At 32.8% G+C, this 115,343-nt stretch carries 96 protein-coding genes and 1 riboswitch (2 of these 97 cut by a window edge); of the genes, 55 read left to right on the top strand and 41 right to left on the bottom strand.

The genetic code is table 11. From position 1 onward, the window contains the following. Positions 1–72 carry the 3' end of a hypothetical protein gene (locus DK508_RS02025; protein WP_109299072.1) on the top strand. 573 nt of this gene lie to the left of the window's left edge, so only the last 72 of its 645 coding nucleotides appear in the window; the start codon falls outside the window, past its left edge; its stop codon occupies positions 70–72. A gap of 53 nt (positions 73–125) precedes the next feature. Here DK508_RS02025 and DK508_RS02020 read toward each other — a convergent pair whose 3' ends face one another. Next, positions 126–2,201, bottom strand: coding sequence for a M13 family metallopeptidase (locus tag DK508_RS02020; protein ID WP_109299071.1), 2,076 nt, complete (start codon positions 2,199–2,201; stop codon positions 126–128). 529 nt (positions 2,202–2,730) lie between these two features. Here DK508_RS02020 and DK508_RS02015 point away from each other — a divergent pair. The 4 genes from DK508_RS02015 (at position 2,731) to DK508_RS02000 (ending at position 7,970) form a co-directional block, all read left to right on the top strand. Further along, positions 2,731–3,264, top strand: coding sequence for a hypothetical protein (locus tag DK508_RS02015; RefSeq protein WP_109299070.1), 534 nt, complete (start codon positions 2,731–2,733; stop codon positions 3,262–3,264). A 209-nt stretch (positions 3,265–3,473) separates the two neighbouring features. Beyond that, entirely contained in the window at positions 3,474–4,874 is a 1,401-nt protein-coding gene (locus DK508_RS02010; protein WP_109299069.1) for an ATP-binding protein, read from the top strand. A 137-nt stretch (positions 4,875–5,011) separates the two neighbouring features. Continuing rightward, on the top strand, positions 5,012–6,319 hold the full coding sequence (locus DK508_RS02005; RefSeq protein WP_109299068.1) for a carboxypeptidase-like regulatory domain-containing protein: 1,308 nt from the start codon (positions 5,012–5,014) through the stop codon (positions 6,317–6,319). A 193-nt stretch (positions 6,320–6,512) separates the two neighbouring features. Next, entirely contained in the window at positions 6,513–7,970 is a 1,458-nt protein-coding gene (locus DK508_RS02000) for a S41 family peptidase (protein WP_109299067.1), read from the top strand. 21 nt (positions 7,971–7,991) lie between these two features. Here the strand turns inward: DK508_RS02000 and DK508_RS01995 are convergent, their stop codons facing one another. After that, complete coding sequence (locus DK508_RS01995; RefSeq protein WP_109299066.1) at positions 7,992–8,180, bottom strand: hypothetical protein; 189 nt, start codon at positions 8,178–8,180, stop codon at positions 7,992–7,994. Between the two features lie 155 nt (positions 8,181–8,335). Here DK508_RS01995 and DK508_RS01990 point away from each other — a divergent pair, with 155 nt between their 5' ends. Next, positions 8,336–8,854: a lipocalin family protein gene (locus DK508_RS01990; RefSeq protein ID WP_109299065.1), complete on the top strand. Its 519-nt coding sequence runs from the start codon at positions 8,336–8,338 to the stop codon at positions 8,852–8,854. 119 nt (positions 8,855–8,973) lie between these two features. Here DK508_RS01990 and DK508_RS01985 read toward each other — a convergent pair whose 3' ends face one another. The 5 genes from DK508_RS01985 to DK508_RS01965 all read right to left on the bottom strand — a co-directional run bounded on the left by DK508_RS01985 (position 8,974) and on the right by DK508_RS01965 (position 16,950). Then, positions 8,974–9,303, bottom strand: a complete 330-nt coding sequence (locus tag DK508_RS01985) for a hypothetical protein (protein WP_109299064.1) — start codon at positions 9,301–9,303, stop codon at positions 8,974–8,976. 86 nt (positions 9,304–9,389) lie between these two features. Beyond that, entirely contained in the window at positions 9,390–10,832 is a 1,443-nt protein-coding gene (locus DK508_RS01980) for a rubredoxin (protein ID WP_109299245.1), read from the bottom strand. A gap of 2 nt (positions 10,833–10,834) precedes the next feature. Further along, complete coding sequence (locus DK508_RS01975; protein WP_109299063.1) at positions 10,835–14,356, bottom strand: nitrate reductase; 3,522 nt, start codon at positions 14,354–14,356, stop codon at positions 10,835–10,837. Positions 14,357–14,619: 263 nt separating this feature from the next. Next, the gene (locus DK508_RS01970; RefSeq protein WP_109299244.1) at positions 14,620–16,020 is read right to left on the bottom strand and encodes an MFS transporter; all 1,401 of its coding nucleotides are present in this window, start codon (positions 16,018–16,020) and stop codon (positions 14,620–14,622) included. A 234-nt stretch (positions 16,021–16,254) separates the two neighbouring features. Then, the gene (locus DK508_RS01965; protein WP_109299062.1) at positions 16,255–16,950 is read right to left on the bottom strand and encodes a response regulator transcription factor; all 696 of its coding nucleotides are present in this window, start codon (positions 16,948–16,950) and stop codon (positions 16,255–16,257) included. A gap of 244 nt (positions 16,951–17,194) precedes the next feature. Here DK508_RS01965 and DK508_RS01960 point away from each other — a divergent pair, with 244 nt between their 5' ends. From DK508_RS01960 to DK508_RS01940, 5 genes are all read left to right on the top strand, one after another. Further along, positions 17,195–18,502: an alginate export family protein gene (locus DK508_RS01960; RefSeq protein ID WP_109299061.1), complete on the top strand. Its 1,308-nt coding sequence runs from the start codon at positions 17,195–17,197 to the stop codon at positions 18,500–18,502. A 175-nt stretch (positions 18,503–18,677) separates the two neighbouring features. Next, complete coding sequence (gene nirB, locus DK508_RS01955; RefSeq protein WP_109299060.1) at positions 18,678–21,194, top strand: nitrite reductase large subunit NirB; 2,517 nt, start codon at positions 18,678–18,680, stop codon at positions 21,192–21,194. Positions 21,195–21,265: 71 nt separating this feature from the next. Further along, entirely contained in the window at positions 21,266–21,643 is a 378-nt protein-coding gene (gene nirD, locus DK508_RS01950; protein ID WP_109299059.1) for a nitrite reductase small subunit NirD, read from the top strand. Between the two features lie 65 nt (positions 21,644–21,708). Then, positions 21,709–22,299 carry a DUF4202 domain-containing protein gene (locus DK508_RS01945; protein ID WP_109299058.1) on the top strand — a complete coding sequence of 197 codons (591 nt, stop codon included), beginning with the start codon at positions 21,709–21,711 and terminating at the stop codon, positions 22,297–22,299. Between the two features lie 225 nt (positions 22,300–22,524). Then, a complete protein-coding gene (locus DK508_RS01940) occupies positions 22,525–23,658 on the top strand; it encodes a sensor histidine kinase (protein WP_160114523.1) in 1,134 nt (377 codons plus the stop codon). Here the strand turns inward: DK508_RS01940 and DK508_RS01935 are convergent. The 9 genes from DK508_RS01935 to DK508_RS01895 all read right to left on the bottom strand — a co-directional run bounded on the left by DK508_RS01935 (position 23,655) and on the right by DK508_RS01895 (position 35,847). Further along, the gene (locus DK508_RS01935; RefSeq protein WP_109299056.1) at positions 23,655–24,527 is read right to left on the bottom strand and encodes a BadF/BadG/BcrA/BcrD ATPase family protein; all 873 of its coding nucleotides are present in this window, start codon (positions 24,525–24,527) and stop codon (positions 23,655–23,657) included. The two genes, DK508_RS01940 and DK508_RS01935, sit on opposite strands and share 4 nt — an antisense overlap. A gap of 132 nt (positions 24,528–24,659) precedes the next feature. Continuing rightward, on the bottom strand, positions 24,660–25,679 hold the full coding sequence (gap, locus tag DK508_RS01930; RefSeq protein ID WP_109299055.1) for a type I glyceraldehyde-3-phosphate dehydrogenase: 1,020 nt from the start codon (positions 25,677–25,679) through the stop codon (positions 24,660–24,662). A gap of 45 nt (positions 25,680–25,724) precedes the next feature. Continuing rightward, a complete protein-coding gene (gene pfkA / locus DK508_RS01925) occupies positions 25,725–26,711 on the bottom strand; it encodes a 6-phosphofructokinase (protein WP_109299054.1) in 987 nt (328 codons plus the stop codon). Between the two features lie 247 nt (positions 26,712–26,958). Then, entirely contained in the window at positions 26,959–28,347 is a 1,389-nt protein-coding gene (locus DK508_RS01920) for an alpha-amylase family glycosyl hydrolase (RefSeq protein WP_109299053.1), read from the bottom strand. Positions 28,348–28,375: 28 nt separating this feature from the next. After that, on the bottom strand, positions 28,376–30,232 hold the full coding sequence (locus tag DK508_RS01915; protein ID WP_109299052.1) for a glycoside hydrolase family 13 protein: 1,857 nt from the start codon (positions 30,230–30,232) through the stop codon (positions 28,376–28,378). Between the two features lie 94 nt (positions 30,233–30,326). After that, a complete protein-coding gene (locus tag DK508_RS01910; protein ID WP_109299051.1) occupies positions 30,327–32,633 on the bottom strand; it encodes a glycoside hydrolase family 65 protein in 2,307 nt (768 codons plus the stop codon). Between the two features lie 16 nt (positions 32,634–32,649). Continuing rightward, complete coding sequence (gene pgmB / locus DK508_RS01905) at positions 32,650–33,312, bottom strand: beta-phosphoglucomutase (protein WP_109299050.1); 663 nt, start codon at positions 33,310–33,312, stop codon at positions 32,650–32,652. Between the two features lie 11 nt (positions 33,313–33,323). After that, positions 33,324–34,694, bottom strand: coding sequence for an MFS transporter (locus DK508_RS01900; RefSeq protein ID WP_109299049.1), 1,371 nt, complete (start codon positions 34,692–34,694; stop codon positions 33,324–33,326). A 121-nt stretch (positions 34,695–34,815) separates the two neighbouring features. Further along, on the bottom strand, positions 34,816–35,847 hold the full coding sequence (locus DK508_RS01895) for a LacI family DNA-binding transcriptional regulator (protein WP_109299048.1): 1,032 nt from the start codon (positions 35,845–35,847) through the stop codon (positions 34,816–34,818). A 329-nt stretch (positions 35,848–36,176) separates the two neighbouring features. On the opposite strand from DK508_RS01895, the gene DK508_RS01890 reads away from it, so the two are divergent. The 6 genes from DK508_RS01890 (at position 36,177) to DK508_RS01860 (ending at position 47,111) form a co-directional block, all read left to right on the top strand. After that, a complete protein-coding gene (locus DK508_RS01890; RefSeq protein ID WP_109299047.1) occupies positions 36,177–39,104 on the top strand; it encodes a SusC/RagA family TonB-linked outer membrane protein in 2,928 nt (975 codons plus the stop codon). 11 nt (positions 39,105–39,115) lie between these two features. Then, complete coding sequence (locus DK508_RS01885; protein WP_109299046.1) at positions 39,116–40,780, top strand: RagB/SusD family nutrient uptake outer membrane protein; 1,665 nt, start codon at positions 39,116–39,118, stop codon at positions 40,778–40,780. 32 nt (positions 40,781–40,812) lie between these two features. Continuing rightward, positions 40,813–41,934 (top strand): SusE domain-containing protein, encoded by a 1,122-nt coding sequence (locus tag DK508_RS01880; protein WP_160114522.1) that lies wholly within the window; start codon positions 40,813–40,815, stop codon positions 41,932–41,934. 25 nt (positions 41,935–41,959) lie between these two features. Then, on the top strand, positions 41,960–43,408 hold the full coding sequence (locus tag DK508_RS01875) for an alpha-amylase (protein WP_109299044.1): 1,449 nt from the start codon (positions 41,960–41,962) through the stop codon (positions 43,406–43,408). A 204-nt stretch (positions 43,409–43,612) separates the two neighbouring features. After that, positions 43,613–45,817 carry a peptidase domain-containing ABC transporter gene (locus tag DK508_RS01865; protein WP_109299042.1) on the top strand — a complete coding sequence of 735 codons (2,205 nt, stop codon included), beginning with the start codon at positions 43,613–43,615 and terminating at the stop codon, positions 45,815–45,817. A gap of 1 nt (position 45,818) precedes the next feature. Further along, positions 45,819–47,111 (top strand): HlyD family secretion protein, encoded by a 1,293-nt coding sequence (locus tag DK508_RS01860; protein WP_109299041.1) that lies wholly within the window; start codon positions 45,819–45,821, stop codon positions 47,109–47,111. Positions 47,112–47,148: 37 nt separating this feature from the next. On the opposite strand, the gene DK508_RS01855 is transcribed toward DK508_RS01860, so the two are convergent. The 7 genes from DK508_RS01855 to tilS form a co-directional block, all read right to left on the bottom strand. Then, positions 47,149–49,125: an ATP-binding protein gene (locus DK508_RS01855; RefSeq protein WP_160114521.1), complete on the bottom strand. Its 1,977-nt coding sequence runs from the start codon at positions 49,123–49,125 to the stop codon at positions 47,149–47,151. Between the two features lie 193 nt (positions 49,126–49,318). Then, positions 49,319–51,190 carry a DUF885 family protein gene (locus DK508_RS01850; RefSeq protein ID WP_109299039.1) on the bottom strand — a complete coding sequence of 624 codons (1,872 nt, stop codon included), beginning with the start codon at positions 51,188–51,190 and terminating at the stop codon, positions 49,319–49,321. A gap of 23 nt (positions 51,191–51,213) precedes the next feature. Continuing rightward, on the bottom strand, positions 51,214–53,064 hold the full coding sequence (locus DK508_RS01845) for a CocE/NonD family hydrolase (RefSeq protein WP_109299038.1): 1,851 nt from the start codon (positions 53,062–53,064) through the stop codon (positions 51,214–51,216). A 264-nt stretch (positions 53,065–53,328) separates the two neighbouring features. After that, positions 53,329–55,695: a spondin domain-containing protein gene (locus DK508_RS01840; RefSeq protein ID WP_109299037.1), complete on the bottom strand. Its 2,367-nt coding sequence runs from the start codon at positions 55,693–55,695 to the stop codon at positions 53,329–53,331. A gap of 209 nt (positions 55,696–55,904) precedes the next feature. Continuing rightward, complete coding sequence (locus DK508_RS01835) at positions 55,905–56,543, bottom strand: Crp/Fnr family transcriptional regulator (protein WP_109299036.1); 639 nt, start codon at positions 56,541–56,543, stop codon at positions 55,905–55,907. Between the two features lie 101 nt (positions 56,544–56,644). Next, positions 56,645–58,630, bottom strand: a complete 1,986-nt coding sequence (locus DK508_RS01830; protein WP_109299035.1) for a cytochrome c biogenesis protein CcdA — start codon at positions 58,628–58,630, stop codon at positions 56,645–56,647. Further along, positions 58,630–59,943 carry a tRNA lysidine(34) synthetase TilS gene (gene tilS / locus DK508_RS01825; protein WP_109299034.1) on the bottom strand — a complete coding sequence of 438 codons (1,314 nt, stop codon included), beginning with the start codon at positions 59,941–59,943 and terminating at the stop codon, positions 58,630–58,632. Before tilS ends, DK508_RS01830 begins: the two co-directional genes overlap by 1 nt. Positions 59,944–60,100: 157 nt before the next feature. Between tilS and DK508_RS01820 the strand changes: the two genes are divergently transcribed. Then, entirely contained in the window at positions 60,101–60,802 is a 702-nt protein-coding gene (locus DK508_RS01820; protein ID WP_109299033.1) for a hypothetical protein, read from the top strand. A 61-nt stretch (positions 60,803–60,863) separates the two neighbouring features. Here the strand turns inward: DK508_RS01820 and DK508_RS01815 are convergent, their stop codons facing one another. The 3 genes from DK508_RS01815 to DK508_RS01805 form a co-directional block, all read right to left on the bottom strand. Further along, entirely contained in the window at positions 60,864–61,109 is a 246-nt protein-coding gene (locus tag DK508_RS01815) for a LytTR family DNA-binding domain-containing protein (protein WP_255411285.1), read from the bottom strand. A 77-nt stretch (positions 61,110–61,186) separates the two neighbouring features. Continuing rightward, the gene (gene pabB, locus DK508_RS01810; protein WP_109299031.1) at positions 61,187–62,497 is read right to left on the bottom strand and encodes an aminodeoxychorismate synthase component I; all 1,311 of its coding nucleotides are present in this window, start codon (positions 62,495–62,497) and stop codon (positions 61,187–61,189) included. A 4-nt stretch (positions 62,498–62,501) separates the two neighbouring features. Next, positions 62,502–63,041 (bottom strand): NADPH-dependent FMN reductase, encoded by a 540-nt coding sequence (locus DK508_RS01805; RefSeq protein ID WP_109299030.1) that lies wholly within the window; start codon positions 63,039–63,041, stop codon positions 62,502–62,504. 86 nt (positions 63,042–63,127) lie between these two features. On the opposite strand from DK508_RS01805, the gene DK508_RS01800 reads away from it, so the two are divergent. The 7 genes from DK508_RS01800 (at position 63,128) to DK508_RS01770 (ending at position 70,867) form a co-directional block, all read left to right on the top strand. Beyond that, positions 63,128–64,486 (top strand): DEAD/DEAH box helicase, encoded by a 1,359-nt coding sequence (locus DK508_RS01800; protein WP_109299243.1) that lies wholly within the window; start codon positions 63,128–63,130, stop codon positions 64,484–64,486. Between the two features lie 58 nt (positions 64,487–64,544). Beyond that, positions 64,545–65,300: an NYN domain-containing protein gene (locus tag DK508_RS01795; protein WP_109299029.1), complete on the top strand. Its 756-nt coding sequence runs from the start codon at positions 64,545–64,547 to the stop codon at positions 65,298–65,300. Positions 65,301–65,343: 43 nt separating this feature from the next. Further along, the gene (locus DK508_RS01790) at positions 65,344–66,336 is read left to right on the top strand and encodes a DUF1028 domain-containing protein (RefSeq protein WP_109299028.1); all 993 of its coding nucleotides are present in this window, start codon (positions 65,344–65,346) and stop codon (positions 66,334–66,336) included. A 24-nt stretch (positions 66,337–66,360) separates the two neighbouring features. After that, complete coding sequence (locus tag DK508_RS01785) at positions 66,361–66,927, top strand: metal-dependent hydrolase (RefSeq protein ID WP_109299027.1); 567 nt, start codon at positions 66,361–66,363, stop codon at positions 66,925–66,927. Beyond that, on the top strand, positions 66,908–67,666 hold the full coding sequence (bla, locus tag DK508_RS01780; RefSeq protein WP_109299026.1) for a subclass B1 metallo-beta-lactamase: 759 nt from the start codon (positions 66,908–66,910) through the stop codon (positions 67,664–67,666). The genes DK508_RS01785 and bla overlap by 20 nt, the downstream gene beginning before the upstream one ends. Beyond that, positions 67,663–69,429: an ABC transporter ATP-binding protein gene (locus tag DK508_RS01775; RefSeq protein WP_109299025.1), complete on the top strand. Its 1,767-nt coding sequence runs from the start codon at positions 67,663–67,665 to the stop codon at positions 69,427–69,429. The genes bla and DK508_RS01775 overlap by 4 nt, the downstream gene beginning before the upstream one ends. A 70-nt stretch (positions 69,430–69,499) precedes the next feature. Beyond that, on the top strand, positions 69,500–70,867 hold the full coding sequence (locus tag DK508_RS01770; protein ID WP_109299024.1) for a DUF3179 domain-containing protein: 1,368 nt from the start codon (positions 69,500–69,502) through the stop codon (positions 70,865–70,867). 65 nt (positions 70,868–70,932) lie between these two features. Here the strand turns inward: DK508_RS01770 and metE are convergent, their stop codons facing one another. Beyond that, positions 70,933–73,251, bottom strand: coding sequence for a 5-methyltetrahydropteroyltriglutamate--homocysteine S-methyltransferase (metE, locus tag DK508_RS01765; RefSeq protein ID WP_109299023.1), 2,319 nt, complete (start codon positions 73,249–73,251; stop codon positions 70,933–70,935). Between the two features lie 166 nt (positions 73,252–73,417). Continuing rightward, positions 73,418–73,605: riboswitch (cobalamin riboswitch) on the bottom strand. 154 nt (positions 73,606–73,759) lie between these two features. Between metE and DK508_RS01760 the strand changes: the two genes are divergently transcribed. After that, entirely contained in the window at positions 73,760–73,999 is a 240-nt protein-coding gene (locus tag DK508_RS01760) for a CDGSH iron-sulfur domain-containing protein (RefSeq protein ID WP_109299022.1), read from the top strand. Positions 74,000–74,061: 62 nt separating this feature from the next. Here the strand turns inward: DK508_RS01760 and DK508_RS01755 are convergent, their stop codons facing one another. Next, a complete protein-coding gene (locus tag DK508_RS01755) occupies positions 74,062–74,484 on the bottom strand; it encodes a MotA/TolQ/ExbB proton channel family protein (protein ID WP_160114519.1) in 423 nt (140 codons plus the stop codon). 51 nt (positions 74,485–74,535) lie between these two features. After that, positions 74,536–75,993 (bottom strand): alpha/beta fold hydrolase, encoded by a 1,458-nt coding sequence (locus tag DK508_RS01750; RefSeq protein WP_109299020.1) that lies wholly within the window; start codon positions 75,991–75,993, stop codon positions 74,536–74,538. 519 nt (positions 75,994–76,512) lie between these two features. Between DK508_RS01750 and DK508_RS01745 the strand changes: the two genes are divergently transcribed. The 3 genes from DK508_RS01745 to DK508_RS01735 all read left to right on the top strand — a co-directional run bounded on the left by DK508_RS01745 (position 76,513) and on the right by DK508_RS01735 (position 78,583). Then, entirely contained in the window at positions 76,513–77,274 is a 762-nt protein-coding gene (locus DK508_RS01745) for a sensor histidine kinase (protein ID WP_235016244.1), read from the top strand. Further along, on the top strand, positions 77,264–77,974 hold the full coding sequence (locus DK508_RS01740; protein WP_109299018.1) for a LytTR family DNA-binding domain-containing protein: 711 nt from the start codon (positions 77,264–77,266) through the stop codon (positions 77,972–77,974). Before DK508_RS01745 ends, DK508_RS01740 begins: the two co-directional genes overlap by 11 nt. A gap of 144 nt (positions 77,975–78,118) precedes the next feature. Further along, positions 78,119–78,583, top strand: a complete 465-nt coding sequence (locus DK508_RS01735) for a hypothetical protein (RefSeq protein WP_109299017.1) — start codon at positions 78,119–78,121, stop codon at positions 78,581–78,583. Positions 78,584–78,647: 64 nt separating this feature from the next. Here DK508_RS01735 and lpdA read toward each other — a convergent pair whose 3' ends face one another. Continuing rightward, positions 78,648–80,054 (bottom strand): dihydrolipoyl dehydrogenase, encoded by a 1,407-nt coding sequence (gene lpdA, locus DK508_RS01730; protein WP_109299016.1) that lies wholly within the window; start codon positions 80,052–80,054, stop codon positions 78,648–78,650. A gap of 213 nt (positions 80,055–80,267) precedes the next feature. On the opposite strand from lpdA, the gene DK508_RS01725 reads away from it, so the two are divergent. Further along, positions 80,268–81,824, top strand: a complete 1,557-nt coding sequence (locus DK508_RS01725) for a hypothetical protein (RefSeq protein WP_109299242.1) — start codon at positions 80,268–80,270, stop codon at positions 81,822–81,824. Between the two features lie 125 nt (positions 81,825–81,949). Here the strand turns inward: DK508_RS01725 and DK508_RS01720 are convergent, their stop codons facing one another. Continuing rightward, on the bottom strand, positions 81,950–82,534 hold the full coding sequence (locus DK508_RS01720; RefSeq protein WP_370443810.1) for a Crp/Fnr family transcriptional regulator: 585 nt from the start codon (positions 82,532–82,534) through the stop codon (positions 81,950–81,952). A 48-nt stretch (positions 82,535–82,582) separates the two neighbouring features. On the opposite strand from DK508_RS01720, the gene DK508_RS01715 reads away from it, so the two are divergent. From DK508_RS01715 to DK508_RS01700, 4 genes are read left to right on the top strand one after another with little or no spacing between them, the layout of a single operon-like run. Beyond that, entirely contained in the window at positions 82,583–83,143 is a 561-nt protein-coding gene (locus DK508_RS01715) for a GNAT family N-acetyltransferase (RefSeq protein WP_235016243.1), read from the top strand. A gap of 29 nt (positions 83,144–83,172) precedes the next feature. After that, the gene (locus DK508_RS01710) at positions 83,173–83,703 is read left to right on the top strand and encodes a DUF4440 domain-containing protein (protein WP_109299015.1); all 531 of its coding nucleotides are present in this window, start codon (positions 83,173–83,175) and stop codon (positions 83,701–83,703) included. A gap of 53 nt (positions 83,704–83,756) precedes the next feature. After that, positions 83,757–84,281: a signal peptidase II gene (gene lspA / locus DK508_RS01705; protein ID WP_109299014.1), complete on the top strand. Its 525-nt coding sequence runs from the start codon at positions 83,757–83,759 to the stop codon at positions 84,279–84,281. Beyond that, positions 84,268–84,873 carry a carboxymuconolactone decarboxylase family protein gene (locus DK508_RS01700; RefSeq protein ID WP_109299013.1) on the top strand — a complete coding sequence of 202 codons (606 nt, stop codon included), beginning with the start codon at positions 84,268–84,270 and terminating at the stop codon, positions 84,871–84,873. Before lspA ends, DK508_RS01700 begins: the two co-directional genes overlap by 14 nt. Positions 84,874–84,946: 73 nt before the next feature. Here DK508_RS01700 and glyA read toward each other — a convergent pair whose 3' ends face one another. Continuing rightward, a complete protein-coding gene (glyA, locus tag DK508_RS01695; RefSeq protein ID WP_109299012.1) occupies positions 84,947–86,218 on the bottom strand; it encodes a serine hydroxymethyltransferase in 1,272 nt (423 codons plus the stop codon). 297 nt (positions 86,219–86,515) lie between these two features. Here glyA and fahA point away from each other — a divergent pair, with 297 nt between their 5' ends. Together fahA and DK508_RS01685 are read left to right on the top strand one after the other, a co-directional pair. After that, on the top strand, positions 86,516–87,796 hold the full coding sequence (fahA, locus tag DK508_RS01690) for a fumarylacetoacetase (protein ID WP_109299011.1): 1,281 nt from the start codon (positions 86,516–86,518) through the stop codon (positions 87,794–87,796). A gap of 106 nt (positions 87,797–87,902) precedes the next feature. Continuing rightward, the gene (locus DK508_RS01685) at positions 87,903–89,090 is read left to right on the top strand and encodes a hypothetical protein (RefSeq protein WP_109299010.1); all 1,188 of its coding nucleotides are present in this window, start codon (positions 87,903–87,905) and stop codon (positions 89,088–89,090) included. Positions 89,091–89,171: 81 nt separating this feature from the next. Here DK508_RS01685 and ytxJ read toward each other — a convergent pair whose 3' ends face one another. After that, entirely contained in the window at positions 89,172–89,567 is a 396-nt protein-coding gene (gene ytxJ / locus DK508_RS01680; protein ID WP_109299009.1) for a bacillithiol system redox-active protein YtxJ, read from the bottom strand. A gap of 200 nt (positions 89,568–89,767) precedes the next feature. On the opposite strand from ytxJ, the gene clpB reads away from it, so the two are divergent. From clpB to DK508_RS01655, 6 genes are all read left to right on the top strand, one after another. Beyond that, a complete protein-coding gene (clpB, locus tag DK508_RS01675; protein WP_109299008.1) occupies positions 89,768–92,368 on the top strand; it encodes an ATP-dependent chaperone ClpB in 2,601 nt (866 codons plus the stop codon). 213 nt (positions 92,369–92,581) lie between these two features. Next, complete coding sequence (locus tag DK508_RS01670) at positions 92,582–93,226, top strand: hypothetical protein (RefSeq protein ID WP_109299007.1); 645 nt, start codon at positions 92,582–92,584, stop codon at positions 93,224–93,226. Positions 93,227–93,328: 102 nt separating this feature from the next. Next, the gene (locus tag DK508_RS01665) at positions 93,329–93,925 is read left to right on the top strand and encodes a TetR/AcrR family transcriptional regulator (protein WP_109299006.1); all 597 of its coding nucleotides are present in this window, start codon (positions 93,329–93,331) and stop codon (positions 93,923–93,925) included. 46 nt (positions 93,926–93,971) lie between these two features. Beyond that, entirely contained in the window at positions 93,972–94,457 is a 486-nt protein-coding gene (locus DK508_RS01660; protein WP_109299005.1) for an acyl-CoA thioesterase, read from the top strand. A 55-nt stretch (positions 94,458–94,512) separates the two neighbouring features. Next, the gene (locus DK508_RS21505) at positions 94,513–94,638 is read left to right on the top strand and encodes a hypothetical protein (protein WP_255411281.1); all 126 of its coding nucleotides are present in this window, start codon (positions 94,513–94,515) and stop codon (positions 94,636–94,638) included. Between the two features lie 11 nt (positions 94,639–94,649). Continuing rightward, on the top strand, positions 94,650–95,159 hold the full coding sequence (locus DK508_RS01655) for a histidine phosphatase family protein (RefSeq protein WP_160114518.1): 510 nt from the start codon (positions 94,650–94,652) through the stop codon (positions 95,157–95,159). Here DK508_RS01655 and DK508_RS01650 read toward each other — a convergent pair. Further along, positions 95,156–95,908 (bottom strand): DUF6503 family protein, encoded by a 753-nt coding sequence (locus tag DK508_RS01650; RefSeq protein ID WP_235016242.1) that lies wholly within the window; start codon positions 95,906–95,908, stop codon positions 95,156–95,158. The two genes, DK508_RS01655 and DK508_RS01650, sit on opposite strands and share 4 nt — an antisense overlap. A gap of 198 nt (positions 95,909–96,106) precedes the next feature. Here DK508_RS01650 and DK508_RS01645 point away from each other — a divergent pair, with 198 nt between their 5' ends. Together DK508_RS01645 and smpB are read left to right on the top strand one after the other, a co-directional pair. Continuing rightward, positions 96,107–96,463: a DUF3887 domain-containing protein gene (locus DK508_RS01645; RefSeq protein ID WP_109299003.1), complete on the top strand. Its 357-nt coding sequence runs from the start codon at positions 96,107–96,109 to the stop codon at positions 96,461–96,463. Between the two features lie 79 nt (positions 96,464–96,542). After that, on the top strand, positions 96,543–97,001 hold the full coding sequence (smpB, locus tag DK508_RS01640) for an SsrA-binding protein SmpB (RefSeq protein ID WP_109299002.1): 459 nt from the start codon (positions 96,543–96,545) through the stop codon (positions 96,999–97,001). Between the two features lie 6 nt (positions 97,002–97,007). On the opposite strand, the gene DK508_RS01635 is transcribed toward smpB, so the two are convergent. Next, positions 97,008–97,649 (bottom strand): protein-L-isoaspartate(D-aspartate) O-methyltransferase, encoded by a 642-nt coding sequence (locus DK508_RS01635; RefSeq protein ID WP_109299001.1) that lies wholly within the window; start codon positions 97,647–97,649, stop codon positions 97,008–97,010. Positions 97,650–97,878: 229 nt separating this feature from the next. Between DK508_RS01635 and DK508_RS01630 the strand changes: the two genes are divergently transcribed. From DK508_RS01630 to miaA, 7 genes are all read left to right on the top strand, one after another. After that, complete coding sequence (locus DK508_RS01630; protein ID WP_109299000.1) at positions 97,879–98,844, top strand: Gfo/Idh/MocA family protein; 966 nt, start codon at positions 97,879–97,881, stop codon at positions 98,842–98,844. A 37-nt stretch (positions 98,845–98,881) separates the two neighbouring features. Next, on the top strand, positions 98,882–99,769 hold the full coding sequence (locus DK508_RS01625) for a 3-hydroxybutyryl-CoA dehydrogenase (RefSeq protein WP_109298999.1): 888 nt from the start codon (positions 98,882–98,884) through the stop codon (positions 99,767–99,769). A gap of 48 nt (positions 99,770–99,817) precedes the next feature. Then, the gene (locus DK508_RS01620; protein ID WP_109298998.1) at positions 99,818–101,056 is read left to right on the top strand and encodes a DUF1015 domain-containing protein; all 1,239 of its coding nucleotides are present in this window, start codon (positions 99,818–99,820) and stop codon (positions 101,054–101,056) included. Between the two features lie 100 nt (positions 101,057–101,156). Beyond that, positions 101,157–101,819, top strand: a complete 663-nt coding sequence (locus tag DK508_RS01615; protein ID WP_109298997.1) for a YggS family pyridoxal phosphate-dependent enzyme — start codon at positions 101,157–101,159, stop codon at positions 101,817–101,819. Positions 101,820–101,974: 155 nt separating this feature from the next. After that, positions 101,975–103,345 (top strand): exonuclease domain-containing protein, encoded by a 1,371-nt coding sequence (locus DK508_RS01610; protein ID WP_109298996.1) that lies wholly within the window; start codon positions 101,975–101,977, stop codon positions 103,343–103,345. 39 nt (positions 103,346–103,384) lie between these two features. Then, positions 103,385–104,215: an ion transporter gene (locus tag DK508_RS01605; RefSeq protein WP_109298995.1), complete on the top strand. Its 831-nt coding sequence runs from the start codon at positions 103,385–103,387 to the stop codon at positions 104,213–104,215. Continuing rightward, positions 104,208–105,113, top strand: coding sequence for a tRNA (adenosine(37)-N6)-dimethylallyltransferase MiaA (gene miaA / locus DK508_RS01600; protein WP_109298994.1), 906 nt, complete (start codon positions 104,208–104,210; stop codon positions 105,111–105,113). Before DK508_RS01605 ends, miaA begins: the two co-directional genes overlap by 8 nt. Before the next feature lie 46 nt (positions 105,114–105,159). Here miaA and DK508_RS01595 read toward each other — a convergent pair whose 3' ends face one another. From DK508_RS01595 to DK508_RS01575, 5 genes are all read right to left on the bottom strand, one after another. Next, on the bottom strand, positions 105,160–105,873 hold the full coding sequence (locus DK508_RS01595; RefSeq protein WP_109298993.1) for a response regulator transcription factor: 714 nt from the start codon (positions 105,871–105,873) through the stop codon (positions 105,160–105,162). A 3-nt stretch (positions 105,874–105,876) separates the two neighbouring features. Continuing rightward, positions 105,877–107,442, bottom strand: coding sequence for a sensor histidine kinase KdpD (locus DK508_RS01590; RefSeq protein WP_109298992.1), 1,566 nt, complete (start codon positions 107,440–107,442; stop codon positions 105,877–105,879). A gap of 84 nt (positions 107,443–107,526) precedes the next feature. After that, positions 107,527–108,105: a dephospho-CoA kinase gene (gene coaE / locus DK508_RS01585; protein ID WP_109298991.1), complete on the bottom strand. Its 579-nt coding sequence runs from the start codon at positions 108,103–108,105 to the stop codon at positions 107,527–107,529. 12 nt (positions 108,106–108,117) lie between these two features. Continuing rightward, complete coding sequence (locus tag DK508_RS01580; protein ID WP_109298990.1) at positions 108,118–109,077, bottom strand: CdaR family protein; 960 nt, start codon at positions 109,075–109,077, stop codon at positions 108,118–108,120. A gap of 5 nt (positions 109,078–109,082) precedes the next feature. Further along, positions 109,083–110,087 carry a glycosyltransferase family 2 protein gene (locus DK508_RS01575; RefSeq protein WP_109298989.1) on the bottom strand — a complete coding sequence of 335 codons (1,005 nt, stop codon included), beginning with the start codon at positions 110,085–110,087 and terminating at the stop codon, positions 109,083–109,085. 265 nt (positions 110,088–110,352) lie between these two features. Between DK508_RS01575 and DK508_RS01570 the strand changes: the two genes are divergently transcribed. The 4 genes from DK508_RS01570 to DK508_RS01555 are packed head-to-tail and all read left to right on the top strand — an operon-like array spanning position 110,353 to position 115,100. Further along, positions 110,353–112,674 carry a TonB-dependent receptor domain-containing protein gene (locus DK508_RS01570; protein WP_109298988.1) on the top strand — a complete coding sequence of 774 codons (2,322 nt, stop codon included), beginning with the start codon at positions 110,353–110,355 and terminating at the stop codon, positions 112,672–112,674. A 19-nt stretch (positions 112,675–112,693) separates the two neighbouring features. Next, the gene (locus DK508_RS01565; RefSeq protein WP_109298987.1) at positions 112,694–113,386 is read left to right on the top strand and encodes a family 16 glycoside hydrolase; all 693 of its coding nucleotides are present in this window, start codon (positions 112,694–112,696) and stop codon (positions 113,384–113,386) included. A gap of 20 nt (positions 113,387–113,406) precedes the next feature. Continuing rightward, the gene (locus DK508_RS01560; protein WP_109298986.1) at positions 113,407–114,426 is read left to right on the top strand and encodes a sensor histidine kinase; all 1,020 of its coding nucleotides are present in this window, start codon (positions 113,407–113,409) and stop codon (positions 114,424–114,426) included. After that, on the top strand, positions 114,423–115,100 hold the full coding sequence (locus DK508_RS01555; protein WP_109298985.1) for a LytTR family DNA-binding domain-containing protein: 678 nt from the start codon (positions 114,423–114,425) through the stop codon (positions 115,098–115,100). Before DK508_RS01560 ends, DK508_RS01555 begins: the two co-directional genes overlap by 4 nt. 116 nt (positions 115,101–115,216) lie before the next feature. Here DK508_RS01555 and DK508_RS01550 read toward each other — a convergent pair whose 3' ends face one another. After that, positions 115,217–115,343, bottom strand: the end of a protein-coding gene (locus DK508_RS01550) for an enoyl-ACP reductase (protein WP_109298984.1). 692 nt of this gene lie beyond the right edge of the window; 127 of the gene's 819 nt are visible here — the last part of the coding sequence; the start codon falls outside the window, past its right edge — the gene reads right to left on this strand; its stop codon occupies positions 115,217–115,219.

Here is a 115,343-nt window from a genome sequence, read left to right as displayed (position 1 = left end):
TTTACTTTATTTTTAGAAAAGGATTATGTGAACCAAGCCTTCTTACTCATGAATGAAATTAAAGAGAATTAAATAAAAAACCCTGCCAAATAGCAGGGTTTTAATTTATTTTATCTCATATATTTTTACCAGATATGTACTCTTTTTTCTGGTGCCAAATACATTTTATCTCCTTCTTTTATATCAAAAGCTTTATAAAACTCCTCAACATTCAATAAAGGTTGAATTGCTCTTGTATCTCCAGGAGAATGTGGATCTGTTTTGATTTGAGTTCTCAAAGCATCTTCACGTATTTTTGTTCTCCAAACGGTTGCCCAAGACATGAAAAAACGTTGCTCTGCAGTAAACCCATCAATATCTTCAGGTCTACCATTCTCTGCAAAATGCCTCTGTAAGCCATCATATGCACCTAATACTCCTCCTAAATCTCCTATATTTTCTCCTAATGTAAATTTACCATTGATAAATACACTATCTAGAACTTCTATAGCATCATATTGTTCTGCCAATGCATTTCCTCTTTCTGTGAAAGCTGCAAGATCTTCATCTGTCCACCAATTCTTCAGATTTCCATCACTATCAAAACGAGCTCCAGAATCATCAAATGCATGAGAAATTTCATGTCCAATTACGGCACCTATTCCTCCATAATTTACAGCCTCATCAGCCGTGTAGTTGTAAAATGGCGGTTGTAAAATTGCTGCCGGAAAAACAATCTCATTATTAAGCGGATTAAAATATGCATTTACTGTTTGTGGAGACATTCCCCATTCGGTCTTGTCTACAGGCTCTCCTATTTCTGCAAAATTCTTATCTCTTGCCCATTTACCAACAGCAGCCATATTTTCGAAATACGTTTTATCTGCAGCTACTTCCATTTTTGAATAATCTTCCCAAGAATCCGGGTATCCAATTTTAACGGTAAACTTGTTTAATTTTTCTATTGCTTTTGTTTTTGTAGTATCACTCATCCAATCTAACTTCTGGATACGTGCTTTATATGCTTCAATTACATTGGCAATCATTTTTTCAGCTTTAGCTTTAGCCTCTGGCGGAAATTTTTCATCCACATATAATTTACCTAAAGCTTCACCTACAGTACCATTCACTGTAGCAAGCGCTCTCTCATCTGCAGGACGTTGTTCCTTTTGTCCTCTAAGGTATTTACTATAAAATTCCCAATTTGCATCTTCTACTTCAGTACTTAATCTACCTGTAGCACTATTAAAAGTATCCCATCTTACTAAAGTTTTTAAATCTTCAATAGGAGTATTTTTTAAGAACCCATCTAAAGATTTTGCAAAACGTAACTGGGCAACAATAATAGTATCAAATTTTTTCGTAATTCCAAGATCAGTTATTAATTTATTAAAATCAATAGAAGAAAGCATTGCATCTGCTTCTGCAATTGTTCTAGGGTTATTGTAATTACGAGCATCTCTTCTTTCAACTTTATCTAATCTAGGCTCTGCCAATGCAGTTTCTAACTCAAGTATTTTATTAGAAGCAGCGATAGCATCAGATTCTGAATCACCCAACATTTGCAACATTCTTACAATATGCTTTTTATATTCTTCACGAATCTCTTTTGATTTTTCGTCTTGATCCAGATAATAATCACGATCAGGTAACCCTAATCCATTAGCTCCTAAGTATACAGCATTCATTTCGCTATTACTTAGATCAGCTTGCACACCAATATTAATAAAAGGTGTAGAAACTGATGGGTTTTTTGCTATTACTGTTTGAAGATCATTTAAATTTTTAACCGATGCGATATCATCCAAAGCCGGTTGTAGAGGAGTTAATCCTGCTTTATTTCTGGCTACAGTATCTAATTTAGTGTCAAAAATAGCAAGTGCCTTGGCTTGATCCGAGTCAGCAGCATATTTTCCGCTTGCCTTAGCTTCTTCTAAAATTTTTAAAACATCATCATCAGTTTTCTTTCTCAAAACTCCGAAACCACCCCAACGGGTTCTATCTTCAGGAATTTCTGTAGTTTTCATCCAATTACCATTAACGTAATTGTAAAAATCTTCTTTTGGACTGATTGAAGTATCCATGTTCTCAAGAACTATTCCTGGAACTTTTTCAACTTCTGCAACTTCTTCACTCTGTTCTTTTTTTGTTTCGTTTTTACAACTTACAAATGCAACAGCGAATACAGCCAAAAAATACACATTTTTCATTTTTAAACTCATTCTATTAATAAATTAAGATTAGTTATCCGTAATATGACGTAAGAAATGAGGATTCGTTACGCATAATCAGCGCGTAATTTATATAAAATGGAACATCCTACGGAGTAAAAAACATAGTTTTAACTAAAATATAAGATTTTGGCAATATTAAAACCTTAATTATAAATGAATTAACTGTAGCCTAAAAACTAAATATATACTTAAACTTTAAATTACTACGAAATAGGCTTTCGAATAAGCGTTTTTTGTTATTTACCTAAAAATCAGTAAAATATTCTCTAAAAAGTTAAATTTTGTTAAAAAAAACAAAAAATTAACATATGTCGAACATGCAGTAAATACAGGGGGTACGTAGAATTTCTTAATAATATCTGCAGCTTATTATCGGCAATAAGCATAATCAAAGTATGTTTTTAACATAATTTATTGTATATTGTCGTTGATTTTGTGTTTTACAACGATAAAAAATCATCATAAGTAAGTATTTACTTACAAATTAAATTAAGGTTTAACCCTAAAACCAAACTTTATGAAAACACTACTACCCATTTTTGCCTTGCTTGTAACAAGCATTGTATTTGCGAATACAAAAATTGATATTTCCTATAAGCTAATATCAGTGACAGAGAACACCGTGATTAATGGTCTGGATGAGAATACAGAAGAAGGTGTTATTTTTATTACCGAGAGTCTGCATATTGAAGATGGAGCACGGATTAAAATAAGAAATGCATGTTTAATAATCCTTGGAGATCTTACCGGAAATGGAATTATTGATATAGATAGCACTGCTACTGTAACTCTTGAAGGTGAAGAACAAGGAAGAGTAACATTTATTAATAGATTTTTGGCAGACGATGCTTGTCAACAAACTATAGCTCAAAAAACTTTCAGACATATCATCGAAGTACCACAAGGACTAGATTATAGTTTATATACTTTGGATGGTAGATTATTGGATAAAGGAAAAGTTGATGATTATATTCATTACTTAGTAGATCCAAAAACATATTTAATCAAAATAGAAGGATACAAATTAAGAAAAATAGTGTTTAAAGGATAACACACTCATTAAAAGTAAGGTTTAAATCCATAGTAGTCCTACTATGGATTTTTTTCTTTTATCGTTACCAAAACGTATACTAATAAAAGAGATATCTAGTCTTATATTTCAAAAAAACTTATATTTAACAAAAGAAGATCAAATCGATCTCCCCACATACCCCTGTATTTTTAATCACATTCGTTTAAAGCATTAAACCAAATTGTAGTATGCGAACATCTTGGCTCAAAACTGAAGCTGCTAAATACTTATTCTACGGAATCTTATTTGGGTTTGTATTTCCGGTTTTGGCAACAAATATTGATATTGCCAAATTAGATCTTGAGTATTCATGGCAATCTGTCATTTTCGTTCAAAAAAATTATCCCATACATTATATTATAGATACGGCACCTCTTTTCTTGGGTCTCTTTGCAATGTACGGTGGTCGAAATTTGGATAAGCTTAAAAACAAGAACAAACAAATACTTAAAGCTTCAAAATTTAAACAAGATTTTCTGGCCAATATGAGTCATGAAATTAGGACTCCTATGGTTGGAGTTATCGGTATGATTGATTTACTATTCAAAAATACCGAACTCAATGATCTTCAAAAAGAATATGTCACAATAATCCAGCAATCATCTCATAATCTATTAGAAATTCTAAATCAGGTTTTGGATTTATCCAAAATCGAAGCAGGGAAATTTAAATTAATCTCAAAAAGCTTTAATTTAAGAGAAGCTATAGAACAAAATGTAAACCTCTTTCTTGCTATTTCTAAAGCCAAAGGGATAGAAATTATTAGCGAATATCATGAAGAATTGCCAGAATACATTATAGGGGATAGTCATAGGTTAACGCAAATAATCTCTAACCTTATCGGAAACGCAATTAAGTTTACCGAAGAAGGGAATATTAAAGTTAAAGTCTCTAAACAATCTCAAAAAAACACAGAATTAACTTTAAAAATCGAAATAATCGATTCTGGTATTGGTATAAGTAAAAAAGATCAAGAAGATTTATTTAGCCGATTTAGTCAATTTCATGACGAAACTATATTAATAGGAGAGGGAACCGGTTTAGGACTTACCATAAGTAAGAAATTAGTACATCTTATGAATGGTAAACTAGGCGTAAAAAGTGAATTAGGGCAAGGCAGTAATTTCTGGTTTACCTTTACATGTGGTATTTCGGATATCGTTCCTTCAAAACCAAACAAAATATCAAATGATCCTAGCGACCAAAAGTACAATCTTCATGTACTATTAGTCGAAGATTCTGACACCAACATCCTTGTGTCTAAGCAAATTCTTAAATATTTAGGGTGCACTGCGGATGTAGCAAAAACAGGTAAACAAGCCTTAGAATTATTTGAGGAGAATCTCTACGACGTGATTTTAATGGATATCAATTTACCAGATATTGATGGAGTACAAACTTGTCTCGAAATTCGAAAGAATTATAAAAATGTGCCACCTATAATTGCACTTACCTCTAATGCGCTTCCAGGAGATGCGGAACGCTTTATCGCAAAAGGCTTAGATGATTATATTATGAAGCCTTTTACTACCGAAATTCTAAACATCAAGCTTAAAAACTGGTTTGGAGATCACTTTGATTACCATTAACGCTATTTAACCTATGTAATTGTTACGTAAACCACGGGTTTTAACTATTTTATAGTCATTTGACTCATTAAAATTTATTATATTGTAAGGTAAGATTAAACTTTACAACAAAGAAGTTAAACCTAAAAACTCGAGCTATGAACAAAAAAAGTATACTATCGTTCAAAAAGCATTTCATCTTTTATTGGTTTATTTTTTTTATAACCGGATACACTACTCATTTACAAGCTTCTGCCTATCTTCAAGATAATACTCAAACCGATGCAATAAATCATAATGAGTATAAAGGATTAGTAGTAGACAGTCAAAATGATAAACCACTTATATCTGCGACAATTTCTCTAAATGGAACTAATATTTCTACAGTAACCAATGATGAAGGTAAATTTTTACTAAAAGTGCCTAAAGATAAAAGCAATGGAGAAATCACGATATCCCATTTAGGATACAATGATGAAACCATATCACTCTCACGACTTAACGGAGAATTCACCAGAATAGGTCTCAATCTCTCCATTACAGAGCTCTCTGAGGTGAATATTGATCCAAGAGATCCTGAAGCTTTGATTCGTGCAGTAATGAAGAAAAAAGGCGACAACTACCTAAGTGACAACACCATTATGACTGCTTTTTATAGAGAAACTATTAAAAAACGTAGAAGTTATGTTTCTCTTTCAGAAGCTGTAGTTGATGTATATAAAAACCCATACAAATCTCCAAAAACTGATGCTATAAAATTATATAAAGCCAGAAAAAGTGCGGATTATAAAAAACTAGATACGTTAACAGTAAAACTCCAAGGTGGACCAACCAGTACGTTATATATTGATGTAATGAAAAATCCTGAGATTCTCTTTACAGAAAATATGTTAGAAACATATGAATTTAGTTTCGGTAAAACTACCAAAATTAATGACAAATATATTTATGTATTGAAATTTAAACAACGTCCTTTTATTATTGAACCTTTGTATTTTGGTAAACTATATATCGATGCAGAAACTCTGGCAATGAAAAAAGCTGTTTTTAGTTTAAACATGGACAACAAGGAAGAAGTAAGTAGAATGTTTGTCAGAAAAAAACCACGAAATGCGAAAGTTATGCCAACTCAAGCAAGTTATAATATAGATTACAGACAGAAGGATGGCAAGTGGTATTATGGATATGGAAGAATAGATTTGGCCATCAAAATAAACTGGAAGAAAAAACTATTTAACTCTGTATATAAGTTAAATGTTGAAATGGCTGTTACTGATTGGAAAAAAAATCTAGAAAAAGCGACATTAAAAGCTAAAGATCGATTAAAATCATCAGTTGTAATTAATGATGAAGCATCAGGTTTTTCTGACCCAAGATTCTGGGGAGAGTATAATGTGATAGAACCTGAAAAATCTATAGAATCTGCCATCAAAAAAATACAGAAACAACTTAGAAAATTAAATTAAAAAAAAAAAATATTTGCTTTTAACTAAGAATGCACGTTTGTGCATTCTTTTTTTTGATTATCAAATAATCGCCTTCAGCACATATTCGCAACACAATTTTACTACTTTTACCACAGGGAAAATTATACTATTGCAACATCAATCTCTAAAATTGAGTTATTAATACAGAAATTTTATATTTCAAAATTTTATAATGCAAAAAACGTTATTCATTGTATTTTGTTGGGCTATTATCCAATCGATATCTGGTCAAAAAAAAATCGACTCTACTGCTATAAGAGCCGATATTGATATTTTGGAAAAAATCATCAAAAAGGGGCACCCAAGTTTGTATGAATATATCTCACAAGATTCTTTAGACTACCTCATAGAAACGGTTAAGGAATCGATAAATAATGATTTTACAGATATTACTCTGTATAAAGACATACTCACTATCACAAATCAAATAAGGGATGGTCATTTAGTTTTTGCTGCACCCAGTACCATAAAGACGGATCAATATTACTTCCCATTAATCTTAAAAATAATTAATACCGAATTTTATACAGACACAAATGATTTTGACATCCCTATAGGGTCACAAATTAAAAAAATCAACACGGTAGATGTGAGTAATATTCTTGAGCGTTTTAAAAAATATGCTCCAACAGATGGTTATAACCTTACGAAAAAGTATAGAGATATCGAATTAAAATTCGGGCAGTTTTATACCTATGAGTTTGGCATTACAAAAAAGTTTGAGGTTGAATATATCCAACCTGATGGTATTGAAAAAATCATAATTTTAGATGCAGAACCTTTTGTAAAAGTCAAACTTAGAAACACAAAGCGAAATTCATATTTTGCCAAATATCACAATCAAGAAAACGGTTTTGATTTTTTTGATAAGTTTATTGGAAACAAAACTCCATTCGTTTATTATAAGGAATATTTAGGAACAGCCATATTGACTGTAAATAGTTTTGGAGGAGATATTAGAATATTTCAATCTCATCTTACTAAAATATTTAAAGAAATAAATAAGAGAAAAATTCGTCACCTTATTGTAGATATAAGACAAAATGATGGAGGTTTTAGAGCAAATGCTGTTCATTTATTCTCATTCCTTACTCAAAAAAATTTCAAACAAACAACAAGTTCGTATGTAACTGCTCTTTCTATTCCTGAAAAAAAACATTTGAGTAGGTCATTCCTGAATGAGAAGGAGTTTTTAAATGATAAATTTAAAAATCACCCTGTATACGATGGTTGGAAACTTCCTTTTGATGATATGGAGACTATTATGGTCCCCGATGAGAATCGATTTAATGGAAAAGTATATGTTCTAACCGGAGGGACCTCTTTTTCTGCAGCAGCGACTTTTGCTTTAAATGTCAAAAATGATCCTGATATGATTTTAATTGGAGAAGAAACCGGTGGCGGATATTATTTCCATAATGGTGAATTCCCTGTATATTATGAACTACCTAACTCCAAAATAAAGTTTGCAATGTTTATGGAAAAGGTAAATCACTATACAAAAAACAAGAATGTACCCAAGGGATCTGGAGTACCACCTGATAAATATATCACTATATCACGCGAGGATTTGATTTCAGGAAAAGATGTATTACTGGATTACGTATATAAGTTAATTAAAGGTAGGTAAGCCAAATTATTTATAGAAAACTTAATCAATATATGTATTCACACTGGTCACAAGCTCACAAGAGTTATGTAACATATGTTTAAATCTAAGCGCTATATTTTCATCATTAAATTTCATAGCTTCACTAATACTATTAGATAATACTAGTTCTCCAATAAGGTATTCTACAAAATAATCTTGATTTTCTGTCAAAAGCACGTATTCCGTCATACTATATAATAATTAAAAGGACTAAAATAGAATTTTAAGAAACGTAGTTGAAAAATTTAAATAATACTTTTACACAGAAGTATTAACAATTGTTATGTTTAGCTATGTATACGAGGTATGATTTTTGAGAACACAAAACAAACTGCTTAACCATCATGAAACATCATATTCTATACTCACTTTGTATAATCACCAGTATTACCATTATTTCTTGTTCAAAATCCCAGAAAGAACCTTATAGGTTACCAAAAAAATCTGTAGAGTTAATCTCTGGAACTAACGACAAAGGAAAAACATGGAAATTGGCACGACGATATAACAATGGAACACGTATGAATATGGCTGGTTGTTTTCTTTCATATAGAATCACTTACCAATCGAACATGACACTAAAAGACAATAATGGAGAACAAGATAATTGTGGTCCCTCGCTACTTGCAAATTGGGAAATAACTAAAGATAAAAAAGGTAATTCTTATCTTAAATACAGTAGTGATCAGCTTCCAGAGCTAATGAACATGAAAAAAAACTATAAGTATTTTAAAATACTTCAATTATCTCAAGATACTTTAAAAATTCAATTTAGACATAAACAATTTTCTTCCAAGAGTACTTTTATCGATATTTTTGTGACTGAAAATACAAAAGTAAAGGATAGAGATTTTCATTGGTAAATTAATATCTGCTAATACAAAGCAACATTAGTATGATTTAAAAATACCTAAATCCAATCTCTACATAGAAAACTAAAAAGAAAAGCAAGGAATACTTTTTTAAGAAAAACTAATGTTTGTTAGCTATAAACAACTTCTTTTTTTCTTAAAAGCCCAATTTCAATATATTCTGAAATTTTATCCACTTTTTCTATTTTATTTGTTTCAATAGGTATCCAACCATCTATTTTAATCATATCATTAGGATTACTACTAAAAAACATTTCATATTCATAGTTCATTGATTCATTATTGTTAACTGCAGGGTTAACTTTATTCTTTATTTTATCTGCTATTCTTTTTTGAACAATCTCAATTTTGGAAGATAAACCTAAGGATTCTGTATCCTTATGTACTTCTACATCCAAAAACTCTGCTATTGATGCCATAATTAATTCTTCTAAATTCATAGGTATAACATTTGGTTAATATCGGTCATAGGTATAATTTGTTATTATGGTATACACCATCTCTTATTCATGTTTTATTTCAATAATTACACAATTTCTAAAACTATTTTTTCAAAATTATCTATAGATGCTTCGCATAAGGAACAATTGTAATCAACAGGTAAATCCATAAATTCTGTACCTATTGAGATTCCCCTCAACACATCACCAACAGAAGGATCATAAACCGTTTGACAGTCATTACATTGGTACACCTCTATCTCAAGAACTTCCTTTTTTGCAATGACTCCAACATTATGACTATCATTTTTGGTCCCTAAGTTTTGAAAATACGTTTTTGTCAACTCCAGAAGCAATCCCGGTAAATCCATTTGATCTATATCTTGAGCATAAACAATATAATTACGAGTATTAGGATCAAAATTTTTGGCATACAATACATTATAAGTTGATCTTATTACAAAATCTTTAATACGTTCTGGAGTTTTGTTTTCTTCGATTACTATCGAAGTGAAATAACGATTTTGATTTTGATTAGCAACAATACTAAACGTTAATCCGTAAGTACTAATATCATTTTGATCAAAGTTCATTACCAAGAACTTTTTGAGTTCTAATGCTTTTTTATTGCTTACTGGCAAATGCCAATTTAACTCTAAAGCCGAATGGCGAACATTTATACCAGACTGTCCTAGTAACTTTTCTAAAGCTAATTTACTTTCTCTTGGTATACCTTTGATAACAAATGATTTCCATGATGTTAGGCATATTTTACCTATTCTATGCTCTACACAAAATTCACAAAGCATTTTTAAAAATTTCAAATCATATTTATTGTTTCTCCAATATAGTCCTAACCAATATTGATTAATTCCCATTTTATTCATTCCTTCATAATATGGAAAAGGATTAAATGTAACTTGTAATGGGTTTTCTATTACTTTATTATTAGAATCTACCTTTTGATTGAGTAACTTAAAAAGCTCATCAATACCGGTAACGTCTTTATATTCTTTCTCGATAGCTTCTGCTATTTTTGCAATATCCCAAGTATAAATAAGTGCAGGGTAATACATCTCACTCCAATCTGGTAATTTTAAAAATAAGTACCAATAATCTTCATTGGGCGAAGCAATAAAATTTAAATCCCCAGAAAACAAAGGAACCATTTGTTGTTTAGGATCTGTGATATTTATTTTTAGTGTAGGCTTATATCTAAATTCTTCTAAAATATATAAATATGTAGTTCCTCTTAACCAAACAGTCGCATCAAAAATATCAATAGATACATATGAACAACTTATATTTTGTTGAGATTGAGAAGAAAAAAAAGAAGGATCGAATAAATCATGTTCTTCCACTATGTTTTCATTTCTATCCTTTAAAGGAAAAATAATATCTTGCCTTGATCCAAAATGAAAAGTATCTAATTCCAATTTTTGAGCATATTCTATAATTTGCTGCAATTCGACAGGAGATAAAATCCCTCCTTTGATATATGTTCGATATTGTACTACTTCATTATTCATAATCATGCCAATTGCATCATATTAGTTAACACCTCTTTTACTTCAGGTTTGCAGCTACCGCAACCTAATCCAGCACCAGTTTTAATACAAAGTTCAGAAAAGTCTTCGCAACCGGCTTCAATAATTTTTTCAAGGTTTCCTTCTCCAACCTGACTGCAGGAACAGATAAGTTTTCCTAGTACTGGTTCATCAAGTTTTGAAGATCGCAACAATTCATCTCTTTTCTCAGACAACTCTATCTTATTCTCTATCAGGCTTTTGAAATCTGCAAATTCACTCTTATCCCCCATTAATATGGCCCCAACCAACCTATCTCCTTTTACAATACATTTTTTATAAAATCGTTTTCGAACATCCATAAATATGACCTCTTCGAACATCGGATCATTTTTAGGGACATCAATATTTCCAATACTGCAAAGATCTAGGTCTTCAAATTTTAGAATATTCATAAACACAGAACCTTTATAGATAGCGCTATAATCTCCTAACAAATATTTTGCTACTATATCCGCTTGTTGTTCTGCAGCTGCTGTTATACCATATAAATTTCCCTCAAATTCTGCTATTTCGCCAATGGCAAAAATATTTGGATCGACAGACTGCAAATATTGATTTACCAAAATCCCTCGACGACAATTTATTCCTATTTTTTTTGCTAAATCAATATTTGGAATTGTACCTATAGAATACACAACAGCATTGCAAGTAAATGATTTACCAGATTTCAAATTCACCAAAAGACTACCTCGCTCTCGATTAAATACCGTATCCACCTCATTATCGAAGTGAATTTGAATTCCTTTTTCTCTTACATCTTCTGCCAATAGACGGCTTGCTACAATATCTAATTGACGTTCCATCAACCGATTCCCTCTTTGCACAATAGTGATGTTAACTTTCTTCCTTCTTAATGCAGCAGCTAATTCTAATCCCAACAAACCACCACCAACTATAGTCACGTGTTGTTCATTATCGGGTAATCCCGTTTGATCAAGATATGTTTTTAATTTATCCGCATCTCCACGATCTCTCATCGTAAACCTTCCAGGAAGATGTACTGGTACTTCTTTTGGCACAAAAGCTCTGCTACCTGTTGCCATAAGAATTAAATCATAATTATGTTGTTCTCCTTTACTATCAACGATATATTGCTCTTCTCTATTAATTTCTTCGACTGGATTACTAGTAAGTAAAGTTACATTTAAGGATTCTACACTCCCTTCTCTCATCTTTTGAAGTTGCTCCCATGTAAGCTCTTCACTAACATACTCTGGCAATAACACTCTGTTATAAAATGGATAAGGTTCTTTTGAGAATACGATAATTTCATCAGTAATATTATGTTCTCTATAGGTTTGAATAAATCGGTAAGCCGCTGTTCCTGCTCCTATTATACATATTTTTTGTTTTGACTTAACAAACTTGTTAATTTTTACCGCAGAGAATTTAAAATCAGGCTCTTTGGATATGGGATCTATAATATTAGTAGTCAAATTATTGGCCCTACCAAAATCATTTCCTAGTACTTTTCCCCAATGCATGGGTAAAAAGACGACCCCTTTGTTAATTGTATCACTGATTTTAACTTTTACCTGTACTTTGCCTCGTTTACTTTCTACTACTGCAATATCTCCATCTTTTAGTTTTTGTAAAAAAGCATCCACATGATTCATTTCTAAAAAGGGATAAGGAATATGTGATAATAACCTATTTACCTTACCTGTTTTGGTTCTGGTATGCCATTGGTCACGTACTCTACCAGTAGTTAGAATTAAAGGGTATTCGTTTGTGATTAACTCAGATGTAGGTTTAGTAAATCTAGGAACTATAAATTTTGCATTTCCGGTATTGGTATAGAACTTTTTATCTTCGAATAAACGAAGGGTTCCTGGATGATTGCTCTCGGGAACAGGCCACTGAAAACTCCCTTCCTTTTTGAGACGATTATAATCTAATCCTGAAATATCAATATTAGTCCCTTTTGTCAACATACAATGTTCTCTGTACACTTCTTCTACCGAATTGTAATCAAATCCTTTATATCCCATTTTTCTGGCAAAATTCCATATTATCTCTGCATCTGGCATAGATTCTCCAGGTGGTTCAATTGCAGCATTGAGATATGTAATTCGTCTTTCACTATTGGTCATTGTACCTTCTTTTTCTGCCCATCCAGCAGCAGGAAACACCAAATCCGCATAATCCAAAGTTTCTGAACGGTGAGAAATATCCTGTACAATTACAAACTTTGCTTTTTTCAGCGCTTTTTCTACCTTATTAGCATTTGGTAAACTTACTAATGGATTAGTACAGATAATCCAAATTACCTTTAGTTTTCCACTTTCTAAAGCATCAAACATTTCGGTGGCAGTTAATCCAGGCTTAGCCGCTATCTCTTTACCTCTCCAAAAATTCGCCACCTCTCTTCTATGTTCATCATTAGATAACTCGCGATGAGCAGCCAAAAGGTTTGCCATTCCACCAACTTCTCTTCCTCCCATAGCATTTGGTTGACCTGTTAATGAAAAAGGACCTGAACCTGGTTTACCGATATGACCGGTGAGCAACGATAGATTTAATAGGGCATTATTCTTATACACCCCTATTGAGCTTTGATTTAATCCCATAGCCCAAAGGGTAATAAAACCTTTGGCATCTGCTATAAAAGAAGCAGCTTTCTTAATATCCCTAATAGTAATTCCGCAAATTTTAGACGCTTCGTTTAGAGATATAGATTCTAAGGATTTTTTAAGAGATTCGTAATTATCGGTATGATTTGCTATAAAGTTTTTATCAATTTTTTTTCGATCAATTAATCGCTTAGCAATCGCATTGTATAACACTACATCTGTTCCAGGTAGAATTTGTAAATGCAAATCTGCAATATCACATGACTGCGTTTTTCTAGGATCTACAACAATGATTTTGGTATTGGGGTTTTTCTCTTTATGTGCTTCTATTCTTCTATACAAAATAGGGTGACACCATGCAGGGTTAGCCCCAGCAATCATAAAACAATCCGCCAATTCTATGTCATCGTATGATATAGGAACGCTATCCTCACCAAGCGCTTGTTTATACCCTACAACGGCAGAGCTCATACATAGTCGAGAATTGGTATCCACATTATTTGTTCCAATAAAACCTTTTGCCAGTTTGTTTATTAAGTAATATTCTTCAGTTAGACATTGCCCTGAAACATAAAAACCTACACTATTCGATCCATATTTTTTTATGATAGTATTAAAAACTGAAGTAGCTCTATCCATCGCTTGATCCCAAGATACCTTTTGACGTTCATGCCCTTTGCTCCATCTCATTTCGGGATATAGAATACGATCACTTGTGTCATTAACAACATGATGCAAGTTCATTCCTTTTGAACACAGCATACCTTTATTAACAGGATGATCCTTGTCTCCTTCTACTTTAATCGTTCCTTGAAGGTCCTTTTTCACAACAATACCGCAGCCAACACCACAATATGAACACGTTGTTTTATATGATTTTAATGTCGTCATACTATCCTGAAATACTCGTTTCTTTCTTTCAAAACTAAGTATTAATACGTATTAATCATAAACTGAAAACTGTTTTCTCTAGCAAACTGAAAAGAATTATGGATTCGATAAAATCCGGTTATATAAAAAATGATTTTCAAATTATGCGGTATATACTTTTATCAAATTCTAAGCACAAAAAAGCCGGTTACAACTTAGTTGTAACCGGCAACACAAGAAACACTTAAAGCAACTTTTGTTCTTTAAGGTTTCAACACTAAATTTTAGTTATACGCTAATACGTTTTTCATTTCCTTTTCGACTGCCTTCTCGTCTTCGGTAGAAAACTTAATTGCCAAAGATACAATTGCTGTGAAAACAACAAAAACTCCAATAATAAAATAACCACTTGCAACGGCTTCTGAAGAAGCTAATGCCTGTGCAGTTTCTACCGCTTCCTGACCTAAATTTTGATTCTCTAGAATTGCGGTCTTCTCAGCCACGGCTGATTTTGATTTTAAAACCAAAGCCGCTAAAAAAGCTCCAACATTTCCTCCGGCACCAACAATACCCGAAATAGATCCAATAGCTTTTTTATTTATAAAAGGTACAACAGAAAAAGTTGCTCCTTCTGCCATTTGCACGGTAAGGCTAAAACCAACTAAGAATATTACTCCAAAAGTTAACCCCGTCATACCCGAAAACAAAGATAACATAAGTCCTTCAATTCCTAAAATAATTGCTAAGAATAAAACACGTCCCCTTAACCCTTTTAACCTTCCAAATCTATCTCCAAAAAAACCGCCTAATGTTCTTGCAAAAATATTCATCAATGCAAATGACAATACCAGATTACCAGCAGTTGCACGTTCTAATTGAAATGTATTTTGTAGATAATCGTCCATTGTACCATATACGGTAAGCTCCATTCCAAAACAAGCAGCATAAACAACAAAAAGAATCCAAACTCTATAATCCTTTATTGCATTTAAAAAACTTACTTCATCCTTTTTGGATTGTATCAATTCTCCTTTTGCTTTTAATTCTGAATAATTACCATTTGGTGTATCCTTGGTAAAAAAGTAATATACTATCCCCATTAAAAAGCAAACTACTCCCGCTATAACCATACTATATCGCCATGCATCGGTATCTGCTATTCCAAAACTAACCACTACAGCGGCAATCAAAGGCATACCCAAACGATTAGCTCCCCCTCCAAGATTTCCCCATCCCGCAGATGTTGCATTAGCAGTACCCACAATATTAGGAGCAAACATAATAGAAGTATGAAATTGAGTAATTACAAATGAAGCTCCTATAAAACCAATAAATAATCTACAAACAATAAATTGTAAAGGTGTTTGTACAAAACCTAATAAAATAACAGGAATTGCTCCTAAAATTAACAACCAAGTATAGCAAATACGCGGACCATATTTATCACATAATTTACCGATTACCAATCGCGCAAATACAGTTCCAGAAACTGCCACTATTATAGAATTCCACTTTTGATCTGGTGTTAAGCCCAAATCTTTAACAACATCTGGCATAAATGGCACGATACCAAACCATGCAAAAAAGCATAAGAAAAAGGCGACAGAAGTAATCCAAAAAGTTCGAATTGGTAAACTTTTAAAATTTAAGAGTTTTAAACTTGTTGATTTTCCATTAGTATTCATAATTCTTAGTTTTAAATTCATTTAATCGTTTCGGTATTCAGCGTGTGAATACTTAAATTATTAAATCAAAACTAAGTATTTATACTTATTTTTATAAATAATCCATATTAAAAATACGTAACATTAGTAAGAATTACGTATTAAAAAAAAACCAGTTCAAAAAATTACATTTTTATCAAAAAAATCAAAGTGTAATTATAAATCTTACAACCACAAAAATGGTATTCATATACTTTAATCTATCATTCCGTATTCTCTTGCTTTGTTACTTAATTCTAAAGCATTTTTAACTCCCATTTTTTTCATCAGATTAAATCTGTGCACCTCTGTAGTTCTTTTACTAATTTCTAGTTCTAAGGAAATGTCTTTATTGGTTTTTCCAGAAATGGTTAAATGTAGAACTTGGTATTCTCTTTTGGTAAGATCAAAAGGATTAGGCTTTGTATTACGGCCTTTAAGCGTAGAAATTGTATCATTACTAACTTTCTCAACAGTGACATCTTTGTTTTTTTCGTTTCGTATTTTTTTTATCAAAATAGAAGAAACATCGCCACTAAAATACTTCTCTCCTTTCCCAACAGCAGCTAGCGCTTTTAAGAATTCTTCTTTTCCCGCACCTTTGAGCAAATATCCATCTGAACCTGCGTTAATAGATTGCAATATATACTCATCAGAATCATGCATCGATAACATAATTGTTCGAGTAGAAACATCTTGTAATGTCAACTTTTTAACCATTTCTATACCAGACATTTCTGGCATTCTAATATCGCAAATAGCGATATCAGGATTTAAAGATTTTATCAATTTGATCCCATCAATACCATCGGATGCCTCACCAATCACTTCATATTGTTCTTCATCTTCTAAAAGCGATCGAATACCATCTCTAACCAGAAAATGATCATCAACTAACACTATTTTAATCATTACAAAATGTTATAACATTCAAAACTACATATACATATGCTAAAATATAGGAATATATCAAAAACCTCTATATAAATTTTAAAAATCTAAAATTATTATTACGTATTTTTATGTAAAAAACATATCAAAATTAAGTATTAATACTTAATTTTGATATTTAATATACGTATAGCTTTATTATTTGAAAATTTAAAAAAGATAGCAACATGTACAAAACCACTTGTACTTAAACAAAATTATATCTATGAAAAATAAACTATTTTTTATACTATTAATATTGATGTTTGCATTTAATGGAAAAGCCCAGGAATTAAGCATCGATGCAGATATTAGACCTAGGCTAGAATATTCTAACGGTTTCGGAAACCTAATTCCTGATGGTTTAGATGCCGGGGTATTTGTGCAACAACGGTCTAGAATAAAATTTGGATACAAACAAGAGAAATTCTCTACGTATTTAAGCGTTCAAGATGTAAGCGTTTGGGGAGACACCCCTCAGATTTCACCCAGCGATGATAACAACAGTATTTCTTTGGCTCAGGCCTGGATCAATTTCAAATTTGGAAATGGTTGGTCTACTAAATTAGGACGACAGGCCCTCTCTTATGATGATCAGCGAATTTTTGGAGGCCTAGACTGGGCAATGCAAGGTAGATTTCATGATGCCGCATTATTAAAATATACCAAAGAAGGATTTAAATTGGATATTGGTATCGCTTTTAACCAAAATGGTCCAAGTAGACAGACTACATTATTTGATCCTAACAATACTGGTAATGCCCGAGCAGTTTTTGACTATAAAGGAATGATATATGTGTGGTTGCATAAAGACTGGGAGAAATTTTCGGGAAGTATTCTTTTAGCTAATAATTCTTATCAGAATCTTGACCCAACGGATAACCAAACTCCTATTGATGGTACAGTAAACAGACAAACTTTTGGAACGCATTTAGTTGTAAAACCCTCAAAAGGACTTTCTATTATGACTAATATATATGGGCAAACTGGAGAATTTACTGAAGAGATTGACTTATCTGCATACAATGCATTGCTAGAAGTTAATTATAAACCAGGAAAAACATTATTTGGGCTCGGTTTCGAAACACTAAGTGGTGATGACAATGGAGGTGCCGATGGCGAAATTAAATCGTTTTTCCCAATTTTTGGAACTAATCATAAATTTAATGGATACATGGATTATTTCTATGTAGGAAACCATGCCAACAACATTGGGCTAAATGATATCTATGCCAAAACTGTTATTAAGATAGGAGAAAAATCGAGTTTACTTATAAAAGCCCATTATTTTGCCGGAGCCAAAAGTCTAGGAGATAATATAGATGATTACCTGGGCACAGAGGTTGATCTAGTGTTCACTCAAAAAGTACTCTCATTCGCAACTTTAAAAATCGGGTATTCACATATGTTCGCATCAGATTCTATGGAAATCTTAAAAGGAATAACAAACCCTGCAGATACTCAAAATTGGGGGTGGGCAATGCTGGTTGTAAAACCAAATTTTCTGAAATGGAGTCCAAAACCAGCACAATAAGAATAATTCTTTTAAAATTTAATCAGTAATCAATCCCCATCCTTGCAAAAATGAATTTTACAAGGATGGGGGTAGTTTTTTTATAAATCCTCAAATTACAACTTGCATAATTACGTAATTCTTATCTCATTTATAAGTATTAATACTTAATTTTGAATTTCAAAATACGTAATTCATGAAGAAGGTAGTAGTAATAGGTAATGGCATGGTGGGATACAAATTTTGCGAAAAATTTGTTAGTTCACCCAAGTTTAAGGATTATAAACTTATTGTTTTTGGAGAGGAACCAAGAAGAGCTTATGATCGTGTTCATTTAAGTGAATATTATTCAGGAAAAACTGCCGAGGAACTAAGTATGTGTTCTATCAATTGGTATGATGAAAACAATATTGACCTCCATACTTCAGAGATGATTACAGAAATCAATAGAGAAGAAAAAACTGTAGCAAATCACAGAGGTATTACATACGCTTATGATCATCTCGTATTAGCCACTGGATCATCTGCCTTCGTACCTCCTATTCCTGGAGTTGAAAAAGACGGTGTATTTGTTTACAGAACTATTGAAGATCTTGAAGCAATAGAAGCATATGCGAAAAAACTAAAATCCGAAGGAAATATTCAGGCTGCTGTTTTAGGAGGGGGGTTATTGGGACTTGAGGCAGCTAATGCCGTTAAAGAATTAGGGCTTCAAACTCATATAGTAGAATTTGCACCACGGTTAATGCCAAGACAACTTGATCAGGGAGGTAGTAATATACTACAAACAAAAATTGAGAAACTAGGCTTATCTGTTCATTTAAATAAACAAACTGAATGTATTCAAGGAGATAAATCAATTGAAGGTTTACAATATATCGACGGCACAGAGCTTAAAATTAATATGTTAGTCATTTCTGCTGGTATACGTCCTAGAGATGAAATTGCAAAAGAATGTGGACTTAAAACAGGAATACGTGGAGGTGTGATAGTTGATAATATGATGAAAACTTCTGATGATTCTATTTTTGCTATTGGAGAAGTAGCTTTATATAACAATATGATTTATGGACTTGTTGCCCCAGGGTATGACATGGCCCAGGTGGCTGTATCACAAATTACAGGTGATCGAATTCAAACTATGGATGAAGATATTGATATGTCTACTCAATTAAAACTTATTGGCACCGAAGTAGCAAGTTTTGGAGAAGCTTTAAAAGATAGTGGTGCTATAGATTCTATAATCTATGAAAATAAAAGAAAAGGCATCTATAAACGTATAAATGTATCCAAAGAAGACACAAAATTACTAGGTGGAATTCTTGTAGGAGATTCATCAGATTATAATGCGCTATTCCAAATGTATCAGACCGGAATGCAGCTACCAGAAAACCCTGAAGATTTGATTTTAGGCAGTCGTGGAGGTGATAACAACTCATTATTAGGAAATATTATGGATCTCCCAGACAATGCCCAAATATGCTCGTGCGAAAGTGTGAGCAAAGGAGCTATTTGCAATGCTATTAAAGATGGAACTTGTGATAACCTCGCAGATATCGTATCCAATACCAAGGCAGGAACTGGTTGTGGTGGTTGTAAACCAATGGTAAAAGATCTGGTTGATGCCACTTTAAAATCTCAAGGTAAAGAAGTAAAAGATACTATTTGCGAACATTTGGAATATAATAGACAAGAACTTTTTGATATTATTAAACTAAAAGGCTACCGAAAATACGATGAAGTATTAGATAATCATGGAACCGGAGATGGATGCGAAATCTGCAAACCTTTAGTTGCATCGATTTTAGCTAGTATTTATGCAGATACTGCAAACGAAGAAGCAACTATTCAAGACTCTAACGATCAATTCTTAGCTAATATTCAACGTAATGGCACCTACTCCGTTGTACCCAGAATACCTGGAGGAGAAATTACTCCCGGCAAATTGATTGTCCTTGGTCAGGTAGGTAAAAAATATGATCTATACACCAAAATTACAGGTGGACAACGTGTAGATTTCTTTGGTGCCCGATTAGATCAATTACCTAAAATATGGAAAGATTTAATCGATCATGGTTTTGAAAGTGGTCACGCTTACGGAAAATCATTAAGAACAGTAAAAAGTTGCGTAGGATCTACCTGGTGCCGCTACGGAATGGATGAAAGTGTAAGCTTTGCTATTGAATTAGAAGAACGATACAAAGGTCTTAGGTCACCGCATAAATTAAAAGGTGGTGTATCAGGATGTATACGAGAATGCGCTGAAGCACGATGTAAAGATTTTGGAGTAATTGCTGTTGAAGGTGGGTGGAATCTTTATGTCTGTGGTAACGGGGGTGCCAACCCAAAACATGCCGAATTACTAGCTGAACAAATCGATAACGAAACCGTAATCAAATATTTAGATCGATTTTTAATGTTCTATATAAGAACTGCAGCGCCATTAGAACGAACCGCCAAATGGTTAGATAAACTAGAAGGAGGTATTGATTATTTAAAAAGTGTTGTAATTGATAATAAATTAGGATTGGTGAAAGAATTAGAGAATGAAATGGCAACACTAGTGAATACTTTTCAATGTGAATGGACACAAGCAATACAAAATGAAGAAATCATGAAAAGGTTTAATCATTTCGTGAATAGTGAAGAAACAGATGACAACCTAGTTTTCGTGCCATTGAGAGATCAAAAAATGCCAGAACACTGGAAATAGTATTCCTAGACTTATTAGTTTAAATAATTAACATTCTTACATCAACACTAGAAACCCAAAACTTTAAAATCATGGAAGAACTTTTAGATATTTATAAAACCATTTCGAAAAAAGAAGTGACTATCTGGTTTGAAGCCGCCAAAGTGAGTGATTTCCCAAAAAATGGAGGTGCTTGTATAAAATATAAAGATAAACAAATCGCCGTTTTTAACTTTGAACGAAAAAATACCTGGTACGCTTGTCAAAATGTATGTCCTCATAAAATGGAAATGGTATTAAGTCGGGGGATGATTGGGGATCAAAACGGAATTCCAAAAGTAGCTTGCCCAATGCATAAAAAAACATTCTCACTAGACAATGGTAAAAACCTCGATGGTGATCTCTCTCCTATTGCTACGTATCCAGTAAAAATAGAAAACAGCATAGTCTATATTGGTTTCGCAGAATAACTATTATTAATAGATTCTAGGTCAAAAAAGACTTAACTTTGTAGGTATATCATACTAAAACTTTTATGCCAATCACCAACACGCTAAAAAAAGCATATGCTTTATTTGATGAAGCAAATGCCAAAGACCCTAATACTGAAAAAATTAAAGGAGACCTTGTGCCTAAAGAACTAATTTACGGGCAACGGATGACTCAAACTTTAGAAAAATATGAACCTAAAGCTTCTGAAGCGTTAAAGCTCGCTGCAAGAGCTCAACACATATGTAGATGGGAAATCCCAAGAAATAGTTATCCAATGGATCGAGTAGGATATCTAAAATGGCGAGAGGAATTAAAAAAATTTCATGCACAAAAAGCGTCACAAATTCTTCAGGGTATTCATTATGATTCTGAGGTTATAGATAGGGTTACCTTTTTACTTCAAAAAAAGAAATTAAAAAAAGACGAAGAGACTCAGGTTTTAGAAGACGTAATATGTCTTGTATTTCTAGATTTTTATTACGAGTCGTTTTTAGAAAAACATACTGAAGAAAAAGTAGTAGACATCTTGCAAAAAACCTGGCGAAAAATGTCTGAGAATGGCCATCAAGCTGCATTAAAGTTATCATTTTCAGAAAAAGCTTTAGCTTTGATTCAAAGCGCACTAAATGGATAAGTCTTAATGAACATTTCTGATCGCATTAAAAAAATAAAATTATTCCTTTTAATAGGTTTGGTATTATGTTTTATTGTGATATTCTTAGGGTATTCTTCTGTAATGCCATTAACGTACTTTCTTACGCTATTAGCAATTTTGTTTATTGCCTTTTCAATCTCCATAGGCATAATATTTACTCAATTTAATTCTTATATAATACGATTAGAAAAAAAAGAACAACAAATGTTAGTCGATATAGATCGACTAACAGAAAATCAAATATCTAAAGATCAAAGTATTCAGGAATTATCTGCATTAAATCATGCAATGGACCAAACTGTTCTATACGCAAGGACAACTAGTGACGGTCTTATCATTAACCTTGGAGAACGTTTTGCCAAATTACTGAGCATAGAACAAAATTACAGCAAAAAAAATCTTGTTGATCTCATGTACCTAAGTGAGGTACAGAGGAATAAATTGTTGCAATTAATATTACAAAATAAGGGTGGGGTATTTAATGAAGAGTTTGAGTTTGTTACTGCCGTAAATCAGAAAATATGGTTAGATATTTCTATACTAACTATATTTAAAACCTCAGGAGATTCTGAACGTCTTGTTTTATGCTCTGATATCTCAAAAAGGAAGGAAGCCCAAATTGAAATAGAACGATTAAACGCCGCCCAATATAAAGAAAAAGAAGAAACACAAAAGTCAAATGCAAGTCAAATCGTTGAAGCACAAGAAGAAGAAAGAAAAAGAATTGCAAAAGAAATCCATGACAGTATTGGTCAAATGCTCACAGCACTAAAGCTTAATATTGAATCTATAAGCTTTAAAAATTTAGAAAAAGCTCAACAAAAAATTGAAGGGTTAAAACAATTATCCAATGACCTTATTCAAGGAATACGAATTGCTACTTTTAACCTTACTCCTCCTGAGCTTCAGGATTATGGTATTTCTATAGCTCTTCAAAAAATGGTAAAGGAACTTTCAAAACTTACTGGCAAGCAAATTCTATTTGAAAATACGTCTAATTTTGATCAAAGATTTGATACACTTGTAGAAACCAATTTATACAGAGTTACTCAAGAGGCCGTTAATAACGCTGTTAAATATGCCAATTCTGAATATATTATTATTACCATAAATCATTCCGAAACATTACTAAGCATTACAATTAATGATAATGGTAAAGGGTATGATATCTCCAAAATCCCATCCAAACCTAATAACAATGCAGAAGGCGGTATGGGGTTATTCTTCATGAAAGAACGTATGCAGTACATAGACGGGAGGTTATTTTTAAACTCTATTCCCGGAGAAGGAACTCGAGTTACGCTAAACTACAACCTTCAAAAAATCAAACCGTCTTAAACCTTATTTGGTTTCTTTTTGATGATTTCGTTGCGATAGTAATCTATAATACCATCTATAGGTCGTCTAACAATATTTCCTACTGTAAGATTATAAGGCCATACTGCTGCTCTAATAATATCTTCACTAAAATGTGCAATTGAACCAATAAAATGAATGGGAACATTTTGGGCTTCAGGAAAACACAGTACTCTATTTTCAACAAATTCCTGTATTCCTTCGGTTACTATTTTATAAAAATAACCGTTTCTTTCGCTTGTAAAAATAAACTCTGCAAAAGAAGCCAAATACGTATTTGGATTCTCTTTCTTATATAAATTTTCTTTTATAGAATCTGAAGATAGGTCGAATCGTTTTTCGAACTCTGATGCTACCTCGGGTGGCATTCGTTTATAATAATAATCTTTTATCAAACGTTTACCAAAGTGGTTACCACTAGCTTCATCCATTAGAATATAACCTAAAGAATCTACTACCATATGTATATCATCTCCATCATAATAACAGCTATTGGATCCTGTACCTAAAATACAGATAATCCCTGGCTCTGTTGTAGCTGCATACACAGCGGCTACCATATCCTCTTTTACAACTACTTCTGTTGCATTTATAAAAAAATCTTCAAATACTTTTGCCAACATCGCTGCAGGTTTTTTAGTCCCGCATCCCGCACCATAAAAGTGAATTACATCAATTTTATCTAGGTTCGAAGAAAGCTCTTCATTATCTCTAATTCTTTTTTCGAGTAGAGATTTTTCGAATACCGCAGGATTTAAACCTTGTGTTCGGGTTTTAAATACGATTTCTCCAGATTCATCTAGAAGAATCCAATCGCATTTAGTAGAACCACCATCAGCTAATAAAATCATTTGAAAATTTGTTTGTTGTTAGCAAAAGAGAACAAAAATTTTTATATACAATCCAATTGAGCGTAGTCAACAGCTATTAAATAACTACTACTTACATTTTCGACTTCGCTCAATTGATTGTTACCTATATATTTAAACCGCGTAAGCAGCTTTTAAGCTTCCTACATGAGTAGATAAATCAACTAATTTTGTAGAATATCCATACTCATTGTCATACCAAGAAACTAATTTGAAGAAATTATCGTTAAGTGCAATTCCTGCATTAGCATCAAAAACTGAAGTTTGAGTTTCTCCTACAAAATCTTGAGAAACTACATCTTCTTCTGTATATCCCAAAATTCCGTTTAATTCATTTTCAGAAGCTTTCTTCACAACAGCTTTAAGCTCATCATAAGATACTGATTTTTTGGTTTTTACCGTTAAATCAACCACAGAAACATCTGCTGTAGGTATTCTAAATGCCATACCTGTTAATTTACCCTGTAATGATGGAATTACTTTAGTTACCGCTACTGCAGCTCCTGTTGTAGATGGTATAATGTTGTTTAATGCACTACGCCCTAATCTATAGTTTTTTCTTGATGGTGTATCTACAGTAGACTGTGTTGCTGTAGAGGCATGTACTGTAGTCATTAAACCTTCTTCGATACCAAAGTTATCATCAATTACCTTAGCCAGTGGTGCCAAACAATTTGTAGTACAAGAAGCATTAGATACAATGGTATCTGATTCTTTTACGTCATTATGGTTAACTCCCATAACAAACATCGGTGCATCCTTTGATGGTGCAGAGATTACAACTTTTTTCGCGCCTGCTTTTAAATGTGCATCTGCAGTTCCTAAAGTTGTAAATATACCTGTACAATCCATAACTACCTCTACTCCTACAGCATCCCACTTAAGGTCTTCTGGGTTACGCTCAGCAGTTACACGTATTTCTTTTCCGTTTACTACTAAATTTCCATTTTCTACTTTAACGGTACCGTCAAATCTTCCATGAACAGAATCATACTCTAATAAATAAGCTAAATGATCTACATCTAATAAATCATTAATCGCTACAATCTCAACATTATCACGTTTAGAAGCTATTCTAAAGGCAATCCTTCCAATTCTTCCGAAACCGTTAATTCCAATTTTTAACGTACTCATATCTAAAATTTTAGTTGTTTTTAATTTAAAATGTGGTTATTATTTTTACACCGAAGTGATATCTGCAACTTTTATAAGACCATCATGACTATGTGATCTCTTATCTAATGCTTTTTTAAGAGGTACAATAGTCACTGTTTTATGCACTATCCCAATCATAACATCACGTCTACCTTCCATCAAAGACTCTACCGCTCCTACTCCTAATTTACTCGCCAATACTCTATCGTAACAGCTTGGCGCTCCTCCTCTTTGAATATGCCCTAGAACAGATACTCTCACCTCGTAATCATCTAGGTTTTCTTCTACATATTCTCCTAGTTCGAAAATATTCTTCCCGGATTTATCTCCTTCTGCAACGACTATAATACTAGAAGTTTTACCTGTTTTTTTACTTTTTCTAAGAGAGTCTATTAATCTATCTACTCCCATATCTTCTTCTGGAATAAGTATTTCTTCGGCACCGGCTCCAATTCCAGCATTTAAGGCAATATCGCCAGCATCACGCCCCATAACTTCTATCAAAAACAAGCGATTATGAGAACTAGCGGTATCTCGTATTTTATCAATAGCTTCTACAACAGTATTAAGTGCAGTATCATACCCTATAGTATAGTCTGTACCATTAATATCATTATCAATAGTACCAGGAATACCCACTACGGGAAAATTAAATTCTTCCGATAATTTTAAAGCTCCAGTAAAACTACCATCACCACCTATTACCACTAGAGCATCAATATCATTTTTAATTAAATTATTATATGCTTTTTGTCTTCCTTCTATAGTTCTAAATTCTTTAGAACGAGCCGATTTAAGAAAAGTCCCTCCTTTATTAATAATATTACGAACCGAACGAGCATTTAAACTTTCGATTTCATTATTAATTAAACCTTCGTATCCTTTGTATATACCAAAACAATTAACCTTATAAAAACTACATGCTCGAACTACTGCTCTAATGGCAGCATTCATTCCAGGAGCATCTCCTCCTGAGGTCAATACGGCTATATTTTTAACTTCTTTTGTCATTGAAGCCAAATCTATCGTTAATGACCATAATAACCTAATTTGCAAAAAAACTAAAACGTTTTCGGTTAATAAATTCAGTGTTTAATCATGTAAAAAGCATTATTTTAACACATTTTCTAGAATTATATTAAGAATATCTAGATATATTAAGACTATGATGTCATCTCTTATATGTCATACATATCTACAAATAAAAAAACGACTTGCCCAAAGCAAGTCGTTTTTTACATTAACACTTTTAATCTAATTATTCTTGAATAAGAATGCGGTATTTCCAGCCTTCTAAGCTATGAGTATCTTCTGGTTTTGATGCATATGTTTCTCCTGAAAGGTAATCTATCCATTTTCCTTGATACTCGAATGAGAATTTGGCAGGATTACTGGTCATATTTGCGATAAAAACAACCTTACTCCCTTCTTTTTCTCTTTTAAATGCTAAAACTTTATCATCTATACTAGTCTTTAATCGAGTATAAGAAGCTGCTTCTTTACCACCATGCAATGCTGGATTATTATTCTTTAATTGTCCCAGTTTTTCATATAGAGGAAAGAAAGTTCCTTTTTTCTTAATTATAGTATCTTTTTCAAAAAACAATAATCGTTTATCCATATCATATTCTTGACCCGAATAAATCAAAGGCATTCCTGGTGCTACATAAGATAAGGCGGCAAATAATTCTTTAGCATCTCCCATTCGCTCGGTTACGGTTCCATTCCAAGAGTTTTCATCGTGATTAGAAGTGAAATTCATTAAAATATCGTCTTTGGCATACATTGTATCAATTTGACTCATCCTCTTATCCCATTCATTTACCTTTGCTTTTCCTTGAGCAATATCATTCATTTTATGATGTGTATCCCAAGCATACCCCATATCAAACGCATCTTCTAGCAGCTCCGGTTTCCAACCTTCGGCTAACATAAATAGCGGTTTTATTTTTTTTAGCTCTGCAACGGTAGTGTTCCAAAAATCTGTAGGCACCATTCCTGCAACGTCGCAGCGAAACCCATCTACTCCTTCTTCTTTAACCCAATATGTCATATCTTTTAACATCTGCGCACGCATTTCTTGATTGTCGTAATTAAGATCTGCTACGTCGGTCCAATCTGTCCCTACAGTATGAGTAATATTACCCTCTTTGTCCTTTGTATAATATTCTGGATGTTCCTTTAACCAAACATGGTCCCATCCGGTATGGTTAGCTACCCAATCAAGAATTACATAAATACCATTATCATGTGCCGTTTTTACAAGATCTCTAAAATCTTCAATGGTACCAAACTCGGGGTTAACCCTAGTATAATCCGAAATTGCATAATAACTACCTAGTGATCCTTTACTCTTTGTAGTAGATATAGGGTAAATTGGCATTACCCAAAGAATTTTCACTCCCAATTGTTTCAATACCGGAATATCTTTGGTAAATGCCTTAAAAGAACCTTCTTCAGAATATTGACGAATGTTTGCTTCATAAATAACAGCATTTTCCATCATTGCATCATCTATTGGCGCAAGAGTTTCTACTACTACTTCTTGAGTTTCTACTTTGGTTTCGGCTAGTGTTTCTTCTTTCTTTGTCTTCCCACAGGAAAATAAAGTTCCCAAAACTAAAAAGCTTAAAATTATCTTTTTCATGGTAATAAAAATATTTTGTATTTGAATGTTATTTTAATTCTAGGATCATAGACCCTTTAGATTTTATGATAAAATTTTCAGAAATATCAATGTTAGAATCGCTAATAATATCTGTTCCTCTTTTGAAGTTTTGAATTCCTTCTGTAAAACGAGCCACCTCTATTTCTTGATCTGTTGTACTATTATTGATTACGACCATTACGGTTTTTTCCTGGGTATATCTGAAATAGACATATACATTATTGAAGGGAATAAACTGTAATAATTTCCCATTATGAATTACTGGTGTGTTCTTTCTCCAATTCAACACTTTTTGAGTAAAAGAATAGAAAGCCTCCTGATCATCAGTTCTTCCTTTATTCACTCCGGCTGCCAAGAAGGCATTTTGTTCATCACCTTGCCAACCGCCAGGAAAATCTCTTCGGATATCACCATCTCCTTTTTTATCGCGATTACCTAGCATCCCAATTTCATCTCCATAATATAATTGCGGAATACCTCGAGTAGTGCATAATAACGTAATTGCCATCTTATATTTATCTATATCTCCTTGATATATCTCATTAATCCTATTAGTGTCGTGATTACCTGCAAATACTAGAATGTTATTTATATCTGGATATAGAAAATCATTAGTGAAATTATCATAAGCCTTTATCATTCCTTTATCCCATGCCCCTTCGTCTTCATTAAAAATTACCATAAGTGCATCGTGCAATGTAAAATCCATAACTGAAGGAAGGTGAGAGTTAAAATCATCAATAGCACCTATTTTACTCTCCTTTTGCCAATAGGCCATTTGAGCTTGATCATGCATCCATACTTCGCCGACTATATTAAAATTCGGATACTCATCCATAATTGCCTTTGTCCATTTGGCGATACCTTCTTTATCATTATAAGAATAGGTATCTACTCTAAAACCATCTAAGTTGGCATATTCTATCCACCATATCGCATTTTGAGTAATATAATTAAGAAGTAAAGGATTACTTTGATTCATATCCGGCATGGTTGTATCGAACCATCCATCCATACACCCCTTGGCATCAACTTTTGATGCATTAACATCAAACTGCGTAGTCATACGATAATTACTCCGTCTAAAGCCTTCGGGCCATTGATGAATCCAGTTTTTGGTAGGTAAATTCTTAATCATCCAGTGTTTGGATCCCCAATGATTCGTTACATAATCCATAATTAGTTTCATATCTAACTTATGCATCTCTGTAGATAAACGCTTATAGTCCTCATTAGTCCCATATCTTGGATCTATTTTATATAAATCACTTTGAGCATAGGTATGATACGAATATACAGGTTCATTATCCTCCAACAATGGTGTACTCCATAATGCCGTTACACCTAGTTCTTTAAGATAAGCCAAATGGTCTATTATCCCTTGAATATCACCACCATGGCGCCCTCCTGGATTAGATCGATCAGCTTTCTCAACAGTATCAGGATGTGAATCATTTTTCGAATCTCCATTTGCAAAACGATCTGGCATAATAAGGTACATTACATCACTACTATCGAAACCTTTACGTTTTGCAGAGTGATCTCTTCTAGCTTTAAATTGATACGGTTGAGAAAATATAACCTTATCACTTTCTTTAAAATTTATAGAGATTGTTTCTTCCTTGATCCCTTCTGTATCTATAGTGATGAATACATAATTAGGGTTTTCAGTTTTTGTAACATCACTTATGGTTACATTTTCAATCTGTACATCATATTTGGAAATATTTTTTCCATAGCACATTAATTGCAGATCTTTTTGATGCATCCCACTCCACCAAAACGGAGGCTCTATTTTTTCTACTTGTCCATGAATGAATGAAAAAAGGAAGCATGAAAATAATAGTATTAACTTATTTTTCATTTTATATATTTTAATAATTACGTAATATATTATAGAATCAAACACCCCAAAGACTTTCGTTTTTGGGGTGTTTATTTTAGTTAGCACATTTTAATTAAACCGTAATTAAACTATCAGGAGAAATGGTAAATTCCTTACCATCAACACATATAGTTAATTCTTTATCCCCTTCAAGTGTAAAAGAAGTTCCTTCTTGAGAAACACGTACTTTAATAATTTGATTTCTAAAGTTTACATTAAATGTATATCCTTTCCATTCTTTGGGTATTCTAGGTGTAAACGATAGTTTATCATCTTTAATTCTAAGTCCGCCAAACCCTTCAACAATACTCATCCATGTACCCGCCATACTAGTGATATGAAGTCCTTCTTCTACTTCTTTATTATAGTCATCTAGGTCTAATCTGGACGTTCTTAAATAAAACGTATACGCCTGATCCATTCGATCCAAAACTGCAGCTTGAATACTATGTACACAAGGTGACAAAGAAGATTCATGTACTGTAAATGGTTCATAAAAATCAAAATGACGAGCCAATTCTTCTTTTGTAAATTGATCTTCAAACATATAAAATCCTTGCAGTGTATCCGCTTGTTTAATATACGGCGATCTCAAAATACGATCCCAACTCCACTTTTGATTAATCGGTCGTTGAGATTGATCAAGGTCTGATACGGCAATCAATTCTTTATCCAAAAAGCCATCTTGCTGTAAGTATACTTGGTGCTTCTCAGAATACGGAAAATACATCTTTTCGGCTACTTCAAGCATTGCATTTATCTCTTCTTGATCTATGTTAGTTTTACTAATAATTCTATCATAATCATTCTTATATTCAGCTTTTACTTTATCAATGTTTTCAACACAATATTCGATACACCATTTTGCCAAATAATTAGTATACCAGTTATTATTGATATTATTTTCATACTCATTTGGTCCAGTAACCCCTAGGATTACGTACTTATTTCTATTGGTAGAAAAAGTAGCTCTTTGATGCCAGAAACGAGCTATAGCAATCATCACTTCTAATCCCTTTTCTGGGACATAACTATAATCTCCTGTGTATCGAACATAATTATAGATTGCAAAAGTCATGGCGCCATTTCGATGAATTTCTTCAAAAGTAATCTCCCATTCATTATGACACTCTTCACCATTCATGGTAACCATTGGATATAAAGCAGCACCATTTGTAAACCCAAGAGTTTGTGCATTTTCAATTGCTTTTTCAAGATGATGATAACGATACGTTAACAAATTACGCGCTACCAATTGATCCTTAGTAGCCATATAAAATGGAATACAATAAGCTTCTGTATCCCAATAGGTACTTCCGCCATATTTTTCTCCCGTAAATCCTTTAGGTCCAATATTTAATCTTGCATCTTTTCCTAAGTATGTTTGATTAAGTTGAAAAATATTAAATCGTATTCCCTGCTGTGCTTTTACATCACCCTCGATAGTTATATCCGCCATCTCCCATATCTTAGACCATGCTTTTTTCTGTAAATCCAGTAGCGCATCAAATCCTGATTCTGAAGCTTGTTTAAGTATGGTAGTACTTGCCGAAATTAGATCATCATTTTTATGATTAAGAGAAACGGCATACCCTCCAAATTTAGCAACACTTGCCGTTTTTCCTTTAGCAACATCGACTTGGTAACTTAATCCTATATATGTACCATTAGTTTCTACCTTTGGATATATATTCTTTAATTCATTATCAATAAATAATTGATTAGACATCCCAGTACAAACATGAAATTCGGTTTTCATGGTTTTGGATAAAATATATGCCGAGTTTCCGTTATGAGATAGATCGTATGTATCCCAAAATTTATCATCCCAATTTGTATCTTCATTGGTAATACCTGAGTCGAGATATGGTGTGAAAATTATAGTAGCATCTTGATTTACTGGAGTAACTTCATATTTAATAGCTCCTATTTCATCTAAGTCCAGGCTAAGGAAACGTGTAGATTTCACAGAAATCTCAATACCATTTAATAAAATTGCATTAAAAGAACGTTGATACCAACCTTCTTTCATGTTTAATTCTCTTCTAAATTTGGTTATCGAATTGCATCTGTTTAAATCGAGTTTTTCTTCATTAACCATTACATTTATTCCTATCCAATTTGGAGCATTCAGTACTTTGGCAAAATATTCTGGATATCCATTCTTCCACCAACCTACTCGTGTCTTATCTGGATAATATACTCCTGCTATATAACTTCCTTGAAAAGTAGGACCTGAATATGTTTCTTCAAAATTTGCTCTTTGCCCCATTGCTCCATTCCCAATACTGAAAAGGCTTTCTGAGGATTTAACTCGTTCTACATCAAATCCTTCTTCAATAATTGACCAATTATCTGGTTTTATATAATCCTGATTCATCTTCTTTCTATAATTGTTAAACTTTTTGAGTTGTAACTAGTGTATTTATAAACTCTTCTTTTATTTCTGTAAAATCATTAAAAATGTAATCTGCTTCATGCAGTACTGAAGCATCACCAATACCAATACTGATCATATTTGCAATGTTTGCAGCTTGGATTCCGGCTACCGAATCTTCAAAAACAATACAATCCTCTGGGGCTATTCCCAACTCTTTTGCTCCGATAAGAAATACTTCTGGATCTGGTTTTGCTTTAGATACATTTGTGCCATCAACAATGGCTTGAAATTTATTTTTGAGCGCTACTTTATCCAAGATGATTCGTGCATTTTTACTTGCCGACCCTAGAGCTACTGCTTGATTTTTGGAAATCAAGTAATCTAAAACTCGTGGTACATCGGGTAAAATTTCTGTGACGTCCATCTTTGAGATATACGCTAGGTATTCTTCATTCTTATCTGTCATTAATTTGGTAAATTCTTCTTCTGAGATCGTCTTATTACCCCATTCCAAAATTTTCTCTAAGGAACGTACTCTGCTAACTCCTTTAAGTTGTTCGTTTTGTTCTTCGGAAAAAGAAATTCCTAAACTTTGGGCTAGGTTTTGCCATGCTAAAAAATGATATTTTGCAGTATCGACAATCACACCATCCAAATCGAATATAAATGCTTTCTTCATTAGTCAATTGCTTATTTTGGGTTATACGTTATAGCTTCCCTATTGGTTATTAGTAAATTACAAACTCCGGCGATGATCAAACTAATCCCTGCAACTATCATCGCATTAATTGTTTGATCTCCAATAAGTTTATATGCAAAATTAACTCCTCCAACAGCGGCTATGATTTGCGGAATGACAATAAACATGTTAAATATCCCCATGATGACTCCCATTTTCTTTGGGTCAACCGAACTAGATAACATTGCATAGGGCATGGATAATATACTCCCCCAGGCAAATCCAATCAAAGTAAAAGATAGAATCAACCATTCTGGTGAAGGGACAAAATACATGGATATAAAACCAATTCCCCCTAGAATCAAAGATGCTAGGTGAACCATTTTCCTGTTAATTCTTTTTCGGGATGTGTAAAATGTTAGTACTAAAGCAAACGCCATAGATGATAAACCATATACTCCCATATATCTTCCCACATCATTTGATGCCTTTTGAAAGGCCGTGTTTGCCTCTTCAAAAGCTTTAGCTGATGCTGGAATTTCCATATTAAATGAAGCTTCAATAGGTGCTGGAGTTTTGAATACATGTTCGGTTAAAGCAGGATTTGCTAGACTCCACATAGTAAAAAAAGCAAACCAGCTAAAAAATTGGATTAACCCCAATTTTTTCATCGTAAGAGGCATACTACCTATATTATTAAGGATATCAGGGATAAACTGGTTCTTTTTCTTTTTCTCCCTTTCAAATTCTTCCATATCTTCTGGTGGGTATTCAGAAGTAGTGAAAACAGTGTACAGAATACTTACGAGAAATATAAAAGCTCCTATTGCAAATGCTACCTTAACTGACATAGGAATTACTCCCGTTGGTGCAGCATCGCTTACTCCCATTTGAGATACCATCCAAGGTAAATTACTTGCAACCCAAGTACCTATTCCAATAATTAATGTTTGAGTAACAAAACCATATGAACGTTGAGATTCTGGCAACTTATCAGCCACCAATGCTCTAAAGGGTTCCATAGAAATATTTATAGAAGCATCTAAAATCCACAAAAATCCAGCAGCTATCCACAAGGCAGGAGAATGAGGTACTAAAAACAAAGCTATAGAACTTAAAATAGCTCCAATTAAAAAATAAGGTCTACGACGACCCCATCTAGGACTCCAAGTGCGATCACTTAAATATCCTATTATAGGTTGCACCAATAACCCTGTTAAAGGAGCTGCAATCCATAATAAAGGTATTGCATCCTTTTCTGCACCTAAGGTTTGGAAAATTCTAGACATAAATCCGCCTTGCAACGCAAAGCCGAATTGAATTCCTAGAAAACCGAAACTCATGTTCCAAATTTCCCAGAAACTTAACTTACGCTTGTTCATCAAGTAATATTTTGATTATTAACTTGATAAGCGAAATTGCTTATCAAAACTTATTCAGTAGAAAGTGAAAATATAAGTTTTGATAGATGCCAAAGATATTATAATTTTTGAATTAAAAGGATCACTCCTTATTTTTTTTTGTAGATTGTCTATGAATCAAATTAGTATCAATTATTACCGTACGATACTCTTCTGTTACCGCTTCGTCCCCTTCTAATTTATCTATAAGGAGCTTTGCAGCTCTAATTCCCATGTCTTCTCCATGTTGACTTATAGTGGTCAAACTTGGTATAAAATGTTTTGAAAGAATACCATCAGTAAAACCAATAATCGCAACATCATCAGGGACTTTTTTCCCATGTTCGTCAAGAACTTTGGCAGCAGTTACAGCAAATAACTCATTTACTGCAAAGATTGCATCTATATCTTTGTCTTTCAAAAATTCTTTTATTTCCGATTCGCAATTATCTATATCTTCAATTTTTAAAATATACTCCTCTTTTTCAGGTATATCATATGCTCTTAACGCTCTCAAATAACCATTAGTACGCAATTTACCTACACTAATATAATCTACTGTAGTAAGTATAGCGATCTTTTTGCAACCTATAGACAATAGGTGATTTGTTGCAGTTTGAGCTCCCTTTGCATCATCGATAATTACTTTATCACAAACTATTTCGTCTATAATCCTATCAAAAAGCACTACAGGCATTCCTTGACTCATAGTTTCTTCAATATGATGATAATCTTTTTTAAGCTGAGTTTCTTTTGCTACAGATAAAATAAATCCATCCGCACTTCCGCTCGCCAACATTTCCATATTAATAACTTCTTTATCAAAAGAGTTATTAGATGAACAAATAATTACATTATACCCTTTTTCATTAGCTACTTTTTCTACTCCTCCTATTACAGTAGTGAAAAAATGATGTACAATTTCTGGAATAATGACTCCAATAGTCTTCGTTTTCCTATTTTTAAGACTTAAAGCAATATTATTTGGCTTATAATTATACAACTTAGCAAAAGCTTTTACCTTCTGACGAGTATCTAGACTTATTTCTACACTGTCTTTCAAAGCTTTTGAAACTGTTGAAATAGAAACGTCCAACTCTTTTGCAATCTGTTTTAACGTAACTTTTTGCTTCATCTATTTTCCTTGTTAATATTTAATTTTTTGATCTCTATTAATTTACAATTTTTTCATTGCAATAGTTTCAAAATAGTATCCATGGATTTTACATTATATACTTCAACCATATTCTTATTACAGCAATTCCTCAAATTTTATCACGAAAATATGCCATATGGCCAGAATAAGACTTAAAATTTTAACAAACTTTTAAAAGTTTTCCACACGCAAACGTTTGCGTAAGGTTCCTACTACACCTTGATGAAAAATTAACACAAAATTTACATACTTTGGATGCAGAAAGTGAAAATATAAGACTTAAAACAATCAAAAACTAATTTAATTTTATGAAAACATTTACCAAAAGCGCATTGTTTTTATTGTGGTTGATACCAATGAGCTTTTTTGCCCAGTCAACCGTTACTGGAACGGTAACTGACGCTGGAAGTGGTCAACCCATTCCGGGTGTAAATATCATTGTAAAAGAATCCACCAACGGAACTTCTTCCGATTTTGATGGTCTCTATTCTTTAAGCAGTGTTAGCAACGGGGATATTATTGTATTCTCATATGTTGGTTTTGTACCTCAGGAAGTGACATATTCTGGTCAGGCAATAATAGATATGGCATTAGAAGAAGATGCTGCAGAACTTGAACAGGTTGTATTGATCGGTTATGGTGCTGCCAGAAAGAAAGATTTAACGGGATCAGTTGCTCTGGTAACATCAGAGAATTTTAATACTGGTAATAACGTAACAGCAGAGAACTTATTTAATGGTAGGGTTGCCGGTGTTAATATAAACACTAATGGTGGTCCTGCAGGAAATTCGGAAATTAGAATTAGAGGTGGTGCCTCATTAAATGCATCAAACGATCCTCTTATTGTAGTAGACGGTTTACCTTTAAATGACCCCAGGGATACCGATAATGGATCTAGGTCTGTCTTATCTGCTATTAATCCAAACGACATCGAATCGTTTTCTATTCTTAAAGATGCTTCGGCTGCTGCCATTTATGGTAACCGTGGTGCGAATGGTGTAATTATTATTACAACAAAAAAGGGAAAGAAAAATTTACAAATAAATTTAGATTCGAAAACTAGTGTAACTACTGCAAATAATGTGGTTGATGTATTTTCTGCAAATGAATACAGAACATTTATAGCAGAAAATTTTCCAGATCGTTTGGCTGATCTAGGTACTGCTAATACGGATTGGCAAGATGAAATTTACAGAGATGCCTTTTCATCGGACCATAACTTATCTGTTAGTGGTTCTATATTAGAGGTATTACCTACAAGAGTTACGATTGCGAGATCAGATCAAGAAGGTCTTAGAAGAACTTCGAAGTTTGAAAGAACAACAACATCTCTTTCTTTAAACCCAAGACTTTTTAATAATCATTTAAAAATTGATGTTAATGCAAACCTAAACTTTGAGAAAAATAGATTTGCTCCAGGTGTTGAAGGTGCTGCAATTACTTTTGATCCTACTCAACCTGTTTTTGATGCTGGATCTCAGTATGGAGGATTTTTTGAGTACATAGATTCGGGTTCTGGGTTTGCAAGAGCTAACGTGCAAAGAAACCCTGTAGCACAATTATTACAAACTCGTGATATCGCAAATACTAGAAGATATTATGGTAATGCAAAATTTGATTATCAATTACACTTCTTCCCTGACCTAAGAGCAGTATTAAATCTTGGATTAGATACTAGTGAGACTAAGAGGTTTGAAGAACGTTCTACAGAAAGTGCAAATACCTTTAACGCTGCTCAAGGAGAGTTTAATGGTTTTAAATCTGATATCGATTTCTTGGCAGAGAACAAATTGTTGGATGCATATTTGGTATATAACAAAAAAATCGGTGCTTTAGACATTGAAGCTACAGGTGGATATTCTTATCAAAAATTTGAAGTAGAAAAAACGACAACTGGTGATCAACGTGATCCAAATATTCAACCAGAAGAAACCATTAGTCCTGATGTAGTATTACTTGCTTATTTCTTAAGAACAAATATTAAATTAAGTGATAAATACTTTTTAACAGGATCAATACGTAGAGATGGAACTTCTAGATTTAGTGAAGATAATAGATTCGGTTATTTCCCATCTGCTTCTTTTGGATGGCAAATTAGCGAAGAGAATTTTCTTAAAAACTCTTCTACTTTAAGTAATTTAAGATTACGTTTAGGATATGGTATTACAGGACAGCAAGATATTTCACAAGCATATGCATATTTAGAACGATATAGAGGAAGTGGCCCTAACACTCAATATATCCTTAATGGAGAAGTAGTAAACATCGTCCAACCTCAATTCAGAAATGAAGATATTGAGTGGGAAAAAATAACAGAATATAACATTGGATTAGATTATGGTTTTTTTAATGATAGAATTAGCGGATCTATAGATGTTTTTAGAAAAGAGTCTGATGACTTACTTTCTCAAGCTCCTGTACCGGATGCGGCTAACTTCTCTAACCAAGGTTTCCAAAACATTGGAAAATTTATTACCGAAGGTGTTGAATTTTCTATAAGTGCAGATATCATTAGAAATTCTAACCTAAACTGGAATCTAAGTTATAATGCAACTTACATCGATAGAGAAATCGAAGAATTAGCGTTTGGTCAAGATATCTTAACTACTGGTATCGGTGGAGGAACAGGTAACACTATCCAAATACAAAGACAAGGAGAAGCTCCTTTCTCGTTCTTTACGTTTGCACAAGTATATGATGATAACGGAAATCCAATTGAAGGTGCTTACGCTGATTTAAATGGCGATGGTATTATCAATAATAATGACCGTTATGTTTCTGGTAATGGTGTAGCCGATATTACTATGGGACTTCAATCAAGTCTAAATTACAAGAACTTTGATTTTAGTTTTAGCATGAGAGCTAGTTTTGGAAATGAAATATACAATAACGTAGCATCTTCAAACGCTCAGTTAGGTAATGTATTTAGAAATGTATTTAATAATACACCGGTGAGCGTATTAGAAACCAATTTTCAAAATACTTCAGATGTAATCCTTTCCGATTTTTATGTAGAAGATGCATCTTTCTTAAGAATGGACAATATCACATTAGGATATACACTTAGAGATGTTATGAAAGGGGTATCGAGCCTTCGTCTTTGGGCAGGTGTACAGAATGCTTTTGTTATCACAGATTATTCTGGTCTAGATCCCGAAATCCAAAATAATGGTGTTGATAATACGATCTTCCCTAGAGGACGTACGTACTTGTTAGGAATAAACTATAATTACTAAAAAATTAGGAAATGAAACTATATAAGATATTTTTATACGCATTTCTTTTCATCGGTATATTCTCATCTTGCGAGGATGATTTAAATATCGACTTAGAGGATGATGATGATTTATTAGCAGAGGATGTATTTAGTACTCCTGATGCTTATGATCGCGCTATTGGAGGAGTTTATGCTAACCTTTCGGTAGTTGGATTAGATGGACCAGGAAACTCTAACATTGCAGGTATTGATGCTGGTACCGGTCAATATGTAAGAGGATTATTTAACTTACAGAACTTATCTACCGACGAAACAATTTGGACATTCGAAAATGATCCAGGTATTCGCCAGATTCAAAGAAACTCTTGGGATGCTAATAATGTTGTAGTACTTGGTTTTTGGGCTAGAGCTACATTTCAAATCTCTTTAGTAAATGAATTTTTACGTCAAACTACTGATGAGAAATTAGATGATCGTGGTGTTTCAGGAGATTTACGAAGTACAATTAGAGCGTACCGAGCTGAAGCTAGAGTACTTAGAGCACTTGCCAATTATCACTTATTAGATCTTTTTAGAAGAGCTCCTTTTGCAACAGAAAATGATCCTGTTGGATTTACAAGAGTTCCAGAAATTGCAGGACAAGAACTGTTTAATTACATAGAACAAGAATTACTTGCTGTTGATGCTGATTTATTAGATGTTGCTCCTGGTAATACCGCTAATTATGGAAGAGCAAATAAAGGCGTTGCAAAAATGATACTTGCCAAATTATACCTGAATGCAGGTGTATATTTAGGTGCAGAAAACCAACGCTATGCTGATTGCTTGACTACTTGTCAAGAAATTATTGGCAGTGGTTATTCTTTAACTCCTGATTATCTAAATAACTTTAATGCTGATAATGATACCAATGGTGCTCAAAATGAGATTATCTTTCCGGTAATCGCAGACGGAACTTCGGTAAGAAATTTTGGTGGTGCAGGGATTATTATTCAAGGACAACAAAATGCAAGATCAGGATTTCAACCTACTCCACAATCTTTGGGTGTAGGAGGATTTGGTAACCTATATCGAATAAGAAGACAATTTGGAGAATTATTTGTTACTGATGTTCTTTTTCAAAATGACACTAGAAATACAGTAGTTACTCAAGACATCGAATTAGACGATATGGGTGGTATAGTTACACAAGAGGATCGCCCAATAGAAATTAACGATATCAGTGATACTTCAGGAGGATACTTATTAGCCAAGTATTCTAACATTACCTCTACAGGTGAGCCAGGAAAAGATGCAACATTTGTAGATACAGATTTTCCATTATTCAGGCTTGCAGATGTTTACCTAATGTATGCAGAAGCTCAACTAAGAGGTGGTGGCGGAGATCGTACTACAGCTCTAGGGTTTGTAAACGCACTTAGAGAAAGAGCATTTGGTAATGCCCTAGCTAATATTAGTGATGCAAATCTTACTCTTGATTTTATTCTAGACGAACGTGCGAGAGAATTACATTGGGAATGTCATAGAAGACAAGATCTAATCAGATTTGGTAATTATACTGGTAGTACGTATAACTGGACGTATAAAGGTGGGCCGCAAAACGGATCTGCTATTTCAGAAAACTTTGCATTATTTCCTGTTCCAGAATCCAGCAGGTCTGCAAATCCGAATTTAGGACAAAACCCAGGATTTTAAAATAAACTATGAAAAATTTAATTTATACAGTCATGAAAAAGATATCAATTTTAATGTTTGCATTTATAGCATTGTTATGCTTTAATGCATGTGTAGAAGACGAAGAACCTACATTTGTAATTCAACAAGAACAAACTGAAGGCCCCTTAATAGTAACTGCAAATTCAACTCTTGCACTTAGCAAAGAAAATGCTGATTTACCAGGTTTCACTTTGGTGTGGGAAGATGCAGGTTATAATGTAAATACGCCTATTAGTTATGCTATCCAAGCTGCTGTAGCTGGTACAGACTTTGCAACACCTCTTGAGGTTGCAACAACAACAGACCGTTTTTACAGCTGGACAATTGGAGAACTAAATGGTTTAGCTCTATTATTAGAACTAAATCCTGATGCAGAAGCTTCTTTTGAACTTAGAGTAGTTTCTTCTCTAGGAACTAATGGTGGTTCATCTATTAATTCTAATGTAATTTCTTTAACGGTTACTCCTTATTCTACTGTTATCGTTAGAAAAAACCTTTTCCTGGTAGGTAGTGCAACTGCTCCAGGATGGAATAATGGTAGTGAGCCTGGTCAACACCCAAACACAGCCTTGGTAAGAGATCCAAATAATGACAATCTATTCAAATTTACTGGATGGTTTTTAGGTGGAGGCGATAATGCGTTTAAATTATTAGAAACTCCTGGTTTTTGGCAACCACAATGGGGAGATGATAGTGGAGCAATCGCAAGTAGTGAAGTATTAGGTGGTGATCCAGGTGTTTTATCTGTAGCTGCAGATGGATACTATGAAATTACTGTTGATATTGAAAACTTAACTTATGAAACCGCTGCTTTTGATGCAACCGGTGCCGCCTCTTATGCGACTATAGGGATTATTGGAGATTCAACTCCTGATGGATGGGATTCTGATACAGATATGATCCAATCTCCTTTTAACGAGCATTTATGGTACATATTAGATGTTGGTCTAGTAGATGGAGAAATGAAATTTAGACACAGTAATGACTGGCCAGGTAACTGGGGTGCAGATACGGCAGTAAGTGGTCAAGCTACTACAGATGGAAACCCTCCTAACATTCCTGTTACAGCAGGTACTTATGATATCTGGTTTAGTGATCTTGATGGAAGATATATTTTTATTCCAAAAGGATAACCCTTACTAATCTTAAAAAGTTGAAATGAAAAAAATTAAATATATATCAACCAAAACCATCCTCCTTCTAGGAGGTATGGTTCTTGGATTGGCCGGGTGTTCAGAAGATGATGATGCTGCCGATAATGGAGAAGTAATTATAACTAGCCAATCCTTAAAAATGGATCTTACTCAATTTGAAAGAGAAGATGCTGGTGTGTTTATGCAAGCTTTTTATTGGGATGTAGAGCCAATAGGAGATTGGTATAATATAATCTCTGACAAAGTTGAAGACTATAAAGCTTCGGGGATAAATAGAATCTGGCTCCCCGCTCCTGGAAAAGGTGCTTCGGGTGGTTTTTCGATGGGCTATGATCCTTCAGACTACTTTGATGTTGGTGAATTTGAACAGCATGGTACTGTAGAAACTCGTTTCGGTTCTAGACAAGAATTAGAAGATTTAATACAAAAAGCTCATGCCAATGACCTAGAAGTAATTGCCGATATCGTTATGGGTCATAATTCTGGAGGAGGATTACAAGCAAATCCTTTTCGAGGTGGTGACGAAGTTTTCTCATTATTTAATGAAGAAAATGGTAATGCCTCTGGTAAATTTAATCGTACTAATGAGCATTTTCACCCAAATGATATTCATAATAATGATGAGCAAGACTTATTCTTTGCAGAGACTGATCTTTGTCATGATCAGCAATACGTTCAAGATTGGTTATGGGGTAGAGATGACTCTGTTGCTGCATTCTACAAAAACACATTAGGTTTTGATGGATGGCGTTTTGATTATGTAAAAAGTTTCGCTCCAAAATGGGTAAAAGCTTGGAATGATAAAATTGGTGGATTCTCGGTAGGTGAAAACTTTGATGGTAATCAACAAGTTCTTAAAGACTGGGTTGATGCATCTGGATCTCCTGCTTTTGACTTTGCTTGCTTTTACAGACTCGATGAGACTTTGGATAGAGCACATGATTTAACTGCCTTAGGTGAAGCTGGTAATATGTTAAGAAAATTAGATGCTAGTAAAGCAGTTACTTTCGTAGCCAATCATGATACTGAAAAAGACGAAAATCCTGACAATAGAATAAGTTATGCGAATAAATTATTGGCATATTCTTATATCCTAACTCATGATGGATATCCAACTATTTTTTATCTAGACTATGAAGCTTTTAAAGGCCAACTAAAAACTCTAATTCAAATATATAACACATTAGCTGTTGGTGATGTTGAAATCATTGAAGCTAATGAAGACGAATATATCATGAAAAGAAGTGGTAGTGGTAACAACCCTGGATTGATTCTTTATATGAATATTAGTAGACAAACAAAACAACGTGTTGTAAAGACCAATTGGGCAAATAAAAAATTGGTTGATTATACAGATAACTCAAGAGCTACTCCAACCGCTGATGGAGAGGGTAACGCCACTCTTAGCGCTCCCGCTGGTAGTTATGCTATTTGGTCAATCACCAAAGAATAGAGATTCATTTGCGTTACTTGAATTAGCAAAAATGATTAAAAGAGTGCTCAAAAGGCACTCTTTTTTTGTTTTTACTTCAGTCAAATAGATCATAAAATATTTACGTATTTCAGCTATTATCATTTGTATAGCATAATAAAAAAGAATTACTTTACTTTGTAAAGATATAATTACACACAAAATCAATTTAATTTAAAACGCTTAATGCCAAAATTTCCCTTTTACAAACAAGCTGAATCTAAAGATTGCGGACCTACTTGTATTAAGATAATTGCCAAACATTACGGAAAAATTCTTAACACTCAAAAACTTAGAACATTAAGTGAAACCACCAGAGAAGGGAGTTCATTATTAGGATTAAGTGATGCTGTAGAAACTATAGGATTTAGATCACTTGGAGTAAAACTTTCGTTAACTAAATTAGATGAAGTTCCTCTACCTTGTATCGTTCATTGGAATAAAGTGCATTACGTAGTCGTGTATAAAATAAAAACCAAACGTAACGGTGATGCGACTATCTACGTTTCTGATCCAGCTCATGGCCTAATTACCTATAATAAAGAAGAATTTATAAAAGCTTGGATAGGAAACAATGCAGATGAAAATACAGAAGAAGGTGTAGCATTACTTATAGAACCAACTCCAAAATTTTATAACGATAACCTGGATGAGGAGGATGAGAAATTTGGTTTTAAATTTATTTCAAAATACGTTTTTAAATACAAGAAATTTCTTTTTCAACTCGCTCTAGGTCTTGGAGCAGGGAGTGTACTACAACTTATCACTCCTTTTTTAACACAGAGTATTGTAGATGTAGGTATTAAGAATCAAGATATAAATTTTATCTACCTCGTGCTTATCGCCATGTTGTCCTTATTTTTAGGAAGAACATTAATTGAAGTACTCAGAAGTTGGATTTTACTTCATTTAAGTACTCGTATCAATATCTCTTTGATATCCGACTTTTTTATTAAATTAATGAATTTGCCGATATCTTATTTTGATGTAAAGATGACTGGGGATCTTTTACAGAGAATAAATGATCATAAACGTATTGAACAAATATTGACTATGTCGTCATTAAATGTTCTATTCTCGATGGTTAATCTAATCATCTTTAGTATTGTTTTGATATACTACAGTATTCCTATTTTTGGGATTTTTGCCGTAGGAAGTACTATTTATTTTGCTTGGATACTCATCTTCTTTAAAAAGCGTAAAAAACTGGATTATAAGCGTTTTTCTCAAATTAGTGAAGAACAAAGTAAGGTAATCGAACTTGTAAATGGCATGCAAGAAATAAAGCTGCATAATGCCGAAAAAAGAAAACGATGGAACTGGGAATTTGTACAGGCCAAATTATTTAAAATCTCAATCGAAAATTTAGCTCTAGAACAATATCAAAGTGTAGGGTCTTCTTTTATTAACGAGCTCAAGAATATTTTGATCACCGTTTTATCTGCAAAACTGGTTATTGATGGAGATATCACACTGGGTATGATGTTGGCTATTACCGCTATTGTAGGTCAGTTAAATGCTCCCATTGCACAATTAATTAACTTTTTAAGAGAGTTACAAGATGCGCAAATATCTCTAGAACGTTTAGGTGAAATTCACAATAAAGATGATGAAGAGAAAGCTGGAGATGAAAAAATCAAAGATATTCCGGAAAACTCAGGGTTCGAAGTTAAAGATCTTAACTTTAGATATGTTGGAGCGGATAAACCTGTACTCGAAAACCTCAATCTATCTATTCCTGCTAATAAAATCACTGCAGTTGTTGGTGTGAGTGGAAGTGGAAAGACAACATTAATGAAATTATTACTTAAGTTTTATGAACCAGATAGTGGACAAATTTTTATTGGTTCGCATGATTTAAAACAGGTTTCCCAAAAATCCTGGAGAGATCATTTTGGAGTGGTAATGCAAGAAGGATATATATTTAATGATACTATTGCCAATAATATAGCTGTTGGGGAAGACTATGTGGATAAGAAAAAGCTTGCACATGCCGTTGATGTGGCTAATATCAAAGAGTTTATAGAAACCCTACCTCTCTCCTACAATACCAAAATAGGAATGGAGGGTGTAGGTCTAAGTACAGGGCAAAAACAACGTTTATTTATTGCACGATCTGTATATAAAAATCCGAAATTCTTGTTTTTTGATGAAGCAACTTCGGCTTTGGATGCCAATAATGAAAAAGTAATCATGGAAAAACTAGATACTTTTTTCAAAGATAAAACGGTGATGGTTATAGCGCATCGTCTTAGTACCGTAAAAAACGCACATCAAATTGTAGTTCTCGATAAAGGTGAGATTGTAGAAGTAGGAAATCATGAAGAATTGATAAAAAACAAAGGGAATTATTTCAATTTAGTAAAAAATCAACTTGAATTAGGAAAGTAAAATGCCAGACACATTAGACGACATACAGATAAGAAGTGAAGAGGTACAAGAGATTCTTACTAGGGTTCCACATTGGATGATTAGATGGGGAAATCTTCTTATTTTGGCCTTGGTTATATTATTATTATTTCTTTCTTGGCTCATTAAATATCCAGATGTAATCCCGGCCGAAGCCATTGTTACCACACAGATACCGCCACAAAAAGAATATGCAAAGACAAACGGAAAAATTCAATCTATCCTTGTCGAAGACAATCAAATTGTGCCCAAAAATACTCCCCTAGCAATTATAGAAAATACCGCTAATTTTAAAGATGTATTTCGCTTAAAATCGATTGTAGACACCATAAAATTAAGAACAGATTCTTTTTCTTTTCCTATTGATGAATTACAAAATTTATTTTTAGGGGATATTGAAACCAATTTTGCCTTGTTTGAAACTAGTTATTCTGAATATCTTTTGAATAAAGAATTACAACCATTTTCTAATGAAGCGATTGCTAATGAAGCCTCTTTATCTGAACTATACAGAAGACTCAAAAGTTTAAACGCTCAAAAAAGATTAGGTTTGGCTGAGTTAAATATCAAACGAAAAGAATTACAGCGCCAGAAAGAATTATTTGATAAAAAAGTAATTTCTGAGCAGACTTATGAAAAAAAAGAACTTGAATTTACACAGGCAAAAAGTAATTACGAAAGTAATATTTTACAAATATCGCAGATTAATGAAAATATAAGCAATGCGGCCAAAACTTCAAAAGGGACAGAAATAAACAAAAAGAAAGAAGAATCAAGTTTGTTTAAAACGGTGTTACAATCTTTTACTCAATTGAAGAAAGGTATTAGGGATTGGGAGTTACAGTATGTTTTAAAATCAAATATTGAAGGTAGAATTTCATTTCTCAATTACAGAAATATAAATCAAAATGTATCTGCTGGTGATTTGGTATTCATTGTTATTCCGATAGAAGAATCTTCATATATAGCACGTATTAAAGCTCCTTCACAAAATTCTGGGAAAATCAAGATTGGACAGGTAGCTAATATTAAACTTGAAAATTTTCCTGATAACGAATTTGGTACTTTGAAAGGAATCGTAAAACATATTTCTCTTTTTCCTGATAAAGATGGATTGTATTTTATTGATGTTGCTCTTCAGGATAAGTTGATTACTACCTATAATAAAGAAATCCCTTTCAAGCAAGAAATGAGAGGTATTGCAGAAATAATAACGGAGGACCTTAGACTTATCGAGCGTTTTTTCTATCAGTTTAGAACATTAATGGATAAATAAAAAACTGTTTTAGCCTTCTTATTTGATCCTTACATAATTAAGCCGCTTTGGGTAATGAAATATAGAATATACTTCCTTCTCCAGGTTTACTTTCTACCTTGATGTTTCCTTGATTAAGCTCTATAAGTTCTTTACAAATTCGTAAACCTAATCCCGTACCCGTTTCATTTTGGGTACCTTCTGTTGTAAAAGTATCTTCTGCAAATAATTTATGTATATGTGATGGATCAATACCAATACCTGTATCCATAAAAGATATTTCATAACGATCTTCTTTTTCTTCAGACAGTAATGCTATAGAATCTCCTGGGTTACAAAATTTAATAGCATTAGCGATTAAGTTTTGAGCTACTATGGCAAACATATCTCTATCTGCGAATATTACTGTTGGATTTAGTTTATTAACTAGTTTAATTCCTTTTTGCTCCGCCTTAGACTTAAAAAAAGTGAATTTATTACAAATTACTTCTGCTATATCAAACTCTACCGGTTTAGGGTTAAGTTCTTTCATTTGCGATTTTGACCAGTTTAATAAGTTGTTAAGTAAGATTGAAGTCTGATGGGTTCTGTTGGCTAGTAGAGGAACTATTTCTTTAAATTCTTCGATAGAAATAGTATCATCTTTCAGTAAATTTAAACTGCCTTCAAGGCCATGTATTTCATTTTTAAGATCATGAGAAATAATTGAGAATAATTTATTCTTTACGTCATTTGATTCATTAAGTTCCTTTATATATCTCTTTCTATCTTTTCTGGTCTTAATAATTAAGATCATAAACACTAATATAATAGCAAGCACTGCCATTGTTACGTAGGCAAACAAGCGATAAGTAAACAATTGTTGTTTAGTTTTTTGCTCTCTTTTTTCTTGTTCATCAATCAGTTTTAACTGCTTTAGTTCTGCTTCATATCTCGATGTAGCCTTTTCTACTTTCTTAGTGGCTATATCATTCATTTTTTGATCAGACAGTTCTTGGTACTTCTTTTGCCAGTTTAACGCACCTAAAAGATTGCCTCTCGTAGAATCTAATTTAAAAGAATATTTATAGTTCTTTAATATCAATGATGTAACATTTGCTTTTATAAAACTTTCTCTGGCTATTTTTAAAAAGTTTTCAGATTTATTATACTGTCCTTCTTCTAGCGCAATAATTCCAAGTTGTTGTTTTGCATTTATTACAATGAGTTTAAAGTTAGCTTGAGTACCTACACATAAAGTGGTGTCGTAATATTTTTTTGCTGCCTTATATTCCTTATTATACATAGCAGCTTTAGCCATTATACTATAAGATTGAGCAGTATGCCTTAAATCATTTTCTGCTTTGTTAATTTTTAAAGCTTTTGGTAAAATTTTCTTTGCCTCATTTAGATTACCGTTTTCTGTATACAACAATGCCAAATTATTCATGACTAATCCCACTCCACTAATTCCTAAATGTTTTCTTAAGGCTATAGATTTCAGGTAATATTTTTTAGAATTTGAAACATCATCGAGTTCTTTATAGATAATTGCCAAATTATTGTACACCCCAGATAATCCTATACTATCATTTAACTGCTCTCTAAATAGTTTGGTTTCCATGAGGTAATCTGCAGCTTTTTCTAGATTTCCTTTATTTTGTTCTATAATAAACCGATCATTACCAACCATTGCCAAGCCAGTAAGATCATTAATATTTTTAAAATAATTTGTCGCTTTATTAAAATTTTTGTCAGACTCCAAACCTCTTTGTTGCTCATTACTCATCACGCCTTTTAGCCTGTAGGTTAAGCCCAGTCCCTTAATATATGTCGTTTCTTCACCTATCTTAATAAGTTGATCAGCCAAAGATTTTGCTCGATCAAACTGGTCTTCGTTTACAAACCATTGCAAATCGCTCACTGCATTATTAAATAAAGTAGAATCATTTAATGTTTTTATTTTAGAAAGATCAACTCCTGATAATCGATTTTGTGAAAAAATTGAGAAGCTCATCAGAAATAGAATCAAAAATGTAAAGGCCGTTTTATTCATAGTGTTTATTTTGGGGTTAAACATGATAAAAAGCTTATTTAATCTGCAAAATACACAAATTTAATCATTTTACATTATATTGTAATCATATTCCTACATATATTTTATGGTTTTACCGTAAATAACTATTAAAAAAGAATAAGCCTTTCAATACATGAAAGGCTTATCTCTTCTTAAATTGATATGTATAATTTTAAGAATCTTTTTGTTCTTCAGAATTATCGTTTTTGGAAGTAACCCAATCTCCTACTAATTTTTCTAGAATATTTAATGGTACTGCTCCGTTAGTTAATACAACGTCATGGAACTCTTTAATATCAAATTTATCTCCAAGTTTTTTTCGTGCATCTTCACGTAATTCTAAAATTTTATTCATCCCAATTTTGTACGCGGTAGCTTGACTTGGCATTACTATATGCCTTTCGACCATTTTTATAGCATCACTTTCAGCATTTGGTGTATTATCTGTATAATACTTAATCCCTTCTTCTCTTGTCCACTTTTTGGCATGAATCCCTGTATCTACTACCAAACGACATGCTCTCCATAGTTCCATAGCTAATCTACCAAAATCAGAATACGGATCATTATATAGTCCTATTTCTTTTGGTAAATACTCATTATATAATCCCCAACCCTCAACATAAGCCGTATATCCTCCAAATTTTCTGAATTTCGGAATATCTTCTAATTCTTGAGCAATTGAAATTTGCATATGATGTCCTGGTATACCCTCATGATATGCTAATGCTTCCATCTGATAAATAGGCATAGCTTCCATATCATAAAGGTTAGCATAGTATGTTCCTGGTCTTGATCCATCGGGAGTACCTCTTTGATAAAATGCTTTTCCTGCACTTTTTTCTCTAAAAGGTTCTACAGCTTTTACAATAATATCTGCCTTTGGTTTTGTAATAAACAACTCATCTAATCTAGATTTTAAGTTATCAATTAATCCCACAGCTCGTTTTAAATATGCCGCTTTACCCTCTTCATTATTTTCATAATAGAATTTTTTGTCTTCTTTCATATATTTAAAGAAGTCTTGTAAAGTACCTTCATACTTAACTTGCTTCATAATATCGCGCATCTCGCTATGAATACGAGCTACTTCACTTAATCCCAACTCATGAATCTGATCAGCTGTCATATCCGTAGTGGTAGTACGCTGCAATGCCATATTATAAAATTTATCTCCTTTCGGAAATTTCCAGGCTCCATCTTCAGTCGTTGCTCGCTGCTGCTGCTGTTCTAATAAACCAATCAGGTTTTCAAAAGCGGGCTTCACTCCTTCTAGCAAAGCTTTTTCAGCACTTGCAATTAACTCCTTGTTATCCTCATCAGAAAGTTCTAACGACGAGATTTTACCTTTAAAATCTGCAAATAAAGTACTTTCCTGATTTGATTTATCAAAAGGTTGTCCGGTAATAATATTTCTACTATCATCCAAAACTTTAGCAAATACAAACTTAGGAGGAAGAATACTATTCTTTTCTCTTATTTTCATATTCTCTATTAGTTGCGCAAACAATTCATCAACACCATCTAATCTTGCAATATAAGCTTGTGCATCCTTTTTGTCTGCGATTCTATGCATATTGATCAAAAAAGCAGGAATTTCTGCTTGCATACCATGCATTTGATTAACAGGATAGTCATAGAATCTATATTCAAAATCATCAATTTCATTTTCAAGATCTTGTTTCATCAAAGTATAACTAAGCTTTGTTGCCTTATTTAATTTTGAAGTATCAACAGAATCTTTTAAATAAGCCAAACGTTCTTTTGCTCGTTCTAGATCTTTTGCTTCTTGCTTAGATGAAATATCATCCCATTTTCCGTAATCCTGAGTTTTAATTCCCAAATAAGTTTGCGTCATCGGTGATTTTGCAACTTCTTCCTGAAACTGTTTTTCGAACCATTTATTCAAGTTTTCAGAGTGCTCTTCAATTTCCTGAGCACTTGAGACGGTATCACCTTTAGCTTCTTTAGCCTCCTGTTTACAACTTGTGATTGTAAAAAATGCCACTCCTAGTAGAGCACCAATTTTAATTATTTTTTTCATGTATATTAGAGTTAGTTAAGTAGTTATTTTAAAATTGAAACTTCTATGGCAGAATCGTGATAGATTTTATGTGTTTGTTTCTTAAAATCAGATTCTTTTGCCTTAAAAATATTAGGAACAAATGTTTGAGGGTTCAAATCGATTAAAGGAAACCAAGTACTTTGTACTTGAATCTGAATTTTATGCCCTTTCTTAAACGTATGATGTACATCTTGTAGCTTAATATTAACATCAGTTTTTTGATTAGGTATAAACGCTTCAGGTTTACTAAAATCATTTCTAAATCGACCTCTCATAACCTCACTACGCACCATCATATGATAATTTGCCATTTTAAGATATTTCTGCGTCTCTTGAGTGTCTTCTGCATCATTAGGAAAAACATCTATCAATTTCACCACCCAATCAGCATCTGTTCCCGTAGTTGCCACTTTTAATTTTGCCAATACTTCACCAGATAATGTCATATCCTCGGTAAGAATAGGCGTCTCAAAAACTAATACATCTGGCCTACGTGCCGCAAATCTTTGATCATCTGTCATATATTTTCTAGGAGTAAATACCATTTTTACGTCTTCAGAGTATGGTACTGGTTTTTTTGGGTCACTAATAAACTCAGAAAAATTGGCATCTCCATTATCAGATAATTTATCTTCTGCTGCTAAATAAAATGTTTTCTTTTCAATATTTTTTGGAGGCCAACTTTCATAAGAATTCCATTCTTTTTTACCTGTATCAAAAATCTGAATCTCTGGTAAATCCGTTTTACCGTCACCTTCACCTTTCAGAAAATGGTTAAAGAACTTTGATTCTATATTCTTCTGGTAATTTTCAGAAATACGATCTCCAAAATACACATTACCTATAGCTTGGCGTTCCTTACCACGAGCCCAATCACCATGACTCCATGGCCCGAAAACCATAATGTTGTAATTTTTGCTTCGATTTTCGATATTTTCATAGGTCTCAAAAGGGCCATATAAATCTTCTGCATCGAATAACCCACCTACAACCATTACTGCAGGTTTTATATCTTCTAGATGTTGTATAATTCCTCTTTTTTGCCAAAACTCATCATAATTTGGATGTTCCTTTAATTGAGTCCAAAAAACATTATCTTCTTTATAATATTCATCTAAGTTACTTAACGGTCCTGCATCCAAAAAGAATTGATACTGATCTTTACTAGGCAAATCTGTAAACTTATACCAAGGTTTTGATACGGGTTTTGTTTTTTCATGACCGAATAGCGCTGTTACTCTCCAATAACTAAGTAAATAGGCTCCATTATGGTGAAAATCATCAAAAAAGAAATCTCCAATACACGCCTGCGGAGATACTGCTTTTAAGGCTGGATGCGCATCTAATAACGAATATGTAGCATAAAAACCAGGGTAAGAAATTCCCCATATGCCTACTTTGCCATTCGTATTTTCTACATTTTTTACCAACCAATCTATAGAATCATAAGTATCACTTGCTTCATCAAATTGTTTTCCTTTTTTATTAGGAATATAAGCACGCATATTATCATATACCCCTTCACTCATCCAACGACCACGAACATCCTGGTAAACTATTATATTCCCCTCTTCCATCATAAACTTGTTAGGTCCTATTCGTGACCTAAACTGATCTTCTCCATAGGGCCTAGAACTATATGGAGTTCTTTGCATAAGGATTGGGTACTTTTTGGAAGTATCCTTAGGTGAATAAATTGTGGTATGCAGCTTAGTACCATCACGCATTGTGATATCTACTTCTTGTTTTGTATAATGCTCTTTTACATCATATGAGTCGGTGTTTTGAGAAAACCCAGAAATAACATAAAAGAAGAACAAAAGTCTTAAAAAATTGATTTTAACGAATTGCATTGAAGTTAATTTAGTTTAGCGCTGAAGATAAAAAATTGGAATTGCGAGGATAACATCTTTAAGGAGATTTTAACAAAGAGGTCCCTCATTAAAAAATGCTAAAGTGTTTTTTGCATCTCGAAGTGGATATAGCATGTTAACATTACTTATTTATAGGATACAAAAAAACCTTTGACAATATGAGTGCCAAAGGTTTATATCCCAGCTGGTATTACATCTACCTATATCCCCTAATATAGATAATTCAGCTTCTGGGGTATTTTGTTATTGAGGTTGAATGTTTACATCAATTAGATTATAACCTCCTCTTGGATCACCTGACCAGGTTACTCCAGGAGCACTATTGATAGCACCTTTACCGAATTGTACATCATCCAGAGATGATACTCTTCTGATAGTAGTATTGGCATCTGCTGGTCCTGTATTAATCCCTGATTGATTCATTACTTGGTTACTTCCAAATCCTACTGGTTGATCTTCTTCTGTACCTGCATCGTATAAGTATGTGTTAGAACTTACGTCATTACCTGCGAAAGGGCTTCCATCTGCATTGAATAATGTTAAACCAACATTATTAGTACTTATAAACCAGTCATTAGATTTTACAAACATGGTACCAAATCCCAATTTATAATTTTGTCCTTGAGGAACTTCTATAGTAAAAGTGAATGATCCTCCTGGCATTATAGGTCCTGCTTCTGCAGGTAATGCAACAGGAATACCAAAATCTTTAAGGTAATTATAAGCTACCATTCTATTTCCGTCTTCGGCTATTTCTTCTAAACCACTAGATGCTTTAGCTTCTTCTCCCTGGGTAAACCAAGGATCGCTGTTGGTATTAAAAGCATATATAAAGGCTGGTGAAAAAGGTGTAAGTGATGATGATAATCTTAATGGTGTTCCTTGAGATCCAGTTTCTGTAAACCAGTCAAACAAAGCTCCAGGCATCCCATCTTCTGCAATTCCTTCGAGACCTACTCCTCTATCTTCTTCTCCAAGAGTAAATAATGGTTCAGTTTGTGCATGTAAAACTACAATTCCCGGTGTAATTACAAATCCGTTATTCTGACTTGCTGGCATTGAAGCATCAGGAGTATTAATTGCCGTAATTGTTAATGTAAACGTTCCTGCAGAGCTTCCATCTCCTGCTGCATAATCCAAAACAGCTGTCATATAGATCTCACCTGTATCTCTTCCTGGAACCAAACGAACAGATGTATTTGCATCTGCAGGGCCAACATTAGCTCCTGCTGGTGGAAAAGTACTTGGATCTCCATCGGCTTCTGTTCCTAAATCGTACAAAGAAAGTTGATCTGCTATATCTACACCATTAAGTGCTTGGCCATTAGGGAATAAATCGATTCCATCTAGATCTGTTGGTGCTAAAAACCAATCATTACTATTTCCCATCATAGTAACGGGAGTAAATTTTGCTCCAGCGACTGCTTTAAAAGATACTTGATACTGAGCACCATTAGTAGTCAACGGTCCTGGACTTGCGGCTCCTACAGGGGTTGTAAACGTATGTACATTCAAATAATTTACTGTGTTTTTAATGGTGATATTAAACGTCGTTGTTGCACCTTGAGTATCATTTGGTAATCCTAATGATGGATTAACCTCTTCACTCCAATCTGCTGCCGCATCTCCTTCTCCATCATATTCTATACTAAAACTATCTAATCCAACAGTTGGAACAAATTCTCCTACTGTCCAAATCCCTGCAGCTACTGCAACATCTTCTCTTGCACTACCACCAGAACCCCATTGTACAAAATCTACAATAGCATCAGGATTAGCAAATTGATTCATAGAATATAATCCTAGACCACCTTCAACATCCGGCATATCATATGGTAATACCAAGAACTCACCAGATTCTAATTGAATATTTCCACTCTCTGGAGTAACATTTCCTATTTGTACATATGTTCCAGGTCCTAGACATAACCAATACGTACTCAAATCTACTGTAACATCACCATTATTATAAAGTTCTACAAGGTTTCTATTACCATATTGTACTTCATTAAGTACAACAGAACGTAATTGCACAGGCACTGTTAACATATTTTCTGCACCAAAAGTAACTGTAGTAGTTTCGGCCCAATCGGCTGCGGCATTTCCTTCTCCATCAAAAACAATACTGTTATCTGCACTAGTTACTGTTGGCACAAATTCGCCCGCAGTCCAAATTCCTGCTGCTACAGCAACGTCTTCTCTAGCACTTCCTCCAGAACCATACTGCACGAAATCTACAATAGCATCAGAATTTGCAAATTCATTAGTAGAATATAACCCTAAACCACCATCGGTATCAGGCAAATTATAAGATAATACTAAGTACCCTCCTGCCGGAATTACAACATTTCCGCTTTCTGGAGTAAGGTCCCCTATTCTTTGATATGTTCCTGGTCCTAAGCATAACCAATAATCATTAAGATCAGCTTCTTGATCTCCTTGATTAAAAATTTCAACAAGATCGGTATCTTGATATCTTACCTCATTTAAAACCACATTGTTTTCGACTGGATCCGGGCCATTATCCGGAGGAGTGATTACGTCATCATCTTCGCTACACGAAGCAAAGGTCAATAGACCAATTAATACATAAAGGTTAAACTTTTTCATAATACATACTTTTTTATTTGTTCATTTTATTTGTAACAAATGTAGTAGGTATACTTAGCTAATAACGGTGACAAAAGTCACCGTCTAGTGTTAAAGAAATGTTATTTAAATAACTGATAAACAGTGTGTTATAAAAACAAAACACACCAAAGCAGAATGCTTCTTGAACATTCGGAATTGGTGTAAAAAATCGTATTATTTCTACTTGGCTAATTCAAACTTTTAAGTTCGATATGTCTTTTATGTTGTACTAATAAATTAGTCGATTGTAATTTTTTTGTCAATCTCGAAACTACTTCGCGAGATGTTCCCAAATCTGATGCAATTTCTTTGTGTGACATTTGGATCATGTTACAGTTTTGAAGCTTTGCTTTTTCGGTTAAATAATTCACCAATCTGTCTTCAATCTTATAACACACTACCTGTTTCGTAGTATTTAATAAATCTTCATAATTTCTTTGAAAATCTTTTAAAATGATCTGAGTAAATGATGGATATTTTACAAACCACTCTTTTACTTTTTGCATGGGTAAACACAATACTTTAGTTTCTTTCTCTGTTACCGCCGAAAAACGAACGGCCTCAGGGCTAAATAAATGATTAAAACTAAGAATACAGCACTGACCTGGATGTATGTAGTATAAAAGAAATTCTACCTCTTCCTCTTCGGCATACATTTTAATTAAACCATCTAGAATGATCGGTAAAAAATTAAGATAACTTCCCTGTTTTACCACGTATTTACCTTCGGGTATATTTTTAAGTTCTCCAAAAGAGAGCAACTCATCCTTTAGGTCTTTTTCGATAAATGGAAAACATTGGGAAAGTTCAATTTTTTCACTTAACATCCGTCTAGTTATTTTTAGTTAGCACTACACGTTAGGTCGAAAAAATCATTCCACACTTACATTTCAACTATAATAAAAATCTATTAGACTATTTTGAGAAATTATTTTGCTTTATGGTTCACTAAACCAGTTTGTAACCATTTTAGGTATTCACTAACATCTGGAGTATACGCCGTTGTACGATTTAGTAAATTCATATCTGTATCTAATAAAACGTAATACGGTTGTGAATTGTTCTGAAAATTAAGCGTTTGAAAGGTTGCCCACTTATCACCTATAGTTTTGATGTTTTTGACCCTACCATCTGATTTAAGAAACTTAAATTGATCATTTTCAGACAAGTCTTCGCGATCATCTACATATAGTGAGATCAAGACATATTTATTTTTTAGAATTTCAATTATTTCTGGATTACTCCATACCTGTTCTTCCATCTTACGGCAATTCACACAAGCCCAACCCGTAAAATCAATCATTATAGGCTTGTTTTGAAGTTTGGCTGCCTTTACCCCTTCTTCAAAATCAGTATATGCATTTAATCCCAAAGGCCCGTGAGCTTCTTTTTTATAAATACTATAAAATAAAGGTGGCGGAAAACCACTTAATAATTTAAGATTTGCATAAGCCGTATTAGTTAATCCAGGCAACAAGTAAATCACAAAAGCTAAGGTTAGTACGCCTAAGGTTTTTCTTGCCTTACTAAGTTTTTGTAATGCGCTATCATGAGGAAAACGTATTATTCCGAATAAGTACAGGACCATTCCTATACCGATAATAATCCAGATACCTATAAATATTTCGCGTTTAAGGATCCCCCAATGCTCAACAAGATCTGCATTTGATAAAAATTTAAATGCCAATGCTAATTCTATAAAACCAAGAACTACTTTAACTGTGTTTAACCAACCACCACTCTTTGGTAAAGAATTTAACCAGTTCGGGAATAATGCAAATAATGCAAATGGTAATGCTAGAGCTAATCCAAATCCTCCCATTCCGAAACTAAGTTGCATTGCTCCGCCATCGCTACTTAGAGAACCTCCTAATAGAGACCCTAAAATAGGACCAGTACATGAAAATGATACTAAAGCAAGCGTTAGAGCCATGAAAAAGACTCCTAATACACCTCCTACACTTGTAGCTTTACTATCCATCTTATTACTCCATGAGGCTGGTAACGTAATCTCAAAATACCCGAAAAACGATATTGCGAAAACAATAAAGATGATAAAGAAAACTATGTTTAAAGTTACATTAGTTGAGATGTTATTTAATATCTCGGGATCTACCGAATCTAACAAATGAAAAGGTAGGCTTAAAAGCACATAAATAGCAAAAATGAATAATCCATAAAGGACAGCATTAAAAAGTCCTTTTTTCTTGTCTTTTGCACTTTTTGTGAAAAAAGAAACTGTAAGCGGAATCATAGGAAATACACAAGGAGTTAATAATGCAATTAATCCTCCTAAAAACCCTAAAACAAAAATATTGAGATAACTTTTCTTTTCGACTTGTTCTGATGGGTAAACTTCTTTTCCTTTTACATCAATAAACAATGCTTCAGATTTATTTCTATCCTCTTCAGTGATAGAAGCAAGATCTCCTTTATTTTCTATTGCCGTACCCGTAAGACTAATATCAAATTCTATTGCTTGCGGAGCCAAACATCGTTCGTCATCACATACCGAAAAGAAAACTTCGGCCTTAACTGTATCTAAATTTTTATCAATACGTTTTATCCTTTGAGTAAAAGTGACTTTTTCCTCGAAGTATTTCACTTCCATCTCAAAGATATTATCGTATTTTTCTATCCCTTTTGGCTCTATAGTTTCACCTAAAAGCACATAGGTTTCGGGAGTATTATTATAAGAGAACTCTGTTGGCGTGGGTGCTATTTCATCGCTTTCTGCTTCATTTTGAGAATATAGATGCCATCCTTTATCGAGCTTAGCTTTAAATGTAAGTATGAATACATCTTCGGTTTCTTTTTCTATACTTGCTTTCCATTTAATTGGATCCAAGGTTTGAGAAAAAAGAGATGATGTAAATAATAGTAATGTTAATAATGATAGTAGGTAGTATCTCATTAGGTTATGGTTATTTTTAATATTTCTTCAGTTTGGGACGTAATTTTAAATCTATTATCGGCTCTATAATTTATGATCCAAATGATTTCGTTTTCAGAACATAAAAGCCACACCCTTTCTTTGGCAAGTAAAGATAACTTTTCATCCTTAAAATATTTACTTAGCTTTTTTTTACCTTCCATTCCCAGGGGATAAAAATAGTCGCCTTCTTTCCATTTTCTTACAAATAAAGGGTACTTTAACTTTTTCTTATCAACGAAAATAGTTTTAAGATCAGGAGTATACATCTCTTCTACCTCTTTAAACTTAAGGGTTCCTGATGAAAACATGAACATACTTTCTTCTTCCGGAATAGTATAAACAATGTCTGGAGTTTTTTCGACAATAGGGGATAATAATAAGTAATCTCTATCCTTTACTAATCGATGTGAAGTTGAAAATATTTGTTTCCCAGATTGCGAAGTCATTATTTGTTCAATATCATCCCAGGCTTTAAAACCATATTCTTTTAGTAAAAAAAACAGGCTAGTTCTCGGGTTCCCGTATTCATGCAATTTATTAATCGAAATGCGAATACTTCCATCTTCCGAAGGTAAAAACAATTCTTTTTTAATTTTAAATAGCTGTACCTTAATAAAATCACTACCTGCTTTTAAATTAGATAATGTTGTTCCAAAACGCTCTAAAAAACCAGGCGATACTGATTTTAATTCTGGAATTACATCATGCCTGAGTTTATTTCTTACATATTTTTTGCTTTGGTTACTACTATCTTCTCTCCATTCGATTTCATGCTTTTTGGCATATTCTAGCATTTGATCCCTCGAAAACGGCAATAAAGGCCTTATATATTTATTGTTGATTTCTGGGATACCCGTTAATCCATCAATTCCGGTTCCTCTAGAAAGATTTATTAAAAAGGTTTCCAGGTTATCATCAGCATGATGCGCCGTTAAAATATAGTCCCATTGATACTCGATTGCTATTTCATCAAACCATCTATACCTTAGGTCTCTAGCTGCCATTTGAATCGATAAGACCTCCTCCCCCGCATAACGTTCGGTCTCAAAACTAGTGCAGAAAAATGGAGCATTTATTTTGTGTGCTAATGTTTTCACAAATTTTTCATCAGTATCGCTTTCAATATCCCTTAACTTAAAGTTGCAATGTGCAATTCCAAATTCGAAGGATAGTCTATTACATAAATGTGTTAGAACAACACTATCCAAGCCTCCACTACACGCTATTAATAACCTTCCTTTTAATAAAAAGGGAAGGTGATTTGAAATATGATCTTTAAATTCTTGTAACAAATGCGAGTATATTTTATATGATTTTTCAAATATACAATTTTGATTGGCGATCTCAACCTGCGTTAAAAATAGATTTATACACTGATTTTCAATATTTTAACATCTAAATTGGTTTGTTTTCGTTATTTTTAAAGGAGAACTCTTAAATCACTCACCGATGAATAAGATACATGAACAGCAGAAATTTTATAGAGATGATGATAAAAGGGAATTTAGTAAAAAATTACTATCCATAGTTCCGCACTTACATCCATACGTAAAACACCGATTATACATTGCCGAAAGTATAGGTATCCTACCTCAAAATATGTATTGCTCTAATGGTATTATTGATGATGCTATATTAAAGTTGTATTATGATGGTTTCAATGTCGAAATAGACACATTATCTCTTGAACTTAAGCTTTTTAAGATTGCAGATGATTTAATCGATGAGCTCTACATAAAAGAAGGGTGGCATCAAAGGAGCATCAGTACAAATCACTTTTTAAAAATAGAACTTGAAAAGTTAGAAGAAAACTATACTACAGAAGGGGATAATGAACTTGTAATGAAAGAAGATTTGGATGATATTTGTTATCATCAACATGAAGAAAATAAACAAAGTTTTATCTATGCCGATCGGGATTCTGACATGCTCAAAATAATAGAAACAGAACCTTCTACTGATTTTAGAAAACAAAAATTATTAGGCAAGTTTTATAGCTGGTTGCCTCTAGAAACATCAAAAATAATTGACTTATTCGTGTTCGGGAAGCTAAATTTTGAAGAAATAGCGACTATTAAAGAGATAACCGCTCAAGAAGTAAAAGAGACAATTATTAGTATTAGAAAAAGTTTTAGGCGAAATCTGATATAATTTCAGAATTAATCTATAATGCTAGAGCAAATTATTATTGACTACTAACCAATGTTATTTTTCAGCTTTTAGAGTCATTTCTCCAGAGTTTACCTTGTACCACTTTTTCCTTTACCTCTTTACTGTAATTTCGACTAATGGGGATTTTATTAGATCCAATACCTAGTACATGACTCTCAAGAGTATCTATTTTAGAAATAGATACGATATATGATTTATGAGTTCTTGTAAAGTTTTTACACTTCAATTTTTCTTCAACACTTTTTAAAGACAACAAGAGCATATATTTTTTCTCATGAGAATGTATCGTTACGCAGTTTTATAAAGCCTGAACAAAAAGAACATCAAAATTGACAACAATCTTTCGTATTAGTAGTACAAAACCTATACCCCTTCTAATACTTCTCTCATTGCTTTTGCTTTAAGTAAGCATTCTTCATATTCTTTGTCTGGATCTGATTTTGCAGTAATTGCTCCACCAACGGTATAAGAGATGTACTTTTCTTGGGCATTGTATAGTATACTCCTGATTACCACATTAAAATCAAAATCACCATTGGGAGAAAAATATCCTACAGCGCCACTATATAAACCCCGTTTTGTAGTCTCAAGGTCTTCAATAATCTGCATGGCAGAAATCTTTGGCGCACCCGTCATACTGCCCATCGGAAAAGTAGTTCGTATAATATCTATAGGTGAAATGGTTTCTTCTACTTTAGAAACAATGGTAGATATCATTTGGTGAACCTGTTTAAAGCTATAAACTTTGCATAGTTCTTCGACCTTAACTGAACCTTTAACCGCTGTTTTTGACAAATCATTTCTTACCAAATCTACGATCATTATGTTCTCTGATCTTTCTTTAGAATCATTCATTAAGTCCTTTACCAATTTAAGATCAGTTTTATTATCTACAGCTCTTTTGGCTGTTCCCTTAATAGGTTGAGAAATAATTTTTGTCTCCTCTTTTCTTATATACCGTTCTGGTGAGGCAGACAACAAATATGAATCATCAAAACGTAAAAAAGTAGCAAAAGGTGGTTTAGAAATTGCGTTAAGGTGATAATACGTTTGTAACGGGTCAATACAACTATCTTTGGCAAAAAATTCTTGACAAAAATTAGCTTCATAAATATCTCCGCGATGTATATGTGCTAACATTTGATTGATCTTTTCTTTATATACATCTTTGGTTAACCTAAGACTTATCTTTACCTTACCACAAGGAGAATCTTCATTAGGCTGCGCATCCAAATTACGCGGAAATGTATGAATCAAATTTAAATCTTCTTCAATTTCATCATCCACCATCCTCAAATAATGCACTTCTAATCGGTTTCCTTTAATAAAGAATAATTTTTTAGGTTGAAAGAAATACAAATCTGGAAAGTGTAACTCATCATGATTGTTAGATACCAAATCCTCGGTATCATTTTTTAAATCATAAGAAAGGTACCCAAAAATCCAATCCGCTGTTTGTTCTTGATACTCTTTTAATTTATCAAAACCATTATAATAATCAGTTTTTATAGAGGTAAAAGCATCTACCCCAAGAACAGCGTCATAGCTAGAATATGTTTGATTGTATTCATTCGAATCTAACCAAATTATATCATCAAATTGTTGCCCCCATTGCAACAATTTAAATTTAAAATCTTGTGGGTTTTCTAAGGTATATTTTTGAACAATTCGCACTGACTCATTTGATTTGCTGTGCAAAAGTACTGAGAACTTCGTTTAATCCCAATAAAATAGTCTCATCTGTTACGGTATTGGATGTTGCAGAAAAGTTATCATAAAAAGAAGGGAAACTGAAGCTCTCTACGATCTCAGCTCCAAACCTAGGCAACAGACTTTTGGCATATTCTAATGAGCCCACTCCTCCTCTTTTTCCTGGAGAAGTACTCATTAATAGAATTTTCTTTCCTTCTAGAAAATTTCTATCTAAACGAGACAACCAATCCATAATATTTTTAAAAAATGCACTCCAACTACCATTATGCTCACTTACCGAAATGATTAGAGCATCTACTTCAGAAATTTCTTTTTTAAGTCCCATTGCCATTCCTGGAAAACCATTATTTTTCTCTTCATCTTCGCTATACATAATCATAGAAAAATGTTGAAGATTAATGACTTTCACATCATGTTCTTTTATTTCGGTAGCAACAAATTCTACTAATTTTTGATTAATCGAAGTACTACTATTAGAGCCAGCAAAAGCAAGAATTTTTTTCATTTTTTGATAATTACATATCAAAAGTAACCAAAAAGTAAACAGTCGCAAAATAAGGCTACCTTTGTATCACCAAAAAGATGAATCAATTGACATTTCAAGATTTAAATTTAAGCACTCCTCTTCTTAACGCCCTTGATGATTTAGGGTTTACTACCCCAACACCCATTCAGGAAAAATCATTTTCTGTAGTTATGTCTGGTAAGGATGTAGTAGGTATTGCACAAACGGGTACAGGAAAAACTTATGCGTATATGTTACCTATATTAAGAATGCTAAAATACTCGGTACAGCAAAACCCAAGGGTGCTAGTTTTAGTGCCTACTCGAGAATTAGTTGTACAAGTAGTAGATGAAATACAAAAACTATCTTCATATATCAATTTACGTATTACTGGGGTGTATGGAGGAACTAATATCAACACGCAAAAACAAGTCGTTTCTCAAGGACTTGATGTTATTGTGGCCACTCCTGGTCGGTTATACGACTTAGCAGTAAGCAGAACACTACAATTAAAATCTATTCAGAAATTAGTTATTGACGAAGTAGATGTCATGTTAGATCTTGGGTTTAGGCATCAATTAATGAACATTTTTGATATCCTTCCTAGACAAAGGCAAAATATTATGTTTTCTGCAACTATGACAGAGGAGGTGGATCAAATGATTTCAGAGACATTTATAAAGCCTCATAAAGTTTCGGTCGCGAAAAGTGGAACACCACTGGATAATATTAAACAATATGGATATAAGGTTCCTAACTTCTATACAAAAGTAAACCTATTAGAACATTTACTTACCGACAAAGAGACTTATCATAAAACATTAATTTTTGTTGGGTATAAAAAAATTGCCGATCGGTTATTTGAACAATTAGAACAGAAATATGCAGATGAGATTTGTATTATACATTCTAATAAAACCCAGAATTATAGGTTACGAAGTATCGAACAATTTAGAAAAGGTGAAAATAGAATACTTATTGCCACCGATGTAATGGCCAGAGGACTCGATATAGAAAATGTAAGCCAGGTAATCAATCTTGATACGCCTGAATATCCCGAAAACTATATGCACAGAATAGGAAGAACGGGTCGAGCAGAAAAAGAAGGTGTTTCTTTTGTACTTACTACCGAAAAAGAACAGGAATATCTAGAAGGTATAGAGAGTTTAATGGAGATGACAATCGAGCAAATCCCTTTACCTGCAGAAGTTGAAATATCTAAACAACTTACTCCTGAAGAACAACCTAAAATCAAAGAGATCAATAATCCTCATAAACGTCCTAATGATGAAGAGGTTGGAGCCGCTTTTCATGAAAAAAAGGAGAAAAACAGAAAGGTAAATCTAGGAGGGTCGTATCAAAGAGAAATTAAAAAGAAATACAAAAAACCTAAAACCAAAGGAGACAAAACTTATAATTTAAAGAATAAAAGAAAGAAGCGATAAGTCCTGAAAAAGCTTAAAGAATGAGCACTGATACTTATAGCACAAGAAACTAATTTTTATGGATTTAAACCTTGCAGTACTCATTGATGGTGATAATATCCCATCTAGTTATATCAAAGAAATGATGGAAGAAATTGCCAAATATGGCAATCCCACTATCAAAAGAATATACGGAGACTGGACCAAACCAGATCTTTCTAAATGGAAAAAAATTCTTCTAGAGAATGCTATAACGCCTATACAACAATATGGATATACCAGAGGCAAAAATGCTACTGACTCTGCTATGATTATCGATGCCATGGATATTTTATATTCTGGAAAAGTTAACGGATTTTGTTTAGTCTCAAGCGATAGTGATTTTACACGTTTGGCGACAAGACTTCGAGAAGCAGGGATGAAAGTTTTTGGTATTGGAGAAAAGAAAACACCAAACCCCTTTATTGTTGCATGCGATAAGTTTATATACCTCGAAATACTAAAATATAAAACCGAAGACGATGAAGATGAATCAGAGTCTACTGATAAGAAACCAGAGGTAAAAAATAATATCGATAAAATTACCCAAAAAGAAATAAAATTGATCTCGGCTACGATTTCTGATATAACCGACGAAGATGGGTGGGCTTTTTTGGGAGATGTAGGTAGTCTTATTCAAAAAAAACAACCCAATTTTGATTCGAGAAACTATGGTTTTCAAAAATTAACACCTTTGATTAAATCTATCAAAAGTTTTGAAATAGAGCAACGAGAGGCGGCAAAAGGAAAATCTAAGTTAATTTATGTCAGAAATAAAAAACAAAGAAAGAGATAATCATACGTTTCTTTAAAAATTCATTACTATTAAATACAGAGATATGAAATCACAAGTTTTAAAAATTTTATGCTTGCTTACTTTTCTGATATCTTATCAAATCGAAGCTCAACAGGTCTATAAAGAAAAGTTCGCTCATACTTTTTCTATAGTCGCAAAAGATCCTACTACGGGAGAGATGGCGGTGGGAGTACAAAGTCATTGGTTTTCTGTAGGTTCAATTGTTTCTTGGGGACAATCGGGAGTAGGTGTCGTTGCAACACAGTCTTTTGTTAATCCAGCTTACGGCCCGGATGGCCTAAAACTTATGGGCGAGGGTAAAACTGCCAAAGAAGCTCTTGAGATATTGGTATCAAAAGATGAAGGAAAAGATTTTAGACAAGTTGCCTTTTTGGATATTAATGGTAACACCTCTGCATTTACGGGTAAAAAATGTATTGTCTCTGCGCATCATATCACAGGAGATAACTTCTCTGTACAAGCCAACATGATGCTCAATGACAAAGTAGTTCCTGCAATGGCAAAAGCTTTTGAAACACATAAAAACCTACCTCTAGCCGATCGAGTTGTCAAAGTACTTATTGCTGCTCAAAAAGCAGGAGGCGATATTAGAGGTAAACAATCTGCTGCTTTATTAGTGGTACATGCAAAACCTGCTAAAAACTCATGGGAGGATAAAAAAATAAATCTAAGAGTGGATGATCATAACGAGCCCCTAAAGGAGTTGCAGCGTTTGCTAGAAGTACATAAAGCGTACGAACATATGAACAAAGGTGACCTAGCCGTAGAAGTTGGAGATATGACGAATGCCTTGAAAGAATACGGTGCTGCTGAAAAATTATTTCCCGAAAATTTAGAAATGAAATATTGGAAAGCTATAGCTCTAGCAAATAATAAAAGACTCGAAGAAGCCTTACCCATATTTACATATATTTTTGAAAAGGATAATAATTGGAGAGAGTTAACTAAGAGATTACCAAAGTCTGGATTACTTACTATCCCAAAAAAACAATTTGAACAAGTAATTAACTTATAATAACAACCAAAATCACATTTTTAATTGGCTTCTATATTCGCACATGCTTTTACCGCCTATGCTCTAAGTAAAGGTTTCTCTGAAGAAATTAAAACTCGTAAATTTTGGCTCTTAGGAATTCTCTGTGCCATCTTACCAGATGCCGACGTAGTAGGGTTTAAATTTGGTATCGCTTATGAAGATTTTTGGGGACATAGAGGATTCTCACACTCTTTAGTTTTTGCTTTACTACTGGGCGTACTTATTGCGCTCATTTTTTATACCAACAAAATAGCTAGCAAAACAGGAATAATCCTGATTTGTTATTTTTCAATATGTACTGCATCACATGGTGTTTTGGATGCTATGACTACTGGTGGTCTCGGAATTGCATTTTTCTCTCCCTTTGATAACGCTAGGTATTTTTTTCCTTGGCGCCCTATTCAAGTTTCACCTATCGGAGCTAGTAAGTTTTTTAGCATCTGGGGCATTAAAGTATTGTTAAGTGAACTGATCTGGATCGGAATTCCAACGGGGATTTATATCTTAGTGATGCATTACCGCAACAAGAAAACAACTTTTAACAAACCAAATGACCAAAACACTAAGTAAATTACTCACCCTTGTATCTTTTTCTTTACTATTATATTCATGTAACACTAATAAAGAAGTAGAAACAATTGAGATTTCAGAAGATTTACAACTTATCAAAATTAATGACCATAGTTATATCCATATTTCTGAAATATATCTAGAAAGTGGAAATAAATTTCCAAGCAATGGATTTGTGTACATTAACAATTCTGAAGCTTATGTTTTCGATACTCCCGCCAATGACAAAGCAACAATAGCATTGATAAACTGGTTGCAAAATACTCAAAAAGTTACTATAAAAGGGGTAATATTTAATCACTTTCATCGAGATTGTATAGAGGGGATGGATATTTTTAAAAGTCATGACATCCCTTGTATTGCTTCTGGCAAAACACTTTTCCTTATGAACGAGGCTAAATCTGATACTCCGGATCGTGTATTTGAAAATCGTTCAAAATTAAAATTGGGAAATAAAACCATTATAAATACTTTCTTTGGTGAAGCACATACCAGTGATAATATCATCTCTTATTTTCCAGAAGAAGAGATTATTTTTGGAGGATGTATGATCAAAAGTCTTGATGCTAAAAAAGGAAATCTAGCAGATGCCAACATATCCCAATGGTCTGAAACCGTTTCTAAAATCAAAAAGGAACATCCCAATGTAAAGGTAGTAATACCAGGGCATGGAAAACATGGAGGGCAAGATCTTTTAGATTATACGATTGCCTTATTTAATACTCAATCCAATAAATGAAAACAATAGAGAATAAAAACACTAAAAAAAAATCAAAAATAAGTATCGTTAAAGCCTTTAAAACAATTATCTGGCCCAAACGAAATCTTGTTTTTATTGGTTTAATACTTATCATTTTTAATAGAGTTGCTGGACTTATACTACCATGGAAAAGTAAAACGCTTTTGGATGATGTTGTACCAAGTAGAGATATGAGTCAGCTATACGAATTATTGATCATTGTAGGAACAGCAATACTTGTGCAAGCTACGAGTTCGTTTTTGTTAACCCGGATTTTAAGTGTTCAGGCTCAATTTCTTATTTCTGAATTAAGAGCTAAAGTGCAGAAAAAAGTATTATCTCTTCCCATTAGTTTTTTTGACAACACCAAATCAGGGTCTTTAGTCTCTAGGATTATGAGTGATGTAGAAGGGGTTCGAAATCTAATTGGGACCGGATTAGTACAATTGGTCGGTGGTATTTTTACTGCTATTGTCTCTGTAGGGTTACTTATAAACATCAACCCTTGGATGACACTATTTGTATTAGTCCCGGTAACTCTATTTGGGATTGTTGCTTTAAAAGCTTTCAAATATATTCGACCAATTTTTAGGATTCGAGGAGAAATCAATGCCGAAGTAAAAGGTAGATTAACCGAAACTTTGGCAGGTGTTAGGGTGATTAAGGGTTTTAATGCCGAAGAACAAGAAAATAAGATTTTTGAAAAAGGAGTAGATAAATTATTTCAAAACGTAAAAAAGAGTTTAACCGCCACAGCTTTAATGACTAGTTCTTCTACTTTTTTATTAGCAGGAATGGCCTCTACCGGTATTATGGGCATTGGGGGGTATTATATGATGGAAGGAACCATGACTCCTGGAGACTTTTTATCTTTTACAATGTATTTGGCCTTTATGATTGCCCCTATTGTACAGATGAGTAATATAGGCAGCCAATTAACTGAAGCATTAGCAGGACTAGATAGAACAGAAGAATTAATGAATATGACTCCTGAAGAGGAGATGCAAGATAGAACTATTGAGCTTGGTAATATCAAAGGAGATATCGCTTTTGATAATGTTTCTTTTGCGTATGAAGAAGGTAAAGAGGTCTTGCATAATATTAGTTTCAAAGCCTCTTCAGGATCGGTCACTGCGCTAGTAGGTAGTTCTGGTTCGGGTAAATCCACTATTGCCGGGTTAGCTGCTACTTTTCTCAATCCAAAATCAGGTTTAATCACCATTGATAATGATGATATTTCTAAGGTTAAACTAAGAAGTTATCGCAAAAACCTTGGGGTTGTGTTACAAGATGAATTTTTGTTTGAAGGTACCATTAGAGAAAATATTCTTTTTCCTCGACCTAATGCAACCGAAGAACAACTTCAAAAAGCTGTGATAGCAGCCTATGTTAACGAATTTACAGATAGGTTTGATGAAGGACTAAATACACTAATTGGTGAACGTGGAGTAAAATTATCAGGAGGACAACGACAACGCATTGCAATCGCTAGAGCAATACTTGCAGACCCCAAGATTATTATTCTAGACGAGGCAACATCCAATTTGGATACTGAAAGTGAAGCTTTGATACAAAAAAGTTTAGCCGAATTAATGAAAGGTAGAACTACTTTTGTTATTGCTCATAGATTAAGTACCATCAAAAAAGCTAATCAAATTCTTGTAATCGAAGCTGGTAATATTGCAGAGCGAGGTACTCATGACGAATTAATAGCTTCGAAAGGAAGGTATTTTGACTTATATACCTATCAGGCAAGAATATAATTCACTAAAATTTCCTTAAAACCTGTTGATATTCAACATCTGAAACGACTTACTTGTTAAAGTAGGTCAGATGAATAGGTTTTTGATAGGTATAATTTTCGTTTTGAATGTAAGTTTTATTAGTGGGCAAAATTCAATACAAAACGAAAAAGAAGATTATGAGTATTTTTTAGATTTTTTCACCTCAGGAAATACTCAAGTTCATAAAAACGCATTGCGGTATATAGAAAATAATTGGTCGAAACACTTTGAAATATTGGCTATTGAATCTTTATATTTTCTTAAAAGCCCCTCTACCTCTGTCAAACTGCAAAATATTCTTCAAAAGAAAACAAAAAAATACTATTCGTACGATTTTAATAAGTGGTACGAATTCCTATGGAATAAAGAAGCTTCTTATCAACCGTCGTACTATACTTTTAAAGCCACATTACACAAAGTTATTGATAGTCGTTTTGGAAATTATTTTCTGGATCGAGAACACCAATCTACAATTAGATTAGATGAAGTGAGATGGGGAGGAGTCATTCAAGACGGTATTCCGCCTTTACGCAATCCCAAAATGATTGCTGCAGAAGCAGCATCTTATCTCAATGATAAAGATATTATTTTTGGTATTTCGGTTAATGGGGATACCCGGGCATATCCTAAACGTATCCTTGCTTGGCATGAGATGTTTACTGATCAGGTAGGTAACATACCCGTAGCAGGTGTATATTGCACTCTTTGTGGAACAGTAATTCTTTATAAAACCGAAAAAGATGGGATCAAATATCAACTAGGAACAAGTGGTTTTTTATATCGATCCAATAAATTAATGTACGATCAAAAAACACAATCTCTATGGAACACTCTTTGGGGGAAACCCGTGATTGGCCCTTTGGTTGGTAAAAGAATAGAACTAGAATACCTTAGTGTTGTTACGACTACTTGGGGTGAGTGGAAAAAACTGCATCCCGAAACTACAGTATTATCTAAAAAAACGGGACATCGTAGAGATTATGGCGAAGGTATAGCTTACAAAGATTATTTCTCTACAGATGAACTTATGTTTTCTGTACCCAAAAGAGATAATAGATTGCTCAACAAGCAAGAAATTTTAGCCATTCGATTGCCCCAAGAAACAGATGAAAACCTTGCTATTTCTTCGAAATTTTTGAAAAAAAATGAACTTTATCAAAGTGCCATTAACTCAAAAAACTTTACCGTTTTTACAGATTCTAGTGGTGCACATAGAGTATATTTCACAGAAAATGTTCAATTTATCTCATACGACAAAGGGTCAAAAGCTATAGATGCAAATGGAAATACTTGGGATCTACTTGAAAACGAATTACGAAATATAACAACCAATACGGTCCTAAATCGTTTACCAACTCACAATGCCTTTTGGTTTGGTTATAAAGCTGCATTTCCAGAAGTAAAATTGATAAAGTAGCATCAAAAAAAAGACCTCTCCGAATCATGGATTGGGAGAAGTCATTTAAATAGAATAAATTAAAATCAAACCATTTGAGTCATTTCTACTCGCAATTGTTTTGCAGCTTCTACCATTGCTTTTAATGATTCCTCTGTTTCTTTCCATCCCCTGGTTTTCAAACCACAATCAGGGTTAACCCACAACTGTCTAATTGGGATGTATTGTTGTGCTTTATGCATTAAATCTACAATTTCAGAAGTATTCGGAATTCTTGGAGCATGAATATCATATACTCCAGGGCCAATATCATTAGGGTATTCAAAATCTTTAAAGGCGTCTAATAATTCCATTTGAGATCTTGAGCACTCTATCGTAATGACATCAGCATCCATTCTTGCTATATCATCAATGATATCGTTAAACTCTGAATAGCACATATGCGTATGTATCTGCGTTTCATTTTTAACTACTGTTGCTGTTATTTTAAATGCTTCGATAGCCCATTTCAAATAAGCTTTCCAGTCTTTGCTTCGTAAAGGCAATCCCTCTCTTAAAGCGGGTTCATCAATCTGAATAATCTTGATTCCGTTTTCTTCTAATTCTTTTACCTCATCTCTAATCGCAAGTGCAATCTCTTTACAAGTTAAGGATCTTGGCTGATCGTTTCGAACAAAAGACCATTGTAAAATGGTTATCGGCCCAGTGAGCATTCCTTTTACCAATTTTGACGTTAAGGATTGTGCAAAAACTGTCCAATCAACAGTCATTGCTTTAAGTCTATCTACACTACCATAAATAATCGGTGGCTTTACACATCTAGACCCATAACTTTGTACCCATCCAAATTTTGTAAAAGCAAAACCCTCTAACTGTTCGCCAAAATATTCTACCATATCGTTGCGCTCAAACTCCCCATGTACTAAAACATCAAGATCTATTTTTTCTTGCCAATCAATAGCATTTCTTATTTCGTCTTTAATATGATCATTATATTCTTCTAAAGAAAGTTCTCCTTTTTTATATTTATATCTCCAATTCCTAACCGCTTTTGTTTGAGGAAAAGAACCAATAGTAGTCGTTGGAAAAAATGGTAACCTCAACTCTTTTTCTTGTAATTCTTTCCTGATTTTAAACGAATTATCTCTATGGGTTTCTTTATGCGAAATAGAACTCACTCTATCTTTCACTTTTAGGTTTTGGATATATTTGGAATTTCTTCTGTTGGTATGAGATTGTATGTTATTTTCTAATTTAATCAAGAATTCATCCTGCTCTTTACTCAATGCAAGTTGTTTTAATACAACCACTTCATTTAGTTTCTGCTTTGCAAAAGCCATCCAATCCTTTATATCAGATAAAACTATATTTTCTCCTTTTTCCAAATCTAGGTCACAAGGAGAATGTAATAAAGAACAAGAAGGTGCAATTAAAATAGTATCCTTATCTCTAGATTTTATAGTGTTAAAAATAAGCTGTAATGATTCTTGATATTCGTTTTTCCAAATATTTCGACCATCTACCACTCCTAAAGAAAGTTGAATTCGATCGGGTAACTTATTTAAAACAGGACCTAACTGCTCTGGATTCCGAACCAAATCTATATGTAATGCATTAATTAGCAAATCATCGGCAATCAAAGAAAGATTATCCGTTACGCCTTCAAAATAAGTTGCTATCATTATTTTGATTTTAGGAAAAGTACTTTTCAAAATAAGATACACTTCTTTATAAGCATTCTTCTCTTTATCAGAAAGATCAAGTCCTAAAAAAGGTTCATCAAATTGAATCCACTCCACTCCTAAAGCTTCCAATTTTTCAATAATCTCAATATAAACAGGAATTAATTTTTTCAACAATTCAGTTTTATCAAAATTCCCTTCTTTTTCTTTTCCTAACAAAATGTAGGAAACTGGGCCAATTAATACGGGCTTAGTAAGAATCCCTAATTCCTTAGCTTCATAAAATTCGTCAATCACTTTGGTAGAGAATAATTGAAACTCTTGATCTTCATAAAATTCAGGAACAATATAATGGTAATTAGTATCGAACCATTTTGTCATTTCCATGGCTTTTATATCATGATCATCTTTTTGATAACCTCTAGCCATTGCGTAGTACACATCTAAGTAACTAAATTTTTCTGATAATAAGGTTTCAAATCTTTTTGGTATAGCACCTACCATCAAGGACATATCTAATACTTGATCATAAAGAGAAAAATCATTTGATGGTATCAAATCTATTCCTATATCCTTTTGCAATAGCCAATTTTGGCTTCTAATATTTTTTGCTACTTGGATTAGGTTTTTACTAGTAGTCTTTCCTGACCAATACTCCTCTGAAACTTTTTTTAGCTCCCTCTTACTACCAATACGCGGGTAGCCTAAATTGTGTGTAAGCATAATTTAAATTTTAAAAAATTAATAGAAATCTCTATAATTCTTTAGATAAATTCGAAATGTTTAAGGGTAAAAAATATGAAGTTATATAAATCAAAAATGCGCCAATAAAAATATTTTTTTAATTGGTGTAACATCGATTATAACATAAACTTTAAACCGCGAAAGCATAGTCAATTCGATGATAGGCAGGTCTCCTGACTTGTAACATTTTTATCTTCCTTCCCATCACAAATATGACAGTGGATATAATCGATAAAAACTATATAGTTACTTACAGTTGCGCGACAGTTCATGATTTTCACATGATTCCCTATTAATTCACAATTAAGCAAAACCTATATCGGATGATGAATAGTATATGTAAAGAACTTTTATTGATTATAAAGGTACGTCAAATAATCTTTGTTCATGCCAAAACCCATATAAAAGCAAGATTATTGAAGATTCCCTATTTAAAATCAATCTTAACTCCAGATTCAATAATTTTAAAGAACGTTAAATTAAGTCTATGGAAAATAATATACGGGGTGGTAACGCTCCAATACCTTGTCAATTAGAAGCAGATAAGAACTATGCTTGGTGTACCTGCGGGCATAGCGCTGATCAACCTTTTTGTAATGGTAGTCATAAAAAAGAAGAAGCTACAAATCCTTTAATTTTTAGTGTGGATACTGCCAAAGAAGCTTATTTATGTACCTGTAAAGAAACTAAAAACCCTCCTTATTGCGATGGGTCTCATAAAAACTAGAATAATGTTCAATTCCTGATTCATCTTCATGAATCAGGAATTATTAGTGTTGAAAAAAGGTATTATTGATTCGATTCTTCTTTTTGCATCCAAGTAAATATGATGCTGGAAACTCTAGAAACAACGAATACAAAAAATCCAAATATAGTAGACAATGCAGATATCTTTAATCCTCCGGCCAACAAAGGAGTAGAAATTTCTCCTAGCAACTCGATCTTATCAAATGCTTCTACCAAACCTACTAATTGTCCTAATACCCCCCAAACTAGAGTTAATAAACCTATCGAGTTTATAAGCTTTATATATTTTGCAGAAGGAAATCCTTGCTGTCTTATTACCAAGAAGTTTTTCAGCGTCAAAAAAAGTACTAAAAGAAGCATTAGTAGTATAGGAAACATAAAAAACATTCCTCCATCTTGTAACAAACCAAATGGACCAAAAAAAAGTGACCTACTCTGTAGTAATAGAAAAGAAAATAATATCATGATTTTTAAAATTAAGTTAAACATATTGTAAATACTAGAGAAGTTTATAAATTATTTCTCATTCTTCTTTTTTAGCGATATTACAACTTCAGGATATTCGCTAGCAGAAAAGTTTTTTAGTAGATTCGTATCATTATTTCTAACATATTTATCAAAAAAACTTAGTATCAATTTATTTGTAACATGTGTCATTCGTATTGGATTAATGTTTCCTGTATCTGTAAGTGAATGCAATTTTGTCCAATAGGACATATCACCAAAATTTGCGTGTCCTGTGCCTTTAATAATTATTTCATAGAAATCATCTTTTACTACCTTATCATATACATAAAAATTAGGTGTAAAAAATGATTGATAATCTCTATCCGCTAATAAGGTCATTAAAGGAACCTCTAGTTTCTGATCGATTAACCTCCCCCATTGCGCACCGTCCATATTAATTACGGCCTTAACCTTATTATTAACAGCTGCATTTTGAGTCACAGCGGCACCACCCCATGAATGCCCTAGTAAACCAACACTATCCATATCTAATTTTTGATATAAGAAATGGTTTGTATTTACATTGAAGTTTTCTAACTGATTTATTACAAATGAAATATCGTTTGACCATCTATCTAAACTCTCAAAATACGGAAGTGAGTGTATAGCCTTCCTCATAAAATCATGTTTTTTGATCGTATCTTTTTCTAGAGTGAATAGTTTTTCGTATTCTTTGTATTGCTTAAAATCTAAATTGGTATTCATCTTGTGTATATTTTCTCTACTCCATGAGATTCGCTTACCTTTATACTCTGTAAGAAAGGTTTCGTATGTATGATCAATACCTATAACAATATACCCCTTGCTTACGATTTCTTCGATGATAGTAGTATACATTTCACTATTCCACAGTAGCCCATGCGATAATATAATTATGGGCAATTTATTAGTGTTTGTTATGGATAGTTCTCGTTCTATATGCATCTTGGTCAAATCAAAATGTCCGGCAATAAACGATGGCATATTTTTACTCCTTATAAACACTTCTGCATACCCTTGATCCATATAGTTTTCGGGCTTAGCAATTTTTTGATGAGATGGGTACCAAATATGTACCGATAACTTTCTATAATCTGTATCATCTTTGGTGAGTAACTCTTTACGCGATTTATCTTCAAGATACAACGATTGCACACCTATTGAAAAAGAACCCGACGGTTCTGGAAATTTCATTACAGGCATTAATATTCCTAAAGCAAAGCTTACTCCACAGTTAAGCATGGCAAAACTTACAACAATAACCTTCGCCCACTTTTTTATATTTGGGAAATAATACAGTATTGGTATTAGAGCACATAAGCCATATACAGGATATAATTGCCATCGATTTCCTTCTATCAACAAATGAATCATTAAAAATAAAATACTAGAATAGAGTGTCCATTTTTTGATTGCGTCAAATTTCAAAAAGAAGCTAATTAAAAAACCAAAAATTGATAGTATTAAAAAGAGTTCAAATATTTTCATTGTATTTTATATTTGAATCAAAACTAAATACAAATGTTTTTCTATGGTTGCATTTGCGATAGATCGCAGGATTCACTCAGGTTATAACAAGGTTACTTTATTAATAACATCCTACCTGTTTAAAACTATGCTAATATGGTCATCTGTCTCATAAATGGTGTGTTTTTCAAAAATTATACAGATATTATCATCCTTTATCATAGCATGCTTTCTAAACAGTTTATACTAAGAAAAATAACTAAATTACTACTGCACACTATCTTTTGGGTCGTGATTTTATTCTGTTACACCTATTTTTTTGGTTATAACAGTGAAAACATCAATTACACTTTTTCTTTTTCTCTTTTTCTAATGCCAGTAACCATAGGAACGACATACACGGTTATTGATCTTTTAATCCCAAAATACTTAATACAAGAAAAATACCTTCAGTTTTGCGTTTATTGTATTTACACTATAATCATTTCGGCGCTGTTTATTGTAATCTCTTTTTTTTATGGTTTGATATATCTTTCTTTAATGCAAATAGATAACATGGCTCCTATGACTCGTAGTCCATTATTTCTATTTATTGCAGTATATTTTGTAGTATTTATTGCTAGTGCATTAAGTTTGGTGCAGCATAATTTTAAATCTACCTCGATAAATCAAGAGCTTAAAAATCGGATTCTTGAAACTCAATTAAAGTTTAAAGAACAAGAATTGAATTATCTAAAAATGCAAATTCATCCACATTTTCTTTTTAATACACTAAATACATTATATGGTTTTGCTTTAAAGAAATCAGAAGATACTCCCGAAATGATTTTAAAACTTTCTAATCTACTTGACTATCTTTTATACCAATCAGATAAACCATTGGTTCCTTTACAAGAGGAAATAAATCATATTAATGATTACATAGCCTTAGAAAAAATGCGTTTTAGCGATGTTTTGGATATAACTTTGAACCTTGAAAAAATTAAGGAAACCATTCAAGTAGCACCTATGTTATTAATTCCTTTTGTTGAAAACAGCTTTAAACACGGGCAAATTATTGATCAAAAACTATCCATATACATACATCTTAAGTGTATTAATGATGAAATTCATTTTATGATTAAAAACTCTATCCACCCTTTTGAAAAAGAGGACAAAAAAGGAATTGGATTAACTAATATCAAAAAAAGATTATCATTAGCATATGGGGATAATCATGAACTTAAAATTTCAAAAAACAACAAGTACCATACTGTGGAATTAACATTAAAAAACCTAAAAACATCTACAAATGAGTTCTAAAATATCATGTATCATAGTAGATGATGAACCTACTGCGAGAGAAATTATCGCAGATCATTTAGCAAAGATTGATCGCATCGAAGTTGTTGGCGAATGCGGTAATGCGTTAGAAGCTTTTAACTGTATCAATTCGCAAAAAGTAAATCTTATCTTTTTAGACATTAATATGCCCGAAATCTCGGGTATTTCGTTTGCTAAATCTATCAATAAAGATATTAAAATCATTTTCACCACTGCTTATAGAGAATATGCTATTGATGGTTTTGATCTGCACGCCGTAGATTATTTATTAAAACCTGTTTCGTTTGAAAGACTTCTTAAAGCGATTAATAATTATTTCGAAACGCATCATAAAACTTCGACGGTAAAAACTGAAAAAACAGAGCCTAGCGATTTTATTTTTGTACGCTCTGATAGAAGAATGAAAAAAATAGATTTCTCTGAAATTGTATATATCGAAAGTCATAGTGATTATATAAAAATCTATTGTATTAATGAGACTATTATAACCAGAGAAACTATAAGTAATATTGAAGCTAAGTTACCTATTCAAAAATTTATGCGAACCCACCGTTCATTCATTATTGCGATACAGAAAATAGATTCTTTTTCGAATGAAGAATTGATACTTAATAATAAATCTATACCTATTAGCAGGAATTATAAAACTGAAGTTTTAGCTAGATTAGAAAATATATAATTCTTAAACATTTATTTTTTTCAACATCTTCATTTATTTTATCCTAATTAAATAGAAAATAATAGATTTAGAAAAACCAGTTGTTTTTTATGTAACATACCATGGTGACCAGAGTCCTTAGGAAAATCTTAAAAACCTATTTACATGAAAAATTTAATTTTACTTTTACTTACTACTTCTTTCTTTTGTTCATCTTGTAATAATGATGATGACAATGATGAACTTGTAACGTCTCAAGAATTTATTATAAAAGAGTTAAACAATTCAGGGATTAATGGCACAGCAACATTTGAAAAATTCAGTAGCGGGCAAATTATTGTTTCTCTAACACTTAGTGGTACTGAATCTGAAAAATCTTACACCGCTAATATTTATAATAATTCAATCACAGAAGATGGCGACATCGCTATTTCAGTTGGTGCAATAAATGGAGAGTTTGGTACGGGAGCACATATTATTTCTAATCTAGACTATCAAGACCCTAACACTCCTGCAACACCGATTACTTATGAAGAGTTAATTCAGTTTGACGGTCATATCAAAATTCTCAATAATGATAATGAATCTATTATCATAGCGGCGGGTAATATAGGGAGCAATGCCAAATAAAATATTAGATATAAAAAATGCGAGTATATAACTCGCATTTTTTATATCTAATATTTATCTAATCTTATACGTGTAAAGGTCTATTATCTGTTGCTGCCAATGCAGCCTCCTTTATGGCTTCAGTAAAAGTTGGATGCGCATGTGACATACGTGAAATATCCTCGGCAGAAGCTCTAAACTCCATAGCTGTTACTGCTTCGGCAATTAAATCTGCACAACGTGCCCCTACCATATGAACACCTAATACCTCATCCGTACTTTCATCGGCCAGAATTTTCACAAAACCATCTAAATCCGCACTTGCTCTGGCTCTACCCAAAGCTCTAAACGGAAATTGTCCTGATTTATACTTAACTCCTGCTTCTTTTAATTCTTCTTCGGTCTTACCAACAGCGGCAACCTCTGGCCACGTGTACACTACTCCAGGAATCAAATTATAATCAATATGCGGCTTTTGTCCAGCTAATGTTTCTGCAACAAAAACACCTTCTTCTTCGGCTTTATGCGCCAACATTGCCCCTTTTATTACATCTCCAATAGCATATATATTTGCCACATTAGTCTGTAAATGATCATTTACTTCAACCTGAGCTCTATCATTAATTTTTACTCCAGCAGCTTCAGCATTTAATCCATCAGTATATGGTCTACGGCCTACAGATACTAAGCAATAATCTCCTTTAAACTCAACTGGATTTCCCTTTTTATCATCCGCCGTAATTGTCACCTGTTTTGTGGTAGTTTTTACTTCAGTAACTTTATGAGAAGTGTAAAACTTTACACCTTGTTTCTTCATTGCTTTTTGCAACTCTCTTGATAACCCTTTATCCATCCCAGGGATAATTCTATCCATATATTCGATCACCGAAACCTCTGCTCCTAAACGACGATATACCTGACCTAATTCTAACCCAATCACTCCACCACCAATAACTACAAGATGCTTCGGTATTTCTTTAAGCTTCAAAGCTTCTGTAGAAGTGATTATTCTCTTCTTGTCTAATTTAATAAATGGAAGTGTAGAAGGCTTAGATCCAGTTGCAATGATCGTATGTTTTGCTTCTACGGTCTCTACAGAGCCATCTGTCTTAGTAACATTAATGTGAGTTACATCTTTAAAAGATCCCATTCCTTCAAACACATCAATGTTATTTTTTTTCATTAAAAACTCAACTCCACCAGTAGTTTGATCTACAACTGCTTGTTTACGAGCAATCATTTTCTCTATATTAATTTTTACATCCCCCGGAATATCAATCCCATGATCAGCAAAATGTTTTACAGCATGTTCATAGTGATGAGAAGAATCCAATAAAGCTTTACTTGGTATACATCCAACATTAAGGCATGTCCCTCCAAGAGTTGAATATTTTTCGATTATTGCGGTTTTCATACCTAGTTGAGCGCATCTAATTGCGGCTACATATCCACCAGGTCCAGAGCCAATAACGGCTACATCATATATACTCATAATAGATTATTATGTTGTGGTATTAATTATGAAAAGCAAATGTACAAATGTTTTACTTCTTACCGAAGCACTGTTCTTCTCAAATTTTTATTAAAAAGCAATATTACGACTACATAAAAAGTTATACATTTAACTCAAATTAGATATCACTAGATTTTCTAATACATTCTTTTGATTATATAACCGTTTAGAATGTTTAAAAACCGAAATATAATGCGCTTTTTATCTACTCTTTTTTTACTTGTAGTAATAGTTCTCTGGAGCTCCTGTCGTAATGATTTTGAATCAGGTCCTAGTACAGGGAATTTACAATTCTCTATCGATACTTTATTTTTGGATACAGTTTTTACCAATATTGGTTCTAGTACCTATAGTTTTAAAGTCTATAATCGTACCAACGATGATTTTACGATTCCCTCTATTGCATTAGAACGTGGAGAAAGCTCTAACTACAGACTAAATGTAGATGGTATACCAGGCAAATCTTTCGAGAACATACAAGTACTGGCAAAGGATAGTATCTTTGTTTTTGTAGAAACTACTACGGATATCACAGATCAAACCAACGATTTAGAGTTTATATATACAGATCGAATCCTTTTTGATCCCAACGGAAGTCAGCAAGATGTGGATTTGGTAACTTTGGTAAAAGATGCTGTTTTCCTATTTCCCTCACGCGATGCAATGACTGGAGATGTTGAAACCTTATTATTAGGCTTGGATGATGAAAATAATGAGATACGAATAGAAGGCTTTTTTTTAGAAGATAATCAACTTAATTTCACTAACGAAAAACCATATGTTATTTATGGATATGCTGCTGTACCAGGCGGAAAAACATTAGTTATAGATCCTGGTGCCAGGATACATTTTCATGCCGATTCAGGAATTATTGTAGCTAATAATGGTACTCTTGAAGTAAATGGAGAATTAAGTACTGACCCAGAACTCATGGAAAATGAAGTGATTTTTGAAGGTGATCGCCTAGAACCAGAGTTTAGTGATATTCCAGGACAATGGGGAACTATTTGGCTTACCGCTGGTAGTACCGGTCATACTATCAATCATGCTACTATAAAAAATGCAACTGCCGGTATTTTAATGGATTCTAATGATGGTGGTTCTATCCCTACTCTAACCATAAGGAATACTCAAATTTATAATAGTGCCAACGTAGGTTTACTTGCTCGTACGGGTAATATTTTAGGAGAAAATCTTGTAATCAATAATGCGGGGCAGGTATCGCTTAATTGTTCTCTTGGAGGAACATACAATTTTAATCATTGCACTTTTACAAATTACTCTAGTATTGGATCAGGTTTTAGACAATTACCGACAGTGCTTATTGATAATAATATACAAATTAGTGAAAGTGAGGTTGTAGTTGCTGATTTATTGGCCGCTAATTTTACGGATTGCATCATATATAGTAATCAAGATCTCGAGCTTATATTAAGCAAGATAGACGGAACGGCATTTAATTACAACTTCAAGAATTGCCTTATAAGATTTAACGATTTTAATAATCAATTTACTGACGATCCTTTGTATGATTTCTCTAATACGAGTTTATATGAAGATATTATTCTAAATGAAGATCCTGATTTTAAAGATCCTTTCGAAAACATGTTAAATATCGGAGATAACTCTGCAGCAAATGGTCAAGCATCTACTCCAACTTTTGGTGCGGATATTTTAGGTGTTACCCGTAGCACAACAGCTCCGGATATTGGTGCATATGAAAGCATTGTTTTTGATCAAGGAAATTAATATTCTCTAGGATTTAAGTAAAATATAAGTTTCAAGTTCTAGGAAAAATGATATTCCATTACGATTAGTATTTTGGATACCCCTCTTAAAATGTTTATTTAAATGATAAGTTTGAATAAAAATTATCATTTTACTTGTTTTCGGATTCGACTAAGACTCTCTGGAGTTATGCCAAGATAAGAAGCGATTTGATAATTTTTCACTCTTTGTTCGATATTAGGATAACGAGTCAAAAATGTAGTATACCGTTCTTCGGCAGTATTATTCAAATTAGAAAGTATTCTTTTCTGAAAAGAAACAAAAGCACTTTCTAACTGTTTTCTAAAAAAATGTTCCAATTTAGGTATCCTTAGAAGTAATTGTTCTAAATCTTCTTTTTTAACCTTTAAGAGATCTGTATCCTCTATACATTCAACATTAAGAATAGATTTTACACCCGTATAATATGAAATATAATCACTAGACCACCAGTTTTCTATAGCAAATTGTAACGTATGCTCCTTGGCACTAGTATCTAAAAGATATGTTCGTAAACAACCTTTGAGTACAAAATATTGATCTGAAACATATTGATTCGAAGTTATTACTAAAGATTTTTTTTTGAAACTTAAAGGAGTAAAGTATTCTAAAATAATATCAAATTCTTCTTTACTTAAATCAATTTCTTTTGATAAATGCTTATGTAACGGATGTGTAATCAATATGTCCACTTCTTTATACTTACAAAGAAAACATTTTTAAAAGAAAAATAGATTTTAATGCCTATTTTAGATATAAAAATAATAATGGGCGCATACTTATTTCAATCTTCAAGATTGGGGTTTCGTAATTGGACGGATACTGATATCAATATTCTATCAGAAATAAATGAAGATGATGATGTTATGGAATTTTTCCCTTTTAAACCTTCTAAAAAAGATACTCAAAACTTTATGCAACGCATGCGTAGTATGCTAGATGAAAAAGGATTTTGTTATTTTGCCGTTGATATTATAGAAAATAAGGAGTTTATAGGGTTTATTGGCCTATGTGAGCAAACTTATCTTAATGATTTAGGGCCGTTTGTAGATATAGGGTGGCGGCTTAAAAAAAGTATCTGGAATCAGGGTTTTGCTACCGAAGGTGCAAAAGCATGTTTAGATTATGGATTTAATCAAGTGGGGTTAGATGAAATTTACTCTGTAGCTCCTGAGATAAATATAAAATCTGAGTTGATCATGAAAAAAATCGGAATGCAAAGGATAAAAACTTTTGAACACCCCAAACTAACTGATGATCTCAGATTAAAGGATTGCGTGCTCTATCAAATATCAAAATAACATTAATTGTTTTAATACTATTTATAATCATGTGGCTTAAAAAAATCAGTACTCTATCTATTCTCTTAATAATTTGTATCAATGGTATTGTAGGCCAAAAAGCTTCTATACATGATAAAATAAATGCTGACATTTATAAAGAATTCTCTAAAGCATTCGAGACTTTAGATTATGATTTATTTGCTTCTATCCATAGTAAGGAAATGATTCGTATATCCGGAAACGGAGGCGAAATCAAAAATGCAACTACATATCTAGAAGGCTATCAAAAAAGATGGAGTGATCCTAATAGAAAAACGGCCACAATTGATTTTCGACTATTCGAGAGAATATATTCTGATTCGCTGGTTTCGGATAGAGGAATTTACAAAGTAGTGTACACTAATGACAAAAATCAATTGAAAACTTCATATGGTCAATTTCATTTGTTGTTAAAACCCGAAGATGAAAATTGGAAAATAAGTTTAGACTACGATTCTAATGAAAATAAAACTATAACCAAAGAAAGTTTTGAGACAGCCTATCCCATTTCGGAATATAAAAGTTACTGGAAACAATAAAATAATTACTTATTACTATTACTTTTGAAAAAATAAATCCTTCTTTGATCAAAATGAAATTTACTCGAAAAATAAAAATCTCATTTATACTATTACTAGTATTATTAAATGTTAGCTGCGATCAGATTTCTAAAAATGTGGTGCGAAAAACCATAGAACCTTATGAACGAATACAGGTTTTTCAAGACAATTTTCTATTAACAAAGGTCGAGAATACAGGCGCAGCATATAGTTTAGGTTCAAATTTAAGCCCTGTCCTCAAAATCATCTTCTTACAGATAGTACCTATACTTGTACTATTATTTTTGTTAAGACAAATCCTAATTAAAACCAATTACTCCAAAGAAACCATCATTGGTTTTGCATTTATTATTGGTGGTGGGATAGGCAACCTATTTGATCGTATTATGTATGGTTCGGTAACGGATTTTCTAATTTTAGACCTTGGTATTATTAAAACCGAAATATTTAATATGGCAGATGTATCTGTTATGCTTGGATCTATTTTGGTGTTAAGTAGTGCTATTTTTAACAAAAAAGATTCCTTTTTTAAAGAAAAACAACATGAGTTGGATTAAAGAAATACCGTTTAGCGAGGCGACTGGGCAATTAAAAAAAACATACAATAGAGTTAAAGGCTCTAACGATACTATAGATAATGTTTTATCTATTCATAGTTTAAGACCGCATACTCTAATTGGTCATATGGGGTTATATAAAAATGTTTTACATAATTCTAATAACACCTTACCTAAGTGGTATTTAGAGACTTTAGGAGTTTATGTAAGTCATCTTAATCAATGTAGCTATTGTGTAGATCATCACTCTGCCGGATTAAAAAGATTATTAAACGATGATATCAAGTTTCAGGAAATCTTGTCTTGTATTATCGAAGATGATATGACCAAGTGTTTTAAGTTTCAGTACCTAGCAGGTATAGAATATGCAAAAAAACTAACACTATCACATCACACAATTGTCGAATCGGATATTCATCTTCTTAGAAAACAAAAACTTACCGATGGTGAGATTCTAGAAATCAATCAAGTCGTTAGTTATTTTAATTATGTGAATCGAACGGTAGTTGGTCTTGGTGTAAACACGGAGGGAGATATTATCGGGCTTTCTCCAAATAATAGTGATGATGCCGAAAGCTGGGAGCACTCATAATTTTTAATAAAAACCATAAAAAATGCGTGTTTTAAAAACACGCATTTTTTTATAATTCATAATTTTAATACAATTAGACAAACAAAGGTTTATCTGCCATCATTGCATTTACTTCATCAGCTATATTATGTAATGCTTCTTCGTTTTCAATATTAATAATTACCTTATCAATAAGCTCTACGATAGCCAGCATATCATTTTCTTTTAATCCTCGAGTAGTTACTGCCGATACACCTATACGCACACCAGAAGTTACAAAAGGAGATTTGTCATCAAAAGGAACCATATTTTTATTTACGGTAATTTCTGCTACTCCTAATGCCTCTTCAGCTTGTTTACCAGTAACATTCTTGTTACGTAGGTCAATAAGCATCATATGATTATCCGTACCTCCAGAAATCACTTCATATCCTTTATTAACAAAAGCTTCAGCCATTACTGCAGCATTTTTCTTAACCTGTACAATATAATGTAAAAACTCGTCTGTTAGCGCTTCTCCAAATGCGATTGCCTTTGCTGCAATAATATGCTCTAAAGGCCCTCCTTGATTACCAGGAAATACTGCACTATCAAACAAAGAAGACATCATTCTTTTCTTACCACTCTTTAATGTTATTCCAAAAGGGTTTTCAAAATCTTCGCCCATAAGGATCAAACCACCTCTAGGCCCTCTTAGTGTTTTATGTGTAGTTGTGGTAACCACATGACAATATGGTACAGGGTCTGATATCACACCTTTAGCAATTAATCCTGCTGGGTGTGCTATATCTGCCATAAGAATTGCTCCAACACTATCCGCAATTTCTCTAAATCTTTTATAATCAATCTCTCGGGAATAAGCAGAAGCACCAGCAATAATTAACTGAGGCTTTTCTTGAGTTGCTACTTCCTGAATTTTATCATAGTTTAACTTACCAGTCTCCTTCTCTACTCCATAAAAAACTGGATTATATAATTTACCAGAGAAATTAACTGGTGATCCATGAGTTAAATGTCCTCCATGAGAAAGATCAAAACCTAATATTTTATCTCCTGGTTTTAAACATGCATGATATACAGCTGTATTAGCTTGTGATCCAGAATGAGGCTGAACATTAGCATATGCTGCTCCAAATAATTCTTTGGCGCGATCAATGGCTATTTGTTCTACGATATCTACAACAGCACATCCGCCATAATATCGCTTTCCGGGATACCCCTCTGCATATTTATTAGTTAATACAGAACCTGCTGCTTCCATTACTTGTTCACTTACAAAGTTCTCGGATGCAATGAGTTCTAATCCGTTAATCTGACGTTCTTTTTCGTCCTGAATTAAATCAAATATTTGTTCGTCGCGTTGCATGAATTCTAGTTTGTTAATAAAGTTGCTAAAATAGCAAATACATTCTTTACATCAACTCTAAAAAACCTTAATAAATATGAACAATTTGTTCACATTTATGATTTACTCAAACTATTCTCCAAAAAATAACTATTGTTGTTGTGTAACCCGCTAACCATCAAAAACAATACATAAATGAATGTATTACCATATCTTATCATTTTTTTATATATTTTTCACAAAATTAAAAACCTATAACCGCTCGAAAATTATATATTTGATCATAGGAATTACCAACAACTTATTAAAAAGACCATAATGCCCATAACAGCAAATTATCCCGACAGAAAAACGTGGATTAAAACCTCTACAAATACAGATTTCCCTATACAAAACATTCCTTTTGGAGTATTTCTTACTAGGGATGATATCATAACTATAGGAACCAGAATTGGTGATACTGCAATAGACCTTGGAGCTCTTCATCAACTTGGATATTTTGAAGGAATCCCATTAACCGATGATATCTTCTTACAAGATTCTCTAAATGATTTTATTTCTGATGGGAAAAAAACGTGGAGATTAGTGCGCAATAGAATTGCCGATATTTTTGATGCAGAAAACGAAACACTAAAAAACAATAAGGATCACAGAAAAGAAGTTCTTTTTTCTCTTGATGAAATTGAAATGCAACTTCCTGTGAGTATTGGAGATTATACCGATTTTTATAGTAGTATAGAACATGCAACCAATGTGGGCACTATGTTTAGAGGAAAAGATAACGCCCTCATGCCTAATTGGCTACATTTACCAGTAGGGTATCATGGACGTAGTAGTTCTATAATCCCTTCGGGCATCCCTGTACATCGGCCACAAGGTCAAAAATTAACTAACGGTGCTACTGAGCCTATTTTTGGACCTTCACGATTAGTTGATTTTGAACTTGAAATGGCCTTTATCACTACAGATGCAAATCAATTAGGAGAACCGATTCCTATAGAAGAAGCTGAAGATTATATTTTTGGATTAGTTCTATTTAATGATTGGAGTGCTCGTGATATTCAAAAATGGGAATATGTACCCCTAGGTCCTTTTCTAGGTAAGAACTTTGCATCTTCAATATCGCCGTGGATTGTAACACTAGATGCTTTAGAACCTTTTAGAACTAATGGCCCAAAACCATTAAAAGAACAACTTCCTTATTTACAATCTAAAGGGAAAAAGAGCTTTGATATCAATCTAGAAGTTGCTATCCAACCCGATAAAGAAAAAGAAACTATAGTAAGCCACAGTAATTTTAAATATATGTACTGGAATATGGCTCAGCAACTTGCTCACCATACCGTTAATGGTTGTCCTATAAACTCTGGAGATATGATGGGTAGTGGTACATTATCAGGACCTACACCTGATTCTTATGGATCTATGCTAGAATTAAGTTGGAGAGGAGAAAAACCAGTTCAACTTGATACAGGAGGGAGTCGTAAATTTATCGAAGACAATGACACTGTCATTATGAGAGGGTATTGTGAAAAGGAAAATGTAAGAATAGGATTTGGAGAAGTGTCTACAAAACTGCTTCCAGTCTTTAAAAAATAACACCTCCTAAGCTACCGAAAAACCTCGAAAAACAGTATTTCGAGGTTTTTTTGCTATCTTTTGGCATTAAAGTTGATTTTGTATCCCAAATCTAAAAAACATAGACATGAAAAAACTACTACTTTCTTTTACAATACTAGCGATAATTTCTTCCTGTAGTAGTGTCAAACAAACTGAGAAGGCACTCAATACCGGAAACTATGATCAGGCAATAAACATTGCCTTAAATAAGTTAAGAACCAATAAAGAGAAAAAAGGTAAACAGCCTTATATAAAAATGCTCGAAGAAGCGTATGTAAAGGTTGTAGATCGTGATATTAGCGCCATCGATTATCTAGAAAAAGATGGTAACCCTGCCAATCTCGAACGTATCTATAACACCTATCAAACGTTAAAAAATAGGCAAGAACAAATAAAACCATTATTACCATTATATCTTGTTGAACAAGGTCGTAACGCCAATTTCTCTATGAATAATTACGATCAAAAAATCTTGAGTACAAAAGACAAATTAACCAAGTATTTGTATAATAGTGCAAAAGGATTATTATCTAGTGCTCAACGTAAAACAGATTTTAGAGCGGTTTATGATGACCTTGTATATCTAAACAAAATAACTCCTAATTATAAAGATGCCAATCAAATGATCGAGGAAGCACATTACAAAGGAACCGATTTTGTTAAGGTTGACATGAAAAATAAAACTAATGTGATTATTCCAAAACGTCTAGAAGCAGATTTATTAAATTTTGGAACCTATGGTCTAAATGATTTATGGACGGTTTATCACAGTCAACCTCAAAAATCTGTGAAGTACGATTATTCGATGGAGGTTACTTTTAGAGAAATTAATATCTCTCCAGAACAAGTAAGAGAACGTCAACTAGAAAAAGAAAAATTGGTTAAAGATGGATGGGAATATCTAGTAGATGAAAATGGCGAAATCGTAAAAGATGAAGAAGGAAACAAAGTTAAAGTTGACAAAATGGTAAAAGTACGTTGCGAGTATTATGAATTCAAACAGTTCAAGGCGGCAAATGTAGTTGGAAACGTTCAATATAAAAATTTAAGAACAAAACAACTATTAGAAGCTTTTCCTATCGGAAGCGAGTTTGTATTTGAACATATTTACGCAAACTATAGTGGTGATAAGCGTGCCCTAGAAGATGACTTAGTTCGTTTCTTAGGACTACAAGCTGTACAATTTCCTTCAAACGAGCAAATGGTATATGACTCTGGTGAAGATTTGAAAAATAAATTAAAGAATATCATTACCAATTACAGATTCAAATAAGCAAATTAGTATATCTATACTATAAAAAAAAGAGGTCTTTTTAAGACCTCTTTATATATATATATATATATATCTGTTTATCTAAACAAATTGATGTAACACTTGCGGTGTGATCGCACTGTGGGAAGCATGATGTACTGTATTTCCATTCCTAACGACTATAAATTGTGGAGATTCATGAAATACCTGGAATCTAGCCGCAATTTCTGAAGAAAGTTCTCTGTAGTTTAATAAATCTAAGTAATAAAGATCTACTTGATCCGCCGTAAGATCAAAACTACTTTCGAAATTCCGGATTACCATTCTACTTATACCACATCGCGTAGAGTGTTTGAAAATAGCCTGAGTTTTTCCTTTGGAAGCCTTTTCGATCTGATCCAACTGCTCAACTGATGTTAACTTTTGCCAAGGTAATGCTTGCTTTTCTTCTTTTTTAGATTGCTCATCTGATCCAAATAACTTTCCTAATATTCCCATTTTCTTTTCCTTTAATTTATTACAAACTTAAGTAAATGATTCCTATATTTAATAATTATCATTTTTTCGTCGTTGTAAAAGCAACAACATTACAATAAGCCAAAAAGTCAGCTATATCGATGGATTTAGAGACATTTTGACACTTGTAGGCAATAGGAATACTATTTGATTTTATCTGAATGAACTCAAAATAAACGAAAATGAATTTTAATAATTTCACTATAAAATCACAAGAAACCGTACAGCAGGCACAACAGCTTGCCCAAGGTTTTGGGCATCAACAAATAGAGAATGAACATATTTTTAAAGCTATTTTTGATGTTGACGAAAATGTACTCCCTTTTTTACTAAAAAAACTCGATGTTAATCTTGCATTATTACAGCAAGTCTTAGATAGCACCCTAGAGAGTTTCCCAAAAGTTACGGGAGGAGAATTACAAATATCAAGAGAAGCTGGTAAATCTCTTAATGAAGCCAGTATTGTTGCCAAAAAGATGAATGATGAATATGTTTCTATAGAACATTTAATTATGGCAATTTTCAAATCTAAAAGCAAAATTGCACAAATACTAAAAGACCAAGGCGTTACAGAAAAACATCTTAGCGAAGCTATTAATGAAATAAGAAAAGGAGAACGTGTAACATCACAAAATGCCGAAGAAACGTATCAAGCATTAAACAAGTACGCAAAAAACCTGAACGAATTAGCAGAAAATGGTAAGTTAGATCCTGTAATTGGTCGTGATGAAGAGATCCGTAGAATACTACAAATTCTTTCTCGACGTACCAAAAACAATCCAATGCTTATTGGTGAGCCAGGGGTAGGAAAAACAGCAATCGCAGAAGGATTGGCACACCGTATTATTGCAGGTGATATTCCCGAAAACTTAAAAGACAAAAGAATATTCTCGTTAGACATGGGAGCATTAATCGCTGGTGCTAAATTTAAAGGAGAGTTCGAGGAACGACTAAAGGCTGTGGTTAAAGAAGTAACCACTAGTAACGGTGATATTGTATTGTTTATAGATGAGATCCATACGCTAGTAGGAGCTGGTGGTGGTCAAGGAGCAATGGATGCTGCCAATATTTTAAAACCAGCTTTAGCCCGAGGAGAATTACGTGCAATTGGAGCAACAACTCTGGATGAATATCAAAAATATTTTGAAAAAGATAAAGCACTAGAAAGGCGATTTCAAAAAGTTGTTGTAGACGAACCCGATACCGAAAGTGCTATCTCTATTCTTCGAGGAATTAAGGAAAAATACGAAACGCACCATAAAGTACGTATTAAAGACGAAGCTATTATAGCGGCAGTAGAATTATCGCAACGCTATATCACCAATAGATTTTTACCAGATAAGGCTATCGATTTAATGGATGAAGCAGCTGCCAAATTAAGAATGGAAATCAATTCTAAACCAGAAGAGCTTGATGTACTAGATCGAAAATTGATGCAGTTAGAAATTGAAATCGAAGCTATAAAGCGAGAAAATGACGAATCCAAATTAAAGGTGTTAAATGCAGATTTGGCAAATATTAAAGAAGAACGCAATGAGGTATTCTCTAAATGGCAAAGTGAAAAAGAAGTTGTAGACGCCATTCAAAATACCAAAAAAGATATTGAAGAATTTAAACTAGAAGCCGAACGTGCAGAGCGAAATGGTGATTATGGAAAAGTCGCCGAAATTAGATATGGTAAGATAAAAGAATCACAAGAAAAACTTGAAGATTTACAACAACAATTAAGTGCGCAACAAAGTAGTTCTTCGTTAATCAAGGAAGAAGTTACAAATGATGATATTGCAGAAGTTGTTGCAAAATGGACTGGAGTTCCTGTAACCAAAATGCTCCAAAGTGAGCGAGAAAAGCTTTTAGTTTTAGAAGAAGAGCTTAAAAAGCGTGTTGTTGGCCAAACAGAAGCCATACAAGCAGTAAGTGATGCCGTTAGAAGAAGTCGAGCTGGATTACAAGATCAGAAAAAGCCTATTGGATCATTCTTATTTTTAGGAACTACCGGTATTGGTAAAACCGAGCTAGCAAAGGCTTTGGCTGAATATCTTTTTAATGACGAAACTGCGATGACTCGTATTGATATGAGCGAATATCAAGAACGTCATGCGGTAAGTAGATTAGTAGGTGCACCTCCGGGGTATGTCGGGTATGATGAAGGCGGACAATTAACTGAAGCTGTTAGGAGAAAACCATACTCTGTTGTGTTATTAGATGAAATTGAAAAAGCGCACCCAGACACCTTTAATGTTCTGTTACAAGTTTTGGACGAAGGTAGGCTTACAGATAACAAAGGAAGAACAGCAGATTTTAGAAATTCTATAATCATCATGACCAGCAATATGGGAAGTCAGATTATTCAAGAAAAACTAGAAGCAATAAAAGACATGGATACAGCCATGGAAGCAGCAAAAATTGATGTTCTTGGTCTTCTAAAACAATCTGTTCGACCAGAATTTCTAAATAGAATTGATGATATAGTTATGTTTACACCACTAACAAAATCGAATATAACAGAAATTGTAAAACTTCAACTTTTACATGTTTCGACTATGCTGGTAAAACAGAATATCACTTTGGATGCTACTGATGAGGCTATCAACCACCTTTCGGAAAAAGGTTTTCAACCAGAATTTGGAGCCAGACCGGTAAAACGTACCATCCAAAAAGAAGTATTAAACAAGTTGTCAAAAGAAATTCTTGCAGGGAAAATTTCCGTTGATAGCACAATTTTACTCGATGAATTTAACAACAACCTTGTATTTAGAAATCAAGAAAATTTAGTTTCTTAATCAAGAATACTAACAAAAATAGGACCTTCAGCAAGCGATTTTTTAATAAAAATCGCTTGTTCAAAGGTTTGGCACAAAAATAACAACAGTCATTTTATGCACATGAAAACTTTGAAAACTACGGTTTTACCGTAGATATTAACAGAATTATTCCTACAATAGTTAATAACTAAATCTAAAAAAAAAGATGGTTTTACTTACATTGCATTCGCAATGAAACCAACTTTAGTATTACTTCTTCTCGGCACATGTCTTTGTTTTGGTCAAAACAAAAAAGGAGCCTTGTCTGATATTAAAAATAAATATCAACTAATTAGAGAATTAGTAGATAGTAATGCACTAAGACAACATCATACAGAATACTCCTGTGAAGAAACTTCAGAGAACGGAGCGTTAACCTTTTATTATAATGGTACCGAATTAAAACATATCGTACATACCTATACACAAGGTCATGTAAAATATCGAGATGAATTTTATGTTTGGGACGATGAACTATTCTTTCAATACGCGATACACAATATTTGGTATAAAGATTACGAAAGAAGTAAGTCAGGGAGATTACGAAAAATAGATGTTACGTTAACTTTGGAAGAACGCTTTTATTTTAAAAACAGAAATGTTTTGAAATGCCAGTTCAAGGATTATGAAAATCGAAGCAACAATCCAAAAGTCAAAAAGACACAATATGTCAGAAATAAGAATGTAGGGTGCGACCAAGCTTTGAAAGCATTAGAAAAGTTTGATGTTTTACTGAAGTACCAAAAATCAGAAATCGAAGATGCCTGTAACCTACCAAAAAGTATTACCAATACAGAGCCACACGATATTATCTATAACAATACTGGCTTAAATTAAACCTTAACAGATCATTTCTATTTCCATTATTTGTATTTTTTTTCTGCAAAATATACCAAATGGTATATTTTATATATATTTGCATTACAAATAGTAATTTCTATGCTTACCAAAGCTGAACAAACCGCAGAGTTTATTATCCAGACTGTAGCTCCAATTTTTAATAAAAATGGATATGCCGCTACTAGTTTGAGTGATATTACCAAAGCAACGGGCTTAACTAAAGGTGCTATTTATGGTAATTTTAAAAATAAAGAAGAATTAGCTATAGCGGCTTTTAGAATGACCGAAAAAAAGATGTTAAGGCGTATTGCAGATCATCAATCGTTGAGCAACTCCCCTATTGAACAATTATTTTTGGTTACGGATTTTTATAGAAACTACTACAATTATACACAGGAAATTGGTGGTTGTCCTGTAATTAATATGTCTATCGATTCAAAACATCAAAATGACATATTGTTTGAATATGCGCAATTTTCAATTAATAAAATTCAAAACAATGTCGCTAGACTTATAGATGCAGGTAAAAAAGTTGGCGAAATTAAATCAAATATCGACTCTATGCAGTACGCTAAACGATTATACTGTATGATTACTGGAGCTATTTTTATGACCCATACCATGGATGAAAACAGTTATATGCTGGATACTATGGATCAGATTGACCAAATGATACAAAAAGAACTTAAACAATAATTTTTTTAATTTAAAATATACCGATTGGTATAATACCTTAAAAACTATGAAAACATTACCTAAAACATTAGAAAGCAAAGCCAAAATAAGGTTTCAAGATTGTGACCCTTTCAACCACCTTAACAATGCCGCTTACATTAATTATATGATTAATGCACGTGAGGATCAAATTGACCAGTATTATAAGCTTGACATATTTTCTTTGGCAAAAACACAAGGAATAAGCTGGGTAGTAGGGTCTAATCAAATTGCATACTTAAAACCGGCATTACTTATGGAAGATGTAGTAATTGATTCACAATTATTTCATTTTACCGAAAATCAATTACATGTTGAAATAAGAATGTGGAATAAAAACAAAACAGAGTTAAAAGCAGTGATGTGGAGTACTTTTGTACATTTTAACTTATTAAAACAAAAACGTTGGAATCATGATGAAAATTTGATGGGTTTATTTGCAAGTGTATTACATCCTGTTGGCGCAAAAAGTTTTGAAGAAAGAATAGCACAACTAAAGCCTCAAAAAGTGTAACATTCTATCTTTTCACTCGTCTTATATAGATGTACAACCACTTAAATCTAACCATATGAAATCTTCAGGGGATTTAGGCTCCTCTAACAAAAAGAGAAGCTCGTATATTTATGTAGGATTTTTTATCATAGCTATTCTTTCTATGGTCGTTGTTATTTGGCAAATGGGAATGTTGGATTAATATTATTTTTTATGAAATTACTATCAGTTTTATTATTTTTTATTTTCTCATTTGCCTGCGTTGCGCAGGATACTGAAAACAATGAGTTAACAACGAAATATTTTTTTATACGTCATGCAGAAAAGGATTTAAGCGATCCTTCTAATAGAAATCCTGACTTAACGAATGAAGGAAATCTAAGAGCCACAAGTTGGGCAAAAATGCTTGCAGATACTAAAATAGACATTGTGTTTAGTACGGACTATACTCGAACTCGACAAACCGCCAAACCCATTGCTAAAAATCAAGGCAAAGAGATAATATTGTATAACCCTAGGGATCTAAACAATCAAGATTTCGTTAATATGACACAAGGAAAGACTTCGGTCATTGTTGGTCATAGCAATACAACTCCGTATTTTGTAAATAAAATATTGGGATATGATAAATACCAAGCAATAGACGAAAAAATATATGGAAAACTATATATAGTCACGATAAAAGGGAAATCAATAACCGATACCGTTCTTACTATACATTAACAGCAATCTTCATTGGTATGAACGAAAATATTTTCTAATTCAATTTTTGACAATAATTTAAGTTTTCCTTTTTCAAATAACCCATCCAAATCAAATAACGGAAGCGTTAAATCGTCTGTTTTGTAATTATTATAATCTACAAACCTAATTCCGTTCACTATTCTTGGATTATAGGCCTCTCGAAAACGTATTCCCCCCTCATCAACAGCATATTTATATGCCAAATAATCAACTGTATATTCTTTTTTGTGTATCCAATACAAAAATTCATCTTCAAAATCTGTTCCCCCACCTTCTTGTTTAAAAGTAACTTTAATTTTATAGTAAGAAACTCCTTTTATCAATGATTCTCCTACCAATTCTTTTTGAACAGCAGCAGCATTAAGCCCATAAGGTAAGCCAGCAAAATAATGCACCGAATTAACACCGTCACTTATTTTAGTAACCATAGAATCCACTACTTTAACAGTGCAGCTTTCTATAGTTCGCTCTAATCCTATATTACTTACCACATCATGGATTAAGCCGTCGGATGCCTTAATATATCTTTCTAATTGATATGCCCCTTTGTTTCTGGTGCTTTGATATTGTTTCCCTCTAAATGTAAAATGAATCATTGCATTATCATACTTCACTCCACCCGCTTTTTCTATAGTCTTATTTACAATGTCCTGTACAGACATTTGGTACGAAAGTATTGTAAAAGAACCTAAAAAAAATGGCATCCACAAAAACCAATATCTCTTCATAATTATATCTTATTAAAACAGCGAAATTAAACTATATAACCGCAATAAATGTGACAATTTTGTTAAACTAATAGCATTAATAAATTTGATTTTTATACTGGCATTTATAAATTATTATATGTTTTTTTTAGTTCTATTTTTTTAATTTTTAAAAAAGATAATTATTTTGCATTGAGAAACACCCCTAACCAAAATACTATGAAACGAATACTTTTACTTCTACTTTGCTTTTCTTTACAATCAATTATAGCTCAGGATGAAGCTTTATATCAAAAAGTGACTCAAACTTTTCAGGAAAATTTTAACTCTCAAAATGTCAATGCAATTTTTGACTTATATACTCCAGAAATGCAAGAAGCTATGACCAAAGAAGGAGTTACACGTTTTGTAAATGGGTGTCATGAACAATTTGGTAATTTAAAAAACTTATCATTTATAGAAACCGCTGAAGGAATTAATAGTTATACTGCTGAGTTTGATAAAATGAGCCTCGTAATGGAACTTCAACTCAATACTGAAGGTAAAATTTCGACCATACAATTTCAGGAGCCTTAAAAAAATTAAAATATTCATTTTTTATTCAAAGCTTTCTTTAAAGAAAGCTTTGTACTTTTGTAGGCCTTTATAGTTACAAATGAATCCAAATAAAATCAACATATTAAATCGCAAAGCCAAATTCGAATATGAGTTTCTGGATAAATACACTGCCGGAATTAAGCTTGCAGGTACAGAAATTAAAGCCATTCGGGAAGGAAAAGCAAATATTGCCGAAAGTTTTTGCGAGTTTAACAACGCTGAACTTTTTGTAATTAATATGCATGTCGAAGAATATTCTCATGCAACATATTTTAATCATCAACCCAAAAGTGAGCGTAAATTATTGCTTAACAAGAAAGAACTTAAAAAACTTGAAAAAGAAGTAAAAAACTCAGGTTTAACAATTATTCCTACTCGATTATTTATTAATGATCGAGGACTTGCAAAACTAGATATCGTACTGGCACGCGGTAAAAAAACGTATGATAAGCGAGAAACTATAAAAGATCGTGATAACAAAAGAGCACTCGATCGAATTAAGAAAGATTACAAGTAAACTCTCTTAATTCTTATCCTCTAAAAGAGGCACAAATCTAAATTCTCCAAACTCATGTTTTTCAAACTTAGTCTCGCTTTTACGAATAAAAAGGGTCATCACTTGCACATCATCACCAATAGGTATTACTAATCGGCCATTTATTTTTAATTGTCCTAATAATGGTTTAGGCACATAAGGAGCACCCGCAGTGACTATGACTCCATCATATGGAGCGTGCTCTTCTAATCCTTTATACCCATCACCAAAAGATAAATGTCTTGGTCTATATCCTAATTTAGACAAAAATAATTTTGTTTTCTTAAACAACTCCTTTTGTCGCTCGATACTATACACCTTAGCCCCCAGTTCACACAATACTGCTGTTTGATATCCCGATCCTGTACCTATCTCTAATATATTAGCTCCTCTTTCAATTTGTAATAATTCTGTCTGAAAAGCCACAGTGTAAGGCTGAGAAATTGTTTGATCAGCAGCAATAGGAAAAGCTTTATCCTGATACGCATGATCTTCAAAGCCTGAATCCATAAATAAATGCCTGGGTATTTTATTAATCGCAGATAATACAGTTTTATCCTTGATTCCTTTGTGAATCAGCACATCAACTAACTGTTTTCTTTTTCCTGCATGTCTAAGGGTATCTTTCACTTTTCTAAGGGTTATTTGGCAGGCTAAAATTACATAAACATTTTATCTGATTAAATTTTTTATCATGAAAATGTATTAAAAAAAATAAATTCAATCTAATAGGATTATTAATATCTGAAAAGGTAATAAAAATGCTATTTTTTTCACCTGAAGCTAAAATTTTGCTTTTTAGATATAATTAGGATTTAAAATTTATAAATAATACTATTTTTGTGTAAAATCTTGAATTATGCTCAAAGCCGGAGTACTCGGTGCGGGACACCTTGGTAAAATCCATTTACGTCTTTTAGAACAATCTGAAAATTATGAATTAGTTGGTTTTTACGACGCTAGTTCAACACAAGCCAAGGCTATCGCCGAAGAATTTGGATATCAACTTTTTGATTCGATTGAAGAATTGCTTAATGCTGTAGATGTGGTAGATATAGTAACCCCAACATTTGCACATTTTGAAGTTGCAAAACAAGCTATAGAAGCTGGTAAACACGTATTTATTGAAAAACCTATTACCAACACCGTAGCTGAAGCTGAAGAACTAATTAAACTGGCACAAACCTATAACGTTAAAGGTCAAGTAGGTCATGTAGAACGTTTTAATCCTGCATATACAGCCGTAGCCGATAAAATAGACAACCCTATGTTTATTGAGTCACACAGGTTAGCCGAATTCAATCCCAGAGGAACTGATGTTCCTGTAGTATTAGATTTAATGATTCATGATATAGACGCTATATTAAGTGTTGTGCACTCCGAAGTAAAACACATTAGCGCAAGTGGTGTTTCTGTAATTAGTGAAACTCCTGATATTGCAAATGCACGAATCGAATTTGACAACGGATGTGTTGCAAATCTTACAGCCAGCAGGATATCTCTTAAAAATATGAGGAAATCCAGGTTTTTTCAAAAAGATGCCTATATCTCTGTGGATTTCTTTGAGAAAAAATGTGAAGTTGTAAAAATGAAAGATGCTCCAGAAAAACCAGATGACTTTGCTATGATTTTGCAAAATGCCGAAGGTATTAAAAAACAAATTTATTTTGACAATCCAGATGTCCCAAGTAACAACGCTATATTAGATGAACTGGATACTTTCGCACAAGCTATACATAACAATAGTACTCCTATCGTTTCTCTCAAACAAGGAAAAAAAGCATTAGAAGTAGCCTTAAAGGTTATTGAATGTTTCGCTCATTAGAAATTAAACATATACATACACTCAAAATACACATTACATGAAAAATATAGCAGTAATCGGTGCAGGAACCATGGGGAATGGTATTGCTCATACTTTTGCCCAAAAAGGTTTTAAAGTACAACTCATCGATGTCTCTCAACAAGCATTAGACAAAGGATTAGCTACTATAACTAAGAATTTGGACAGGATGCTTGCCAAAGAAAAAATATCCGAAGCTGACAAAGAAGCAACCTTAAATAATATCTCTACATTTACTAGTATTAAAGAAGGTGTTGAATATGCCGGGCTAGTTGTCGAAGCTGCGACCGAAAATATAAACCTCAAACTCAAAATTTTCAAAGAACTAAGTGAGGCATGTTCTGAGGACACAATTTTGGCCAGTAACACTTCTTCTATATCTATTACGCAAATAGCTGCAGTAACTAATAGGCCAGATATGGTTATTGGTATGCATTTTATGAATCCAGTGCCTATCATGAAATTGGTAGAAATCATAAGAGGTTACAATACTTCTGATGAAGTTACGAATACAATCATGGACATTTCTAAACAACTTGGTAAAATACCTGTTGAAGTGAATGACTATCCAGGATTTGTGGCAAATAGAATATTAATGCCCATGATTAATGAATCTATAGAAACATTATATAATGGTGTTGCTGGAGTAAACGAAATAGATACAGTTATGAAACTTGGAATGGCTCACCCTATGGGACCATTACAACTAGCAGATTTTATTGGTCTTGATGTTTGCTTATCTATTCTTAATGTGATGTATGAAGGATTTAAAAATCCTAAATACGCACCTTGCCCATTATTAGTAAATATGGTTATGGCCGGTAAACTTGGTGTAAAAAGCGGAGAAGGGTTCTACGATTATTCTGAAAGTAGAAAGGCAGAGAAGGTAGCCAATCAATTTGCTTAAAATTATCTTATTTGTGTTTCATATACATTAAAAAACTAATTATCGACTATGGCAAAAATCCATCCGTTTAGAGCAGTTCGACCAACAAGAGATAAAGTAAGTTTGGTGGCTTCTCGATCTTATCAAAGTTATACCGATAACGAACGTGATTCTAGGATGGATTACAACCCCTACTCTTTCCTCCATATTGTTAATCCTGGTTATAAATATCATAAGGAAATTTCTGGCGAGGAGCGGTATAAATTGGTTCGCAATCGATACTTAGAATTTAAAGAAGATGAAATTTTCATTCAAGATAACGATCCTTGTTATTATGTATATAAAATTGTTAATCGCGAACATGAATCGTTTTCTGGAATTGTAGCCGCAGCCAGTGCAGAGGATTATGAAAACAATATTATAAAGATACATGAAGATACTATCAAACATCGTGAAAACACATTCAAGGAGTATCTAAAAACTGTCGGGTTTAATGCTGAACCAGTTTTACTCACTTATCCAGATAATGATGCTATATCGGAGATAGTTTCTAAAATGACAGAAAATAGAGCTGAATATGAATTTACATCTACGTATCGTGATACGCATTATCTATGGAAAGTAGATGACCCCAAATTAATTACAGAACTAAAAGAAGCATTTTCATCAATAGAGACTATCTATATTGCAGACGGTCATCATCGTTCTGCTTCTTCTTGCCTCCTGGCTAAAGATCTCAAAGAGAACGATTCTAATCATAAAGGAGATGAATCTTATAACTTTTTTATGAGTTACCTCATCCCAGAATCTGATTTGAGGATTTATGAGTTTAATCGCTTGATCAAAGACCTTAACGGACTTACTAAAGAAGAGTTCCTAATTCGGCTTGACGAATGGTTTCGTATAGAAAATAGAGGAATTGAAGCATATAAACCTTCGAAACCTCATCATTTTAGCATGTATTTGGATGGTGAGTTTTATTCTTTATACCTTAGAAAAACGAGTTATCAATTTAGTGATGCATTAGATGAGTTAGATGCGCAAATTCTATATAAAACAGTATTAAAACCAATATTGGGGATACATGATCTTCGTACAGATACGCGCATAGAATACTCCCACGGTAAAAATGATATTATTTCCGTAAAAAGTAGAGTAGATAATAAGGAGTACGACGTAGGTTTCGGTTTGTTCCCCGCTTCTGTTGAGCAAATGAAAAAGATTGCCGATGAAGGTTTAAAAATGCCTCCAAAAAGTACGTATATAGAACCAAAATTAAGAAGTGGTATTACGATATATGAATTTTAAGAACCTCATTAAACTATTACTTCTTCCTTTGGAATACAACTCTATATTAGCAAAAAAACTATACTTCGCGCTTAAAGGAATTTAGATATCTTTGCACACTATGAATGATATTGAAATAAACCTTCAAAATATAAGAACAACAATTCCCGAAGGTGTAACCCTAGTAGCTGTTTCCAAAACTAAGCCCATTGATGAATTAATGAAAGCCTACAATGCTGGTCAACGAATTTTTGGAGAAAATAAAATTCAGGAAATGGCAGAGAAATGGGAACATATGCCAAAAGATATTGAATGGCATATGATTGGTCATGTACAAACTAATAAAGTGAAATACATGGCACCTTTTGTAAACCTCATACATGCTGTAGATAGTATAAAGTTGTTAAAAGAAATAAATAAACAAGCTCAAAAACACAATCGAGTAATTAACTGTCTTCTTCAAATAAAAATTGCAGAAGAAGAAAGTAAATTTGGATTAAACGAGAAGGATACCATCGATTTATTAAATTCTGAAGAATTACAAAATCTTTCAAATATCCACATCCAAGGTCTTATGGGGATGGCTACTTTTACTGATAACCACGAACAGATACAAAATGAGTTTAGCATTGTAAGAAGGTTATTTGAAGAATTAAAACCACAGTTTCCTGAGTTTAAAACGCTCTCTATAGGAATGAGTGGCGATTACAAAACAGCCATTAATTCGGGCAGCACAATGGTTAGAATAGGAAGTTCTATCTTTGGTGCAAGAAATTACAACTAGTTATTCGTTAATAATGGCACCCAGAAAGTGATGCCTTTTACTTATTAATATTTAACCACTATATTTGAAAGAAACACTAAAGATTATTAATTAATCAAAGAAATACATTATAATGCCATTTACTAACTTCTACAGAATACCTACTACAGATTAATATGTATGCAATTTTAGATATAGAAACTACCGGCGGCAAGTATAATGAAGAAGGGATTACCGAAATTGCAATATATAAATTTGATGGCTTTAAAGTTGTAGATCAGTTTATAAGCCTAATCAATCCTGAACGGCCGATACAACCTTTTGTTGCTAATCTCACCGGAATCAACAATAATATGCTACGCAACGCTCCTAAATTTTTTGAGGTGGCTAAGAGGATTGTTGAAATTACATCAGATTGTGTAATTGTTGCTCACAACGCTAGTTTTGATTATCGTATTTTAAGAACTGAATTTTCTAGGTTAGGTTTTGATTTTGAAAGATATTCTCTGTGTACTGTAGAGTTATCTAAAAAATTAATTCCTGATCAACCATCATATAGTTTAGGAAAACTTGTACGCGGACTTGGGATTCCGTTATCCGATCGTCATCGCGCTAATGGTGATGCACAAGCTACAGTAAAACTTTTTAAATTGTTATTGAGTAAAGATCTCGAAAAAGAAATTATCACAGAGACCGTTAAAGCAGATCCAAAAAAACAAATTGATGACAAGTTACTTAAACTAATGGAACAAGCGCCCATTGCAACTGGAGTATATTACATACACAAAGAAGACGGGACTATTATATATATTGGTAAAAGTAAAAATATTAAAAAACGTTTAAATCAACATTTCACAAACGACAATAAAAAATCTCGAAAGATCCAAGAAGAAGTAGTAACTATTACCTATGAAATAACGGGAAGTGAATTATTTGCCTTATTAAAGGAAAACGAAGAAATAAAACTTAATAAACCGAAATACAACAGAGCATTAAGAAAAACAAAATTTGATCAAGCTCTATATCGATTTACAGACGATAATGGCTATATAAACTTAAAGGTTAGTAAAGCAAATAACAGCAATCATAGTATTACCACTTTTACCAACCGGCAACAAGCAAAAAGCTATATGCATCGATGGGCCGAAGAATATAATTTGTGCCAAAAATTAATAGGTCTAGAAAAAGGTGATGGCAATTGTTTTAGCTATACAATTAAACAATGTTATGGCGCCTGCATTCTTACAGAAAAGGCAGAAGAATATAATACAAGAGTGCAAGACCTTATCCATCAAAACTCGTTCGAAAATCAGGACATGCTTATTATTGACAGAGGTAGAGATGTTGACGAACAAGGTGTCATTTTGGTCGAACAAGGAAAATTTAAAGGAATTGGTTACTTCAATCTAAATCATCAAATAAATAATATTGAAATCTTGCGATCTATTATAACTCCTATGAATCACAATAGGGATGCTCAACACATTATTCAAAGTTATATTCGCCAAAATAAAAAGATAAAAATTGTTCCCATTCCCAAAAATTAATTTTCAAAGTTTTAGTATTTTTAATCAAAATCATAAAATTTGACAAAAAGTTCATATCATAAAAGCTGGAAAAATCGATTACATGATATCATTTATGAGGCAGATACTCCTGTAGGGAAAGTATTTGATGTTATACTACTCATACTCATCGTATTGAGTATAATTTTCGTAATGCTTGAAAGTGTTAAAGGGTTACCAATTAGAGCATATGAATTACTCTACTATGCAGAATGGGTAATTACTATATTCTTTACTTTTGAATATATCGCTCGTATCATATCTATAAAAAAACCAACTTCTTATATTTTTAGTTTTTATGGAATAATTGATTTATTATCCACACTCCCTCTATACTTATCATTTTTCATTGCTGGCTCAAGTGCTTTATTAACGGTACGCGCATTGAGATTACTTCGAGTATTTAGAATTTTAAAAATATCACGTTACATTGGTGAATCTAATAAATTGGGCAAAGCTATTAGAGATAGCCGTGCAAAAATATTGGTGTTTTTATTTGCCGTAGTAGTTCTTTGTATCATAATGGGTACAGTAATGTATATTATTGAAGGAGAAGAAAGTGGTTTTAAAAGTATTCCTATTAGCGTATATTGGTGCATTGTAACCTTAACAACAGTAGGGTATGGAGATATCGCACCTGTAACACCTTTAGGACAGTTTCTTGCAGCTATTATTATGATTATGGGGTATGGCATCATAGCCGTGCCAACCGGTATCGTAAGTGCAGAATATACGCATCAGATAAAAAAAGTGCACCTCAATACGCAATCCTGCAGTAATTGTAATGAGGGTAAACATTCTGATGAAGCTAAATTTTGTCATAAATGTGGAGAAGATCTAAACAATGAATAACAATCTCATAGTCGTAATTGGACCAACTGCAATTGGTAAAACTAATCTAAGTATTAAATTAGCTAAGCATTTTAATTGTGAAATTGTATCAGCAGATAGCAGGCAATTTTTCAAAGAGATGGATATTGGAACCGCACCTCCTTCAAAAGAAGAATTAGATCAAGCTACCCATCATTTTATTCAACACAAAAGTATTCATGACGTATATAATGTTGGAGATTTTGAAAAAGATGCTTTAAAGAAACTCGATACACTTTTTGCAAATCATAAATACGCTGTTCTTGTCGGAGGATCTGGATTATATGTAGATGCGGTAACTAGAGGGTTAGATTATTTCCCAGAAATTGACGTAAATATACGAGAGAAATTACAACTAGAATATCAAAACAAAGGTATTCTTCACCTACAAGAACAACTTAAAGTCTTAGATCCCGAATATTATGCCACAGTAGATCTACAAAACACTCATAGGGTTATGCGAGCGATAGAAGTATCTATGAGTAGTGGTAAGCCTTATTCTTCTTTTATCACTTCTTCTAAAAAAACAAGACCTTTTAATGTTATAAAAATTGGAATCACTGCGGATCGTGAAATCATTTATAATCGTATCAACCAGCGTGTGGATATTATGGTTGAAAAAGGGCTAACCGAAGAGGCTGAATCTCTGTATACACACAGAAAATTAAATGCTCTAAATACGGTTGGATACAAAGAAATATTTAACTATCTAGATAACGAATGGGAACTTGATTTTGCCATTTCAGAAATCAAAAAAAATACTCGACGCTTTGCCAAAAGACAACTTACCTGGTTTAGAAAAGATGAAACAATACAATGGTTTGATTATCTAGAGAACATTGATAACGTTATCGATCATATAACCCAAAACACACTATAACCTAGATTACAGTGTGTTATTTAAAATTTATTTACCGTTATATATTTTAAGCTTCTTCTCCGCGTACCACGAGTCTAAACCCTTCACCATGAATGTTAAGAATTTCTACATTCTCGTCTTTCTTAAGGTATTTTCTCAACTTAGCAATATAAACATCCATACTTCGCGATGTAAAATAATTATCATCTCTCCATATTTTTGTTAAAGCTAATTCTCTCGGCATTAAATCATTAAGATGTAATGCTAATAAACGAAGTAATTCATTTTCTTTAGGAGATAATTTAATAGGATCTTCTTCATTATAGGTTAAGAACCTAAGTTTAGAGTTTAAATGAAACCCTCCTATTTTAAATTCAAATTGCTTACTGTCGGCAACAGACTCTGTACTTTTACGTTGCATGATAGCCTGTATTTTCATAAGTAATACTTCACTATCAAAAGGCTTATTAAGATAGTCATCTGCACCAACCTTGTATCCCTTAAGGACATCTTCTTTCATTGCTTTTGCTGTCAAAAAGATGATTGGGATTTCTTCATTTTTATCTCTGATTTCTTTTGCCAAAGTAAATCCATCCTTATATGGCATCATTACATCTAGAATACACATATCGTAATCATCCTTTTTGAATTTTTCGAAGCCTTCCATACCATTTTTAGCATGCACAACATCATAATCATTCATTACTAGATAATCCTTTAATACTGTTCCAAAGTTCGGATCATCTTCTACAAGCAAAATCTTTTTGTTTTCTGTTTCCATATTTTATGATATTAACGGTAATTTAATGATAAATGTAGAGCCCTTTCCCCTTTCAGTCTCCACCCATATCTGACCATGATGGTCGTCTATTATTCTTTTTACATATGTTAATCCTAATCCATGACCTTTTACATTGTGAAGATCTCCTGTATGTTCTCTAAAGAATTTTTCGAAAATCTTTTTTTGCGCCACTTTGCTCATACCAATTCCTTGATCACGAATTTTAAGGACAATACTATTTTTTACATTTTCGGTATATATATCAATTTTCGGTTCTTCCTCCGAATATTTAATTGCATTATCCAAAACATTTACTACAACATTGGTCATATGACTATCATTAGCCAGTATTGTCGTCTTAAGTGCTCCCAAATGCGTTTTTACATACCCATATCTATTTTCTACAATTAAAGAAACATGTGTAACTGCATCTTCTATAATATCATGCAGCTCTTGTCTTTCTTTTTTAATATTAAGCTCATTTTTCTCTAATTGCGATATTCTTAATACATTTTCTACTTGAGCGTGCATTCTTTTATTTTCCTCACGAATCATATTCATATACCGTTGCACCTTTTCTTTATCTCCTTCTATTTTGGGATTTTTAATAGAATCCAAAGCTAAATTGATAGTTGCAATAGGCGTTTTTAACTCATGCGTCATATTATTAATAAAATCGGTTTTAATTTGCGATATCTGCCTTTGTTGCATCAACTGTGATAGTGCACTAGAATAAGCAACTACAATAATTAGAGTAAAAATTATCGACAGTATTGCCATTCCTTTAATAGTAGACAATACATACTGCTTTTTCCCTGTGAAATTGACCAGCAATTGATATTCACTAGCACCCTGATCGTCCACAAACAATGGTATTGCATATGTGGCAGGATGATCCAAATTAAAATCGTCAGAACGTACTTTTGTAGATAATGTCTTGCTATAAATAGCATATTCAAAACCTACTTTTATATCTCTTTCTTCAAGTTCTTTTTTAAGAAAATATTCAATCTCTTTCTTACGAACTCTTCGATGTATCGGTATAAAACTCGCTATCTCTCCAATTACTATCTCATAATCCTTCCTTTGGAGATCTGTTAATCCTTCTATTCTTCGTTCAAGTTTAGACTTAGTACCAAGTTTCGAGCTACTTTTAGTCTCCTCAATCGTATTATCAACATTACGATTTAAAATGTTCTTTAATTTAACCGTATCTATGTTGAAGTTAATAAACGAAGAGAACAATTTAGAATCTTCTTCTAATATATCATTTGCATATGCAAACGACCTAGTAGTATTATCAATACTAATATTCAAAAGCTGTCTAATCGTTTTATTATCTGGCTCTTCTATACTATCAAGAATTTCCCGTAATGGAAAAAACATTTCTTCAAATTCTCTATACTGAATCCCATTGGATACAGAAATTAGAATCTGTTTAGCATTAAAAGAAAACTGCTCTTCATTATTTTCAACTGTGTTATTAATCCAATATCCCTGAACGAAAATAATCCCAATTAGCGATAAACTCATAAGGATTATCAGCAATACGAATAACCGTTTATTCATAAATCAAAAGTAAGACTTTAACATTTAGCTACTTTACGGTTTAACCAAATGTTAACAAAATGAAAGATTCGGATTACAAGAGAATTAGGAAGTTATTTGTTGATGAATTTTATATACCTGTTTTTCAGAATCTTCGAGATCCATATTATGTATTACAAAATCAGCCAACGGTGTTTTTTGATCATCATCCCATTGATTGTCTGCCCTAGAAAGCACTTGCTCTCTTGTGGTTTTGTCTCTAGCAAGCACTCTGGATATCCTTAATTCTAATGGTGCAACAACAAGAATCGTGTAATCACATTGTTTATGACCGTCATTTTCGAATAAAATAGCGACTTCTTTTATCACATATCCTCCTACCTGTTTGCTTTTCCAGTTTTCGAAATGACGACCTACAGCCGGATGAACAATAGCGTTAAGCTTTTCTAATTTTGATTTATCATTAAAAACCACATTAGCGATAAATGGCCTATTTAGCACACCATCACGATACGATTCTTCTCCCAATAAAGAAATGATTTGATTTCTAATACTCCTATCCGTATTCATAAGCTCTTTAGCTTCATCATCTGCTATGTATACAGCGACACCCAAATGTTCAAACATTTTTGCTATTGTAGATTTTCCACTTCCGATACCTCCTGTAAGGCCAACCACTTTCATGTATTCTCGTTTTTATTTTAAAACCACAAATTGTACTTGTTTTTCCTGAAGTCTAACATCATGTATAGATGCCGGCCGATCTGTAAGTTCTAGAGTAAGAAAAGAACTCTCTTCAGAAGCCTTAGCATAATCTGCAACTATTCTAAAATCTCTCTCATTTATCTCATTATATCTATCCAATCCAACCCTGTAGACTACTGATATTTCTTTTGGAAAGATTTTGATTTGTATTCCCTCTGGAACATTGTTCAATGTTATTGGGATTTTCTGACTTCCTTCAGTAAATTTACTTACTATGATATGTGCATCAACTTTTTGAGGCATGACAGTAATAGCCGAAGGCAATTTTTCTGCATTTATATTCAATTTGGCTTTGTAATCCAGATTAAGCCCTTCTAAATTTAAAGATTCTGTTCCTACACTTTGTATAGTATCTATAATTTGAGAAGGTCCGCTTACGAAAACAGAATCCGGAGTTACAACCAAGCCTTTATCGCTACCATACCCTATTGCATATTGAATATCTTCTTCAATCATAACGGGTACTTTCTTTTCTAAATTAGCATCCAATTTTAGTTTTACAGTATCTTTTTGGATTGCCAAAACTCGGCCTTTAAAATCTAATTTACTTTTCAATATCGAAGACTCTTTATCAACATAAAAAAAATATTGATCTTCATTATTAAAAACAGCATCTTCTACATTAAAGTCCAATAGCGGTTTTTTCCAATCATGATTCAATAACCTAAAACCGTTTCCATTAAGAGTCATTCTCAACGTTCTGTCACTATCTTCATTAAAAATCTTATCACTTGGAAGATTGGTATATCGAATCCCTACTTCTACTTCTTTTGTATAGTTCTTTGAAAACTGAATAAACAACCATAATAAAGAAGTGAATACTAAAAAAAAGACAAAGGTCTTTACATTACTTTTTTTAAATGAAAAATTCTTCTTTTTTCTACTTGACATAACAATTACTTTGAAAAAAATAATGCCTTAAACTGCTTTTCAGGGGTCTTTTTCTGAAGATGAATATAATAATAAGATTTTAGGAATCCTGTTCCGTACCCGTAAAATTGAATCCACACCGCCAAAATAGCCTGTATTGCTATAGAAAGGTTTTTGAACATTATTAATGCTCCCGCAAAAATGAAAACAAAATACACACTTAATAATGCGATAAAATACCACCATCCAAGAACCGCTGTTATTAATGAAAATAAAGTATATATCAAAAACATAGTAGGAAACCAATAGGTAAGCTTTGCTGTTTCGGGATGCCAGCGATTCAATATTGGTCTTACTAACCCAAATTTATTTACCTGAATATAAAATTTTTTCCAAGAAATTCTTCTTTTATGAAATACTTTTGCATTGGGTATTAGTGTTGTATTGTACCCCAATTCCCATAATCTTATGGTCAAATCAGGATCTTCTCCAGGGTGTATATTCCCAAAACCCTTTGAAGCTTCAAAAGCTTCTTTAGACAATCCCATATTAAAACTTCTAGGTTGAAATTTACCCATTGTTTTCTTACGACCTCGAATTCCTCCTGTTGTTAAATATGAAGTCATACTATAGCTTATCGCTTTTTGTAAATTAGAAAAACTATGGTGCGCATCATCAGGCCCTCCAAAACAATGAACAAAACTTTTTGACAAATAATTATCAACTTGAGATAAATAATCGTTTGGCAGTATTACATCACTATCTAAAATAATAAAGTAATTCCCTTTTGCCTTCTTCATTCCATAATTTCGAGAATCTCCAGGCCCAGTATTGGGTTTTTGATAATAGCTTATAGACAAACGATCCCTATAGGCTTTTACTACATCTTCTGAAGTATCAGATGATCCATCTTCTATAATTACAACTTCATAGGTATTTGTAAAATCCATTGCTACCATGCTTTGTAGCAACTCATCGATTTCATTTGGCCTGTTATAAACAGGTATAATAAAAGAATAACTTATTTGCATGGCGTAAAGGTAGTTAATCTATTCTTTTTCTTATCTGTAATCTTATAACCAGATTAATAGTTTTTAGAATAAAACTCATATTCTTTTTTCACTCTATTATTATCAGCGATTATTTCGATTACAAATATGAAATCATACAATACACGGTATTAGTATTGGTTTTTCTTCAATCCGAGGAACGTTAACAGATTAAATAAGCCTGTTAACAGAATAAAATTTCAGGTTCCAGCAAATCATATCACATTTGGTATCAAACCTAATATCGATGCGAAGAACATTTTTTGTATACTTTTTTTTTATCGGGACTATGATTGCACTATCTCAACAAAGTCAAATTTATATGGGTATTGTAAAAGATAATGACTCACAAAAAGTTATTAATCTTGCAACAGTTACTGCATATTACAACGGAGAATTTGTTGAAGGCACCTCAACCAACAATTCTGGAAAATTTGAACTGACCACAAAAAAAGAAATCACCCATCTAGAGTTTAGTTTTATTGCAAGTGAAACATTTGTTTTAAAAACAACTGAAATTAAAGACCCTAGAAACTTAATTATTCTTTTAAAAACTGCTACCCAGAACTTAGAAGAAGTAATGATACAGGCAGAGCGTACAACTACACAACTTAAAATCGATCGAAAAATAATTAATCTGGGAGCGGATCTACAACAATCTGGAGCAACAGTTCTAGAGGCTTTTGACCAGGTTTCTGAAATTCAAACTGATTTAGGAACAGGAACTCTTTCCTTACGTGGTAGTGGCAATGTGCGATTACTCATTAATGGTAAACCATCAGCTTTAAACCCTAACGAATTGTTAGCACAAATTCCTGCATCATCCGTTCAAAAAGTAGAAGTTATAACTTCCCCTTCTGTAAAAAACCAGGCAGATGGACTCTCTGGAATCATTAATATAATTCTTAAAAAAAATGCATCCCATGGGCTTAACCTTTCTCTAAATGCTGGAGTAGGTACCAAAAGATATAACTACGGTATAGATGGCAATTATAATTTTGCGCCCGTAAATCTAAGATGGAATGCCTCGCAAGCAGGGCGAGAAATGGATAGTAAGCAAACTATCAATCAACGGTATCTAAATGGAAACACAAGAGATTTTTTTGCTCCACATGATTTTAATGGTATAGTAAAAAAAGTAATCCTAGGAGTTGATGTATTCATTAATTCTATGAATGAATTTTCTTTGGACTTTGACCACACTAATGATTATCACAGTTTTTACAATAATACATTTTACTCTAATATAACCGACAGAGAAGATTATACATATACCCGAAACTCATCGCATACACACAAAACAACGAGTCTCACAGCAAACTATCGAACTAATTTCAAGAAAGAAGAACACTTTATCGAGTTTGATTATAATCTTACAAAAAACAAAAACATACTTCCTGCTTCAGATTTTGAAGAAAGTATTTTTCTTTTTGATGAAGAAAACGACAATAAAAACACACTTCAAGCTCTGGCAACAGATTATACACTACCCCTAGGAAGTAAAGCTAAAATTGAAACAGGGTTTTCATGGAACGATAGAACCCTTAAAAGTTATCGCTTAATAAACCCTGCACAAGCTACAGCCACTAATAATGTTTTTAATTACCATGAAGTACTTTTTGGATTATATGCGCTGACGCAATTCAATGTCAAAAAATTGAATTTGCAACTAGGTTTACGTTATGAACATTTTGTTTCTAAGTCGGATAATACTTTAAACGATCAAACTACAGATCAAAAATTTTCAAACTTTTTTCCATCGGTTCATATTGGATATAAAATCGATAATTATCATACCGTAAATATTGGCTACAGCAGGCGAGTTTCTAGACCTAATTTTCATCATATAAACCCTTTTCAATTAGGAAATCAATATTTTCAATGGACTGCAAACCCCAATTTAGAACCAGAATTTAGCACTAATATTGAAGCGAATTATCTATACAACAAGAACAAATTTAGTACCTCTGCCTCTATCTTTTATAGAGACCGAACTAATGTGATAGAATGGTTACGTGATATTAATAATGACGGGGTACAAAGAATTAGTTTTGATAATATCGGTAAGAAAAAATCTTATGGAGTTGAAACAGACATTAATTACAAAATTGCTTCGTTTTGGAATACTCAATTCTCGGCCAATTACTACCTCACTACTATTGATCAAGATATTTACCTTGCTTGGGATCGATTATATTCTTCAAATGTAATATTAAAAAATACATTTAAAATAACCAACAATATCAGTACTGATATCACCTATAGGCACACACCCAAAAATCAAAATATCTTTCATTATATAGCCCCTAGAAATCGTTTTGACTGGGCCGTGCGATTAAAACTATTAAACAACAAATTAACAACTACCCTTAGGGTAATTGATGTTTTTGATAATAACCTGATGCATCGTACTACTATAAATCAAGAAGTAACTCAAAATGAAGTTTGGAAATTTCAATCTCAAACCTTTGGATTTTTATTTAGTATGAATTACAAATTATTTCAAAATAAAGGAAAAACGAGAAGTCGAAAAGAACGAGACTATGAACATAGTGGAGCTCGAGATTAAATAATTTAAAAACAAAAAAATGAAAACAAAGAAAAACAATGTAGTATTCACATTACTATTTATTTCGTTTATAAGTTATAGTCAAAAAACGAAAAAAACAGAAAAAATTACTCCGCAAGAACTTTATACTTGGCAAACCTTAGATAAAGGCAAACGTACTATAAAAAATGATGCTCTTATTCTAGAGGAAACAGATGGTTCTGATGGTTATTTTCTAATAAGCAAAAAAAGATATAAAGGAGATTATACAATTAGTTATAAGATAAAAGCTATCTCAAAATCAACAGTTCTGATTACCTTATTCTCTGTTTCTGAACGGAACTACTCTAATAAACTAAGCATTCCAAAAAATGATATATCGCCAGAAAAGATATGGCAATGGCGCAGTGGTTTAAAACACTATAATCTCACTTTTAACAACAAATCACATGGAAACAAACCCTTTTTTTTCAAAAACCTGTCTCCTCATTCAAGAGGTTTTTATCAAAATTTACCCAAAAACATTGTAGACATAGGAAAATGGTACGATGTAGAAATAGGTAAAAAAGGGACACGCCTATGGTTCAAACTTAATAACGATTTAATTTTTGATGTTCAGGATTGCGAACCATTAACAGAAGGACACCTTATATTTAGAATTAGCGGTACCACAGGAGATAAACCAATTTTAGCTAAAGCTGCAATAAAAGACATTGTTATTTCTTATCAATAAAATGTAACTTACCCTTATTAATGGAAAGTAAAAATATTTATCAAAAATTTCTAAAAGCAGAAATCTATTTTCATGTATTACTTTGGGCAATAGTATTGGCTTACCCCTATATTAAATACCTAGAAAAAGAAGGAGGCTACATGATGTCTTTCTGGCATGAACTAAATTCTCTGTTGTTTAAAATGACAATTTCCTACTTTTTATATCTATGGTTCTTTCCAAAGAAAAGTAAAATCAGGCATATTCCTTTGGTAATACTTGTTTTCATACTAAATGTAATCACTTATGAATATTTTGATCGTTTCTTTCATAAAGGCGAAACTCATTTCTGGATACATTTCATAGCTAATTCACTTACATACCTTAGCTTTGGAGTTATTTTTTTTACCGTCTACTCAGTAAAAAACGTATATAAAAAACAAGTTGAAATAGATCGGTTAACACAAGAAAAGCAACAGGCCGAAATAAATATACTAAAAGCAAAAGTTAATCCTCATTTCCTATTTAACACATTAAACACCATCTATGCTAACGCATTAAAGAAAGATGACAAAACTCCTAATCTAATACTTAAACTTTCAAACACGTTTAGATATGTATTACACGAAGGACAAAAAGAATTTGTCTCCTTAGATCAAGAACTACAGCATCTTAACGATTACATCAATTTGCAAGAAGAACGTTTATCAAATAAAATAATGGTCGATTTTTCTCGATCTATTGATGATGACAAACAAAAAATAGCTCCTCTTTTACTTATAGGTTTTGTAGAAAATGCTTTTAAATATTCGAGTATCATAAAAGGACAAAATCACATTATTAAGATTGACATCAAGGTGCACAATCACACCCTGTATTTCTTTTGTCAAAATCCTTTTGAAGAAAGGGCAAAACAAACAATAGATACAGAATGGAAAGAAAGTGGTATTGGACTCAAAAACACCAAGGAACGATTAACTCTATTATACCCTAAAAAACATCAATTACAAATTGAAAAGAATAAAAATCACTTTACAGTAACCTTAGAAATTCAATTATGATACAATGTATAATTTTAGAAGACGAAGCTTCGGCCGTTGAAATTTTGCAAGGTTATATAGATAAAACTCCTTTCATAAATTTATTAGGAGTTTATGAAAGTGGTTTGGATGTACCACCATCACAGTTGCAAAAAATAGATCTTTTGTTTTTGGACATACAATTACCCGAATTAAACGGATTATCATTTTTAAAAACATTACATCAACCTCCTAAAGTGATTGTTACTTCTGCTTTTCCTGGATATGCAATCGAAGCCTTTGAAGAAGCTGTAATTGATTATTTGGTTAAACCTTATTCTTATGAACGTTTTTACAAAGCAATTATGCGAATTAGAGAACAAACTCTTACCTTAAAAAAGGATAAAAATGAGCAACTATTTTTATATGCAGATAAAACAATTTACAAAACAACGATAGAAGATATTTTATTTCTTAAAGCCGAAATTGATTATGTAAAAGTAGTTACTGTAGATAAACAAATTCTTATTTTGGACAGTTTACAAAATTGGGAAGAAAAACTATCAGAATTCAATTTTATTCGTACTCATAGATCGTACATTGTGAATTTAGATAAGATAGAAAAGGTATCAGGGAATCAAGTTTTTATAGAGAATACTATTATTCCTATTGGTAAAACATACAAAGAAAAATTTATTGCGGTTTTAAAAAACTGAATATGGTATTCGTAAAAACTAAAACTTAATCCTATTAGTACTTTACCTATCTTTTTAAAAACAAAAAACCTTAATCTCAAAGACTAAGGTTTTTTATATATACTTATAAAAAAATATTATTCTTCATCCATAAACTTATCCATCACTAATTGACTTACTCCCATATTAGAGAAACCACCATCATGATATAAGTTTTGTAACGTAACTTTCTTTGTTAGATCAGAAAACAATGTTATCGTGTAA

The sequence above is a fragment of the Aquimarina sp. AU474 genome (assembly GCF_900312815.1).
Lineage (GTDB): Bacteria > Bacteroidota > Bacteroidia > Flavobacteriales > Flavobacteriaceae > Aquimarina.
The sequence above is the reverse complement of the archived record's forward strand: the minus strand, read 5'-3'. Positions and strand labels throughout refer to the sequence as shown.

Coding starts and splice junctions, on each gene's coding strand:
- DK508_RS02020 (WP_109299071.1), bottom strand. CDS start 2,201: ATGAGTTTAAAAATGAAAAATGTGTATTTTTTGGCTGTATTCGCTGTT.
- DK508_RS02015 (WP_109299070.1), top strand. CDS start 2,731: ATGAAAACACTACTACCCATTTTTGCCTTGCTTGTAACAAGCATTGTA.
- DK508_RS02010 (WP_109299069.1), top strand. CDS start 3,474: ATGCGAACATCTTGGCTCAAAACTGAAGCTGCTAAATACTTATTCTAC.
- DK508_RS02005 (WP_109299068.1), top strand. CDS start 5,012: ATGAACAAAAAAAGTATACTATCGTTCAAAAAGCATTTCATCTTTTAT.
- DK508_RS02000 (WP_109299067.1), top strand. CDS start 6,513: ATGCAAAAAACGTTATTCATTGTATTTTGTTGGGCTATTATCCAATCG.
- DK508_RS01995 (WP_109299066.1), bottom strand. CDS start 8,180: ATGACGGAATACGTGCTTTTGACAGAAAATCAAGATTATTTTGTAGAA.
- DK508_RS01990 (WP_109299065.1), top strand. CDS start 8,336: ATGAAACATCATATTCTATACTCACTTTGTATAATCACCAGTATTACC.
- DK508_RS01985 (WP_109299064.1), bottom strand. CDS start 9,303: ATGAATTTAGAAGAATTAATTATGGCATCAATAGCAGAGTTTTTGGAT.
- DK508_RS01980 (WP_109299245.1), bottom strand. CDS start 10,832: ATGAATAATGAAGTAGTACAATATCGAACATATATCAAAGGAGGGATT.
- DK508_RS01975 (WP_109299063.1), bottom strand. CDS start 14,356: ATGACGACATTAAAATCATATAAAACAACGTGTTCATATTGTGGTGTT.
- DK508_RS01970 (WP_109299244.1), bottom strand. CDS start 16,020: ATGAATACTAATGGAAAATCAACAAGTTTAAAACTCTTAAATTTTAAA.
- DK508_RS01965 (WP_109299062.1), bottom strand. CDS start 16,950: ATGATTAAAATAGTGTTAGTTGATGATCATTTTCTGGTTAGAGATGGT.
- DK508_RS01960 (WP_109299061.1), top strand. CDS start 17,195: ATGAAAAATAAACTATTTTTTATACTATTAATATTGATGTTTGCATTT.
- nirB (WP_109299060.1), top strand. CDS start 18,678: ATGAAGAAGGTAGTAGTAATAGGTAATGGCATGGTGGGATACAAATTT.
- nirD (WP_109299059.1), top strand. CDS start 21,266: ATGGAAGAACTTTTAGATATTTATAAAACCATTTCGAAAAAAGAAGTG.
- DK508_RS01945 (WP_109299058.1), top strand. CDS start 21,709: ATGCCAATCACCAACACGCTAAAAAAAGCATATGCTTTATTTGATGAA.
- DK508_RS01940 (WP_160114523.1), top strand. CDS start 22,525: ATGTTAGTCGATATAGATCGACTAACAGAAAATCAAATATCTAAAGAT.
- DK508_RS01935 (WP_109299056.1), bottom strand. CDS start 24,527: ATGATTTTATTAGCTGATGGTGGTTCTACTAAATGCGATTGGATTCTT.
- gap (WP_109299055.1), bottom strand. CDS start 25,679: ATGAGTACGTTAAAAATTGGAATTAACGGTTTCGGAAGAATTGGAAGG.
- pfkA (WP_109299054.1), bottom strand. CDS start 26,711: ATGACAAAAGAAGTTAAAAATATAGCCGTATTGACCTCAGGAGGAGAT.
- DK508_RS01920 (WP_109299053.1), bottom strand. CDS start 28,347: ATGAAAAAGATAATTTTAAGCTTTTTAGTTTTGGGAACTTTATTTTCC.
- DK508_RS01915 (WP_109299052.1), bottom strand. CDS start 30,232: ATGAAAAATAAGTTAATACTATTATTTTCATGCTTCCTTTTTTCATTC.
- DK508_RS01910 (WP_109299051.1), bottom strand. CDS start 32,633: ATGAATCAGGATTATATAAAACCAGATAATTGGTCAATTATTGAAGAA.
- pgmB (WP_109299050.1), bottom strand. CDS start 33,312: ATGAAGAAAGCATTTATATTCGATTTGGATGGTGTGATTGTCGATACT.
- DK508_RS01900 (WP_109299049.1), bottom strand. CDS start 34,694: ATGAACAAGCGTAAGTTAAGTTTCTGGGAAATTTGGAACATGAGTTTC.
- DK508_RS01895 (WP_109299048.1), bottom strand. CDS start 35,847: ATGAAGCAAAAAGTTACGTTAAAACAGATTGCAAAAGAGTTGGACGTT.
- DK508_RS01890 (WP_109299047.1), top strand. CDS start 36,177: ATGAAAACATTTACCAAAAGCGCATTGTTTTTATTGTGGTTGATACCA.
- DK508_RS01885 (WP_109299046.1), top strand. CDS start 39,116: ATGAAACTATATAAGATATTTTTATACGCATTTCTTTTCATCGGTATA.
- DK508_RS01880 (WP_160114522.1), top strand. CDS start 40,813: ATGAAAAAGATATCAATTTTAATGTTTGCATTTATAGCATTGTTATGC.
- DK508_RS01875 (WP_109299044.1), top strand. CDS start 41,960: ATGAAAAAAATTAAATATATATCAACCAAAACCATCCTCCTTCTAGGA.
- DK508_RS01865 (WP_109299042.1), top strand. CDS start 43,613: ATGCCAAAATTTCCCTTTTACAAACAAGCTGAATCTAAAGATTGCGGA.
- DK508_RS01860 (WP_109299041.1), top strand. CDS start 45,819: ATGCCAGACACATTAGACGACATACAGATAAGAAGTGAAGAGGTACAA.
- DK508_RS01855 (WP_160114521.1), bottom strand. CDS start 49,125: ATGAATAAAACGGCCTTTACATTTTTGATTCTATTTCTGATGAGCTTC.
- DK508_RS01850 (WP_109299039.1), bottom strand. CDS start 51,190: ATGAAAAAAATAATTAAAATTGGTGCTCTACTAGGAGTGGCATTTTTT.
- DK508_RS01845 (WP_109299038.1), bottom strand. CDS start 53,064: ATGCAATTCGTTAAAATCAATTTTTTAAGACTTTTGTTCTTCTTTTAT.
- DK508_RS01840 (WP_109299037.1), bottom strand. CDS start 55,695: ATGAAAAAGTTTAACCTTTATGTATTAATTGGTCTATTGACCTTTGCT.
- DK508_RS01835 (WP_109299036.1), bottom strand. CDS start 56,543: ATGTTAAGTGAAAAAATTGAACTTTCCCAATGTTTTCCATTTATCGAA.
- DK508_RS01830 (WP_109299035.1), bottom strand. CDS start 58,630: ATGAGATACTACCTACTATCATTATTAACATTACTATTATTTACATCA.
- DK508_RS01820 (WP_109299033.1), top strand. CDS start 60,101: ATGAATAAGATACATGAACAGCAGAAATTTTATAGAGATGATGATAAA.
- DK508_RS01805 (WP_109299030.1), bottom strand. CDS start 63,041: ATGAAAAAAATTCTTGCTTTTGCTGGCTCTAATAGTAGTACTTCGATT.
- DK508_RS01795 (WP_109299029.1), top strand. CDS start 64,545: ATGGATTTAAACCTTGCAGTACTCATTGATGGTGATAATATCCCATCT.
- DK508_RS01790 (WP_109299028.1), top strand. CDS start 65,344: ATGAAATCACAAGTTTTAAAAATTTTATGCTTGCTTACTTTTCTGATA.
- bla (WP_109299026.1), top strand. CDS start 66,908: ATGACCAAAACACTAAGTAAATTACTCACCCTTGTATCTTTTTCTTTA.
- DK508_RS01775 (WP_109299025.1), top strand. CDS start 67,663: ATGAAAACAATAGAGAATAAAAACACTAAAAAAAAATCAAAAATAAGT.
- DK508_RS01770 (WP_109299024.1), top strand. CDS start 69,500: ATGAATAGGTTTTTGATAGGTATAATTTTCGTTTTGAATGTAAGTTTT.
- metE (WP_109299023.1), bottom strand. CDS start 73,251: ATGCTTACACACAATTTAGGCTACCCGCGTATTGGTAGTAAGAGGGAG.
- DK508_RS01760 (WP_109299022.1), top strand. CDS start 73,760: ATGGAAAATAATATACGGGGTGGTAACGCTCCAATACCTTGTCAATTA.
- DK508_RS01755 (WP_160114519.1), bottom strand. CDS start 74,484: ATGATATTATTTTCTTTTCTATTACTACAGAGTAGGTCACTTTTTTTT.
- DK508_RS01750 (WP_109299020.1), bottom strand. CDS start 75,993: ATGAAAATATTTGAACTCTTTTTAATACTATCAATTTTTGGTTTTTTA.
- DK508_RS01745 (WP_235016244.1), top strand. CDS start 76,513: ATGCAAATAGATAACATGGCTCCTATGACTCGTAGTCCATTATTTCTA.
- DK508_RS01740 (WP_109299018.1), top strand. CDS start 77,264: ATGAGTTCTAAAATATCATGTATCATAGTAGATGATGAACCTACTGCG.
- DK508_RS01735 (WP_109299017.1), top strand. CDS start 78,119: ATGAAAAATTTAATTTTACTTTTACTTACTACTTCTTTCTTTTGTTCA.
- lpdA (WP_109299016.1), bottom strand. CDS start 80,054: ATGAGTATATATGATGTAGCCGTTATTGGCTCTGGACCTGGTGGATAT.
- DK508_RS01725 (WP_109299242.1), top strand. CDS start 80,268: ATGCGCTTTTTATCTACTCTTTTTTTACTTGTAGTAATAGTTCTCTGG.
- DK508_RS01715 (WP_235016243.1), top strand. CDS start 82,583: ATGCCTATTTTAGATATAAAAATAATAATGGGCGCATACTTATTTCAA.
- DK508_RS01710 (WP_109299015.1), top strand. CDS start 83,173: ATGTGGCTTAAAAAAATCAGTACTCTATCTATTCTCTTAATAATTTGT.
- lspA (WP_109299014.1), top strand. CDS start 83,757: ATGAAATTTACTCGAAAAATAAAAATCTCATTTATACTATTACTAGTA.
- DK508_RS01700 (WP_109299013.1), top strand. CDS start 84,268: ATGAGTTGGATTAAAGAAATACCGTTTAGCGAGGCGACTGGGCAATTA.
- glyA (WP_109299012.1), bottom strand. CDS start 86,218: ATGCAACGCGACGAACAAATATTTGATTTAATTCAGGACGAAAAAGAA.
- fahA (WP_109299011.1), top strand. CDS start 86,516: ATGCCCATAACAGCAAATTATCCCGACAGAAAAACGTGGATTAAAACC.
- DK508_RS01685 (WP_109299010.1), top strand. CDS start 87,903: ATGAAAAAACTACTACTTTCTTTTACAATACTAGCGATAATTTCTTCC.
- ytxJ (WP_109299009.1), bottom strand. CDS start 89,567: ATGGGAATATTAGGAAAGTTATTTGGATCAGATGAGCAATCTAAAAAA.
- clpB (WP_109299008.1), top strand. CDS start 89,768: ATGAATTTTAATAATTTCACTATAAAATCACAAGAAACCGTACAGCAG.
- DK508_RS01670 (WP_109299007.1), top strand. CDS start 92,582: ATGAAACCAACTTTAGTATTACTTCTTCTCGGCACATGTCTTTGTTTT.
- DK508_RS01665 (WP_109299006.1), top strand. CDS start 93,329: ATGCTTACCAAAGCTGAACAAACCGCAGAGTTTATTATCCAGACTGTA.
- DK508_RS01660 (WP_109299005.1), top strand. CDS start 93,972: ATGAAAACATTACCTAAAACATTAGAAAGCAAAGCCAAAATAAGGTTT.
- DK508_RS21505 (WP_255411281.1), top strand. CDS start 94,513: ATGAAATCTTCAGGGGATTTAGGCTCCTCTAACAAAAAGAGAAGCTCG.
- DK508_RS01655 (WP_160114518.1), top strand. CDS start 94,650: ATGAAATTACTATCAGTTTTATTATTTTTTATTTTCTCATTTGCCTGC.
- DK508_RS01650 (WP_235016242.1), bottom strand. CDS start 95,908: ATGAAGAGATATTGGTTTTTGTGGATGCCATTTTTTTTAGGTTCTTTT.
- DK508_RS01645 (WP_109299003.1), top strand. CDS start 96,107: ATGAAACGAATACTTTTACTTCTACTTTGCTTTTCTTTACAATCAATT.
- smpB (WP_109299002.1), top strand. CDS start 96,543: ATGAATCCAAATAAAATCAACATATTAAATCGCAAAGCCAAATTCGAA.
- DK508_RS01630 (WP_109299000.1), top strand. CDS start 97,879: ATGCTCAAAGCCGGAGTACTCGGTGCGGGACACCTTGGTAAAATCCAT.
- DK508_RS01625 (WP_109298999.1), top strand. CDS start 98,882: ATGAAAAATATAGCAGTAATCGGTGCAGGAACCATGGGGAATGGTATT.
- DK508_RS01620 (WP_109298998.1), top strand. CDS start 99,818: ATGGCAAAAATCCATCCGTTTAGAGCAGTTCGACCAACAAGAGATAAA.
- DK508_RS01615 (WP_109298997.1), top strand. CDS start 101,157: ATGAATGATATTGAAATAAACCTTCAAAATATAAGAACAACAATTCCC.
- DK508_RS01610 (WP_109298996.1), top strand. CDS start 101,975: ATGTATGCAATTTTAGATATAGAAACTACCGGCGGCAAGTATAATGAA.
- miaA (WP_109298994.1), top strand. CDS start 104,208: ATGAATAACAATCTCATAGTCGTAATTGGACCAACTGCAATTGGTAAA.
- DK508_RS01595 (WP_109298993.1), bottom strand. CDS start 105,873: ATGGAAACAGAAAACAAAAAGATTTTGCTTGTAGAAGATGATCCGAAC.
- DK508_RS01590 (WP_109298992.1), bottom strand. CDS start 107,442: ATGAATAAACGGTTATTCGTATTGCTGATAATCCTTATGAGTTTATCG.
- coaE (WP_109298991.1), bottom strand. CDS start 108,105: ATGAAAGTGGTTGGCCTTACAGGAGGTATCGGAAGTGGAAAATCTACA.
- DK508_RS01580 (WP_109298990.1), bottom strand. CDS start 109,077: ATGTCAAGTAGAAAAAAGAAGAATTTTTCATTTAAAAAAAGTAATGTA.
- DK508_RS01575 (WP_109298989.1), bottom strand. CDS start 110,087: ATGCAAATAAGTTATTCTTTTATTATACCTGTTTATAACAGGCCAAAT.
- DK508_RS01570 (WP_109298988.1), top strand. CDS start 110,353: ATGCGAAGAACATTTTTTGTATACTTTTTTTTTATCGGGACTATGATT.
- DK508_RS01565 (WP_109298987.1), top strand. CDS start 112,694: ATGAAAACAAAGAAAAACAATGTAGTATTCACATTACTATTTATTTCG.
- DK508_RS01560 (WP_109298986.1), top strand. CDS start 113,407: ATGGAAAGTAAAAATATTTATCAAAAATTTCTAAAAGCAGAAATCTAT.
- DK508_RS01555 (WP_109298985.1), top strand. CDS start 114,423: ATGATACAATGTATAATTTTAGAAGACGAAGCTTCGGCCGTTGAAATT.